Source organism: Nannocystis pusilla (assembly GCF_026626665.1).
Lineage (GTDB): Bacteria > Myxococcota_A > Polyangia > Nannocystales > Nannocystaceae > Nannocystis > Nannocystis pusilla.
Genome location: NZ_JAPNKE010000002.1, coordinates 5,316,283 through 5,427,524, shown reverse-complemented (window position 1 = coordinate 5,427,524; position 111,242 = coordinate 5,316,283). Strand labels below are relative to the sequence as shown.

Here is a 111,242-nt window from a genome sequence, read left to right as displayed (position 1 = left end):
CTCTGCCCTCGACCGTGAGCTCCGGCCCCGCTACCCTCGGCGGGTGGAGCTGCACGTCCCCGCCCGACCCGCGCCCTTCCGCTTCCGACCCCGCGCAGCCGCCCTGCTCGTGATCGACATGCAGGGCGATTTCCTGCTGCCCGGGGGCTTCGGCGAGGCGCTCGGCAACGACGTGGGCGAGCTGCAGCGGACGATCGCCCCGACCCGCGCGGTCCTCGACGCCGCGCGCGCGGCGGGCCTCCTCGTCGTGCACACGCGCGAGGGCCACCGGCCCGACCTCAGCGACTGTCCGCCGGCCAAGCGCGCGCACGGCCGCTCGGGCCTGCGGATCGGCGAACCCGGGCCGCGCGGGCGGATCCTCGTGCGCGGCGAGGCCGGCTGGGACATCGTGCCCGAGCTCGCGCCGGGGCCCGGCGAGCCGGTGATCGACAAGCCCGGCAAGGGGGCCTTTCACGCCACCGACCTCGAGGCCGTCCTGCGCAACCACGGGATCGAGGCGCTCTTCGTCGCCGGCGTGACCACCGAGGTGTGCGTGCAGAGCACCGTGCGCGAGGCCAACGACCGCGGCTTTCGCTGCCTCGTGCTCGCCGACTGCGTCGCCTCCTACTTCCCCGAGTATCACCGCGTCACCCTCGACATGATCGCGGCCCAGGGCGGCATCGCCGGCTCGGTCGGGACCTCGGCCGACGTCATCGCCGCGCTCGCGAGCGCCCCGGAGACCGTCGAGCGGCCGGTGCTGCGCTTCTACGAGGAGGCGCTCAACGCCGGCCGCGAGGAGGCTTTTACGGAGTTGCTCGCGCCCGACGTCGCGTACTTCAATCCGGCGACCGGCACCGCGCGCGGGCCCGAGGGCGTGCTCGCGGCGATCCGGGGCCTGCGCGCCGCGTTCCCCGACCTGCGCTACACGGTCGAGGAGCTGATCGCCGAGGGCGACCGCGTCGCCGCGCGCTTCACCCTCCGCGGCACGCACCGCGGCCCCTTCCGCGGGCGGGCCGCCACCGGTCGGACCGTCGAGATCGGCGGCAGCACGCACTACCGCGTCGCCGGCGGCAAGCTCACCGAGGTCCGCGTGTTCGCCGACTTCCTCGGCCTGCTGCGACAGATCGGCGTCGACTAGTGAACATGTCTCTCAGGACATGTGATTCGGGCCGTCATGGTGGGTCGGGCAGGCCGAGCTCGAGCTGCGCGCGCAGGCTGTCGGCGTCGAAGGCGGTCTGCCACGCTCTCGACCGCGGCGTCGAAGGCCCATCGCTGAGGCTAATGCTGATAAAGGTGATTAGAGATCCCTTTGCGGTTACGGATGATAAAAAAGGCGCGTCGTTGATCGTTCTTGAAGTCGTGTAACCCGCCGCGCGGCTCCTGGCTCGTTGGCCACCGGCGAAGAGCGTGTCCAGCCCCGACGGGGGTAGGAGATTACATCAGCGCTCCATGGCGTCTGGAGAACGAGGGTGCCTGTTTATCGAAAAATCCACCTATTCGATAATTACAATTTTAGCCGGCTCCTTCGCTATCATCGTAGCTGGCGCCAATCCTTGACGACTCCAAAACAGAGCATCGGTACTGCTTACGCCGGCTGCGCGCATTCTGCGCGTTACCGACTTTCGGGCGGCAACGACGACCTTCGACTCTGTAGGCGACGGGAAATTTTTCCACAATGTTTTCCCCCACGCGATCGCCTCGCGGACACGAAGCAATCCCGTGCCTCGATGATTGTACTTTCGTGCATACAGGTAAGGAAGAATAAGGCCGACGTCTTCGCCGCGAAGCGATATTTCATTGCCGTGATTTCGAACCGCAATTGTAGGGCTATCAGCATAGCGCGCCCAAACGATTTCAGTAGCATCGTCTGCTAAATCGAATAGTGCGCGAGGGCTGGAAGGTGCGTCCATGAATGGCGGAATCTTCTCGAGTAGCGTTGGGAAATCGGAAATTCGATCAACCGCATCCTCCTTTGTCGCACCGACCACGAATTCACGCCAATCATCGTCTGGGATTAAACGGCGATTTGGTATCGGCTCTTTCCCTGTTCGTGCCCATGCCACGACTCGTCCGAGAGAATAGATGTCTGCGCGCGTGTCTACAAGATGAGGATCCTCCCACATCTCCGGTGCGGCGAATCCCGGTGTACCTAGAAATTCTCCTGGACGAGACCGCGCTACTGTGGTCATGCCTAATGGTCGGCGCACACAGCCCCAGTCACCCAGTACCCAAGAATGACGATCTCCCGTCATCAATCTGAATATGTTTCTTGGAGTGATGTCGCGGTGAATGTATCCTTGTCCATGTGCATGTCGAAGTGCCTCACAACATGCCCGCGTGATCTCAACCAGTAAAGACCTAGAAATGTCGCTGAATTTGAATTGGCTGAGCACCGAAACTGCCACGGGCATGGTATACCAATGATAGTTTTCCTGATCAAAGTCTTTGATGGGCATGATGTGATGATGTCGCAAGCTGGTTTGAACTTCGATCTCGCGGCGCATTCGCGCCACAGAGTCTTCGTCAATCTCTCGAAGGCGTTTGAGAGCGACCCTCTCCTTCGTTGAGCGATGAGTTGCGGCGAATACCTCGGCTTGGCCACCCTTTCCAAGGTGTCTGGCTTCCAGCACATATAGGTCCTTGTACGTTCCTTTCATCACCATCTCCACCCGTGTCCTTTGTCGTTCCACTAACCCATCACGCATGAATGATCACATGTGGGAGTCTGTCCTGGAACTTCGAAGCTCCTGTGACCGGTTCGACCACCATGGCCATCCGCAGAGGCCGGTAGGGTCCACCGAACACGAACCCCCGAGACGAGGTTCTCCGGCACCCTTCGAGGCAACGCGTGAGGACCTGTCAAATGCCTGCGTCATTCTTCGGGCAGTGTACACCATCTCATGAAACCAAGGCCTAACACCGCTGCCTCACTTGGCCAAGTCCGCGCACGTCGCTGACTGCGACGGCGGCCAGGCGGAAGATCGAAAAGGCTCATCGGGACGGTCTGTGATTTCGGTGACCTCAGCGCTAACCCCGCTCGATGGCGCCCCTGTGAGTGTTGATGCTCCCCCCGTACCGAGCGACGATTCGCTTTTAGTGACGGCAGACTGTGGTGCCACCCTTCGGTAGGGAGCCACGGGCGCGTTATCTAAAACAGCCCGTGCGTCACGGCGGGTCGGGCAGGCCGAGCTCGAGCTGCGCGCGCAGGCTGTCGGCGTCGAAGGCGGTCTGCCACACCTCGTTGACCGCGCTCGCCAGGACCGCGGCGCTCGGCTGCAACTGATTGAGCTCGGCGACGAGCGCCTGCAGCCGCGGGTCGGCGAGCTCGCGCAGGCGCGGGAGGATCCACGCGACGTCCTTGCCCGCCTTCTGCTCGGCGAGGACGAGCTGGAGGTGGAGGACCAGCGACGGCCCGCTCGTCACCGAGTACACGTTCGCGGCCTCGGGCGGCGCGAGCTGGAGGGCCAGGGCGGCGTAGGTGTAGATGAGCACGCTCGGGACCAGACCCTCGCCGGCGAACGGGCCGTGGGTCATCGTCGCGGTCTCGAGGTCGAGCGCGGCGGCGCGCGGCCAGTAGATCGGCTCGACGTTGGCGCACGCGGCCGCGAGGCCCTGGGTCTGCGCGATCGGGATGATGGCATCCCACGCGTCGTGCGGCAGGATGACGGTGCCCGGCAGGCCCGGACACAGGCCGGCGTGGGTGTACGGTTCGGCGGACGCGCCCGCGGGCGGGCTGCCGAGCGTCGGCGTCGCGCGCCGCCAGTACGGCGAATAGAAGCCGGTCACCATGGCGGGATTGTTCGATTGCGACAGGAAGGTGTCGGTCGACCAGGTCCACAGCTGGGTGAAGTCGGAGGGCGCGGAGATCGGCACGACCACCCGCGGGGCGGCGTCCGGCGGGGCCTGGCTGGCGCCGAACAGCGCCATCATCCCGCCCCAGCTCGAGCCGAATGCGCCGATCCGCTCGAGGTCGATCTCGTCGGGTCGCGTGCGCACGAACGCGTAGGGGGCGACGGCGTCGAGGGCGTCGTCGGCGAGAGTGCCGCCGGCGTAGAAGCGGCCGTAGGCGTGGATCGCCGCGAAGCCGTTGAACGCCCACACGTTGTTCGCGCCGACCGCCTCGGCGGGGTCCTGCAGCTCGTAGGCGATCTGGTCGGCGTCATTGTAATCGGGGGCGTCGACGTCGGGGTGGCTGCCGGCGCCCTGCTGCGCCCAGCGCTCGTCGACCTCCTCGCCGGTCCAGTCGATGCCGGCGTAGGGCTGGGTCTGGATGACGAGCGGCGCCTTGGCGGCGGGGGCGTGCTGGTAGAGCAGGAAGGAGCGCCCGCCGTCCGGCCGATCGGCGCGGATGAACTCGACCAGGACTTCGGTGTTGTTGAGCGGGAAGGTCTGCTCGGCGAGGATGACGAACTGCCACTCGCCGGCGGCGCCGGTGTCGCTGGTGTCGCTGGTGGAGGCGTCGGTGGTGGCGTCGCTCGTCGTGGGGGCGGTGGTCGTGGGGGCCGTGCTCGTGGCTTCGCCCGTCGACGCGCTCGTGGTCCCGTCGCTCTCGGTCGTCGCCGGGTCGCTCCCGCAGGCCGCGAGGGCCACGGCGAGGAGGAAACGCGCGCGACGCGGGGCGAGCGAAATGCGGGCAGGACGCTGCATGACGCCGACTCTAGCGGCTTCGTGGTCGAGTGTCACCGCGGCGACGTCCACATGAGGGTCGGCATGGATGTCGATACGACGTGCGCCCGCGTTCGCCGGGGACGAAGGCGCGCTCGCATCGACATTCGCGGGATCGTCGGTCCGCTCGCCCGCCTCGACGGGTGATGATTGTTCTCGCCGTCCGTGCCGCTGGCGATCGGGCCGTGGTCGGCTGCTCCTCGCTCGAGCCGTCGGGAGGGACGCGAGCGCGGCCGCGATCCCCGTTGCAGCGAGGTCGCTCGACTTCGAGGCGCACCGACCTCGGCCAGGGGCCGAGGCTCGGCCGGGACCGGTGGTCGGGGGACACCGGACCGAGGCCGACGGGGTGCAGCGCCGAGACCGCTGTTTTCACAGGGAAATTTCAAAAGGGGCCGCGCCACGAAAAAAGTTCGGCGCGTGTCGATCGGGCCGGGCGCCGTTCGTCGCGTGTATGAACCAACCACCCGGCGCCCGCGGGGCGCTCAGCGAAAGGGACAAGGCGATGAAGGTCATGGTGATCGTGAAGGCCTCGAAGAACAGCGAAGCGGGCGTCATGCCGAGCGAGACGCTGATGGCCGAGATGGGCAAGTTCAACGAGGAGCTGGTCAAGGCGGGGGTCATGCTCGCGGGCGACGGGCTCCACCCGAGCGTGAAGGGCAAGCGGATCCAGTTCTCGGGCAGCAAGCGCACGGTCGTCGACGGTCCGTTCGCCGAGACGAAGGAGCTGATCGCGGGCTACTGGATCTGGCAGGTCCGCTCGATGGACGAGGCGGTCGAGTGGGCGCGCCGCTGCCCCGCGCCGATGCCGGGCGAGGAGTCCGAGCTCGAGATCCGCCCGATCTTCGAGGCGGAAGACTTCGGCGCCGAGTTCACGCCGGAGCTCCGCGCGCAGGAGGACCGCCTCCGCGCCGAGCTCGAGCAGCGGCAGAAGTCGTAGGCGAGCCCGCATTTGTGGGTGTGCCAAGGGACATGTCGCCATGGACATGTCCCTTGGTCTGTGTCAATGCGGTCGCTGTCGCCGGTCAGCGCCGCACCGCAATCGCAGAGGTTCGGGCCGCGCAATGAGGGCAGTGTCGCGGAGGTCGTGCTGCAGGTCGAGTCGGCGGAGCTCGGCGCGACGCGATCGAGTGAGACGGTGCTACGGAGGGCACGCCAGGGGGCCGGCGGCGCAGGCCGGCTCGGGTTCGACCGGGTCGACGAGGCAGCGCCACAGCGCGATGGCGTCGCCGTCGACGCAGTCGGCGAAGTACTCGGGCGGGCGGAGCACCCGCAGGCGCTCGTGCACGTGGCACGACTTCGGCTCGGGCTCGATCGCCTCGCAGAGCCCGCGGTCGCTGCGCGCGACCACGAGCTCGCCGACGACCTCGAGGCCGAATACGTACGGGATCTCGGTGTCGATGACCGGCACGAAGAGGAATTGCCCGGGGGTGCGGTCGCGCAGCGCGGTGGCGAGGCAGCGGGCGCGCTCGAGGTCGGTCTCGACGGAGGTTGGCGACGACAGGTCCTCCGCGAGCCCGGGGCCGTCGAGCTGGAAGACGATCGGGTCATCGCCAGGGCACAGCTCGAGGCCGCCGCAGGTCAGCGCCGGCTCGCTGCCAAACCCCAAATCGCCGGGATGAATCTCCTCGAGGCAGGCGGCCTCGGTCATCATGTCGAGGCCGCCGGTCGTCGGAGCGCTCGTGGTGGGGTTCGCCGGTTCGCTCGCGCTCGAGCTCGTCGACTGCGAATCGGTGTCGCCGGGCGCCGGCGCGGGGCCGCAGGCGAGGGGGAGCAGGAGCCAGAGCCAGGCACGCATGGCGGCAGCTTGGCACGGGCGAAAGCTGGCCGACAAGGGCACGGCGGTTCACGATCTTCGCGGGGCGAATCGTCGGCTGCCGGCCCTGGAGCGTTTTGTCGGGCGATTCGTGGCACCGGATCGCGTGCTGCCCGACCGCCGATCGAGTGCGATTGCCGGCGCCGGGGCGGGTGGGTATCGTCGCCCGGCCGATGCGCAAGCTGACCGAGCTGACGAACGAGGGCGACGCGCGACAGATGGTCGATGCGTTGCTGGTGGCGGGGATCGACAGCGAGGTGCGCACGCGCGAGCCGTGGGAGGTGTGGGTGCTCGACGACGACGACCTGGCGCGCGCGCGGCAGGTCGCCGGACAGTTCACGCCGGGCGCCGCGGGGTCGGAGGTCGTGCGGGCGGCCGCGGCGATCCGCGAGCAGCGAGCGCGCCGCCAGTCGCGGGCCGGCCGGCGCATGGTCCAGGTGGCGGATCAGTGGCGCGGCGGTCCGGCGCAGGGGATCGGGCCGGTCACTCTGTTCCTGGTGATCGGCTCGGTGCTGGTCGCGCTGTACAGCGACTTCGGCGATCCGCTGACGATGACGATCCAGAACCTGAGCATCGAGCCGTGGGACTCGCCCGAGTACTGGGGAGGGTGCGAGACGGCGAGGTGTGGCGGCTGGTCACGCCGATGCTGATCCACTTCGGCCCGCTCCACCTCGTCTTCAACATGATGTGGACGTGGCAGCTGGGGCGGCAGGTCGAGCACCACCACGGCTCGCTGGCGCTGATCGGGCTGGTGCTGCTGAGCGAGGTTCCCGGCGGGCTCGGTCAGTACCTCGTCACCGGGCCGAACTTCGGCGGGATGTCGGGGGTCGTCTACGGCCTGTTCGGCTTCGTGTGGATGCAGGCGCGCTACGCCCCCCGGCGCGGCTACCACCTGGACGACCGCTCGGCGGTGCTGATGATGCTGTGGTTCGTCGCCTGCGGGACGGGGCTGCTCGGACATGTCGCCAACGTCGGCCACGCGGGCGGGCTCGTCGCGGGGCTGCTGGCGGGGCTGCCGGTGTACGTCGGCCACCTGCGCGACCGCATCGACGCCCCGGATTCACGGCCGGCAGCTGGGCCAGTGAGCACATTCGCGGGGCTCGCCGGGTGGTCCGGCGATTCGTGACGCCGTACGTGCCGCTGTGGTTCTTGCTGATCGCGGCCGGGGTGCTGCTGTTCGAGCGTTGAGCGCGGCGGCGGGTGATCGATGGGACATGTCCGAAGAGACATGCCGAGCGCGGTGCCCGCATGGCCAGGGCCGTGCGCGCGAACGCCCGCGTGAAAAAGAGGGGGCGAGGAAGAATTTCGATGGATCGAGGCGGGCGGCAGGACTCAAGGACCGTGGCGACCGGCAACGACCTGCCGCGCGCCGCGCTCCCCGAACTTTCGATCCCACGAGGTGTACCTTGCGTCTGCTTATCGCTTATCCCCTGAGCCTGATGTTCCTCGCGCTGTCGCCCGCTTGCGGCGACAAGCACTCCCTCGGTGAATGGACCGGCGGCGACGACCCCTCCGGCAGCACCGGCGATCCGTCCGGCAGCACCGGCAAGCCGTCCGACAGCACGGGCGAGCCGCCCGACAGCACGGGCGAGCCGTCCGACTCCGAGACCGCGACCGCCGGGCCGACCACCGAGGGCGACGACCCCTGCTCGCAGCACGCGGACAAGGCCTCGTGCGTGGCGGCCGGCTGCGAGTTCGTCGGCGGCGACCCGATCGAGGTCGACGCGAACGGCTGCCACTGGGGCGAGGGCGAGTTCGGCTTCTGCGTCAGCGAGTCCGGCGGCGGCGATGCGCTGTCGCTCTACTGCGACCCGGACGGGGTACCGGTGGTGTTCCCCTTCGTGCCGTTCAACCTCCCCGCGGACTGGGGCGCGTGCGACTGCGAGCTCCAGGGCCTGGCGCTCGGGTGCTACGACTTCGCGGTCAACGTCGGACAGGCCGCCTGCGGGTCGCTGGCTGCCCATTGCGGCGCGCTCACCGACGAGGCGAGCTGCGATCAGTTCCAGGGCTCTCCGGGGCTCAACGGCTGCCTGTGGGTGGAGTCGACGCACGAGGTCGCGGCCGAGCCCGTGTGCAACGCCGAGCCGCCGGTCGGTCGCTGCATCCCGGTGTATCTGCGCGGCGACCACGGGTGCTTCGACCTGAACCCGCCGCCGTCGTGCGACCCGGTCGACGCGGCGAAGTCGCCGTACTGGGGCCGGGTGAGCGACGACGTGCCGCCGAGCGAGGAGCTCGAGCTGCTCGACGACGTGCCGTGCGAGTTCGAGCCGATCGGCTACCAGCAGTGCTGGATCGACGAGGACAGCCCGGCCCTGTGCGGCTGCGCGTGCGGCCTGTGACGCGGGCGGCGAGCGCCTCCGCCTGCGCATGGGCAGGGGCGCCTCGCGGGCCGTCTGCGCCGGCGCCCGCGCGTGCCGGGCGGCGCGGCGCGTGATACACCGGGCGCAGTGCCTCCGCGGGTCCCTGCAGTCGCCGTCGCCGCGCTGCGCGGCCATGTCGAGCGGTTCCTCCGCGCCCACGGGGTCGCTGCGGAGGCGACGCGCGAGGACGCCGAGGTCGATGTCGTCGACCTCTGCGGGATGTTGCTCGCCGGGCTGCGCCACGTTCGCGCCGCGTATCCGTGGCTCGGCCGCGGCGGCGCGATCGCCCGGCCACCCGAGCCCGAGCCGCCGGGCCTGCTGCCGGCGGTGGCGAGGGCCCTGCCGGGCCAGGACGCGCCGCTCACTCCGGAGGCGTGCGTCGCGGCGCTGCGCCTCGCCTCTCCGTTCGTGGTCGACGACGCGCCGTGCGGCCGTCGCAGCGCGCCGCCCGGTGTCTATCCGTACATGTCCTTCGAGACAGACGATGCATTGCCCCGGGACGACCTCGCCGATCGCGTGTTCGGGGTGGTCGTCGAGGACGGCTGGCTGGTCGAGCCCGGGCGCCGCGACGCGGTCCTGTCCGCGGTGGTGCCCGCGAACGCCGAGCCGATCGGCTTCGAGGCGCTCGCCGACGACCGGGCGCGCGCCCTGGCCTGCCACCTGCTGGCCGGCAGGCACGAGGCGGCCGCCGCGTTCGTGCGCCTGTTCGGCGCCGGCACGCGGTGCTTCGGGCTGCGCGGGCAGGAGGGCGAGGGCGACGACCGCTTCGCGCACGGACACGCGTGGAGCTGCTACGACGCCGACGGCTACGGCAGCTGGGGCCGCACGCTCGTGCTCGTGGCGACCGACGGGCTGCGCGTCGCGTACCTCGAGGCGCTGTGGGACGTCCGCAGCGAGTGAGGCTGGCGGTTCACTCGCGCGCGAAAGTTCGCCTGCGCGCGGCTCGTGATGGACAGCGCCGCGTGCCGACGATAAGAAGCGCGTCCGTGCCCGGCGCTCGCCTGCATCGTCTCGGCCCAGGCGCCTGCGGGGTGCTGGTGGCGGCGTTGTCGGCCGGGCCGGCGCGCGCGAGCCCGGCGGAGGTGCAGGTGACGTCGCAGCCGGCGCTGACGTGGAGCGCCCCGCCCGGGTGCCCGCAGCGCGACGAGGTGCGCGCCTGGCTCGCGGGACACCTGGGGGCCGCGGCCGATCCGGCCGGCTACCCCGGGCTGACGAGCCAGGGGGTGCTGGGGCGCGAGGGGCCGGCTGGCGCCTGCGCCTGGTGATCGCGCGCGAGGGGAGCCGCGGGGAGAAGACGCTGCGCGGCCGCGATTGCGAGCGAGCGCGCTCCGGGGCGCTGGCGCTGGCGATCGCCATCGAGCCGGCGCTGGCCGGCGCGGAGGCGGGGGCCGGTTCGGCGCCGGCGGAGCCAGGGCCGACGGCGCCCGCGACCAGGGTGCCCGCGCCGCCCGAGCCGGGGCCGACGACCGGAGTGCCGGCGCCGCCGGGGCCGGGGCCGACGCCGGCGCCGGCGGGCCAGGTGCTCGCGCCGCCGGAGCCGGGGCCGACGACGGCGCGGGGACGCGCGGGGAGCCGGGACTTCCGCCGTCCGAGCCGGCGCCCGCGCGCGAAGACGCGCCCCGGGAGGGCGACATCGCGCCGCCGCCGGTGGATCCCGCCGAGCCGCTCGCGCCGCCGCGGCCGCCGGTGCCGGTCGGGCACGCGCTGCGCCTGGCGGTCGGGCTCGAAGCCGGGGCGCTGCCGGGCGTCGGGGCGGGCCTGCTGGGCGGCTACGCGCTGCGCCTGCCGGGGCTGCGCGTCGAGCTGACGGGGAGCTGGTGGCCGGCGCGGCGGCGCGCGTACGCGGAGCCGGCGGGGGTGGGCGCGGCCGCGCAGATCGGGGCGGCGGCGCTGCGGGTGTGCCCGACGCCGCGCCTGCGCCGGGCGGGCAAGACGGGCGCGGGGCTCGTCGAGCTGCCGCTGTGCGCGGGCGTGGAGCTCGGGGCGCTGGTGGTGCGCGGCTCGGGGTTCGCGGGCGCGCGGGCGGTGCGGACGCTGTGGGCGGCGGTGGAGGTGCAACCGGGGGCGGTGTGGCGGTTCTCGCGGCGGACGGCGCTGTGGGGCAGCGTGGCGCTGGTGGTGCCGATCACCCGCGACTCGTTCGCGGTCGACCCGCTGCCGGAGCTGTTCCGGATCGGCGCCGTCGGCTTCCGGGCGGCGGTGGGGCTCGAGGTCCACCTCGGCCGCGAGAAAAACTGACGGATCGGTCGCCGCCGCCGGACGAAGGAGTCGATGCCCGCCGCTCGCCCGCAGCCCGCCGCGCCGCCCGCCCCGGGCGCGCCGACCCGCGAGGCGGTGGCTGCCCTGTACCGCGCGCACGCGCGCGAGCTGTGGCGCGCGCTGGGACGGCTGGGGGTCCAGCCGGCGGCGGTCGAGGACGCGCTGCACGAGCTGTTCATCGTGGTGCAGCGGCGCCTGCCGGAGTTCGAGCACCGCGCGGCGATCCGGACCTGGCTGTACGCGATCGCGGTGCGGATCGCCCGCAAGTCCCGCGACCGGACGCGCCGCGACAGCTTCGAGCCGGAGCCCGCCGAGTGGCCGAGCCACGAGCGCGGGCCCGACCAGGCGCTGCTCGACGCGGAGGCGCTGCGCATGCTCGACTCGCTGCTGGCCGAGCTCGACGAGGACAAGCGCGAGGTGTTCGTGCTCCACGAGGTGGAGGAGCTGTCGGCGCCGCAGATCGCTGCGATCCTCGAGGTCAATGTCAACACCGTGTATTCGCGGCTGCGCGAGGCGAAGCGGGCGTTCGCCAGGGCGCACGCGCGTCGGCGGCTGCTCGGGAGGGATGTTCGATGAGCCAGGAACAAGAGGACATCCAGCGATTGATCCGCCAGGCCCGCCGCGTCGCGCCCGACGAGCAGGCGCTCGCGCGCGTGTGGCAGCGCCTGCAAGCGCCGCCCCCCGCGGGACCCGACGACGGCGGGGCCGAGGTGCCCGACCCGGAGGCGCTGGCGAACGCGACGCAGGCGCTGGCCGGCAAGGCGGCGACGGCGGCGAGCGTCAAGGCGCTCGCGGCGGTGGTGGTGGTCGGGGCGGCGCTGGTCGGCGGGCGCTGGTTGACGCGCCCCGAGCCGAGCGCCCCGGCGGCCGTGGTGGCGCGACCGGAGGCGCCGCGCGAGCCGGCGGTGATCGAGGCCCCGCGGCCGGAGACGCCGCCGGCGGTCGAGGTGACGCCGCCGAGCGAGCCGCCCTCGAAGCAGGCGGAGCGGCGGAGCGGGGCTTCGGGGAGCAGCGGGGGCACGGAGAGACGCGGCGTCCCGGAGAGCGGCGGGTTCGCGGGGAGCAGCGGGGTCGCGGAGAGCGGCGCAGATCCAGCGAGCGCGGAGGAGGGTCCGGGGGCCGAGCGTCGCTTGCTCGAGGCGGCTCAGGCGGCGTTGCAGCGCGGCGCGCCGGCGGCGGCGCTGGCGAGCCTGGACGAGCACGCGCGGCGCTTCGCTCACGGCCTGCTGGCCGACGAGCGCGAGGTGCTGCGCGTGCTGGTGCTGTGCGCCGAGCAGCGGCCGGACGAGGCCGAGGCGGTCGCTCAGGCGCTGCTGCGCGGCGGACCGGGGCTGTTCCTGCCGCGGCTGCGCGGGTCGTGCGTCGGCGAGCGGTTGGTGCCGGTGCAGCGGCCGAAGGGCAAGGGCGAGTGATTCGCGTGAGCCCGCCGCACCGCCGAGCGCCGAGTTCGCTTCATGGAAGTCACACCGGAACAGCGACGGCTACCCGGGGCCGTTTGAGCGGACCGCTCGACTCAAGCGGCCCAGGGTCGCAGCAAGGCCGCGGCGGAGCGTTCACGGCGTGAATTCGCGGCTCACCGGGACGAGCTGAACGGCCTCAGGAGCGACGTCAAAGCGGACTGGGCCACATGACCCCAAAACAGGGCATTCGCGCGCGCAGGGCCGCTCGAAGAGGCCGATGACTGCGGCGCGGGGTTCTGGCGCGGCGCGACGCGGTAGGCCTGCGTAACCCTGGCGAGCTCCGAGTCGCTGGCGCTCCCGTCTTTCACCTCGGCGAGGCGGCACGGACGAACCCCGAGGAAGGCTGCGCACTCGGTGTAGATCTCCGGAGGGGCTTCCGGGTGCTGACCCTCGGTTCGCGCGGTGTCCATGTCCCGACGGGGATCGGCGTACACCCGGTCGCCAGGGCCAGGAAGAGGGCAAGCCGTCGCATTGCCCCCATCCTAACAGGCCGACCCGGCAGCGTCGATGGGCCATAGCGCTCCCGCATGCCTCTACCGAGCGACGGGTCCGCCGAGAATGGCGCGTTCGCGGCTCACGGCCGCTTCGGGGAGTGCATCGCGGGGCTCACTTCGCGTGGTGGCGGATCCACGCGACGTACTTGTCCACCCACCCCTGCAAGAACTTTCGGCTGTTCGGGCCGATGTCGCCTGCTTCGTCGAACAGGCCCTCTTTGGCCTGCACGAACGCCTCCGGCTGGCCGAGCGTCGGCATGTCGAGGTAGGCGAGGACGCCGCGGAGGTGCTGCTGGGCGATGGCGGTGCCGATGGCCCCGACCGACACGCCGATCACGCCCGCGGGCTTGCCGGCGAACGCGCTCTGGCCATACGGCCGGGAGGCGTGGTCGATGGCGTTCTTCAGCACGCCCGGGATCGAGCGGTTGTACTCGGGGGTCACGAACAGCACGCCGCTCGCGGCCTGGAGCTCCGCCTTCAGCCGCTTCGTCGGCGCCGGCTGATCGGCGTCGTCGTCCTGGTTGTACAGCGGCAGGTCGCCGATCTCGAGCTGCTTGAGCGTGAACTCCTGCGGCGCGAGCCGGGCGAGGGCGGTCGCCAGCTTGCGATTGAACGACTCCCGGCGCAGGCTGCCGACGAGGACCGCGATGTTGTATCGGCTCATGGAAGAACTCCGTGCTCGCAAAAGAGCGAGGAGCTCTTACCACCCTTCGCGGGGCGCGCAACCGCGGCAGGCCGCCCCCTCGCGGCGACCTCGTTTCGGCCGCCGGGGCCGCGTGAACGGCGAGTCGCCGCGATCGACCGCCGCGTCGATCGAGGGCGTCGCGTCGAAGGCGCGACGCGAGCAGGGACGGGTAGGACCCTGATGTCGACGAGGCGCTGCGCCGGCGTTGAATGAGGGGTGCGGGGGCGGCGAGTACCACCAATGGGTGCTGCCATTCGCGCCCCGGCGAGAGGCGCTCATGGTCGCCGCGACGTCGGCGCGCTCAGGGGATCTCGATGCCGAGGTTCGTCTCGAGGAAGGCGGACAGCGCGGCGCGGTCGGCCTCCGAGAGCGACGAGAACATGGCGAGGTGATTGCCGTCGCTGACGTCGAAGCGGAGGTTGCCGCTCATCGGCGCCGGCGTGACCGCGCCGGCCGCCCACGGGTCATGGTCGGAGTAGACGAAGGCGATGCCGTCCCCGAGGCGGGCGAACTCCTCGAGCGAGCTGTTCTCGGCGGCGTCGAACTCCGGCACGGTCACGCCCTCGGGCACGAGCCCGCGCTCCATGTCGACGAGGTCGGCGGGGATGAGGCCCTCCGCGACGAGCTCGGCGCGCGGCAAGGCCGGCCAGCCGCTGCTCCGCTGCACCTCGTAGAAGTAGGCGCCGAAGAACGAGAGGTACGCGTCGGACATCGGGTAGGTGCCGAAGATGCTGGTGACGCCGTAGAACGCGGAGGTCAGCTCCTCCGCGGTCGCCGTCGCCGGATCGGGCAGACCGGCGCAGTCGTCGGCGGTGCCGAAGTACTGCCAGAACAGCCACGGGTAGGACAGCGCGGCGGCCTCGAAGGCGCGCGCAGGCTCGACGCGGTCGAAGGTGTCGCCGAACTCGTCGGCGACCGAGGTCATCACCGCGGGCTCGACCGCGGCGCGCTGGGTGCCGAGAGCGGCGCGCTGGATGGCCTCGAGGCGGTCCTGGCAAGCGGCGTCGACGGTGTCGAAGAAGGCCAGGAAGCGCTGGTCCTCGGGCACCATGAAGGGCGCGCCGAAGGCGACGGTGGCGTCGACGTCGTCGGGGTAATGCTGGCGGAAGCTGACCATGTCGACGCCGCCGTTGCTGAGGCCCGAGCCGAGCCACGCGCCGGTGTACAGATCGCGCATGCGCACCACGACGTCGTGGGCGTCGTCGGCGACCTGCTTGCGCGTGAAGTGGGCGTAGTCGTCGCCGTTGCCGTTGTGAAAGCGCTTGTCCAAGATGAGCTGGTTGCCGCCGAGGAGGGTCGTCAGCTCGTCCTCGGTGAACCCGAGGTATTGCTGTAGCCCGTGGAGATCAGGTTCATGGGCAGGTCGAAGCCGCGGTGGATGAGCGTGAGGTGCTGCTCGTGGGTGCCCGCCTGCACATCCTGGTGATCGTTCAGCTGCAACAGGGTGAGGTCGTAGAGCTCGGCGCCGTCGTCGCTGGTGCCGGCCGGGCTGACGATGAAGCCGGCCGCCTCGAGCGCCGCAGTGACGCTGACGCACCGCTGCGCCTGGCCGTCGCCGTCGACGCAGGCGTCGCAGGCGGGGTTGTCGACGCCGGTGCCGGGTTCGGCCGAGCCGCCGCCGTCGCAGTCCGGATCGGGCACGCCGCAGCCGCAGTCGCAGCCGTCGGCGGCGTCGTAGCGCGCGCCGTCGCAGGTCCATTCGGGCGGCGGCTCGGTCACGGGCGTCCCCCGGGGCTGTCGCAGCCGGAGACGAAGGAGAGGAGAAGCAGCGGTGCCGACAATGCGATCGATTTCATGAGAATGGGTCTTTCGTTAAGCGATTCAGGGCACGAGAGCTCCAGCCCGCTGGTGGCGGGCGGAGACGTGAGCGGACGAGAGCGACGCGCGGCTGCGGGCAGCCGCGCGCCTCAGGAGCCCCCAGAAGACGGCGGCGGGACGGCCTGTCCTGCTCCTGCGGCGTGTCGCTCGGTCGTCATGGGATGGCGGCTACCGTACCCGAGCCCACATCGTGTGCCAGTCGCGTTTGTGCCACCGGGGCTCGCAAATCTGCGAGGCCCCGTCGCCGCGCGGAGCTGCTCCCACGCGGGGGACGAGGACGACCGCGGGATGCTGGTCGACGCGCGATGCACCCGGACTTGCGAGAGCGCCGATCAGGTCGAGCGGCGGCCCGGCTCGCACGTACGCACCTGCGATTCGACGCCGGCGAGGAAGCAGGCGAGGCCGCACTCGAACAGCGCGTCGAGGCTCATGTCGAGGTCGGCGATCTCGCTGACTTTAGCGAGCATGGGGAAGCGCGGCATCACGGCGGCGAACTGCTGCTCCTGCGCGGCCATCCACTCGTCGCTGTTCATCCCGGTGTCGCGCTCCGCCTCGCGCTCGGGCTCGACGCTCATCGCCAGGCCGCGGACGTAGGCCATGAACGCCACGCAGGTGCGCATCGCCGGCGCCGGCGGGAAGCCGGCCTCGAGCAGCGCCGCGAGGGCCCACTCGGTGTGCTGCATGCCGCTCACCGACAGCTGCGGCCGCGTCATCGACAGCGCCGGCGCCAGCCACGGGTGGCGGGTGTACAGCTCCCATTGCATCCGGGCCAGCCGCTCCAGCCGCGCGCGCCAGCCGGCCTGCTGCGCCAGGACCGGCCGCGCCGGCGCCAGCGAGTCGTTCATCACCGCGTCGACCATCGCCAGCACCAGCTCGTCCTTGCCCGGCACGTGGCGGTACAGCGACATCGTCGCCACCCCGAGCTCCGTCGCCACCGCGCGCATCGACAGCGCCGCCAGCCCGTCGTCGTCGGCGATGGCGATCGCCGCCCGCACGACGCGCTCGCGCGACAGCTCGGGCCCGTCCTCGCGCGCCCGCACGACGGTGCCGACCCCGGGCACCACCCGCACCAGGCGCTCGCGCTGCAGCTGCGTCAGCACCTTCATCGCCGTCGCCAGCGCGACCCCGTCGTCGCGCGCGATCTGCCGCGCCGAGGGCACGCGATCGCCCGGACCCAGCGCGCCGCGCCGGATCTGCTCGCGCAGCCGATCGGCGATCCGACGGGTCGTGGTGTTCTGTTTCATTCTCGGTGTTCTAGTACACCAGCGGGCTCCTGTCGACGGATCGGCCCGGCGAGCGTACACCGTACGCATGCACGTCCTCATCTCCGGCGCCAGCGTCGCCGGCCCTGCTCTGGCCTTCTGGCTGCACCGTCACGGCATCGACGTCACCGTCGTCGAGCGGGCCCCCGCGCTGCGCGAGGGCGGCTACTGCGTCGACATCCGCGGGGTCGCCCTCGACGTCGTCGCGCGCATGGGCCTGCGCGAGGCCCTGCGCCCGCTCGAGGCCGACACGCTCGAGAACGTGATGGTCGACGAGCGCGGGCGTCGCTTCGGTCGGATGCCGCGCGGCTTCGGCGTGATCGACCCCGACGACGTGGAGATCCTCCGCGGCGACCTGGCGCGGGTGCTCTTCACGGCGACGCGCGCACAGGTCCGCTACCGCTTCGGCGACTCGGTGGCGGCGCTCCGGCAGCACGAGCGCGGCGTCGACGTGACCTTCGCCGGCGGCGACACGGCGACCTTCGACCTCGTGGTCGGGGCCGACGGGGTCCACTCGCAGGTCCGCGCGCTGGCGTTCGGGCCCGAGCGCGAGTGTCTGCGGGCGATGGGCAGCGCCATGGCGATCTTCACCGCGCCCAACCACCTCGGCCTGCACCGCCAGCAGCTGCTGTACAGCGGCCTGCGCCGGATAGCGAGCGTCAAGAGCACCCACGGCGACCGCGACCTCATGTGCGCCGTGTTCTTCGCGCACCGCGACGACTTCGATCACCGCGACGTCCCGGCCCAGCGGCGCCTCGTCGCCGCGGCGTTCGCCGACGCCGGCTGGGAGTTCCCGCGGCTCATCGCCGCGATGCAGCGCGCCGACGACTTCTACTGCGATCTCACGTGCCAGATCCGCCTGCCCACGCTCTCACGCGGGCGCGTGGCCCTGGTCGGCGACGCCGCCTATTGCCCGTCACCGCTCAGCGGCCAGGGCACGAGCCTCGCGCTCGTCGGCGCCTACGTCCTCGCCGTCGAGCTCGCCCGCAGCGCCGACCTCTCGACCGCGCTGCTCCGCTACGACGAGCGCGTGCTGCCGTTCGTGCGCAGGAACCAGGATATCGCTTTGAAGCTCGGCGGCGGCTTCGCCCCCGGGTCGCCGTTCCAGGTGCGCGTGCGAAGACTGGCCATGAAGCTCATGCCGTACATGCCCGGCAGCAGCCTGATGATGAAGCTGGCGATGCGCGGCATCCGCGAGGCGTCCCGCGACCTCGAGCTGCCGCCGCCGATTCACGCCCCGGCTGCCGTCGCTCCGGAGTCGATCGCCATGGGAACTTCGGGACAGGCGTGACTCGCTCGAGCGGCTCGCGCTCGCGGCCATCGACGGCGCCCTTGTCCCGCCGACCGCGCGCGAAGCACCCGACCGGGTCGCGGGCTCGCGGCACGAAGCGGGCGCGTTCTGACGGGCCTGCCTCGGATTTACCGCACGGGGACGCCACGGCGGACCGTCTTGACCGTCCAGTCTGGTGAACTAGATCTCGGCACAGTGAACCGCGAAGCCGCGGTCGCTGTCCCCGAGGTCTCATGAGCATCGACTCTCTGTTCCGGCCGCTGCAGGTCCGCTCGCTGCGTCTGCCCAATCGCATCGTCATGGCCCCCATGACTCGCTCGTTCTCGCCGGGGGGCATCCCGACGGCCGAGGTCGCCGCGTATTACCGCCGGCGCGCGCAGGGAGAGGTCGGGCTCATCGTCACGGAGGGCACGGTGGTCGAGCGTCCGGCGGCGCGCAACGACGCCAACGTGCCGGTGTTCCACGGCGACGCCCTGCCGCAGTGGAAGCGCGTGGCCGACGAGGTGCACGCCGCGGGCGGGAGGATCGCGCCGCAGCTGTGGCACGTAGGCTCGTCGCGCGGCATCGGGGCGGACTGGCGGCCGTTCGGTCGGGTCGACAGCCCGTCGGGGCTGGTCATGCCGGGCAAGCAGGTGCTCGAGCCGATGACCGAGGAGGACATCGCCGACACGATCGCGGCGTTCGGCCGCTCGGCCCGGGCGGCGCGCGAGCTCGGCTTCGACGCGGTCGAGATCCACGGGGCGCACGGGTACCTGATCGACCAGTTCTTCTGGGGCGCGCTCAACCTGCGGACCGACCGCTGGGGCGGCGCGACGATCGGCGAGCGCGCGGCGTTCGGCGCGGAGGTGGTTCGGGCGGTGCGCGCCGGCGTCGGCGAGGACATCCCGGTGATCCTCCGGCTGTCGCAGTGGAAGGCCCAGGACTTCGCGGTGAAGAACGCCGCCAACCCGCGCGAGCTCGAAGCGTGGTTGACGCCGCTGTCCGAGGCCGGGGTCGACGTGTTCCATTGCTCGCAGCGGCGGTTCTGGGAGCCCGAGTTCCCCGACTCGGAGCTCAACTTCGCCGGCTGGGCCAAGAAGGTCACGGGCAAGCCGACGATCACGGTCGGCTCGGTCGGGCTCGACGGCGAGTTCATCGCGGCGTTCGGCGGCGCGTCGTCGCGGCCGGCGTCCCTCGACGGACTGGTCCGCCGGCTCGAGGCCGAGGAGTTCGACCTCGTCGCCGTGGGCCGCGCGCTGCTGGCCGATCCGCAATGGGTCCGGAAGATCCGCGACGGCCGCCACGACGAGCTCGGCGTGTTCGAGCGCTCGGCCCTGGCGACCCTGTCCTGAAGGACAGCCTCGGCCTCCCGCAGCCCTCCGTTCGGCGTGTTCGAGCGCTCGGCCCGTCTGTTTCAGCGCACGCGCCGGCTCATGCTCGTGACCGCCCAGAACAGGAGCGCGCCCGGGAGACCTCCCACGAAGATCGGCAACAACAACTCGACGATCAACGCCTCGGGCCGGCGGTCGAGGTACCACGCGACCGCCGGGAGCGAGCCGAGCGAGACAGCCACGAGCGCGATGCAAGAGCCGAGGCGCACGAGCGCGGTCCGACCGTGCACGAGCCCCGCGACGAGCCCGAACAGCGCGGCCACGACGATGGCCGGGGCGACCGCGCCGGGATCGCCGAACCAAGCCTCGAACCAGCCGGCGAGGATGGCAGCCCCGGCCACGCCGCCGCCGGCCGCGATGCCGAAATTCCTGGCCGCGCGCAGGCTCTCGGGGTCCCCTTTGTCCTGCAGGGCCGCGCGGAGCTCGGCGCGCACGACACCGGCCATTGCGCCCGGAACACCCCTTCCCGGCGCAGCGTGACCGCGGCGAGCAGGAACATCAGGACGAGCGCCGGAACCTCGGTCACGATGAACGTGAGGCCGGCGGCCGCGAGCGGATGCGTGGCCGGATCTTCGCCGAGCTCGGCCGCGAGGAACACCGCGTAGGGACCGGTTCCGGTCGCGACCCAGTACACGGTGAGCGACAGCGCCCCGGCGCAGAGGAGGCCGCCGATGATCCGCACCCGGAGCGGGAGAGGGGACATGGCGTCAGTATAACCCGCACCTTGAGCCGGGCGCCGTCGATCCTCGCGCTGTCAGGTGGCGCGCGCGCATGCTACGCGCAGCGCATGAAGATCGCCATCCTCGGTCGCGGAGGGATCGGCAGCACCTTCGCCTTCCAGCTCGCGCGCGCTGGCCACGATGTCACCGTCATCGCCCGCGGTGCTCGCCTCGCCTATCTCGAGCGCGAGTAGGCGATCGTCAAGAACACCGGAGAGCGCGCCGCGGTCCGCGTCCAGGGCGCCCTCGATCCCACGACCGAGTGGGACCTCGTGCTGGTCACCGTGCTCGCGTCTCAGGTCGACGCCGTGCTGCCCGCGCTGGCCGCCAGCGCCGCGCGGACGATCCTGTTCATGTTCAACACCGAACAGGCCCTAATCCAGCACTCTGGTGCCGAATTCCGGGATGTTGCCTGAGTTTGCCAAGTCGTTGCCAAGCGCTTCATCGCGCGCCTTGCCATTGCCTCGTTTGGTTTGCCACGCGCCTTATCCCGCGCGTTGGCGAGCCTGTCGCGTGGGCTGTCGGCCTCGAGCCCATCGACCGCCTCGGCGGAGAGCTGGGCTTGGTCCAAGCGCACGTAGAATTCCATCGTCGTGCGAAGATTTTCGGGTCGCGCGAGCGCTTGGAGTGCGGAGGGTTTTACCCTCTTGTTCGCCAGGTGAGTGAGCACGCTGGCGCGGACCTGACCCTGCTCCGCCTTCGTCGCAGGTCACGGGCCGCGGCGCTTACTCGGCGTCAGCAATCCTCGCAGGTGGAATTGATGACGTACCACGGCTGCCACTCGTTGTTCTCGCAGCCGCGGGCGTATTCCAGCACCTTCTGACCCGGATACCCGCCCGGGATCAAGCACCCACCGCACAGTCCGCTGGGCTCTTTGCGGAACTGGATCTGAATATCATAACATTCCCAGACGGCGGCGGGATCCGGCGAGTCGCTGAGCTCGAGGCTCTCGTCCGCCGAGAACTCCCCGTCGTCCTCGGCGTCGCCTGCGAGAGCGACATGGGCGTCTTCGGGGGCCGGCTCGGCGTCCTCCGCGAACTCGCGGACGACGCCGTCGACTTCGACGTCGCACCCGCTCAGGGTGATGAACGTGGCCATGCAGAGGGAATCGAGGAACTTGGATGACTTCATGGTGTGCTTTCTGTCCCGGTCACAAACTCGGCCTTCGCGCTCGTCGGAGCGCTCGGACCTGTGTGTCGGCAACGCCCGTTGCAGCGCCTGTGCCAAACGACCGGACCGCCTCGGACCCCGCAGTTCGCGGCCGGCAGAGGAGCCTCCGCTCGGTTGTTGCTCCGCAGTCCACTCCACCACCCAATGTGTGGACTGGGCGGCCACTCATCGACGCAGCACCGGCCGCGCATCCTCCTGCACTCGGCGCGACGACCGCACTTCGGGCGTGTCAGGGAACGGGGTAATGGATCGCATCCGGGACGCCCAAGCGGATCGCTGACGGGGACGGGCAAGCGGATCGCGTTCGGGACGGGCAAGCGGATCGGCGGTGGCAACGCCAGCGGTCGGCCCGCCGAAGGCGCGGCCGCCGGGTGCGAGGCCGGGACGTCCGACTGATCCGGTGGCGAAACCGCCGGGACGGGCAAGCGGATAGCGATCCGGGACGGGCAAGCGGATCTACGGATAGACATAGTTTTTTGGATAGCGACACCTGGCGCGCATGCAGCCTGATGCATGAGCGCCCACAGGAGCGACATGCATCGATTACAGGAACTCGTCCGATTGCATCGGATGGGCCTCCCGGCGCGGCAGATTGCGAAGGAGCTGGGGATGGGCCCGAACACCGAGCGGCGGTACCGGCAGATTCTCGCGAATGCGGGGCTGCTTGGCGGTGAGGTCGCCGCGCTGCCGGAGCTCGACGCGCTGCGCGCCGCGGTGGAATGTGCATTGCCGGTGCCGGCACCGCCGAAGCAGGAGGTCTCGTCGGTCGCCGGGTGGCGCCCTCGGCGCCGACCTCGAGATCCGCGATCCGCTTGCCCGTCCCGACCGCGATCCGCTTGCCTATCCCTTGACATCGCGCTCGGGCCCTTGAGCGTTCGTATGTGGCACGAGGTGCTGCTGCTGCGCGTCGAGGGCCGCTTCGTGCTGCCGCGCGTGGGGCCGCTGGCGGACGCGGGCACCGACGCCGACTGGGTGCGCGAGGTGTCGGAGGAGCCACTGCGCCTCATCGAGCACGTGGTGCGGCACGACCGGCCGTTCTCGGAGATCGTCACCGCCGACTACGCGATCGCCAGCGACCTCGGGCTCCATTACCCCGTTCCCTGACAGTGAGGAGGATCCTGGGGGCTGTCCGTGCCATGGCTGGTGTTCCCATCGCACAACTACCCCGGTGTTGTCGCCGGGCACGATTTCGCTCCAAACTTCTGGCGTCTTCAGCCAGACAGCACTAGCGTGTTACGCCGCAAGCCGTCCTGAACGTCGTCGTCCCGTGACTCATATCCATCGTCGTTCAAAAGAGCGCACCCATGTCGTATGGCAGCCATAGAGGATGCCTATTTGTCGACGTACTCGCGCGGCGTCATGCTGGGCCAGCAACCATGACCTCCCGTTCCACTAGCCGTCACCTCTCCCCTCGAGACCCGCCCTGCGCATGAAGTCCAGGGCGACGGGGCTCTTGTTGAGCCTCGCCGGGGCCGCTGCCGTCGCGCTGGCCGCTCCGTCCGCTCAGGCCGCGCCGTGTTCAAGCGGGGTCGAGTCCGGGCTGGAGCTCGCCACCATCTTCTCGTCCATCATCCCGAACGGAGGTACGTTCGCTGCGGCAGGCTTCTCCTTGATCGGGATGCTCGCGTGCGACGGCGCTGAGCCCCTCACGGGTAAAGAGGTGCTCGAGATCGTTCGGCTCGAGAACCAAACCGTCGCCCTCGATCAAGCCGAGAACAGCGTCGACACGGCCAACAAAGCGCTCATCCGTCTCGGTGAAGATCTCCAGGGCGCCGCATACGCCGACCAACCGCTCAACTCTCTCGATGTCAAGGAGGCGGACGTTTTGCGTGTTCGCATCGAAGGGATCTACTTCTTCATCCGCGAGGCCGAGAACGATGTCCTTGCGGCCCTGACCAAACCCATCAATTCGCGGATGAGCTACACCCTCACCCCGGTTCTGATGCTTGCGCACCAGAAGATCGCGCTCGCGCAGTTGTTCGCGTCGCTCGGGCCCAATGCCAATCTCGCCCTCGATATCGCAGAAGAGGTGCTCGAAGACATCGCCGCGTACCGCGCCGAATCGGACCGGCTCCGTGGGATCTCCATCGCATCCTACCACTTCAATCGGTACAACGGAGAGCTGAGCGAATTCCGACTCGAACGCTCCGGGGCCGCGTTCGGGCCGAAGCGGAAGTTTGTTTGCGACGATCCGCGTTGCCTCGACCTTGACTTGCCTGAGGCAGCCCAGGCCTTTCACGCGAGTATGCAGGCCATCGGTGAGATTGCGGGGCCGCTGTTTCGCCAGCTCGACGCCCAGGACGCTCAGTTGGCGCTGCTCGAAGCGCGCGCTCGTTCGATCCTCGCAGATCCGTTCGCCAGCGTGGACACGGTCGCCGCCGCTCCCGAGACGCCGGTGATGCTCGAGAATGCTCACCCGAACGCCGAGGACCGCTGCCTGTTCAACCGCGTCGGATACCTGGATCTCGACGGCGAATTGCAGAGCGGCGCGACCCGGATGCGAGGGTGCGCGCCGGCATCGAGTCATGAGCAGTGGATCTTGAGGGCGAACGGGCACGTTCGAGCAGCACAGCCGAGCTGTGCCTGACCGCGAAGTCCGACAAGACAGTCCTCGTCGAGCCGTGCCTCGACGAAGACGACGAGGGCGCCGAGCGGCAGGTGTGGACGCGTGAGGGCAACCTCTTCAAGGTCCAGATCGCCGGCCAGGTCACCTGCTTGACGCCGGGGAAGGACGGCCTGAACAGCCCGGACATCGTCGCCCGCCACATCCCGTGTGACGCTGCCGTGCTCCAGCAACAGTGGCTCGTGTTGGCCCCGCTCCGAAACGGCAGGCCGCTCCAGCTCAGCGAGCAGGACTTCGATCCGCTGGACCCTGGCGACGTCGATGCGGCCATCGCCCGGCTCCAGGAGGACGCCGAAGGGGGCGTCTGCCTCGATGAGTCTGTGGTCTTGCAGGCGTGTGACCGGCTCGACTCCCGCATGCTCTGGGCGTACGACGCCGACGGGCGTTTGCAGCCGTCGGACCTCGCCCGGCGGCCGCTCTCCCTCCACCCGGGCTTTCCCGACGAGGTTTCGACCGACTTCGGGCTGAATACGAAGCAGATCGCGCTGCAGAATGTGACCGAACTGCTGTTCGATCGAACCCTGGCCGGCGTCGGCTTCGTCAAGTTCAACCGGAAGGACAACGGAGACCTCCTGTTCCCGGGGGCGAAGGCCGAGGGAGAGTCGCTCTTCACCGGTGCGATCGACCCGGATCCGAGCTCCGAGCTCGACGACTTCTACTTCTGGCGCCGGCTCGCCGAGGGGAAGTTCGCGCCGTAGTCCAGAAGTCGTCGCGGCTGTACGTGACGGCCTCCCCACGTCGCCCTGGTCGTTGACGACGGTGATGCTCGACTTCTTGCCTGACGCCGGGCAAGGACACGGAGTGCAAGCTCTGGCAATTGTCGTCGCCGATGCGAATGAGCGCTGGCCGAGCTGCGACGCCCGGCCAGCGCCGCCCGTGCCTCACGGCACGTCGACATCGAGGACCAGACGGACCGCGATCTTCACGTTCTTTCGCCGACATGTTTCGCCGACAGACTTCGCCGACGCGTTCCGCCGACAGAGTTTGCCGACCTACTTCACCGCACGGCCCGACGCGCGCGGCGCGACGGCGCATCGGCCGCGTGACCGCGACGCGACGGCCTTGCGATCCCGCCCTCCGTGCCCTCCCGGTTGTCTCGGCCGCGCGGCGGCGGGACACTGGCGCCGGACGACGGAGGTGGAGATGTCGGGGGTTCATCGCAGCGAGCACGCCCAGCGGGAGGCGCCCACGCGCACGACGACGCAACAGCACGAACCGAACGCGCGGCCGCCGGCGGCGCTGCGCCTGCCGGAGCTCCTCGGCAATCAGGCCTTCATGCGCCGCCGCGGCGTCTGCGTCCAGCGCGACGGCCACGGCGTGCCGGCGCCGGCGACTGTCCATCGCCTCGCCCGCGCCGGGACGGCCGGCCCGGGCCACGCGCTGCCCCACCTCGACGTCCTCCAGCGCTCGTTCGGCGCCCATGACCTGTCCGGCGTCGCCACGCACACCGGCGCCGCGACGCGCAGCGCCGCCCGCGGCATGCAGGCCCGGGCCTTCACCATGGGCGAGCACGTCGGCCTCGACGCCGGCGCCGACCTCCGCACGGTCGCCCACGAGGCCGCGCACGTGGTCCAGCAGCGCGGCGGCACCGGGCCGGCGGACGGCGTCGGCCGCCCGGGCGATCGGTTCGAGCGTCACGCCGATCACGTCGCCGACCTGGTCGTCCGCGGGCGGTCCGCCGAGGCCGCGCTCGGCGCCCCGACGCGACCCGGCGCCGGGGCCGTCGCCTTGCAGCGTGAGGTCGACGAGCAAGCGCTCATCGACGCCGACCAACCCCTCCGGGCCCCCGACACCCTCACCCAGGACAGGGAGTGCGCCGTCACCGGCAAGCTCGCCGCCAACGCGGGACACAACCAGTACGTGTCCGTGCAAGAGCGGCTGACGCTGCGCAGGGGCGCCCGACTCCGGATCCAGTCCGAGAACGCCGACCAGGCCACGATCCGGACCGCCCGCTGGAACAACCGCGCGGGCGGCTACGATCAGTACGAGGGCACCATCCCGACCGACAACATCCGCCGCGGCTCGACCGAGCAGACCCCGATCGACGACCCCGCGTCGATCATCCCCGCCAGCGTCGACGACGTCCACCAGGAGGACGTGTACCAGGCCGGACTGTCCGACTGCTACTTCCAGGCCGCCCTGCTCAGCCTCGCCCACGAGAGCCCCGGGGCGATCCTCGACATGCTGCGCGTCCGCGACAACGGCGACATCGAGGTGCGCCTCTACGAGCGCCACTGGCGGACCTACGAGCCCACCGCGACGTGGATCGCGGTCAAGCGCTCGCTGTTCACCGCCGACAACGGCGACCTCGTCTACCACGGTCGGCGAGACCACCTGCTGTGGCCGGCGTTCGTCAGCAAGGCCTGGGCCGTCCACAAGGGGGTTGGTCGAAGGTGGAGATGGGCCTCGCCAGCACGGCGATGTTCGCCCTGACCGGAAGAAACAGCACCGCGAGCTCGGTCGACAGGCTCGAGACGCGGCTCGGCTGGGTGCGGACGCCGGAGGAGGCGTTCAGGACCTACGAGCGGATCCGCGGGGGCCTCGACGCGCACAAGCCGGTCGCCCTCGGCACCGGCAGCTTCGCCAAGCGCGGGTTCAAGGCGCTCCTCAACGCGCGCAAGCCCACGGCCACCTGGGCCACCCGCTCGCTCCCCGCCGGCAACGTCCGCAACCTCCACGCCTACGCGGTCCTCGACATCACCCCGCGCACCCTCACGGCCGACGACTTCGCGCGCTCCATGCCGACCGTCCGCGTGACCCTCCGTGACCCCCGCAACCCGAACGGACTCACCTTCACGCGGACGCTGAAGGACATCCTGACCTCGGGCAAGTGGAACTCGCTCAGCTACGAGCTCTGACCGCTGCGCCGCCCGCTCGCGGCGGGCGAGCCCAGGTACGGCGGATGCCGCGGCGACCCGCCGCATCCGCACCAGTCGTCGGGCCGTCCGACTGTATGCGTCCGATTGACGGCGTCTCGCTTTACGTGGGGCGGGTCGGCTACACCGAAGGCGGATGCTCGCCGAGCACGATACGGCGGAAGACGTTGGCGGCGAGCCGCTGCTGAGCCTCTGGCTTCTGGAGCGTCTCGCGCCAGGAGACGGGGGCGAGCTCGAGGACACGGGAGCGCGGCCACGAGGGCAGGAGGCAGAGGAGGTCGCGGAGGTAGCCAAGCGGCTCGATGCCATGCATCTGGCAGCTTGCGAGCAGGGAGACGAAGACGGTGTTGGCGCGCGCGCCGTCGTCGCTGCCGACGAAGAGCCAGTTTTTGCGGCCCACGGCCTCGCGGCGGAGCGCGCGCTCGGAGATGTTGTTGTCGAGCGGCAGCCGTCCGTCGTCGAGGAAGCGGCGCAGGGCCGCCTGCTGGTTGCGAGCGTAGGTCAGCGCCGCGGCGAGCGGTGAGCCGTCGAGGGCGACCTCGGCCTGCGTATCGCACCACGCGAAGAAGGCGTCGACGATCGGCGCCGAGACCTTCCTGGGCACCGACTCGCGCTTCTAGCGAGCCTCGTCGGCGAGCTTCTCCTCGACCTTGAAGAGCTTGCGGATCAGCCCGAGCGGCAGGACCTCGATCTCGACCCGCGGCAGCGCCTCTGGCAGCTTGCGCCGCCCGCGACGGGGCCGCCGGGGCGCGCACGAGTCACCGCGTCCGGCGTCATCGGCGTCGTCGTCGGCGCCGTCGACCTCGTCCAGTGCGTCGGCCAGCGCGTCGTCCAGGCCGTCGTCCTCGGCGGCTGCGTTGGTCGATCTCGATCGCCCGCTGCGACGCGTCGGTGGCCCTCGGAGCGGCTCGAGGCGAACGTGGGCGAGCTCGAGCGGTTGCTCGCGTTCATGCGGGAAGAGGGTGTCGACCCGGCGCGAGTGCTGTTCGTGTTTCAGCTAAACAAGCGCGACCTACGTGGCGCTGCCACCGTCGACGACCTGCGACAGGCGCTCTCGACCCCGCGCTGCGCCCACGTGGAGTCGGTGGCGACCTGGCGGCATGGGGTCGCGCGCGCCCTCGCCACCTTGCTCGCGCTACGCGACCGCCAGCGGTTGAGCGACGTGGCGATGGTAGCGCCCGGACACGGTCGACAGCGTCGCCTCCCCGTCGCCGATGATCGCGTCCCAGTCGCGACCCGGCGGCGGCAGGATACGTGCCGCGGGCAGCGCGTCGATCCGCGCCGTCCACACCGCGGGCTCGGTCACGAGCGGCAGGAATCGCCGCGCGAGCTCAGCCATGTCGCCGCACGACGCCTCGCCGCGGGCGATCCTATCGAGCTCGGCGATCGCGGCGCGCTGCTCCACGGTCGTCTTGCCAGCGGCGAGCAAGCCAGTGAAGAACGCGATCACCTGGCGCTGCGCCGCGACGATCGGCGGCGGTACCAGTCGGCGTGGGCGACCCAGCCGAGGACGGGCGACGCGAGGTGCCCGAGCGGCGCGGTCCGATCACGCCCGGTGCTCGCCGTCGGCGACGAGCACCCGGTATGGCGCCTGTATCAGTTCACGCAGCCGCCGATGCCGTGCGCGCTGGGGACGCGCCACGAGCACGAATTCAGGCACGCGTCGTTCTCGAGCTTGTTGCCGTCGTCGCACTCCTCCTCGGGGTCGTCGACGACCCCGTTGCCGCACTTCGGGTTCTGCGAGCAGCACAGCGCGTGCGAGGACAGGTTGTTGCAGCCGTAGGGGCCCGCGCACGTGTCGGGGCGCGAGCTGCCGGTGTAGCAGTTGAGGGTCATGTCCGTGCCGAGGTTGGTTCCGTTGTAGACGGTGAAGTGGCCGGCGCTGCCGTTCATGCGGCAGTAGATCTCGGCGACGACGTGCGGGATGGGGCTGCCATTGCCGACCACGTGGTTCCAGCCGGCGTTGCGGGCGTTGAACTCCTTGAACGAGCACAGGTGCCAGTTGGCCGGGCACACCATTTCCAGGTTCTCCTCGCACACGGAGTCGTTGGGGTGGTCGCAGACCTTCATCGTGCCGCCGGGCGCGACGGTCAGCTCGACCGCCCCGTTCAGGCAGTTCGCCTGGTTCACCTCGCAGGTGTTCGAGCAGGCGTCGTCGTCGATCATGTTGCCGTCGTCGCAGGCCTCGACGCCGGCCTGGACGACGCCGTCCCCGCACTTCGCGGCCTTGCAGTCGGTGAGGCACGCGTCGGTGTCGACCGCGTTGCCGTCGTCGCAAGCCTCGCCCGCGGTCTTGTTGAGCTTGCCGTCGCCGCACATCGCGGGCGTGCAGTCGGCGTCGCAGGTCATCGACTCGCCCATGCCGTCGCAGGCCTCCTGGGCGGTCATGTTGACGACGCCGTCGCCGCACATCGCCGGCGTGCAGTCGCCGTCGCAGCTGGCCGACTCGCCCGCGTCGTCGCACGTCTCGACGCCGGCCCGGACGAAGCCGTCGCCGCAGCTGGCGGCGACGCAGGTCTTCAGGCAGGCGTCGGTGTCGACCTTGTTGCCGTCGTCGCAACAGACCTCAGAACGCGATACCGAGCGCGGCATCGCGCAAAAATCGGAGCGATTTCGCACAGAGCAAGAGCAACCGACCTGGGTCAGCGCGATTGCGAGCGCGTGGCGCGCATCGAGCGCCCGGACGCGCCGAACTCTGCAGTTTCTGGCCCCGAAGTTGTGAAGGCCAGAAGACTACTATTAATAGCGGTGGGATGTTCAGCTCGATCATCCGCCGGGCGACCGGCACTCCCACGATTACTTTCAGCCAGTTCATCGACCAGTACTATCAACGCTGCTGGAAGAACAAGCACACGGCGCGCCAGTTTCGATCTGTGATCGAGAACTACCTGAAGCCGCGCCACGATGAGAAGAAGCGCCCCAAGAGCGAGGGCTGGCAGCGTGAGCCTGGACCCGGACTCGGCGACATTCGCTGCAACAAGCTGACGCGCGAGCACGTCAAGGCCTGGCACGCGATTCACCAGGATGTCCCGAGGATGGTCAATCGGGCACTGCAGATGGCCAACCAGGCGTGGCGCGATGTTCTGCCTGACGCGTTCAATCCGTTCGACAACGTGCGCCGGCACCCCGAGCGCGATCGACAACGTCGACTCACCGAGGACGAGCGCGCTCGGTTCCTCGCCTCTCTTGAGGAGCTTCGGCGAGAGGGACGGATGACCGACGCTACTGCGGACGCCATTCTCGTCATGCGAGGAACGTTCGCCCGCAAGAGCGAGATTCTCGCTCTTCGCCGCGAGCAGGTGGACATCGAGGCCAAGATCGCTCTACTCGACATTCACAAGACCGACGACCTGGACGGAGCACGAACTATCCAGCTGGCCCTGGTCATGCCGGTGATCCGCCGTCGTCTCGCAGTGTGCGAGGCCCAGGGGACGCCGTACCTGTTTCCAAGCGACCGGAGCCACTCGGGCCACCTGACGTGCGTACTGCGGGCATTCCACCTGATCTGCGAGCACGCAGGGATTGTGCGAACCCGCGACCTCGTTGCACACACGTTGCGGGGCGATGGCGCGACGGTTCTCTTGGAGGAAGGGACCGACCTCCGCGTCATTCAGAAGATTCTCGGCCACCGAGACATCAAGACGACGGCGAAATACGCCCAGGCTACGCAGAAGTCGGCGCAGGCTGCCATGCAGCGGGCTCAAGCCCCGCTGGAAGTCTCCAAGGCGGTGAAGCGGGTTGCTCCGCAGCTCAGCGGAAAGGGTGGGAACCGTGGAACGCGACGACGGTGAAGGGGCCAAGGTCATCTCGCTGCTCGGCTGCAAGATTGAGCGCGCCCTGCAGGAGAGCGAGTGCAGGAGGCCAGAGATCAGCGACCCGGTGTTCAGAGCGTCTCTCGCCTCGGTCCTGACAATCGACGCCTGCTGCTCGCGGCAGGAGCTGCTCGACGCGGTCGTCTTCTACGTACAGCGCTCGGGCGAGCTGCGCCAGGCGCTCGAGGTCGCGGCCGGGATGCTCCGGGCCGGCGACGTCGACGGCGCCGAACGTCACCTGGTCGACGTGCGTGACAGCCTGGAGGTGGACCGTGGCTGACGCGCTCGTGTGGGAGTCCATCGGCGACGACTGGCTCGAGACGACGCACGCTGGCCGGAGGGCCCGCGTCATGCTCACGCCCCGTGGCGCCTTCTGGTGGATCGACCTTGGCGACCTGCATCCGGACCCGGGAGCCGGGTCGTCGCCGCTCACCGCTGAGCAGGCAAAGGTCGAGGTCGAGCGAGCGCTTGGCGTCGCCCCGGCGGTGGCCGCCCCGGCCGCCCCGGCCGCCCCGGCCGCCCCGGCCGCCCCGGCCGCCCCGGCCGCCCCGGCGGTCCTGGTGCCCTGGCGGGCGTTGGCGCGGGCGGCACTCGCCGCGCCGACGCCCGCGCCCGCCCCGGCCGCGCCGACGCCGACGCCCGCGCCGACGCCGACGCCCGCGCCGACGCCGACGCCCGCGCCGACGCCGACGCCCGCGCGGACAACTCGACCGGTCGCCGTCCAGGCGCCCACCCGGCGCGACTGGACCGCGGAGCAATACTTCTCAGACCCGAGCATCTCTCGCAGCAAGCTCGAGGTGTTCCGCGAGTCGCCGCGGCTCTACGAGGGCATCTACATCACCGGAGAGTTGCCCGAGCCGCCGTCCACCGCGGCGAAGCGGCTGGGCACCGGCCTGCACTTGGCCGTGCTCGAGCCTGCGGAGTTCGAGAGACTCGTCGTAGACAAGCCGAGGTTCACCGGCGACGGGGCGAGGAAGCGCCAGGCGGAGTTCGAGGCGTCGCTTCCTCAACGCGCCCTCGTGCTTGAGACGAAGGAGCGCGCCGCGATCAAGGGCATGCTCCGTGCACTCGAGCACAGCTCGACGAAGGCCGCAAAGGCGGCGCGTGCTCTGCTGTGGGGAGGGAATGGCAGCTCAGAGGTCGCTATCACGTGGCGAGACGCCGACACCGGCCTCGACCTGCGTGCGCGCCTCGACCGGCTGCTCGTGCGCCGCGGCAGCCTCGTCGTCGACCTCAAGAGCACTGACGACCCGAATCCGGAAGGCTTCGCCCGGTCGATGTACAGGTTCGGCTACCACCGCCAGGCGGCGTTTTACTGCGCCGCTGCGCAGGCGCTGCACGGCACTCTACCGCGGTTCGTGTTCGTCGCAGTCCGCAATGAACCGCCGCACGAGATCGCCGTGTACGAGCTGGAACCGGAGGCTCTTGCCATCGGCCAGCACGAGATCCGCGAGTCGCTGGACGAGCTGAGTCGGGCGATTCGGACGAACGATTGGCAAGCCCCCTGGGAGGGGCCGGCCTGGGAGAGCGGACAGCCGCCGAAGATCAACCTGCCCCAGTGGGCACTCAAGCAAGGCGAGCGAGCGCTCGCCATCAAGGAGGTCGCGTGACCGCATTAGCACGAGGTGGGATCCAGTTCACCAACTACGAGACCGGCTGGCGCCTGGCGAAAGCCATCGTCGCCGCCAACATGCAGCCCAAGTCCTTCGGCGGCGGGCAGCAAGCGACGTGCGCCTGCTTCGTGGCGATGCAGCTCGGGGCTGAGGTCGGCCTGTCGCCGATGCAGTCGATCCAGAACATCGCCGTGATCAACGGCAAGCCCGGCATCTACGGGCCGGCCGCGCTCGCCCTGGTCGAGGCGAGCGGGAAGCTGGTCGACTTCGACGAGCGCCTCGAGGGCGAGGGAGACAAGCGTCAGGCGGTCGTCACGCTGACCCGCGTCGGCCGCAAGGAGCGGCGGTTCACCTTCAGCGTCGACGACGCCAAGAAGGCCGGGTTGTGGGGCAAGCAGGGGCCCTGGGCGCAGTACCCCAATCGCATGCTCACCGCGCGGGCGCGGGGCTTCGCGTTACGTGACGTGTTCCCTGATGTGCTGCTCGGCGTCACCCACTCGATCGAGGAGCTGAGCGGTGGCTCGATCGAGTCCGTCGAGCAGCTGCCCGCCGCGTTCGTGCAGCAGCAGGCTGCGGCGGCCGCGGCGGTCAGCGGCGGGCTCGACGAGTTCATCGACACGGCGGCGACCGAGGTGCGCAAGGAGGAGCCGCCCACCAAGTCGGCGAGCGCCTCGGACGACTTCTTCAGCGACAGCGAGGAGAGCGGGTCGTGAAGATCGAGCTCGACAGCTACAACCTCCTCGTCGCGGAGCGCACGCTCGTCGAGCTCGCGCTGCATAGCGCCGGCAACATCGTCGGCGCCGCCAAGCTGCTTGGCACGACACGGCACGGCGTCAAGCGCCGCATCATCAAGCACAACATCCGCTGGGTGCGGTCATCCCTCCAGGACCGTTCCAGCGGGGCCGGAGACGCCGTGCGCTGAACGGCGCCACCCCGAACGGAGCCCGGTCGGCTCCGGCACGCGCCAGCAAGCGCGCCCGCGGCTGTCTGATGCCGCATGGCCTGGGGGACAGGTCGAAGGAGGAAGGTGCATGGCACGATCGAAAAAAGACTCAGGTCGCAAGCGGGAGCGTTACGGCTTCCAGATCGTCACGAGCGAGCTCGGGCCCAGCAACTGGCTCGTCCACGTCTTCAGCAAGCGGCCCGGCGACGGCGTCGAGCGGGACCTCTTCGCCTTCGAGGGCGAGGCGATCGACTGGGCCGAGGACTGGTGCCACGAGCACCGCTCGATCACCCACAAGGTCAAGTCGACCGAGGACGGCGCGGTCGCCATCATCCTCGACCACGGCGGGCACGAGATCCAGCGGCTATCGCCGCAGCCCGCCCCGCACGCGGCCGACCTGGTCGCGGGCCAGTACATAGAGGCGCTGCGTCGTCATGACCTCGTGCTGATCGCCGAGCGGCGGAAGAACCGCGCGAACTTCCGCATGGAGATGATGGAGCTCGACGAGCGCGAGGAGTTCCTGCAGGGCCAGATCCAGACCGCCAAGGACGCGATCAAGAAGATCGACGACAAGCGGACCGATCTGAAGCGCGGCCTGTCGAGCCCGCAGGTCGAGTTCAACTTCGTCGCGTCGACCGCTCACGACGACCTCGAGCAGCTCGACGTCGAGGACTACGCGAAGAAGCGCAGGAGCCCGCGCGGGGCGCTCGCCGCCGTCAAGGGTGGCGTCGAGCAGACGGAGGCTTCGACCACGTGAAGACCCTGCCGCCCAGCTTCCGGGCCGAAGTGCCCGGGTCGCCGCCCCGCAAGAACCGACGCCACGACATCAGCGCCGGCGGGGGCGTTCGCAACTCGGACGAGTTCAACGAGTTCGTGAAGCGCCTCCACGCAGCGTGGGCGGCTGCTGGGCATCCTGTCATCCGCTCGGGCCGGTGGCGCCTGTTGCTCGAGTGCGGATGGCCCCGGAAGACCAAGCTCGACGACGGAACCGTCGTCGCGCTCGGCGACGTCGACGCGCCTGTGTCCGTGGTGCTCGACGCCTTACAGCGGTGCGGTGTGCTCGACGACGACGCGCGGGTCCTCGAGCAGGCCAGCACCAAGTTCCACGACCCCGAGAACCCGCGCGTGATCATCACGATGGAGGTGTGTGATGCGTAGCTTCTCCGCCGGCGTGCTCGCCGGCCTCGTCTTCTTGTTCTCGGCCTTCGCGTGGACGGCGTGCATGTCGCCCACACAGATCGCCCGCCCGACAACCTGCCTGCTCGGACAGGAGGTGTGCTGATGGCCGTCGTCGCGTTTCACGCGCTGCTCGTCGAGGTCCATGACGACGGCCGCATGCTGGTCATCACCGAGGACGCCCGCCTCGTCCGACACGCCGCGGGCACCCTCAAGGTCGTCGATAACCGCGCGCTCGCCGATCGGTACGCCGCGCGAGGCCGCGACGCACCTGCGTCGCGCCGCGGACCTGGTCGCCACCCAGCTGGCGGAGACGCCGGTGCTCGAGTGGGGCCCGCACCGCGAGCCGACCCCCAGCTCGGCCACCCCTGCCCCGGAGGCGAACTGATGCCCCGCATGTGGATCACGGGTCCCGGTCGCCGGTGGCTCGCTCCGTACATCGAGAGCAGCGTGCCCGGCCTGGTGCTGGTGTGTGTCCGCCCGGGCCTCTGGCGCGTGACGCACAAGCTGAGCGGGTTCGGCGTCGGCCCCCTGTTCGGCATTCGCAAGGCCCGCGAGTTCGCCGTGGCCGTCGATGGTGACGTCGACTGGACGCAGCCGGCCAGCGAGATCTCGAGCGCGCACGCCGAGTCCGGCCTGAGCGACGGGGCGCTGCTCCGCGAGGCGATGACCGTGGCGGTCGTGGGCTGGTGGTCTCGCCTCAGCCCGAGGCGGCGCGGTTGGAGCCGCCGCTTGAGGAGGACGCATGGCGAGTGATCAGCGCTATCCGCTCACCACGCCGCCGAAGATGCGAGCGCTGTCGATCCGGCAGCCGTGGCTCTGGGCGATCCTCGAAGGCGACAAGCGGGTCGAGAACCGCGACTGGGCCGGCTGTGAGTATCGCGGCCCCGTTCTCCTGCACGCGTCGAAGTCCTGCGGCAAGAGAGAGTTCGAAGACGCGGTCGAGGCGGTCGAGGAGATGCGCATCGACCTCGGCCTCGCGCCGATCGAAGTGCCGCAGCTCGGGCAGTTGGAGCGTGGGTGCATCTGCGGGATCGCGCGGGTCACCGGCGCCACGCGACACCCCGAGTCCTGGCCCAACGCCCGCTGGGTGGTGCAGTCCGGGTATCGCATCGCCGGCGCCCTCGGCCTCGAGCTCGAGGACGTTCGCAAGCTGCCGCCGATCCCGTTCAAAGGCGCTCTCGGCTTCTTCCCTGTTGGTCACGACCAACTGGCCACGGTGGCCGGGTTCGAGACGGCCGACCTCTACCGCGACGCGTGGCGCGAGCTCGAGGCGGCGAGCCGGAGGGCTGCATGACGATCCAGCGCCTCGGCTCGAGCGGCCGCCCGCTGGCGACGTGGTCGCCAGACAAGGCCTACCGCTACACGCTTCGCCGCGTCTGGCACACGCCCCTCGTCGCCGAGGGCGACCCGCGCGAGCTCGCCTGGCTGATGCTCAATCCGAGCACGGCGGACGAGTTCGCGAGCGACGCGACGATCCGCCGGTGCATCGGCTTCTCGCAACGCGAGGGCTTCGACGAGCTCGTCGTCGTCAACGTGTACGCCCTGAGGTCGACAGATCCTCGCGGCCTTTGGCGCGCCGCCGACCCGGTCGGTCCGCACAACGACTCAGCGATCGCTGAGGTCCTGGCGCGCGTCCAGCTGGTGGTGTGCGCGTGGGGAGCCAACGCCCGCCCCGATCGCCTGTGCCGCATCGGCGAGCTGCTCCGGCCCGTCGCGGCGCGCGTCCGCTGCCTGGGCACGACGCAGGGCGGCGCGCCGCTTCACCCGCTGCGGCTGCCGAAGGACACGCCGCTGCAGGCCTTCGACCCGGAGGTGCTCTGTGGTCGCTGAAACGCAGGCGCTCTTTCCCCGCGAGCTCTGGACGCCCTTCAGGTCGAGCTCGCGGCACGACAACTGGTGCACCCCGCAGTGGGTGATCGACCTGATCCTCGAGCTCTGGCCCGAGGGGATCGACACCGACCCGTGCACGAACGACTGCAGCATCGTGCCCTCGGCGGTGCGCTACGACTGCTCCGCGCCCGAGCTCGACGGCCTCACGCAGCCCTGGCACGGCCGTGTGTACTGCAACCCGCCCTACAGCGACCCGGCGCCATGGTACGAGCGTGCTGCGCTGCACGCCCTGAAGGGCTGCGAGGTGTTGCTGCTCGTCAACGTGACGACGACGACACGCGCGTGGAACCGCTTCCGACCACGTCAGCCGGCGGAGTCCTTCGAGCATGAGCTCGACCTCTGCCGCCGCGGAGTGATCGAGCTGCCGCGCTCGAGCGCGGTCGGCTTCTTCAACAAGCGGATCGGCTTCCTCGACGCGGGGGCGCCGATCAAGAGCAACGAGTACGAGCAGATGGTCCTTTACTGGGGATCGGCTGCGGCCCGCTTCCGAGAACTGTTCAGCAGGGGGGCAGCATGGTGTCCGTAGCCCGCGCCCGCGCCCCACGCGTCGCCCCGGCGATGGCGCTCGTCGAGCGCCAGGAGTTCGCCGCTCCGCCGGCGCGAAACTTTGCCGCGAAGCGAGAGGTCATCGAGACCAACTGCGCTCGCATCGTCACGCGTGAGTTCTTCGCCGAGCAGGGCAAGCACCGCTATCAGCTCTGGGAGCCGGTCATCGGCGACACCACCTACGCGCAGACGCGCGAGTACAAGGGCAAGACCTGGGGCCTGGCCCGTACGCGTCGCTTCTGGGGCCCGCGGCCCGACGATGTCCTTCGCCTGCGCGACGTGCTGGTCGAGCACGAGCTGAAGGAGGCCCGCCGCGCCATCGACGTCATGCGGCGGGTGGTCCCAGAGCTGTCGCTCAAGGTCGAGAGGAAGAAGGACAGTTGGAGCCCGGCCGGTTTCGAGTCCGGCATCTACGAGGACCGCGGCGACATCTACGTCAGCTGCCCGGAATGGTGCGCGCAGGCTGCTGCGGCGCAGAGGGGAAGCTGATGTTCGAGTTCTTCATGGAGCTTTGCATCACCGTCGGCGGGGCGTTCTTCGCCGAGGAGCTGTTGTTCGAGGTGTGGAAGTGGGCCACGCGCCCGAGGAGGAGGGGATATGTCCAAAGAGACAGAGGCTGAGGAGAGAGTCTATGCAGTACTGCAAGCGCTAGACGAGCTCGATTCGTTGAGCATCGTCAGCCTGCGCTATCGACATCGCGGCCATGAGATCGATCTGTCCTTGCCCGACGCCGGCGTCTGGGAGGCGCAGTGCGAGGTCGAGCTCGGCGGGAGCTGCGAGACGGCGCACGGAGAGGGCGACGGGCCTGGCGAGGCGATCGAGGATTGCGTGCGTGCGGCCGAGCGGTTGCTCGCGGCGGAGTCGCGGAGCGACTCGTTTCGGGTCCTCGAGCCGGTCGAGTTCGACGACGACGACGAGCCCGATTACATGGCCGACGACGGGTACGGCGACGACGGGTACGGCGACGACGAGGTCGAGGACGACGAGGACGAGGACGACGAGCAGGACGAGGTCAAGCAGGTCCGATCGCTCGAGGCCAGGCTGACGGCCTACGCCGACAAGCTCGAGCAGCAGAAGCGGGAAGTGCCCAGCCTGATCGAGAGCCTGCGCGGGACCGCGGAGCGCCTCCGGGTCGTGGCGCTGCCGCTGCAGGAGGCCTCTGGTGGCTGACGCTCTCCGGTGCATCCTCACGACGTTGTCGGTCGGCTGCGCCGTCGCTGGCGTCGGCTGCTTCCTCGCCGCGGCCTGGCTCGGTCAGGCCGCGGGAAAGGCGAGGCGCCGTTGACCGCCCACGAGCTCACCGTCGTCCACCTATTCGCTGGTGCCGGCGGATGCACCCTCGGCTTCAAGCGCGCCGGGTTCCGCAGCCTCGGCTCTTTCGACCTCGACGAGAAGGCCATCCGCGATCTCGAGCGGCTTACCGGCGGGCCTGGGTTCGTCCGCGACCTTGCCGTCATGCAGCCCTGGGCGATGCGGTCGCTCACCGGCCGGTGCCCCGACGTCGTCGTGATGTCGCCGCCGTGCAAGTCGTTCTCAGGCTGCATGCCCGCTGAGAGGGCTGGGGAGGAAAAGTACCAGGAGATGTCGCGCCTCGCTCTCTGGGGCGTCGATCTCGCTCTCCGTGCCTGGGCCCCGCAGCTGCCGTCGCTCGTCCTCCTCGAGAACGTGCCGCGCATGGCGACCCGCGGCGCGAAGCTGCTCGGCGAGATCGTCGAGCTGTTGCAGAAGGCCGGCTACACGACCGACCAACGGACGCATGACTGCGGCGAGCTCGGTGGTCTCGCGCAACGGCGCACCCGCTTCCTCCTCGTCGCGCGCCACATGCAGCATTGCACGGACGCCGTGCGCAAGCCGCCGAAGCGGCGCGTGCGCGCCGTGGGCGAGGTCTTGGGCGAACTGCCGTCGCCGGCGGCAGCTCACAGCGACGAGCTGCACCGCTTGCCGTTGCTCTCGGCGCTGAACTGGCTGCGTCTCGCGGCCATCCGCGCCGGCCGCGACTGGCGGGACCTGCCCGCCGCGATCCGCCTTGGCGGCGACGCGCTGGCGCGGCACGACGGCAAGATGGGCGTCGAGGACTGGGACGGCCCAGCCCACACGGTCATCGCTCGCGGCAACCGCCCCGGCTCGACCTGGTCGAGCACCGCCGATCCCCGCGTCGGCTGGGACCCTGCGGCGCACAAGGGCCGGCCCGACTCGTACGGCGTCGGGGACTGGACCGCGCCGTCGCTCACCGTGCGCGGCCGCCAGGACGTGCAGACCTCGCGCGCGTCGATCGCCGATCCTCGGCTGGCCGAACGGGCAGGTCGGCAGAACGGCGGTTTCGGCGTCGAGGACTTCGACGCGCCCGCGCACGCGGTGCTCGGCGAGGGCACCGTCCGCAACACCCGCGTGTCGGTCGCCGACCCGCGCCTCGGCTGCGAGCCGCGCTCCGGCCACTACGGCGTGATCGACGGCGCCGAGCCGAGCCCCACGATCATCGGTCACCATCAGCACGACCGCGCCCCCGCCAGCGTCGCCGATCCGCGGCTGCACCACGAGCCCCGACGCGGCACCTTCGGCGTCCTCGACCAGGGCGCGCCGGCGCCGACGATCCGCGCGCGGCACGACGCCCGACAGGCGCCCGCCGCCGTCGTCGACGATCGCGGCTGGCCGCTGCCGACGCACGAGCTCGTGCGCGAGGGCGAGGCTCTCGTCCTCTACGGCCCGCCGATCGACCTCAAGAGCAAGCGGCCCTGCCTGCTGGTGATCCGCGCGCCGGACGGCACGTGGCACCGACCGCTCACCGACCGCGAGCTCGCCACCTTGCAGGGCTTCCCGCTCGACGCGCACTTCGAGGGTCCGAGCGCCTCGTCGCGGAAGGGCGCGGGCCGGCGCGAGCACATCGGCAATGCGATCCCACCGCCCACCGCCGAAGCGATCGCGCGCGAGGTCGCGGCCGCGATCATCGCCTCGCGCACCAGCGGGTTCCGGCTCGCCAGCGGTGACATCTGGGTGCAGCCCGAGGAGGCGGCTCGCGCATGATGTTCTTCTACCCAGCCAAGGTGAACGACATGCTCTCCGGGCAGCCGTTCGAGCCCGAGCTCGTGACCGGGCGCGTCATGGTCAACCCGCATCGCCCGGTGGCCGTCCCTGCTGGCGTGCTGGTCGTCAGCGACTCGGGGGCGTTCCAGCTGGAGGACATGGTCAATCGGCTCGAGCCCGAAGAGGCGCTCGAGCGCCAGCTCGCCTACGAGGTATCGCGGACCCGCGACGGCCGGCGCCGCTTCCCCGGCGGGTTCGAGGCGCTCATCACGTACGACATGCTCCTCGGCGTCGACGAGGCGCTCGAGCAACGGGGGGGCAGGTCGTACGGGTGAAGAGGCGAGGATCGGAGCTCGCTGCAGGCGCAGCCGTCGACGCCACCGTGGCGAGCGCAGTGCGATACTGGATGGCGCAGGATCGCATCGCGGGCGCGATCGCATACGCCGCTCAGGGCGCCACGCTGCGGCAATACCTTGCGTGCGTCGACCTGCTCCTCGACCTCGCCCGGCCCGGGCGTGACTGGCTGGCTCTCGGTGGCTTCTGCATCGTCGGCCTCGTACCTTCGCTGAAGCCCTTGTTCGTGGCGGTCTGCCGCGCCGTCGCGCCGCGATGCCGCCGCGCCGGCATCCGGCGCGTTCACATCCTTGGCGTGTGCGCCTGGGACGCGCTCGCAGCCGTTGCCGCGATCTTCGCGGGCGAGTGCATCGAGGTCTCGACCGACAGCAGCTCGATCGAGATGAACAGCATCATGGGCCGGACCTGGCGCGAGGAACACATGACGCGCCGGCGCGGCGCGAGTCCCTGGCGGCAGATGTACACGAAGTCCGAGAAGTGCGCCCCGGGCGGATATCACCCCGCCGCCCTGTCGCTCGAGAACATCCGCCGGTTCGCTGCATGGCTCGAGCGTGCGGAGCATGTGCCGCACGCGATTCCCGGGTTTCAGGACGCGCTCAATGTGAGCGCGCCTCCGCCGATGCGGGTCGATTGCTGGCAGAGCGACGGCGTCGCCGTGGCGTTCGAGGTGTCCTTCTTCGCTGAGCTCGACGAGGTCCTCGCCGCGGCTGCGGAGCTGACCGACGCCCCCATCGTCGAGCTGCAGACGGATCGATGGGTGTGGCTCAACGAGTGGGGCACCCGCACGCGCACCTGGGGCGAGGCGGAGCGGGAGTCCCATGGCTGAGACGCCGCTCTGCGCCTACGCTCGAGTCCGTGAGGCCGGCCTCCTCGCCGGCGCCGGCTACCTGATGACGGTGCTGTACAAGCACACCAGGCAGTCCGTCGTGCGCGCGTGGCACGAGCAGCGCGGGCCGGTTCCGTTCACCTGGGTGTCGACCAAGCTGCTTCTCGACATCACGGGCCGGTCGCGCTCGCAGGTCTACGACGACCTCAAGGCGCTCGAGCGGGCCGGCATCATCAAGCCGAGCACCCGCGTGATCGAGAGGATCAAGCGAGGCGGCTGGGAGCTGCCGCTTCGGGATTGCGATGACATGTCCCCGGCGCCAGGTGGCGACGAGTCGGAGGGATTCGAGGTTGGCCAGCAGAGCCACCCCGATGCCGCTCCGCTCGACGACGCAGAGTCGCCGGTTGAGCCGCCGGACTTGAGCGCGCTCGAAAATGCCCCACAGGCGCGCGAATCCGTTCCGCCGGACATTTTGGGCATGCGCGAATCCGTTCCGCCGGACAAATCGGTCCGCCCCGCCGGACAGGAAAGTCCGCCCCGCCGGACATCGGCGTCCGCTCGGCCGGACCGTAACTCTTCTTTTAACTCAGAAGAGAACATTAATTTAACTCTGCTGCTGCAGCGAGAGCTCTCTGAATCAGGAGAGGCGCGCGACCTCGGCGGCGGCGAGGCCGAGCTCAAGGCCAACTGCACGCCGCCCAGTGGCGACGGTCGACGGAGAGCCCGCCGGCTCCGGTCAGACGATGTCGCACGAGCTGCTCGTCGAGCTCTCGCTGATGTACGCGCCGACGACCGCGACGGGCAAGACGATCGAGGAGCAGCGCATCGATCCTCGTGATCCTGCGGCGCGCGTTGGCGGAGCGACTGCTCGCCACACCGGTCGAGGGCCTCGACGAGGAGAGCGCCCGCCGGGAGCGACGCGAGCGGTTCCAACGCGTCCTCGGCACGCTCCGCGCCTTCGCCGAGCTCTGCCGCAAGGATGACAGCAAGTCGAGGTGGTGGGGGCCGAACATGCTCAGCCAGCAGGTCGCGCAGGGCAAGACGCTCTCGCCGTGGGCGATGGTCGAGCGCAACGTCGCCGACGCGGAGCGGGCCGCCGGCGCCGCCGAGGTCAAGGCCCGCGAGGCTGCCGCCCGCGCCGCCGCCGTGATGGTCCCCACGACGCCCACGAGCCCGCAGGATGCGGCCGAGCGCGAAGCCAAGGCCCGGGCCGCCCAAGAGATGGCGGCCATCCTGGGCGGCAGCGTGCGCTTCGGCGGGCCCACATCCGCCCGGGCCCGGGGACCGGTAGCCGAGACCGAACTGGACCAGGAGCGCGAGCGCCGGCGCGGCCAAAGGCGCGAGGCGAGGGACGAGCGAGACGAGGACCGCGAGATCCAGCGGCGGTGGCAGCTGAACGCCGCGCTGGCGCGGGCGCGCGAGGCGAAGGGCGAGCCGCTCACTGACGACGAAGCGAACAAGATCCGCGCCGGGTTCGGCGAGAGCGAGGAGCACGATCATGATGGGGGAGAAGATCACCGAGTTGGAGCCTGGAGACGTAGCCTTTGACCCGAAGACGGGCAAGGACAGGCTCTTCGTTCGCCGCGCGGCGGCAGGGTCTTTCGCAGGCTCCGAGATCTGGGCAGTCGAGGACCACGTCGCACATGCCGGCTCGCCCGTGCCGTGGAGCACGGAGCACCGTTGGCCATGGGTCGTTCACGTCGACATCGTGACGCCCTGCCGCGACACAGGCGATTCGCTCAAGGTCACGTTCTCGATGCCGTCGCTGGGCCCACCCGGATCATCCGCGTGGGCCGCCGCTGAGGTCGCGGCGATCAAGCGGGCCGGCGCCCACGAGGCGATGGAGTCGTTCGGCGTCGACCCGCACAAGCTCGGCAACGACACGGCCGAGGTGCCGGCGTTGGAGGGAGGGTCCGACCACTGTCTTGCGTGCGGCGACGACCCAGAGCGCTCCGCGCGTTGCCCATTCTGCGGCCCCGAGCCAGAAGCGCCGCCCGCCTCCGAGTGGGTCTGCCACGACTGCGACCAGCCGACGACCGCCGCCGATCCCGTCTATGACCTGTGCGCCTCCTGCGAGAAGGCGTGGCTGGAGAGCAAATAGACGAAGCCCGCGACCGGCTGCAACCGACCGCGGGCTCGAGCTCTTGCGAGCGGACTCGACAAGACCGCCTACCACGCAGGAGCTTCACGTGCAACGACCGACCGCAGACATCATCCGCGCCGACTGCAAGCGCATCGCCACCGTCGCTGAGCTGAGCGACTCGCTGGTGCGGATCGCAGCGCGCCTCGCCGACACCGACACGCCGCTCTCGACGCAGCAGGTCACCCGCCGCGTGGCCGCCATGGAGCGCGACCTCGGCCTCGAGCCGGCGGCCCCGAGCTGCCGCGGTGCCGGCCGCCCGCGCAGGGATGGATCCGAGCGCACGTACAACCGGGCCGACCAGCGTCGCGCCGGCGCCGTCGCCCGCCGCTGGCTGCGCTTCTGCGGCGAGGGGGACTGCCTGTGACCGCGAATGCCCTCTATAGCGCGTTCGGGGCATTCGAGCGGCCCTCGCATGACGACCCCGAGCTCTCCCACATCCCCGCCGAGCTGCGGCACCTGGCGGTCCCGATCGACGCGATCCGCCTCGACCCCGGCAACGTCAACAAGCACCCGACCTCGCAGCTCGAGGTGCTGAAGTCCATGCTCCGCGAGTTCGGGCAGCGACAGCTGCTCGTTGTGCGGGCGTCGACGGGCGTGCTCGAGGCAGGCGAGGGCCGAGTCCTCGCCGGCCGCGCGCTCGGCTGGCGTTGGATCGCCGCGCTCGCCTGCGACGACGACCCGGTCACAGCGCTCCGCTTCGCGCTCGGCGACAACCGCAGCGCGCGCCTGTCCGAGGTCGACGAGGAACTGCTCGCGCAACAGCTCCTCGTGCTCCGCGACGAGGGGAGCGACTTGGCGTCGATCGGATGGCAGCCCGACGAGGTCGCCGCGATCTTCGAGTCCGACGAGCAGGTGCCCGAGGACCTTGTCGAGCCCGAGGCCGTCGTCGTCGCGGCGACGTTCGTCCAGCTGGGTGACCTGATCGAGATCGGGCCGCACCGCCTCGTCTGCGGCGACAGCACTGACCCGGCTGTGGTCGAGCGCCTCATGCAGGGCGAGCTCGCCGACGTCACATTCACCGACCCGCCATACGGCATCGCGTACGTCGGCAAGTCCGACGAGCTCGCCGACGAGCGCAAGACGATCGCCAACGACAACCTCGGCCTCGAGGGGACCCGCGATCTAGTCGCCCGAGCCGCCCGGGCCTGGCCGCTGCGCGCCGGGGGCGTGTGGTACGTGTGCTCGGCGAGCGGCGACATGGAGACGATGTTCCGGTGCGGCCTGCTCGACGCGAGCCACCGCGTGCGACAGCAGATCGTCTGGAAGAAGAACTGCCTGGTCCTCGGCCACTTCGACTATCACTACATCCACGAGACGATCCTCTACGGCTGGAAGGAGGGCGCTGGCCACTTCTGGTGCGGTTCGCGGACTGAGGTGAGCGTCTGGGAGTTCGACAAGCCCACGCGCTCTGCGGACCACCCGACGATGAAGCCGATCCCGCTCGTGGCGAAGGCCCTGGTCAACAGCTCGCGCCGCGGCGACCTCGTGTTCGACGGCTTCGGCGGGTCCGGATCGACCCTCATCGCGGCGCACCAGACCGGACGGCGCGCGCGGCTCGTCGAGCTCGAGCCGGCGTTCTGCGATCTGATCATTCGCCGCGCCGCCGCGTTGGGCCTGTCGGCCATGGTCCATCGGCCAGGTGAGGCGGAGCCGATCGCCTGGAAGGATCCGCGGTGACGCAGCCGCCACCGACGCGCCGACACGGCGCCGACAACGGACGCTGGCGGTTCACGGAGGATCTCCAGAGCGAGCTCGTCCGCCTGATCCGCGCCGGCAACGACCGGGCTGAGGCCGCGAAGCGGTGCCGGCTCGGCGAGCGCACGCTCAAGTACTGGATCGCCAAGGGCCGATCGAACATCGCCACGGTGTCGGAGGCGAACGAGCGCGAGGCCGGCGCCGGCGACGAGCTGCTCGACGAGTACGGCCTCTTCGTCCTCGAGGTTGACGCCGCCGAGGCCGCATGCGAGGCGAGCCTGAAGGAGGTCGTCTTCAAGGCAGCGATCGGCGACGCACAGAAGGGCATCGCCGGCAACTGGAAGGCCGCGCTCGAGATCCTCGAGCGGCGGTGGCCGACCCGGTGGTCGAAGCGGCTGCGGGCGATCAGGGCCCACGTCGAGGACGAGGAAGAACGCGAGGCCGATCGCGGCGGCACCGGGCCGACCGACACCGTCGCGTCCGGCCTCACGAACGAGTCGGCCCTGCAGATCGAGGAGAAGCTCCTCGGCATCACACGGAGAACACCATGAGCCTCTTGCTGCCCTACCAACAGCGCTGGTACGCCGACCGCTCGCAGCTCCGCGTCATCGAGAAGAGCCGCCGGTGCGGCATCACCTGGGCCGAGGGTGCGCGCCAGGTCATGCGCGCCGCCCGGGCCAAGCACGCCGGCGGCACCGACTGCTACTACGTGTCGACCTCGCACCGGCTCGGGCGCGAGTACATCGAGGAATGCGCCGAGTGGGCCAAGGCGCTCAACACCGCGGCGACGCACTTCGGCACGCGCATCATCGGCAACTTCGGGCGCGACGTGCTCACGCACGAGATCCGCTTCGCCTCGGGCTTCAGCGTCCGCGCGATCACCAGCAACCCCTCAGCGTTCCGCGGGCTGGGCGGCTCGGTCTGCATCGACGAGGCCGCGCACCACCCCGACCTCGAGGAGCTGCTCAAGGCGGCCGCGGCCGTGGGCGACTGGGGCGGCGACCTGTCGATCATCTCGACGCACAACGGGAAAGACAACCCCTTCAACGTCCTCGTCGAGGAGATCCGCGCGAAGAAGCGGGCCGGCTCGCTCCACCGCGTGTCGATCCACGACGCGGTCGCCGAGGGCCTGTACCGGCGTCAGTGCGAGGTGCGGGGGACCCCTTGGACGGAGGAGGGCGAGCGGCTGTGGGTCCTCGACAAGCTCGCCTCCTGGGGCGCCGGCGAGGAGTACGAGGTCACGCCGGCCGCCTCGGGATCGACGTACATCCGCCGAGACCTGATCGAAGAGTGCTCGCACCGCGCGCCGATCGTTCGGCTCGAGCTGCCGGCCGAGCACCTGCGAGGCCCGAGCGAGACGAAGGAGGAGTCCGAAGCCCGCCGCGACGCCTTCATTTCTGCCTGGTGCGAGTCGGAGCTGCGGCCGCTGCTGAACGCTCTGCCGGCGGACCGCATCATCACCCTGGGCGTCGACTTCGCCCGGTCTGGCAACGGCGACCTGTCGGTCATGGCGCCGCTCGTCGAGCGCCGCGACCTCGTGAAGGTCTGCCCCTGGCTCGTCGAGCTGCGTGGCGTGCCCTACGAGGAGCAGTGGACCATCCTGCGGTTCATTGGGCAGAACATCCCCAAGTTCGCCGGCGTAGCTATCGACGGCACAGGCAACGGCGGCTGGCTCGGCGAGACGGCGCTGGCGTTCTGGGGCGATGCCCTCGTGACCGCGTTGCACCTGTCGCCAACGTGGTACAGCGAGAACCTCCCGCGCTTCCGCAGCGCGTTCGAGGAGCACCAGATCCTCGTGCCCGCCGACGACGACATCCGCCGCGACATCCTCTCGATCGTTGTCGTCAGCGGCGTGCCGCGGCTGCGAGAGCAGCGGAGCACGGACAGCAAGGACCGCAAGCCCCGTCACGGCGACGCCGCGATCGCGCTGGCGCTCGCGCACAGCCGCCACCGCGACGCGCCGCCGGACATCGACTTCCGCCGCGTCGAGCGCTTCGCCGAGACCCGGCGCGACCGCACCGCGAGGCTCAGGCGCCACCGCAACGAGTTCTGAGCCTGTAATCACTCCGGATAGGCGTGGGCGACTTCCGGCATGCCCACGCCCGGCCTCACAGATCACCGAGGAAAGCCGGTCTCGACGAAGGACCTCGGCATCGAGAAGGCCCGGCCCGGGCGGCGCGGCGCTCGGCCCTGGGCGCACCTCGGCGTCGCCACCGGCATGACGCCGACGAAGCTCGCCGGCATCTTCAAGAAGGCCGACGAGGGCGACGCGCTGGACCTCCTGACCCTCGCGCACGAGATCGAACGGCGCGACGCCCACGTCCGGGCCCAGCTGGCGACGAGGAAGCAGGCGGTAATCGGGGTCCCCTGGATCGTCGAGGCCGCGAGCGACGACAAGCGCGACAAGGACATCGCCTCCGAGCTCCAGGCCATCGTCGACGACGACATCTGGACGGACCTCGTGATGTCGAGCCTGGACGCGCTCCTGAAAGGCTACGCGGTCACGGAGATCACGTGGAACATGGGGGCACGCTGGACGCCCGCGTCCTTCACCTGGCGGGACCCGCGGAGCTTCGCCCTCGACCTCGAGGACGGTGCGACGATCAGGCTCCGCACCGACGCGCAGCCGAAGCTCGGCGAGGACCTCGACCCGTTCAAGTACGTCGTCCACGCACCGGCGCTCGTCAGCGGCCCGATCGCGGCGGCCGGGCTGGTCCGCCCGCTCAGCGTCCTCTACGTCCTGAAGACGCAGGGCGTGCGCGCGTGGCTGACGTACATGGAGCTGTACGGCATCCCGCTCCGCCTCGGGAAGTACCCCGCGCGGGACACGAGCGAGGACGAGATCGCCAAGTTGTGGGAGGCGCTCGTAGCGATCGGCGAGGACGGGGCCGGGATCATGCCGGCTGGCATGTCGATCGAGGTCCTCGACGCGATCGGCAAGGGCGGCGGCAGCCGGGCGCACCAGGACCTGGCCGACTGGTGCGATCGACAGGCGAGCAAGGTCATCGTCGGCCAGACGATGACCGCCGACGACGGCGCGAGCCTGTCCCAGGCGAAGGTGCATGACGACGTGCGGCGGGACTACGTCGTGGCCGACGCGCGGGCGCTCGCGGCGACGCTCCGCCGCGACTTCATCATCCCGTTCTGCAAGATCAACTACGGCGAGCTCGCCGTGTACCCTAAGCTCCGAGCGCAGACCGACGAGCCCGAGGATCGCAAGGTGTTCGTCGAGAGCCTGGTCCCCATGATCGACCGCGGCCTCGAGGTCGAGGCGAGCGTCGTGGCCGACCGCCTCGGCCTGCCCGTCCCCGACAAGGGCGCGAAGGTCCTCAGGCCGATGAACCGCGCGGCGCCTGCTGCGGCAGCCGACGCCGACGAGGCCGACGCCGACGAGGCCAAGGAATCGCCGGCGGAGAGCTCGAAGCAGGCTATCCAGGGCCGCGGGCGGGCCCGGTGCCAGAAGCATCAGCTCGCCGACAGCGACGACGGCGACTTCATCGACCGCGAAGCGACGCCCGACGACTGGCGCTCGACCATGAAGCCGCTGCACGACGCGGCGAAGGCGGCCGCCGCTGAAGCGAGCGGGTTCGCCGACTTCCTCTCCCGACTCTCCAGCGCCCAGGTCGACGGCGACAAGCTGGTCCGCTCGCTCGCCCTGAAAACACTTCAGGCCCGCGGCGTCGGCGACGCCACCGACGAGGTGACTTGATGAAACCCACAAAAATCTACTTCCACGGCGTGCTTCGGCCCGGCGAGGCCGGGCACTACCTGTACTCGACGACCGGCTACGCGCACCCCGACGCTGTGCGACTGCCGTGGTCAATCTACGACCTCGACGGAGGTCTCGTGTGGAATGCAGGGGCGTTGAACGTCCGCGGCTTGAGTTGTTGGCGCTCGCGTCCGACGCTGGGCCCTTCGGTTCAGGGTCATGCGGCGCTGCGCTACAAAGGCGGGTGGACGGCACTCGCGTGGCACGACTACACCGGCGACGAACGGGGCGGCTCGAACTCGGCGGTGCTCGCGGAAGGGACGCTCGGCTTCCAGGAGATGCTGGATGCCTTCGCCCGCCACTTCACTACGCAGTTCGAGCGGCAGCCTCAGATGGTGCTGCGCCACGAGGATCCCCGGCCGTGCGGCTGACGGCGAAGCAAGCAGGGCGAGCGCCGAAGGCGGCGCGGGAGTACTTCCGCCGCAAGAAGCTCGACCCCGACATCGACCTCGACGAGACCTGGTCGCAGGAACACGCCGAGGGCCTGCGCGTCGCAGGTGTCGTCGCGGATGACCTCCTCGCCGGCCTCCGCGATGCGGCGGACCAGGCGATCGCCGCGGGTCTCACCTTCGAGCAGTTCACCGAGCAGCTCGACGATGTCCTCGTCGCCCTCGGCTGGTCGAGCTCGACCGAAAAGCCGCCCTGGCGCTTGCGCGTCGTCTACGACACGAACATGCGGGTCGCGCGAGCCGCCGGGCAGTGGTCGCGGATCGAGCGGACCGCCGAGAGCGGCCGGGCATACCTCGAATATTCGCTGGGCCCCGCTGTGCAGCACCGGCCGGAGCACGAAGCCTGGGCGGGGACGATCTTGCGGTGGGACGACGCGTGGTGGTCGACGCACTACCCGCCGAACGGATGGAACTGCCGATGCCGCGTCCGGCAGCTCAGCGACCGCGAGGCGGAGCGCAAAGGCATCAGCGACTCGGCGCCGGAGGGCGACCCGGACCCCGGCTGGGACTACAACCCGGGCGCATCACGGGGCGCTTGAATCACTCCGGATAGGAGCGGTCGGCTCGGTAGCGTCGATGCCGGCTGCTGCCCAGAATGACGTCAATCGCCTGGAGCTCTGCGCGTCCGTCCCGATCACGGCGACGAGCGGCGCGCCGGAGTGGGTCAACATCATCCCGCTCGCCGACAACGAGGGCCGCATCCACGCCCGCGACGGCCGCGAGTTCATCCTCGACGACGCCGCGGCATTCGTGCGCGCCTCGAACGCCGCAATCAGCAAGACCGGCCCCCAGCCCGTGGACAAGGACCACGAGATGCAGAGCTGGTGGAAGCCCGGCGGGCCGGCTCTCGGCTGGGCCGAGAAATACGAACTCCGGCCGGACGGCGTGTATGCCAAGACCGAGTGGCTGCCCGACGGCGAGCAGCTCGTCACGTCGCGGAAGTACCGATACACGTCGTCGGTCGTCCGCTGCGAGCTCGTCAACATCGAGCGGGACAAGTACGGGTTCATGGAGTCGTACGAACTCCAGATGAAGGAGCTCGCGGGCTTCACGATCACCAACATTCCGGCGCTCGAGGTGAGCGCCATGTTCAGCAGCCAGACCAAAAGGACCCCGATGGACATCACCGCACTTCTCGCCCTCGTCGGCCTGCCCCCCAACGCGACCAAGGAGGAGTTCTTCGCCGCAGCGCAGGCGAAGCTCACTGCCGAGGGCTCGAGCTCGGTCGAGTTGGCCGAGGCGAAGACGAAGCTCGCCGAGGCCGAGGCGAAGCTCGCCAAGGCCGAGGCGACGATCACCAAGCTCACCAGCGACGCGGCGGCGGCCGAGCAGGAGGCGCTCCTCAGCAAGGCCCTCGAGGACGGGAAAATCTTCCCCTCGCAGGTCGAGTACTACCGCTCGCAGATCCAGAAGCCCGGCGGTCTCGCCGACTTCAAGAAGTTCGCCGAGACGGCGCCGGTCCTCGTCAGCGGCAAGACGAAGGGCAAGAAGGTCGAGACGACCAGCAACGCCGCGCACGGCCTCACCGAGCGCCAGCTTCAGATCTGCCGCGACATGGGCATCAAGCCCGAGGACTACGCCGCGAACATCAAGCCCCAGGAGAGCTGAGCCATGACCGCCCTCACCAACGACCGCGACACCAAGATGATCATCGAGCCCGCGCTCTTGCGCGAGTTCGACGTCGACGACGACACCCTGATCTACTCCGGCTCGATCGTCGCCATCGACACGGCTGACTCCAACAAGGCCAAGCCGGGCGCGACCTCGACGACCCTGATCGTCGTCGGCCGCGCCGAGCACCGGGCCAACAACAAGACCGGAGTCGACGACCCGGTGAAGAAGATCAAGGTCAAGGCCGGGACTTTCCTCTACGCCAACAGCGGGGCGAGCGACGAGATCACGGACGCCGACATCGGCAAGAACGTCTACCTGGTCGACGACCAAACCGTCGCCAAGACCAGCGCCACCAACACCCGCAGCGTCGCCGGGAAGGTCTGGAAGGTCGAGAGCGCCGGCGTGTGGGTCACGCTCGGCCTGAACTGAATCCATCCACCTGACCCAAGGAGCAGCGAGGAAAAGACATGTCGAACCTTCTGGACGCGGCCTTCAAGGCCGACATCTACACGGGCAACAGGACCCTCTTCAACGACGTGCTCAACAACCGGGAGTACGCGCCGCAGTCGAGCATCCTCGTCGAGGAGGTCACGAGCAAAAACCTCCAGGAGACGTACGACTGGCTCATCGACAACTTCGGGCTCCGAAGTGGGTCGACGAGAAGAAGGTCAAGACGATGAAGGGCAAGGGCCTCGTCATCAAGAACGAGCCCTACGAAGACACCTTCGCAATGCAGACGCGCATCCTCAAGACCGAGGGCGGCGCGACTCGCTACGCGCCGCGCGTCAAGATGCTCGCCCGCGGGGCGAACCGGTTCGTCGACGAGCTCGTGTTCGCCACGCTGCTCGCCGGCTTCACGGTCAACGGCGTCGACGGCGTCCCATTCTTCAGCGCCTCGCATCCCATCAGCGACGGCGTCACCCACAGCAACTTCGGCGGCGGCGCTGGGGCACCGTGGTTCCTCTTCGACCCGTCGATCGTCAAGCCGGTGATCGTCCAGTGGCTGCAGCGGCCCGAGACGAAGGAGTCGGACAAGGACGAGTTCGACAAGGGCGTGATCTACTTCGGCGCCGAGGCTGACGCCGGCGCAGGCCTGACCCTCTGGCAGGCCGCCTACGCGTCGAAGCAGACTCTGGACCAGGCGGCGTTCGACGCCGCGGTGGCGCAGATGATGAAGACGCCACGCGAGAGCGGCGAGGGCGTCGGCGACAAGAAGCCGCTCGGCGTCATGCCCAAGCTGCTGGTCGTCGGCCCCAGCAACCGCGCCGCGGCGAAGGCGGTCCTCGAGAAGGAGCAGCTCGCCAACGGCGAGTCGAACACGAACTACAAGGCCGTCGAGCTGATGGTCACCCCGTACCTCGACTGAGCCTTCGATGACCTACGCGACGCTCCAGACGCTCACCGACCAGTTCGGCGCCGACGAGGTCCTCGTCTCGTCGGACCGCGACCACGACGGTGTCAGCGACCCGGACGTGGTCGCGCGGGCGCTGGCGCATGCGGACGGCCTGATCAACTCGAGGATCGGGGTCAAGTACAAGCTGCCGTTGCAGGTCGTGCCCGAGGTCCTGGTCGCGTACGCCGGGGACATCGCGCTGTACCGGATGTCCCAGGACACGGGCCCGCTCACCGAGGAGAAGCGGCAGCGCTACGAGGACGCGTTGCTCTGGCTCGACAAGGTCGCCGCCGGCAAGGCCGTCCTCGACGGCGCCCCAGAGCCGGAGGCGAAGACCTCGGCGAACGGCATCAAGGTCGTCGCCGCCGCCCGCGAGTTCACCCGCGAGAAGCTCGGAGGGATCCTGTGACGACTGGCGCGGGCGAGCTGTCGTTCAACGTGTCCGACATCGTCGGTCACGACCGCCTCGGTCGCCGCCACGCTGGCCGGCGCCGACGCATGCAGGACCTGTTCGGACGCCTGCCCGACGCGCAGACCAAGCTGCTGTTCGAGGCCGTGGGCTCCGAGCTCGAGAGCCAGACCAGGAGGCGCCTCAGCGACGAGAAGGAGGCGCCGGACGGCTCGGAATGGCACGAGTGGTCAACGGCGTACGCCGCGAGCCGGCCACCGAAGGGCGGGTTGCTCGAGCTCGACGGAGACCTGATCGACTCGATCGAATACAGTGCCGCGACCGAGGAGGTCGTCGTCGGCTCGGGCATCGTCTACGCCCGCCGTCACCAGTTGGGCGACGAGGACGCTGGCATCCCCGCGCGGCCCTACATCGGCCTCTCGAAGGCCAACGTCGCCGACGTGCTCGCGCTCGTCTTCGACTTCCTCGAGGAGGAGATGTTCCGGTGAGCCTGGACACCATCCTCGAGTCGATCAAGGCCAAGCTCGAGCAGGCGCTGCCCGAGCTGAAGACCGTGGAGATCGCCGGCGGTCGCATCGACCTCGCCGACAAGCGCCGCCGCGCTCGCCCGCTCCCCGCCGCGTTCATCTTCTGCGGCGGCACCGACAACGGCATCGAACAGGGCGGCAAGGCCAAGTCCGTGGGCCTCTTCGGCGTCGTGCTCGCGGTCCAGGAGCGGGCCGCCGGCCAGCCGACGCCTGGTGATCGCCCGCGACAGATCGCGCGCATCGCCGGCCGCGCGCTCAAGGTCATCATCAAGGCGAAGGTCTGGGACAACCCCGAGCTCGAGAAGCCCCCAACCGACGTCAGGTCGCGGAACAAGTACGCGACCGACGCGGACAATCACGACCTCGCGCTCTGGGCGATCACCTGGGCGCAGGAGCTCGCACTCACCAGCGATGACCCGCCGGTGGAGCTCGACGACTTCACGACGCTCCACGCCACGTGGGAGCTGCAGGACGGTTCGACGCCCGCGGTCGATGCCGTCGATCACATCGAGGTAAAGCCATGACCGTCAAGACCCTCATCGTCCCGCGCGCCGGCCTCAAGCTGCGCGACCCACTGACCGGCCAGCCGGTGCCTGCCGAGGGCATCGTCGTGACGGGTCGACTCAGCGTCTTCTGGCACCGACTGAAGAAGTCGGGCGACGTCGAGGCCCTGCAGGTCGACGACGCCCCGGCCTCGTCGACCATCGAGTCGACAGCCGAACCACTGACCACCGACCCGGCCGACGCGACCGAGGTCTGAGAGGAGCCGCAGCATGCCGATCCAGTTCAACTTGATCCCGGTCAACTGGCAGGTCCCAGGGACCTACGTCGAGGTCGACAACTCCGGAGCCGTGCAGGGCACGCCGGCGCTCCGCAAACCGATTCTCCTCGTCGGCACCCGCCGCTCGACCGGTACCGTCGCCCAGCAGATCGTGACGCCAATCACCGGTCCGAGCGACGGCGCGGGCTACTTCGGTCATGGCTCGCAGCTCGCGCACATGTGCGAGGGGTTCAAGAACGCGAACCCGAGCGGCGAGCTGTACGCCGTCGCCCTCGACGAGGACGCCGCCGGCGTCGCCGCCACGAACACGATCACGGTGACCGGCACCGCCACCGAGGCGGGCTCGATCCCTCTCATCGCCGGCGGGCGCCGCATCAACGCCCCCGTCGCGAAGGGCGATGTGCAGAACACCATCGCCGCGTCCATCAAAGCGGCCTTCGACACGGACGTCGATCTGCCGTTCTCGTCGTCCGTGGCGCTCAACGTCGTCACGAACGCCGCGCGCCACAAGGGCGCGTCGGGGAACAGCCTCAGCATCGTCCACAGCTACTACGCCGGCCAGAAGCTCCCCGCCGGCGTCACCCTGGCGATCACCGCATTCTCCGGCGGCACCACCGATCCCGACGTCACCGATGCCCTCGCCGCGCTCGGCGGCGAGTACTACTACTCGATCGTCACGCCCTACACGGACGATGGGAATATGGACATCCTCGAGGCCGAGCTGGAGACCCGGTACGGACCGATGGTCGCCAAGCCGGGCCAGGGGCTCGCCGCCCTGCGGGACACGTACGCTGCGAGCCAGACGTACGGCAACGGCCGTAACAGCCCCTTCTCCAACGTCCTCGCCACCTCCCTGTCGCCGACTCCGCCGTGGGTATGCGCCGCCATCCTCGCCGGCGTCGAGGCCGCCGAGAACGATCCGGCACGCCCTCGGCAGAACGTCAAGCTGCCTGGGATGCTCCCTCCCCTCGTCGGCGACAGGTTCGATTCGCTGCAGCGCAATCTGCTGTTGCTCGACGGGATGTCGACCTACTACGTCGAGACTGGCGAGTGTTTCCTCGAGCGCCTGGTCTGCACGTACCAGACCAAGAACGGCATCGCGGACCCGAGCTATCACGACATCGAGACGATGCGGACGCTCGCGTACCTGCGGCACTCGCTCAAAGCTCGTTTCCAGCTCAAATACCCGCAGGCCAAGCTCGCCAATGACGGCACCACATTCGGCGCGGGGCAGGTCGTCGTCACGCCGAAGCTCGCCCGCGGCGAGATTCTTGCGCTGTTCGACGAGTGGGAGCGAGACGGGCTCGTCGAGAACAAGGCGCAGTTCAAGGCTCAGCTCATCGTCGAACGCAACGCCAACAACCCGAACCAGCTCGACATCTTCCTTCCGCCCGACCTCATCAACCAGCTGCGCGTCACCGCGGCGAGGATGGGCTTCAAGCTCTGAGAGAGGATCTCGAAGGACATGGCCCAAAAGACATTCAACATTGTCTACAAGATCAACGGGAAGGCCGCCGACGCCTTGCCCGGCGGCACCATCAAGTTCGGCGGCAAGACCCGCGTCCCCCTCAAGGTCAACGGCAGGGCCGGCGTGCATTACACCGAGGATTCGGAGGCGGGCGGCGCGACTATCAAGGTCGCCCACGGCGGCGAGGGCGGGATCACGGTGGCGGAGATCCGGTCATGGAAGAACGTCACGCTGGTCGCCGAGTTCGACAGCGGGGAGACGTTCCAGATGGCGGGCGCGTACACCACGAACGCCTTCGAGCTGTCGGACGGCGACGGATCGATCAGCGTCGAGCTGGCCGGGCCGGAGTGGGAGGAGATCTGAGCGATGACCCCCTACCGCGAAGCAGCAGAAAGGACCGACGTGAACATCACCAAGATCATCAAGGGGCTCGGCCTCTCGGAGGACGCGAGCGAGGAGCAGATCCTCGAGAAGATCGCCGACTTGAAGCGAGCGAGCGACGACGAGGAAGAAGAGCTCGACGCTCTGCAGAGAATCGAGCGCGGCGAGCACGAGCAGGTCGCGGTGAACGACGACCAGACGCTCGAGGTCACCCTGCTCTTTCCGTTGCAGAGTGGCACCGAGAAGATCCATGCGCTCGTCCTGCGAAGGCCCAAGTTCAAGCACTTGCGCGAGATGGACCGGCACGAGGGGGACATCGCCAAGGCCCAGGCGCTCATCGCGGCCGTCACGAACCGCTCGATGAAGGAGCTGAACGAGCTCGACGAGGAGGATCTGCTCACCCTGAACGCGGGCATGCGTTTTTTCAAGCGGCGCCGGAGGACTGGCGCCGCTGCCTAGGCCACCTCGCGGTCCACTGCGGCTGGCGTCCGCAAGACCTCGAAGAGCTCGACGGTGACCAGCTGCGGTGGTGGTGGAGCACCATCTCGCCGCACCTTCCCAAGCAGCAGACCTGATGTCCTCGACGACGCTCACCACCTCCCTCATCGTCCGCCTGGTGGACCGGGTCACCGGTCCGATCAAGCGCGTGATCAAGGGCGTCGGCGACGTCGAGAAGACCGGCAAGCGGGCGGCGAAGTCCTTCGAGCTCGCCTCGAACATGAAGCACAGCGCCGACGCGGTGAAGGGCTTCGGGACCTCCGTACTCAGCGCGATCAAGGGGCCGGTCGACAAGTTCAAGGACTTCCAGGAGCAGATGTCGAGCGTGAAGGCCTCGACGTTCGACCTGACGAAGACGCTCGACGCGAGCCAGGTGCGTCTGATGGATGCGGCGATGGTCGACCTCGCCGCTACCGCGCGCCGCCTCGGGTCCGACACGAAGTACAGCGCCAGCGAGGCCGCCGCCGGGATGGACATCCTGGCGAAGAACTTCAGCGGTGAGGACCTGCAGAAGGCCCAGGACATCATGAAGGCGATGCCTGGCATCCTGAACACCGCCGCGGCCACGCGCGAGAGCATCGAGAACGCCGCCGACATCCAGACGGCTGCGATGAATCAGTTCGGCCTCGGCGCCGCCGACATGGGCCGCATCGGCGACGTGCTGGTCAAGACGGCCAACGGGACCGCCACGGGCCTACTCGACCTCGGAGAAGCCCTCAAGTACTCGGGCGTCACCGCCGCGAAGGCAAACATTGACCTCGAGACGACGCTCGGGATGATTGGTGCTCTCGGTAATGCCGGCAAGCGCGGCTCTGTCGCTGGCACCGGGCTCGCGTCGGTGCTCGGCAACTTCCAGAGCGGCATGAAGAAGCAGAAGGGCGCCCTGGCAGCGCTCGGGATCAACATCAAGGACAAGCAGGGTAACCTCCGTCCGATCATCGAGCTGCTCGCCGAAGCGGAGCGCGCCGCCGACAAGAAGTTCGGCAAGGGCAAGGGGGCGTGCGGCGCGACAGGTGGATGCAGGGCCTGGTCGGAATGGGCGGAGACAAAGAGGCCCTGGCGATCCTGATGAAGCAGGCAGGCACCGGCGAGCTGCAGGCGCTGGTCGAGATGAACAAGAAGTCCGCCGGCACCGCAGCCCAGGTCGCCGCGGAGATGAACCGAAACGCTGCAGGCGCCAGCAAGGAGCTCGACAGCGCGTTCGAGGAGCTGCAGCTCACCGTCGGCGAGAAGGTCATCCCCGAGTTCACCGAGCTGCTGAAGTGGTCCAAGGAGCTAATCATCACGGTGACGACCTGGGCGAAGGAGAACCCGACGCTGGTCCGATCGCTGGGCCTCTTGCTCGGCGTCCTTGGCAGCCTCGGCCTCGTCGTCGCGCCGATCATCTCTGGCGTCTCCGCGCTCATCACGATCTGGGGAGGTCTGACCTGGGCCTGGGCGCTCGCCGTGAAGGGGGCGAAGCTGCTCACCGCCGAGATGCACATCATGAAGCTGGGCGTCGTGGGGTCGATGAAGGCGATCAAGACCGCCATCGCGTCGAACCCGGTCGGCGCGCTGCTCACCGCGGCGCTTCTGATCTATGAATATTGGGAGCCGATCAGCGAGTTTTTCTCTGGCCTTTGGGACAGCGTGACCGCCGGGTTCAAGGTGGCGATCGCCTGGATCGTCGACAAGCTCGAGTGGGCCGGTGACCAGGTTCGGCAGATCAAGGACACGCTGCTGATGCAGGAGACCTACGACAGCGCCCGCGCGGCGGCGCAGCAGGGACAGCTCGCCGGCATGTCACCCGAGCAGCTGCGCCAACTTCAGGCGCTCGGCGGTGGCATCGGGGCGCTTGCCGGCGACACGCTGAAGCAGCAGCGCGAGCTGAGCGCGAGCGCGGGCAAGATCAGCGCCCACATCGGCCCCGTCGGCGGCTGGATCGGCGCGGCTACCGGCGCGCCGGCGGCGAACGGCGCCCCCTTGATCCGTGAAGGCGAGGAGCCATCGAGCTCGAAGTTCGACGGCGAGCTGAAGATCACGGTGAATGGCCAGGGCGAGGTCGTGCAACAGAAGCTGGAGACGAAGGGCGACCCCGGCTTCCGCGTGCGCACTGGCACCGGGAGGCAGCGCTGATGCCGTGGCGCGACGACATGCTCGACGCTTCGCTCGGCGGGGCGCCTTTCTTCGTCGCATCCATCAGCGGATCCGGCGGGCGCCGCACGGTCATCACCGAGTTTCCCGACGCAGACGAGCCAGGGAGCGAGGACATGGGCCGCTCGGCGCGTCGTTGGCAGGTCGAGGCGGTCGTCGTCGGCGACGAGTACATGCGCGCGCGCGACGCCCTGCTCGAGGTGCTCGAGTCGGCCGGCCCGCACAAGTTCATCCACCCCTGGCAGGGCGACCGGGGCGCGGTCCGCCTCGACGGCGGCTACCAGCTGAGCGAAACGGTTGGTGAAGGCGGCGCGGCACGCTTCAGCTTCACGGTCGTCGAGGCCGGCGTCGCTGGCGGCACAGACATGCGCATCACCCAGAGCCCGGCTGCCGGGCTCACCGTCGCCGTCGCGGCGGTCGTCGCCGCTGCGGACGCGGAGCTTGTGCAGAAGCTTGCCAAGCCCGGCATCGTCGGCGCGGTGTCGGACGCGATCGGCAAGATCTCCGACGCCATGCAGAGTGTCCGGCGGCGGACGCTTGGCGCGCTCGCTGGTGCCGACGACCTCGTCCACGCTCTTGCCGATCTGAAGGAAGCCCGCAACGAGCTCGCGGGGCTGCCGAGCTCAATCATGTCCCAGGTGCGCGGGCTGCTTGCCGCGCTCGCGGCGGTGGTCCGGGTCAGCGCGGACGCTGATGACGCCCCGTTCCCCGGCGGAGAGAAGCGCGTACGGATCGACGTGGCGCTGCAGGCATCTGCGGCGCTGCAGGCGACGTTCTTGGAGACCCCGCCGCCCTACGATGGCGTCGAGGTCGACCAGGTTGTCCTCGACGCTGAGCGCGTCATGCAGCGGGCTTTCCGGGCCGCAGCGGTCGCCACCTACGCGGAGCTGTTCCTCTCGCTTCCACTCGAGTCGACGGCTGACGTCGCCAAGATCCTCGACGACCTCGGCGACGACATCGACGCGCTGATGCTAGACCCGGGTGCCAGCGACGCGCTTCACAGCGCGCTCACGGACCTGAGAGCCGCCCTCGACGTGCAGCTGCAAGCCGCTGCACAGGACCTCCCGACGATCACGACCTACACGCCGCCGGCGTCGCTGCCCGCGCTGTTGATCGCGTTCTGGATCTACGGCGACCCGACGCGCGACCTCGAGATCGTCGGGCGCAACCGCGTCGACGATCCCAACGCAGTCGCCGGCGGCCAACCACTCGAGGTGCTCCTTGGCTGAGGACGACCTGGTGCTGCGGGTCGACGGTCGCGACCTGTCGGGCTGGACCTCGGTGCAGATCATCCGCGCCCTGGACCAGCTGGCGGACACGTTCGACTTGGCGATCTCGACGAGCAGGGCGAGCTCGGCGGAGATTGTTGAGGGCGCTGCGTGCGAGGTCATCTACCGCGGCGAGAAGCTGATCTCCGGCTACATCGACGACGTGGACCTGAGCGACACCAGCACATCGTCGTCGCTCTCGGTGTCCGGCCGGTCCCGCGCTGGAGACCTCGTCGACTGCTCCGCGATCCACAAGCCGTGGCGCAAGCGTTCGGGCCTCGAGATCGCCCGCGACATCTGCAAGCCGTTCGGCATCAGCGTCGACCTGGAGATCGCAACCGGTACCCTCGGCGAGGAGGGCTACTTCAAGATCGAAGACGGCGAGACGGTCTTCGACGTACTCGATCGACTCGCGCGATTGAATGGCGCGCGGCTCTGCAGCTACCCGGACGGGAGCATCAGATTCACGCGAACTGGCTTGCTGCATTACCCCGACGTGCTCATCGCCCGCGGCATCAATATCGCGTCGGCGCACGTGCGCCGCTCGATGGCGCAGCGCTTCAGCGACTACGTATTCAAGGCCCAGCTCGCCGCGGACGACGAGACGTTCGGAGAGGCAGTGGCGATCAAATACGAGGTGCGCGACGATGCAGTGCCGCGGCATCGCCCGCTCGTCGTGCAGACGGAAACGCAGCCGCGCAATACGAAGGGGCAGTTCGTCGAGGGCGAACCGATCAAGCACCCCCTGCAGCTCGCCGCGACGTGGGAGCGCAACACCAGAGCGGGCAAGTCGCTGCAGATGGAGTACGTGCTCGTGGACCGCAAGAATCCGAAACGAAGCTGGGAGCACGCGCGCGGGGTGTGGGAACCCAACATCGTCGTCGCTGTCGAGGACGACGTATACGGCATCGACGGCGAGTTCCTCGTCACGCAGGTCACCATGACGCGCGACTCGGCGGGCGGGACGCGTACGCAGGTCACCCTGACGCCGCCGGAGGCGTACGACGTGAAGGTGCCGCCCAAGCGGAAGAAGCCCAAGGGGGAGGGTTCTCGTTTTGACGATCACGCGTGAGACGGTTGAGCAGATGATCGAGGAGCGCCTGCGGCCGTGGGGTCTCCGCCTCCGGAGCCTCGTCGTGCGGGGCGTCGTCCGGGTCCTCCAGGAGTCCGGCCTGCAGCGCGCGCAGATTACCGCCACCGCGGACGACATCCTCGAGGAGGTCGAGTGCATCACGCCGCCGGGCTTCACCTCGCGGCCGAAGCAGGCCGAGGCGGTCGTGTTGGCGGTGCAAGGCGCGACGGGTCACCGGGTCGCGCTGCTGTTCGATCGCACGACGCGCCTGCAGGAGCTCGAGGACGGCGAGGCCGCGCTGTATGTCGGCCGCGAGGGGCAGCTGGTCAAGCTGCTCGCGGACGGCGGCGTCGAGGTGCGGGCCGCCGGCGCCGCCGAGTCGAGCATCGTCATGAAGCCGAGCGGCGACATCGTCATCACGCCAGGCGCGGCGGCAAAGGTGCTGCTCGGCGGCGAGACCGCGGTGAAGCATGTCGCGCTCGCCGAGGAGGTCGACGCGCGCCTGGCGGCGCTGCAACTCGCCTACGACACGCACACCCACCCGACCGCGCCGGTGGGCCCGGTGAGCCAGCCCACCGCGGTTCCGGGCGTCTCGCCGGTCGGCCCGCTCGCGCCGACGGGTGCCGACAACGTCTATGGGAAGGGCTGACTGTGCTGCGCCTCAAGTGGGACAACTCGGTTGGCCGCGCGCGCTTGCAGCTCGCCGACGACGGCACGCTCGCCAGCGACGGCGGCATAGAGACGCTCGCCATCCTGTCGCTCTTCACCGATGCCGAGGCGTCGCCCGCGGAAATAACTACTGCGGGGCTGGATCGACAGCGTGGATGGTGGGCGCACGCCGATTCAGTTCGCCCGGCCGACACGCCGAAGATGGGCTCCAAGCTCTGGCTGCTAACCCGGGAGAAGACCACGCTCGCCACGCTCCGCCGAGCCGAGGACATCGCGCTCGAATCGCTGGTGTGGCTCAAGGCGCGAGGTATAGCGAAGTCTATCCAGGTCGTCGCTTCGCGCCCGCGCGCAGGCTGGCTTGGTCTCGAGATTGATATTGTCCGTCCGTCCTCGCTTTTGCCGTCGTTCCGGCGGTTGTGGGAGGTGAAGCACAATGCCTTTTAATCGACCGACTCTGGCCAAGATCCGGGCCCGGTGCCGCAGTGACTTCAACTATGAGTTGAAGAGCGACGGCGCCAACCTGCCTGGCACCACGGAGAGCGCGTTCTGTGAAGCCGAGGCGGGAGTATCGCACGGGCTTCACGGTCGCCTCTCACAGGTGGCCGCGAACGCGTTCCCTCAAACCGCAGAGGCGGAGCAGCTGCGCCGACACGCAGCGCGGTATGGGGTATTCAAGCGTGAGTCGGTCCGCGCAACCGGTCCGGTTCGCTTCATCAGGACCCAAGTCGAGGGCCAGGTCGTGGAGAAGGGCCAGCGCGCGAAGGTCGGCGACGTCGAGGTCGAGGTGCTCACGGACACGCCATTTCCTGGCGTCGCCCTCGAGGTATCTGTGCCATGCAGGGCCGTCTCCGGCGGCCAGGCGGGCAACCTGCCGGGCGGGACGACGCTGACGCTGGTGACGCCCGTGGTCGGCGTCTCAAGCACGGCGCAGGTCGTGGACCCGGACGGACTAACCGGAGGCACCGACGAGGAGACGGATCTCGAGCTGCTCACCCGCCTGCTCGAGCGCCTGGCCGACCCGCCGAACGGCGGCGGCCCCAACTCGTACGAGTCCTGGGCAAAGGAGGTGCCTGGCGTGACGCGGGTGTGGGAGTTCGGCAACGTCCCCAAGCCCGGACGCGTCACAGTGCTGTTCATGCGCGACAACGACATGTCCGGCGACGTGCCGGACCCGTTCCCCGGAGCGCCGGAGGTCGCAGCCGTCACCGCGAAGATCCTCGAGAAGGCCCCGCTCCACCTGAAGGCGCTGTACGTCCAAGCGCCGATCGACAAGCCGCTGAGCCTGACGTTCAGCTCGCTCACGCCGAACACGCCCGAGGTCCGGGCGGCGATCGTCGACGCGTTGAGGAACATGCTGGCCACGAAGGCCGCGCCGCCCAGGGTGGACGGCGCGGTGTTCTACAAGAGCTGGCTCAACGAGGCGATCAGCAGCGTCGCCGGCGAGGTCGACCACAAGCTGAGCGTCCCCGCGGGCGACGTGGCGCTCAACAAGTTCGAGCTGCTCACGCTCGCCGACCCGGACACGCAAATCACGTGGCCGGTGTGATCATTGCGAGAAACAATAGACCCGCGCCCAAGCTCTACACGTATAGAGATGGTTGAAGGTCCATTTCTCGATCACGCCAACAAGTCCGATTCCTCCCATGGCCCGTCGAGAGGAGTCGCTCCAATCATTGCAGGTTCCGTTGGGTATCGTGTTTCCGCTTGGATCCGTACCTGTCCAGACAGGCCTGCCCCACCAGTCCATGTGCCCGGGTGGGGCGCCTCGATGCGGCGCCTCGACCAGGTTTCCGCTGAGAAGGTCGGCCCAGCTCTCCGCAACGACTTCGCCGTTGGTCATGATGACCTTGCCGTCAATCGGCTCGAATCTCTGAGACGCGCTGAGGTCCGAGACAGATCTCCATGCCAGGTAAACCTCGTCTAGGCCGGCCTCCTGAGCCTCCTTGGCACACGCGGCGTCCGCGGACTCGATGCCGTCATCCGTGTGAACAGACGTTGCGCTGACAAAGACCTTCCTGTCCCTGGGCGCCGGTTCGCCGGTCGTCAGGTCGGTTGTCGTGGGGGTCTCAGTCGTGGGCGTGGTCGTGGTCTCAGTTGTCGAACTGGGTTCGGTTTCCGTGGAGGGGTCGGTGTCGGTGTCGGTGCTGGGTTCAGGACAAGCACACAGGATGGCAAGGGCCGCGAAAATTTTCTGACGCATGAGAGTCTCCGCGACGGCAGGGCCGTCGGAGGCGATGTGCCGTGTGACGGGGAGGCCGATCACGTGGCGCGGAGAATGGCGCGAAAACGACCCCGCGTCAATCGCGCCTTGAATCACTCCGGATGCCCCTCCGAGGGTCGCTGCGTGGCTCTCAGCGCCGCAGGGCTGGCTCTCATCCTTCCGACCGCGACAACCCGCTACGTCGCGCTCGCAACGGCCGCAGATCTCCTCTCAGGGAGCTTCGCCGAGCTCACCGCGCCAGGTTACTCGCGCAAGGCGCACTCGGCGTGGCTCACCGTCGTCGGTGGAGGAGAGATTCGTCGACAGAGCAACGTCGCCATCGTCTTCGACGCGCTGCCGGCCGGTGCTACCGGCGTCACCTGGTGGGGCATCTTCGACGCCGCGGTCGCTGGGAACCTCCTCGCCGCGGGGCCGCTGTTGAACCTCGGGGGCACGCCGCAGCCCATGACCTTCGCCCCGGGCGATCAGCCGCGGTTCAACATCGGGGACCTGAGCCTCATTGCAACGCCCGAGGTCGTGTAACCGGTGGCGCTCGTCAACATCTACGGCACCAGCGAGGCCGCTGCTACCGAGGGCTGGGGCGACTGCACGCACCGGCGCCTCGAACCGGCCTTAGCCGCTCTTCTTCCCAACGGTTGGGCCTGGGACCGCGAGGACCCGGTCCAGAAGGCGTTGATCGCTGCGCACGGAGCGGAGCTGTCGCGCGTCGAAGTTCGCGCTGCCGCCCTCGAGCGGGAGCTCGACCCCAGCACGACGTTCGAGCTCTTGCCTGACTGGGAGGAAATGCTCGGACTTCCGGATTGCGCGCAGCCGGTCACGCTCGAAGCGCGCCAAGCTGCCGTCATAGCGAAACTCCTTGCGCAGGCGGGCCACGACCAGGGGCTCGGGTACTGGCTCTCCGTCCTCGAGGCCCTGATGTACCCGCTGCAGTGGCTAGAGAAGAGCCCGCTGGCGACATCGTGCATCGACACCTGCAACTCGCCCTTGTTCTCGGACGAGTGGGAGGCCGTCTGGTCATTGGTGATCGAGAGCGGCCTCGACGATGCCCTGCTGGCGTGCGTCGTCAATCACCAAGCCCTGATCCACACGCTCCCCAAGGTCCACGTTCTATGGCAACAGGCTGGAGTGACGAACGGTGACGAGTTCATACGCGCTATTGCTAGCACCATGAACGGGTACACGGTCGCAATCGGGGAGGATGCGGCCTTGCTCCGGGCGAAGCCGGGCGCCTCGGAATGGGAGGTGTGGCTAATGCCCTCCGGCGACGACTTCTACGCGGCCTGCCACGCGGGCGTCGAGGGCACGAGACTGGTAGCCATGGGGACCGCCGGCGTCGTCTTCTACTCCGACAACGGCGGAGCGAACTGGACGGCCGGCAACGGCGCGGCGATAGCGAAGGATGTTCGCGGCGTCTCGCGTGGTCATGCTGCGGACGCGGTCGTCGTCGCTGTCGGTGATAGCGGCGGCTGCTACCGCAGCACGGACGCCGGGGCGACGTGGGGCGTGGTCGTCTCCGCCACGGCCGCCGATCTATACGCCGTCACGCGGTGCCAGGGCGCCATGGTCGCGGTCGGCTTCGACGGTCAGGTTGTGCGTTCCACGAACAGCGGCTCAACGTGGGCGAGCATCATCGGCCCCGTCAATGCGGGCGAGCACCTGTACGGCGTGAGCGCCTGGCTGCTGACCGTGGTAGCGGTCGGCGCCGGAGGCATCATCAGAATCAGCGAAGACGGCGGCCTCTCGTGGAAGCCGGTCCCGAGTCCCACTACGATGACTCTGCGAGCCGTACATCGCTCTCCTTCCGGACGCTGGACGGCTGCCGGCTTCGGCGGCACCATCATTCAGTCGCTCGATGAGGGCAAGACGTGGGTCCTGCGCCAGGTCCTTTCATTCACCGATCTTTGGGCGGTGGGTTCCGACTGGCCTGTCGGGCGAGCTGTCGCCGCGGGCGAGGACGGCAACATCTTCGTGGAGTAGCTATGGCGGTCATCATCCTCACGGACGGCAAGGCCGTCGACAAGTTGGTCCTGGTGTTCATGGGTGGACGAACGGCGACCCGGTGACCGGGACAGCGCCCACCGATCTCGATTCGGCGTGGTTCGACGCCGCCCAGCAGGAGACGAACAACGTCATCGTCCTCGCCGGGATCACGCTCAACTCGGCTGCGGTCAATCAGCTCGCGCAGGCGGTCGAGAAGATGGTCACGCAGCAGCAGCCGCGGGGGGCGTTCTCTGGGAACTACACCTTCCGCACGCAGTCGCAGCCGGAGATCTCGGCGACGGGCGAGACCCAGTACGAGTGGCGCAAGACGACGGTGCTCGAGGGAATCGCCAGCGGCGCGAACGGCCTCGTGGGCCGGTTTGTCATGCCGGCAGCGAACGTGGTCTGGCAGGCCGAGAGCAAGATCCACGTCATCGAGACGACGAGCAACACGAACCGAGGCAACTGTTGGCGCTGGGCGGGCGGGACGTACAGCGCCGGAGCGATCGGCATTGACGCCCAGAGCGACGTCAAGTCGAGCCTCCCGCTGGCGGCCCTGACATTCACCTTTAGCGCCATCAACTTCAACGAGCTCGGCCTCACTGTGGCGATCCCCGCAGCGCCGGCCGCGAAGCTCTACAACATCTTTGCTGTTACAACGTTCACATTCGTACGGAGGTAAGTCATGGGTTGGGTGTTCGTGCAAGAGTTCGTCGTCGTCTTCAAGCTGCTCGCCGCCTGCCTGCCGGGCCAGGTCGGAACCGCCGCGGTCAACATAACCGCCACCGAGCCGAACAAGGAGGGCGAGCGGTTCGTCGAGATCGTCGTCGTCATCAACGCGGGCCCGGTGCTTGGGGACGTCGTCGAGTGCCTGGCCGAGGGGTTGCAGGACATCGGCTGGTGATGCACGGACCGCCAGAGCTTCCGGGCCAGGAGGCGCCGGCGCCGGCGCCGAGGACGTGGCTCGTCCCCGTGCTCGGCGCCGTGGTCCAGCGTGACCGGCTTGCTGCTGCTCCGGGTCGGCATTCACTACGACGACCAGCACCGAGCTCCCGGCGCCCTGACGTGGGTCGCGGTGTCGCTGCTGGCGGCCCCGTGGCTGATCTACGCGCGCGGGCAATGGCGACGAGAGCAGGTCTGGCTCGTCCAGGAGCGTCAGCGCCGAGAGGCGCTGCCCGAGACCAGGATCGCGGCCGAGCTCGGCCCGCTGATCCAGAAGCACGGCATCACCGGCGTTTTCAACGCGATCGACCGCGTCGCCGACGCGGCCATCCGGCAGCACGGCGGCGCCTCTGGCACCTGGCGGGCGATCGATCAGGCTGCCGACGACCCGTCACGACGAGGAGGTAGCGATGTCGACCGCCGCTGATTCTCTACACGGCCCCAGCGCCATGAGCAGGACCACCGCGTCGCAGGAGTTTCGCGAGCTACTCGTCGAGCTCGGCGGCGAAGCTCCGCCGCCAGCGGGTATGCCGGGCATGCCACCGCGCGTGGCGGTCCTGATGTGGCTGACGACCACCAGCGCCTTCGCGCTGCTGCTGTTCGCGCTGGGCTACTTCGGCGGGTGACCGGCGAGGGCCTGCGCAAGCGCGTCGATCAGGGCGTCCTCGCGTCCCGTCAGCAGCTCGCACAACGCGTCGAGCGTGCCCCACGGTGGCGCGAGCTCGGCGCGCTCGTACCTGGACACGGTCGTCGGGGCGACGGTGGTGACGCCGAGCGCCTCGGCGAGGCGGCGCTGCAGCTCCGCCTGGGTCAGGCCCGAGCGCGCCCGGGCTTCGCGCAGGGCGGCGGCCAGGGCCTGGCGGATCCGCTGCTCTCGTTCGGAGTTTGGGCTCGTTCGCGGCACAGGCGCCCTACTTCCTAGCCCACCTGAGCAGTAGAAGGCTAGCCGATAAATGTGTGAGTTTGCGCAGGGCCTCGGCTTGTCGATTATTCGACTAACGACTAGTCGTCTAGCGTATACATGACGGGCGGCGAGACGCTGCCGCCGAGGACCGCCGATGACCCCCGCCACCGCATACCTGAGCTTCAGCCTCCACCGCGCCGCCCAGGTCGACCTTCAGGGCGACCGCCGCGAGCTCGCCCGCTGCGCCAGCGGCGTCCACGGCGACGAGGCGAGCGCCCTGGCCTACGCCCGGCGAGAGGGGCCGGCGCTGGTCCTGACGCCCGCCGGCGAGGTTGTGCGGGTCGAGCGGCAGCGCGACGCCGCCGAGGACCTGCGGATCGCCCGCGAGGAGCGGGCCGCGGCGGAGCAGCGCCGCCTGCAGCCAGCCGAGCGCTGGCAGACCGCGCCCCGCTTCCGCACCACCTAGCTCCCCCAGGCCCAGCCCCGTGCAAGCCGGGGCCGGCGATCGCCGCGGCGCTCTCAGGAGCACGAACACCACATGCGCACCGACACCACCGACACCACCATGCCCACCGCCACCACCACCAAGCCCGCCCGCAACCGCAGGACCCCGCCGCGCCTCGAGCAGCTCTCGCACGCCGACTCCGCGAACGCCACCAGCACGCCGGCCGCGGCGACCGCTGCGACCGCTGCGACCGAGCAGCCCACGCCGTCGCCGGCCGCGCCGGAGCTCACCCCCGCGGTCGCCGAGCGCCTGGCGAAGGAGAAGGCCAAGCTCGAGCGCGAGGAGAAGGCGGCAGCGCGCCGCCGCCAGCGCATCGAGGCGCTCGAGCGGGGCGAGACGCCGCCCACGGCGACGAAGGGCCTGCCGCCGGTCGTCAAGATGAACGAACTCGGCGCGCTCACTCGGCAGCTGCACCGCGCCCTCCGGCTCGCCGAGAGCAGCGAGGTCAAGGCCCTCGCCGCGACGGCCGAGCTCGGCGGGTGCGACGTCCGGGCGATCGCCTACTTCCGTGCGGCTCGCAACGAGGCGATCGCCCTCTGGAAGCGCCAGCACGAGGCCCGCGCCGCGGCGGGCGCCGTCGACAACGACACCTTGCATCCGCTCGGCCTCGAGGAGGACGCGACCGGAGACTACCGCCTGACCGAGAAGCCGCGGGTTTCCGAGTAGTCCGACGACGATGAACTCGTCGGGCCCGACAGCGATGAACTCGGGCCCGACGACCGTGAACTCGCAGAGGAAAAGCTCGCCAAGCGCCTAGACGGCCCTGGCGCTCTGCAGGAGAACTTGCACATGGAAACCTTGACTCGCGATGAAGCGCTCCGCCTCCGACGAGCCCTGCTGGGCACGTCGCGCCGGAACATCCTGGAGAGGCACCTCGTGTTCTGCCTGCTGATCGCCGGGGGGCGCATCTACACGGCGCAGCCGACGGCTCCCGCCAACGATCGAAGCTACGCGATCCGCTAGTCCGAACGGGGCCCGGTAGGCCCCGGCACCGCGCCGCGTTGTGCGGCCGGCCCGCGCCTGTCTGATGGCGCATGCCCTGGGGGACAGGGCCGATTGACCATTGGAGGTAGTATGTACCCGTATACGCTCACGGGGCTGACGGCTGAGCATTTCGCCGCGGCCCGCTTGAAGATCCACGCGCGCTCGAACGGACCCGCGCCGGACCGCTTCTGGGTTCTGCTGCGGCACGCCGGCTGGTGCGACGTGCCGCGCGAGGCGATGCCGCTGCTGTTCGGCGTCGACGACCTCGACGCGGCGGTGTCGGCGGTTCTGCAGGTCGAGGGAGTCGTCCGCGAGCTCTCGCTCGAGGAGCGACTCGACGCCGAGATGATGCTTCTGCACGCCGCGAAGGGAGGCGAGTGATGTCCTGCCCGCGCCCCAAGATCGTCCTCGACAGTCTGAACCTCGACGCGATGTATCACCAGTTGCTCTCCGCCGCCCTCGAGCGAGCCGGCTCTCTCTCCGAAGCCGCCGATCTGCTGGGCGTCTCGCTCAAGCGCCTCAGGGTCTTGTGCATCAAGCACAAGATCGAGACGCGGATGCTCGCCAAGTTCGACGTCGAGTGGCCCCCGAGGCCGGCTCGCAAGGCGCGGCGCGGGGCTTCGGCGTGCCCGGTCGGAGGTGCGTCGTGATGCGCATCCTGGTCGGGAGTCGCGATGAGGCGCGAGCGGATGAGCTCCGCGGCGTCGCGGTCGGCTACGTCGACGACGAGCTGCTCGAAGTGTTCACCGTCGGCGAGCTCGCCCCCGAGGAGCTCGAGGCTCTCGCTGAGCGCCTGGCCAAGGTGGCCCAGGACCTTCGCGCTGGACGGAGGTCAGTGCTCCAATGAAACGCCGGGTCGAGGCGCCCGCGCCGAACCAGGCGGACGGCGGGCGAGGAAACTGGAGCTGCGACGCGCCGCTGCGGAACTCGCTCCTCGAGCGGGCCCGTCGAATCGAGGCCGCGATCGACCTCGATTCGCTCGATGACCTGCACCGCGCCGTCGAGAGCGCGTGGCTTCACGTGCAGCTCCGCGACGGCGACAGGCTCGCTCTCCTCGAACTCATCGCCCGCCGGCGCGATCGGCTCGACCGAACACGAACGCCCGCTCGGTGAGAGCGGGCGTCGGCCTCCACGAATCCCCACGACTCGTTTCGGGTTGGCGGCTCGGCCGCCGGCGGACCCCGGACTGGATGAACGGGAACCCGAACCGGGTATACGATTTTGCCTCGATGGTCAAGGCAAAATATCGAACTTGACTCCGGCAACAGACCTGCCGTAGGTTGCCGCTTCCGGCCGTCCCCACCGGCCAGACTGGATACAGACATGGCGCAAACGCCTTCATGTCTGTTGCCGTCGTCGCAGGCCTCGCCCATCTGGACGAGCCCGTCGCCGCAGCTCGCCAGCGCGCAGGTGTTGCTGCACGCGTCGTCGTCGACCTGGTTGCCGTCGTCGCAGCCCTCGTTGTCGGTCCAGGTGAAGCCGTCCCCGCAGGTCGCGCTCTTGCAGCCCGCCACGCACGCGTCGGCGTCGTCCATGTTGCCGTCGTCGCACTCCTCGTCGGCGAGCGCGTTGACCTGATTGTCGCCGCACGCCGCCGCCGTACAGTCGACGTTGCAGGTCACCGACTCGCCCCCGTCGTCGCAGGCCTCCTCGCCCTCGACCACCCCGTCGCCGCAGACCGGCACCGAGCCCGTGCTGCCGCCCGTCATGCCGGTCGTCGTGTCCGTCGTGCCGGACGCGCCGGCCGTCGTCGTCGTCGGCTCGCCGGTCACGTCCGCGGTCGTGACGCTCGCCTCGGAGGTGGAGTCGCCCGGGCTCGTCGTCGTCGTCCCGGATGGGCCCCCCGAGGTGGGCTCGCTCGCGCCGCTGCTCGGGGTCGTCGTCGGCGAAGCGCTCGTCGTGCCGGTGGAGCTGGTCGTCGCCGAGGTCGTGTCGCCGGGGTCGGTCGCGGTCGACTCGCCTGGATTCCCAGGACAGGCGGCGAGCAGTGCAGGGAACAGGGCGCACGCGAGCGGTCGCATGCGCCCCACGGACCTCACCGAATTCGACCCGGGAGGATTTGCGCGAAAGAGCAGGGTAATATGGTTCATGACGCGACCTACAACCCGAGCCGAGTCGCGATGTCGCTAGTACAAATAATGAGCGAATTCGCTCACGAGAGCAGCGGCACTGATTCCCGCCCAGGATTTGCGGCCAGACGCGCTCGACTGCCTCACGAGACGGTCGTCAGCAGGCGGCTCAGCGACAGCTCGAGGTGGGTGTTGAACCACGCCGCGAGCTGCTCGTGCTGGCCGCGGGACAGCTCGGGCGCGAGCGCGCGCAGCTCGCGGGAGAAGGCCTGCAGCAGGTGCAGGCGCGCCGATTCGAGCCAGCGGACGGCCGTCGCTCGATGGACGCCGTGCATCAGCGCGATCTGGGCGCCGCTGACCCCGCGCACGTAATGCAGCCGCAACAGACACCGCTCGCGCCCGGTGAGCGCGGCTGCAGCGCGGGCGAAGAGCCGCCTGGCGAGCTCCTGGCGCTCGCCGTCGGTGAACGCGAGCTCCGGGTCGCGGGCGTCGAGCGCCTCGAGCGTGAGCTCGGCCGTCGCGGGCGACGACCGCAGCCGGACGGCCTCGCGGATCATGACGACGCGGACGAGCCCTCCCAGCCGTCCCTGACCCGCGTAGTGCATCACGACGGGCAGGTCGTCGCGCTGCTGCACGAACAGCCGGATCCGGACGCGCTGGCGGACCTCGGCGAGCTCGTCGGGGCCGAGCCGCTGGGCCGCGAGCGCCGGCTCGACCGAATCGAGGTAGCGCTCCTCGAACAGGCGCATGGCGGCGGGGCTGCCCTCGACGCAGGCCAGCGCGAGGTAGACCTCGCGGAGGTCGACGCCCGGCCGCTCCGGCAGCCGCGACCACCGCTCGACGGCCGCGAGCAGCCGGGGCGACGGCTTGATGTCCGGCCAGCAGCGCCGACCTTCGGCCGCGAGCGCCTGCGCCCGCGTCTCGGCCGCTTCAGTCTCGCTCGACGCCGGCACGTTCGCCTCCGATCACGCGGCAGGTGTCCTTGCCGTCGAGCGTGTGGGGATGGTCGGGGCCGAGCACGGCCGCGAGCTCCGCGAGCGCGGCCGCGCACATGCTCGCGGATTCGTCGTGGCGCCCGAGCCGGGCCAGCGCCCAGGCCTCGCCGATCCGGGCCCTCGCCGCGAGCAGCCCCGTGGGCACGGTCTCACGCGCTCGCCGGTACGACGCCACGGCCCCGGCGAAGTCTCCCTCGGCGCTCTGCACTTCGCCGAGGTTGGCCCAGCCGTGGGGCACGTCGACGACGAGCTCGCCGGCCATCGCCAGGGCCTCCTCGAGGCGGGCGCGGGCGCCCGCCAGGTCGCCGTCCAGCCGCTCCACCTCCGCGAGCGAGATCATCAGATCCGGCAGGGTGGCGTGCGCGTCTCCGTACAGCTCGCGCTGCACCTGCAGCGCCCGCTCGTAGTGCCGCCGGGCGCCGCGGTAGTCGTCGCGGGCGACGAGCACGTCGGCGTATCCGATGTGCGTCGTCACCTCCAGCGACCTCCTCCCCCTGACCGCGCCGCTGGCCCGGGCGGCCTCCCACTGCGCGGACGCTTCGTCGAAGTGGCCTGTGGCCTCGTCGAGCTCGCCGTCGAGCGTCGCCAGCGTCCCGCGCACGAGGCTCAGCTCGATGCGCTCGCGCGGGAGGCGGTGCAGCGGGGCGGCCGCCTCGGCCCAGGCGCGCCTCGGCGAAGCGGCCGAGCTGGCCCTGCGCGAGGATCAGCCCGCGCGCCGCCGAGGCGGCCACCGGCTCGTGACCGGTCCTGCCGGCGACCGCATAGGCCTCCGCGAACTGGCGCGCGGCCAGCTCGTAGTCGTACGCGTGAAGGCCGATCCAGGCCAGCCGGGCGAGCAGCTCCGCCTGCAGCGGCGCGTAGTCGAGCGCCCGGCTCCGCTGCAGCAGCGCCTCGATCGCCGCGCGCGCGGACGGATCGTCGGCGATCTGCTTGACCCAGACGACGGCCAGATCGAGCCGGACCTCCTGCACACGCGCCCCGAGGAGCGGGTCCTCCGGCTGGGGGAGGTCGCGCAGGGCGAGCCCCGCGGAGGCGCACTCGGACGCCGCATCGAGATCGGCGACGACACCGAGCAGGGGCAGGATCGCCGCGGGATCCGCCTCGCTCAGCCGCGCGGTCAGGGCGTCGAAGGCGACGCGTCGGCTCTCGAGGCAGATCCACTGGCCGCGCTGCTCGGGCGTGCCGCGCAGGGCGGCTCGCGGCAGACCCGGGCAGACCTCGCCGTAGGCCTGCGCGAGCTCGGTCGCGTACTCCTCGAGCCGCGCGAGCGCGTGTCGCTTCATGGTGCGGAGGTGCTTCCCGCCGCCGGTCTGCGCCGGCTCCGTGCCGTCGGACAGGCGCGCCGCGATCGCGGCGCGACGCTCGGCTCCCCAGCTCTCCGCGAGCGGAGCAGCACAGACGGGTGGTGGTCGTGACGCGAACCAGCCGCCGGCCACGAGCGCGCCGACGGCGGTGGCGACGACGCCGGTGACGAGCCGGATCCGCCGCTGGTTCTGGCAGCGCCGCAGCTCGGTGAGCAGCGCCCGCATCGTGGGATGGCGGCCGCTGCTCTCGAACGCGAGACCACGAGCGAGCGCGCGGGCGAGCCTCGCGGGCCCGGGGAGCCTCGTCAGGTCGGGCCCGTGCGCCTGCGAGCGCGTCCACGCCTCGACGGACGCCCCGGAGAACGGCCGCTTGCCGCCGAGCGCCTCGACGAGCGCGACGCAGAACGCGAATTGATCGGTGGCCGGCGTGGCTCGCAGTCCTCTGAATTGCTCGGGCGCCATGTAGGCCGGCGTGCCGAGGCGGGTCGCCGTGGCGCTGAGCGCGTGCGCCAGCAGCGAGCCCGACACGTCGCCCGGCGGCGATTCGTCGGGCAATTCCATCGACGCCGCCAGACCGAAGTCGGTGACGACCACGCGACCGCGCGCGTCGACGAGGACGTTGGCGGGCTTGAAGTCGCGGTGGACGATGCCGACCTCGTGCGCCGCCGCCAGCCCGAGACCTGCCTGCTCGAACAGGTCGACGACCTCCCGCCAGGGTCGCGGACGGCGGCGCAGGTGCTCGTCCAGCGGCTCACCATCGATCTCTTCCATGGCGATGTAAACGTCCGCGCCCGCCTCGCCGGCGTCGTACACGGACACGACGTTGGGGTGCCGGATCCTCGCCAGGCTCTGCGCCTCGCGCAGCAGTCGCAGCCGCCGCTGCTCGGTGGGCCGCAGATCGGCGCGCAGGACCTTGAGCGCGACCACGCGATGGAGCACCGGGTCGTGGGCCTCGTACACCGTCCCCATCGCTCCGGCCCCGAGGACGCGGCCGATGGTGTAACGGCCCGCCGCACGACCGGGCCCGCGAGCCTCGGCGGCGAGCAGCGCCGCCACGCCCTCGAAGCACGGGTGACACGCGTCCACGTGGCGCTCGACTGCTTCTCGCGCGACGAGGTCCAGCGCCCCCGCGGCGAAGTCGAGCAGCACGGATTCGTCGGGACAGGGCGAGGAGGGCGAGACCATGGACGGTCGCCGGCAATCTGCCACGTCGCCGAGCCGCCTGCTGGCGACCGTCCCGTGAGCGAATTCGCTCATTTTTGACCTGGCGACATCGCGGCTCGGCTCGGGTCGTAGGCCGCGTCATGAACCACATTAACCCATTCTTTTGCGCGAATTCTCCCGGGTCGAATTCGGTGAGGTCCGTGGGGTGAACGGGACCACGCAGCCGAGCAGCAGCATGGTCGAGACGACGAGGGGCTCCGACGAGGGTGTCGAGGCCTCCACGGGTCGTCGGATCGGCGCGACCGCGTGCTCCGCGCCCGACGCCAGGCTTCCATCAGGACCCACGCCGACAGCATGGGGCACAGCACCTCATCCATCTCAAGAACATGAGTTCCGGGCAGAAAATGCTCGTTATACGAATTCTTTCGATACTCACGGAAATCGAACAGGATTCACTGGTAATTCTCGAAGAGCCCGAACTTCATCTGGATCCTGCTTGGACTGCGCAACTTGTCGGATTACTTATTGATTTGTTCAGGGGCTATTCTTGCCATTTTTGGATCGCCTCGCACAGCCATAGTGTTATCAATTCAGTGCCGTCCAGCCACGTAGTCCACGCCCGAGACGGCTTTGTGACCACTCCAGAAAAGCCCACTTTGCTTTCAAATGAGCCGGACATCGCGCTGTCGCTATATCGCGCCAAGCCTGGCGCCGTAGCTGATTTTATCGAGTCCGCAATTTCTGCAGCGGATACGTTCGATGAACTTGAGCGGATCGTTTCTCAACTCGGCGAATCTTCAACACGCTTTCGCGCCTGGAGGCGGCTACTTGAACTCCGCGGTCGATAACACCTATGCGAAAGATTGAAACCGTCACAAATCGTCGACTGCTTGGTCGACTGGACAGAACTCTTGTGCGGACGCTTTTGCGCTGTATTGTTAATGCGTCGAAACTCGGCTCGGGACTCCGAAGTTGCCCTGCCTATACAACCTTGAGAGGACGCCGAGGGATTGATCTACAACCGCTACTTCACGGACACGTCCCACGCGGTCGGCGTGCCGATCCTGCCGGTGCTCGGGGGGCGCTGCGAGTATTGACGTGTCCTGCGTACGGGGCCGGCGCTCGCTCGAGCTCACGTCGCCGCAGATCGCCTCGGCGCAGGTTCACTGGAAGCCACACGGAGGCCGACTGCGCCCTAACCGCATGTGGAACGGTTCCACATGTTGGCCTCGCAAGACCGGCTACAAGAGGCTGTAGCGCTGTTTCGAGACAGAACTTGGTGAAATCATGTACGCGTGGCGCTGGACCCCTCTACGGGCCAATTTGCGGGCGAACGTCTCGAAAAGAGCCAATTCCGCCGGTCGCTGGGCCGCCGAGACAAGCGGAGCGAGGCGCCGCTGTCGGGTGTCGACGTCAATCCACACCGAGTCGCGCCCGCCTGCCTCACGACTTCGGAAGCGTAGCCCCGAGCTCGTCGAGCGCGCGGGTGGCGGCGCCGTCGGGTACCTGGCGAAGCGCGCGGTTTCTGATCCGACGAAGGCGCTGCTCGTCGCGCAGGAGGCCCTCGGTCCACAGAAACGCGACGTCGCTCGCGAGGGCGAGCATGTCTTCGTCCGTCAGCTCACGCTTGCCGACAAGCTCGCCGTAGCGCTTCAGTCGCCGTCGGACGGTCCGCAGGCTCGCGCGGCATTCAACGCACTCGTGGCAGTCGGCCTCCACGCGGAAGCGAAGCGTCTCGTACCAGTACTGCTGCTCCCGGGCGAAGAAGATGAAGGGCCGTTTGCACGTCCAGCAGTCACGCAGCGTGTCCACGTACCAATGCAGATGCGACATCGTCGAGAAGTTCTGCTTACGGACGTCGGCGGGAATCGCGGACTCCGGGAAGGTCACGTCCTTAGACCACTCCGGCGGCCCGGGGATCACGTCATCGTCACCGACCTGCCCGGAGGGCACGATCTCGGTGCCGTAGCGCGGATGGGGAACGAGATTCGCGAGTCTCTCGAGCGTTCGCGTGGATCGTTGGGGCGAAGGGGACTTGGTCTTCTTGGTCGTACGCGCCATGAGGAGCTCTCGACTTCGACTGATCTGCTCACGGGCAACGGCGAGTGGCTATCGCCGCTGCACGACCATTCCGCGGCGCGTCCCGACCTCGCGAGTGGCCGCCCCGTTCGCCGACTACAAGGGGGCGGCGACAAGGACAACGCGGACGAGCTCCGACCCGCTCAGTGGCTGGACGGTGGCCGCTCACCCGCGGAGCACACCCCGGGCGACGGTCGGGGCCGCGCGTGCGTCACGGGGGCAGCAGCGCGCGGACGGCGGCGGCCTCGGTCCGGCCTTCGCGCGCGAGCGCCCGCGCCAGGGCGTCGACCTGCTCGCGCGCCTGATCCAGATTCGGCGCGACGTCGAGCCACGCGGCGAGCACCGCGTCGACCGGGCGCGGGGCATGCTCGGGGGCGCCCAGCACCAAGCTTCGGCGGGCGCGGGTCTTGGCGTCGTCGGGCAGCCGGCAGGCGTGCACCAGCGGGGGCAGCGTCGCCACGTCGTCGCTCAGCCACAGGTAGCGGGCGATGCGCTCGATCGCGCCGATCACCTTGTACCGAGGGCCCTCGAGCGCGTCGAGGCAGGCGGCGAGGATCGCCTCGCGGCCGGGCAGGCGGCCGCCGCGCTCAGCCCGGGCGAGGGCGCAGGCCAGCGTTTCGGCGCCGCCGTTGCCGGCCCGACCGATGGCGTCACGCAGCGCGCTCGCGGCGCCCGCAAGGTCGCCGCCATGACCGAGCACCACGGCGACGGTGGTCGGCCCGCTAACGGGGTCGCGTAGCGCGCGGGCGGCGGCCAGGGTGTTGGCGCGGGCGGCCGCGGGCAGGGACTCGACGAGGTCGGGTAGGACCCAGGGGCGCGCTCCTGGGTGCACTGGCCGTGCGCTTCGGCGAAGCGCGCGATCACGGCGAGCACCCGCGCCTCGGTGATGGCCTCGGGGTGGCGCAGGAGCCACTCGGCGATGGTCAGCGTCACGCCGGCGAGCCCGGTCGAGCTGTGGCCCTGCGGGTCGACGCCGCGCGCGTCCTCAAGCGCCGCGTCGACGTCGCCCAGGCGAAGAGCGAGTGTGATCAGGCGCACATGCCGGGTCGAGCCGATCGCCCCTTGCTCTTTGCCCTTGGCCAGGGCGGCGCGCACCTGCCGGAGTTCGTCGGGGTCGACCAGGCGCTGGCCGAGCACGGCCCACGCGTCGCGCTGCTCGGCCGCCTTGAGCGCCTTGAGCGCGTCCTTGCCCTCGGCGAACGCGCCGGGCGGCGGGGGCGGCGGCTCGGCGGGCTCGGCGGGCACCTGGTAGAGCGGGCCGACCTGCTCCAGCGCCGCGAACGGGGTCCAGCTGGGCTCGGCGTCTGTGGCCGGGCCCGCGGTCACGAGGCCCACGACGCCGAGCGCCTGGTCGATCTCGCCGTCGGCCCACCACGCCTCGGCGAGGTCGGTCAGCGCCCAGGCGCGGTCGTCGAGGTCCGCCTGCGCCGCGGCCAGCGCGGCCACCCGCTCGCGCAGCGCGCGATCGCGCAGCCAGCGTACGTCGCTGGCGATCCACCGACCGCTCCAGCCAGCATCCAGCGCGGCGACGTACCAGGCGCGCGCGGCGTCCTCGTCGACGACCAACAGGCGCAACGCCGCGGCGCCGAACGCCGCGGCGCGATCGGTCTTCGGGCGCTGGAGCAGCGCGTGCGCGCGCGTCTCGACCGGGCCGCGCGGCGCGTCGGACCACGGCGGGCGCGGAGCTTCGGCCCACGCGATGGCGATGAGCTCGCCGAACGCGCGCTCCTCGCCACCGGCGTAGACGCAAGCGCTCTTCACCGCGGCGTCGAGCCACTTCGTGGCGTCGCCGCCCGCCTCGCGGATGAGCGCGACCTCGGCGAACGCGCTCGCGCCGCTGGCCCAGTGGCGATGGAGGCGCTCGGCACGCTCGGGGAAGAGCGCACGCACCTCACGCACATCGCGGAACAGCGGGTCGCCGATGGCCTTGAGCTGGCGGTGCTCGCCTGCAGCGGAGCCGCGCGCGCGTGCGGCCGCGGCGAGCAGGATCCGCGCCGCCCAGACCGGCCTGCCGTCGTCGATCTGCGAGCCCAGGAGCGCCTCGGCGTGCGCCATCCAGGCTTCGGCGTGCGTCGAGTCGCGGATCGCGCGGCGAGCGCAGGCGGCGGCGGCGAGGCAGATACCGTTGCTGCGCACGTCCTTCGGGGCGCGCTTCTTGCCGAGCTGGAGCAGCGCGGCGATGGCGGCGGCGACCGCGGCGTGGTCGGGCGGGCGCTGGTCGACGAGCGCGGTGACGACCGAGGCGAGCGCCTCGGCCTCCTCGCCGCCGTCCTGAATCATGGGCGGCTGCTTGGCCGCCTTGATGGCGCGCTCCCAGGCCAGGTCGGCGGCTCCGACCCCGGGCGTGGCCGCGGCGATTGCGCACCAGGCGTGGGCGCGGGCGACCTTGTGGTGGGCGTCGATGGCCTCGGCGAGGCGCTCGGCTCCGGCCAGGTCTCCCGCTGCCACGGCGCGCTCGGCGGCGGCCTGCAGTTGGCGGGCGGCGAGGTAGCCGGAGGGCGCGGCGCCTTTCAGCGCAGCGACGTCGAGGTGGGGCAGGACCTCGGCGTCCCAGGCGCGCCCCCACGACCAGCCGACCGCGTCGCGGCCAACGCCGGCGACGTTCTTGGCCTGCAGCGGTCCGCCGATCGCGCGGATTGCGCTGACGGGCAGGCCACGCGCGACCGCGAGGCGCTGCAGCGCGAGCGCGGCGACCGCGCGCGCACGTTCGTCCAGGGCCGCCAGGGCGAGGACTGCGCCGGCCGCGTCGCCGGCGTTCACGCGACGGACGGCGTCGTCCCAGGCCGAGCTCGGTCCGCGGGGGCGAGCCGCAGCCTCGAGGCAGGCGGCGGCACGGGCGACGACATCGACGGTGCTCGTGGCGGGGGGCTGGATCATGGTTCGGGTTCGACCGCAAAGCGTGCGAGCCGTCAAGCGTCCGGGGTCGTCGCGCGCCGCTTGCTGTTGCCGCGAGCCGCCTCTCGGTCGCACGCAGATCCCCGACCTCGTCGGATTCCTGGTCGCCGACGGCCGCGGGTGGGCGCTTCCGTCGTCGAACCTGCTCGTCGCGGAGCTCCCGGACACTGCCGAACGCCTGCGCGCTGTCTAGCGACGATCCGGTCGCCGCCTATTCACGGGTCGCCGCGTGCATCGGCGCGCATTCCGTGGCCCGCAAGACCTTCGGCGGCTACCACCGAAACGCAAGACGGTGTCACAACGCCGCGCTGCCGGGACTGTGACGCGGCATACCTGCTTCGTCGCCATCATCGGTGGCGGTTTGTCCCAAAGACCATTCGCTGTGGGCCTGCCGCGAGCATCCTTGGTCGGGCGTGTACATGCTGCACGGGTGACGCGTGGCCCGGCTGCGCCGGGTCTGAGCTGAAACCGGCGAATTTCACTTCCGGGTGAGTCCCGCATGGGCTGACGCGCACCCACGAGGAGGCACTTACGCGACCTTCTCGGCCACGTCAATGGGTGGATCGAGTTGAGCGTCGCGGGTACGAAGGGCGGTCACGAGGTCTTTCATGCCGCGATAGCCCTTGATGCGATGGAAGCCGCGCTGCAGCTCGTGGATGGTGGCACCAATCCAGCGCAGGATCATCGAGCCGCCGCGCCAGCGCTTCACGCGGTTCTCCGTCGCGCCCTCCTGGACGCCCAGGACGTGCTTGGCGCCGGTCTCGTCGAAGCCGAGCGCGATCAGGACAACGTGCTGGTCGACGTAGATCCCATCGATCATGATGGCGGCGAGCGCGAGCTCGCTGAGGTCGCGCCGGAGCCACCGATCCAGCTCGGCTCCGGTCGCCGCGACGAATCGGCACCGGGTTGGCGAAGAAGGGCGAGATGTCGGTCGGCGTGGCGCGGCAGTACTCCGGGACGCTCGGCGGGCCGCGGCGCCGCTCGACTCGCTGGCCGTGATACACCCCGCCGGTGACGCCCGCGCGACTCCGGCCGCCGCTGACGGTGGCGACGATCGGCCCTCCACAACAGGGGAAGACGACGCTCGCCGCGGCCCTCTCACGGCTCCTCGGGCCGCGGAGCGACGCCCGGGTCGTCGACTACATCGAGCTCACCCGCGGCGGGAAGTACTACCGCGAGGGCAAGGTCGAGACCCAGGCCGCGCGCTGGCTCGAATACACGACCGAGACCTGGCGGATCGCCCACCTCGACCTCGCCGGCAGGACGACCCGCGCGATCACCCAGATCGCGCCGCTCACCTGGGCCGAGGCGATCATCCTCGTGATCTCGCCGGCGAGCGGGGCCTCGGCCGCCGATGGGCGCGTCGGCGAGCTCCTCCGGATCGCCGCCCACCACGACACGACGCGGGCGATCGTCTTCATCAATCAATGCGACCGCGACGACGACCCCGAGCTCGTCGACCTCGCCGAGCTCGAGGCGCGGGTCCTCCTCGACGCCTGCGGCCTCGACGGCGACGAGGCGCCGGTGATCCGCGGCGCGGCCCTGCCGGCGCTCACCGGCGATGACCGATGGAAGCGGTCGATCTTCGAGCTGGCCGAGGCGATCGATCGCTGCCTCGTCGCGCCGCCCCGGGACCCGACGGCGCCGCTGCGGATGTCGGTCCTCCGCGGCTTCTCGATCGCCGGCCAGGGCGCGGTCGCGGCCGCCCGGATCGAGCGCGGGACCCTCCGCATCGGCGACAAGTTCGACCTCCTCGGCACCACCCACCACCGCTGGCTCGCCCCCGAGGACCGGCTCCTCCGCACCCGCCGCGTCGCCGCGAGCCTCCACGCCTTCGACCGCGTGGTCGACGTCGGCCGCCCCGGCGAGCTCCTCGGGGTCACCGTGCCGGCGCGCGCAGACGAAGGGTGGCGTATGTGGCGACGGGTGTGCCGCGGGCTCACGATCGCCGCCCCCGACTCGCTCGCGCTTCGCCGCCGCTTCACCGCCTGCGTCCGCCTCCTCGCCGCCGACGAGGGCGGCTGGCCCCGCGAGCTCGCGGAGGTGTTCACCAGCCAGGTGGTGATCGGCACGGCGAGCGAGGGGGCTACCCTCCGCACGTCGACGCCGACGCCCCGCGCCGGTGACACGGTCCTCTTTGAGGTCTCGTTGGTCTATCCGATGGCGATCCTGGGCGGCGAGCGCCTTCTCGTCCGGCGGCATGATCGGCTTATCGGCCTCGGGGTCGTCGTCGAGCCCCTCGGGCCGATCGAGGTGATCGAGATCGACGGGGCAGAGCCCTGATCTCCCCGCCGTGAGGAGCGTCAGCGTGTCGGCCTCGGAGCCATCGACCACGCCTCCGGGTGCTGCGCCAGGGTGCGGTCGAACAGCGCCGCGAGCGGGCTCGACACCCGGCTGCGCGCGAAGAACTACAAGATCCCGGCCGGCGGTGCTCCGGCCCTACGTGCATGCGGGAGTGATGCTCGCCGCGACGTCGTGGTCGACGAGGTCGAGGAAGAAGTCGAACTCGACGACGACGAGGATCAAGACGCCGATGACGCGCCTCGCCTCCGAACCTGACGAGCTTGGGGGTCACCAGCGAATGGCCCCGTGACCCCCCGATGATGCCCTGGATGCCATCTGGCAGAGCGCCATCTACGGCGCTGTCCCCCCGGCCGGCGACTGAACGCGCAGCTCGGAACGGTCGCCACGCCACCCACGTGTGATGTGGACCGCCCGGTGACCGTCGAACTGATACGCGCCCCCGGAGGTACCGATCCAAAGTCGGCCGCTACGGTCCTCCAGGAGGCTCTGAACGTGTCCGTTGCCGAGGCCATCCTTCTCCGAGACGGTCATGAAGGATGTCCCGTCGAAGCGGGTCGCACCGCCGCCGCCGGTGCCGAGCCAGAGATTGCCGCTGCGATCCTCGATCATCGCCCAGACGTCGTGGCTGCCCAGCCCATCGCTCGTCGTGTAGGTCGTGAATGCCGCTCCGTCGTGGCGGGAGAGGCCGCCGTTAGTCCCGAACCACAGGTTCCCGCGCCGGTCCTCGAGGATGCTGAAGACAAAATCATTGGCGAGCCCCTCGCGTGTTGTGAACCTCGTGAACACCTCCCCGTCGTGGCGGATCACGCCACTTCCATTCGTGCCGAACCACAGGTTCCCAGAGCGGTCCTCGCGGATGCTCCAGACCAGCCAGGGCGAACGATTGCCCGTCGGGAAGTCCGTGACGGATGTGGCCAAGGGGAGCGCGAAGCTCGAGAACGTCGTGCCGTCGTGGCGACAGACGCCGCCGTCGGTTCCGAACCAGAGCGTTCCATGGCGGTCCTTCGCCGCGCTCAGGACCTTGTTGTCGCTCAGTCCATCGGCCACCGTGTACGTCGTGAACGACGTGCCGTCGTGGCGATAGACGCCACCGTCGGTGGCGAACCAGATGCTCCCGGCGTCATCCTCCACGATCCCCGTACCGATCCCCCGCTGAATCCCTCCCGTTCGGTGAAGCACACGAAGGAATCACCATCGTGGCGGCAGACGCCGTCGGAGATCGTCCCGAACCAGAGGTTCCCCGCCCTGTCCTGGTACATCTCGACGATGTACTCGCTGATCTGTCGCGCCGAGTCGGATGCCGGAACTGTCGGCTCATCGACGCGGTGCCCGCCAGGGCGCGAGGCCCCGCTGCCTGCTGCCGGCGTCTGTGCGCGCAGCGAACGCGGATCGTCGGCACAGGCACCGCCGAGCGCGAGCAGTGAGAGTAGGGCGTCGATCGAGGCTGGGTACGATCTCATCGGTGGGCGGCTCTCCGGCGGGGCAAAGGTCGGCAAGGCTGAGGGTCCGAGGATAGTACGTTCGAACCAGGAGATGCTCCATGCTTTTGCACAGGAGCGGACCATCTGAACCTCGGCGCTGACGCGGGCCGCGTTGAAGGGCGGAGCACACGCCGGGTGCGCCCGAAGTCGCTGGTCAGCCAGTCGGCTACGGACCGTGTGTCGCGGCGCCACCACCGGCGAGCGCATCGTCGTCTCCTCATCCTCCTGTCCTCCGAGACAGGCGGACTCCATGACGGTGCGGCGGGCCGAGGATGCGGGCCTGTCGCCAGTGCTCGCGCTGTTGTTCCTCGTGCCGGGCGTCAAACTTCGCGCTGCTGCTCACGCTCCACTGCTGCCGAGCGCGCCGAGGCCGGAGCCGGGCGGCCCTGCTCGGCGTCGCATTCGGGGTGGTGCTCGCCGTGCGCGGCTGGTGCCCCCGCGCCGCCTCGGCGATCCTCGACGAGGTGGCGCGCCGGGGGCACCGTCCCGGCCGACTGGGGTCGACGATCGCTCGTACGCCTCCGTATCGCCGAGCACCGTGCCCCCCTGTGCTACCGTATGCGGATGCGCCTTATCCATGGAGTGATCGGATCCCTGTTGCTGGGCGGGTGTGTTCCAGCGACGGCAGACGACAACGACACGACCGACACGACGGTCGACATCAGCGGATCCGGCTCGACGAGCGACCCGAGCACCCCGGCGACCACCGCGGGCGAACCCACCACCGCTGACTCGACCACCGCTGACTCGACCACCGGCGCCGCCGGTTCCTGTCCCGATGGCGACGTCGTGGTGCACAACCAGGCCGCCCTCGAGGCCCTCGCCGGCTGCACGCACATCACCGGCTCGCTCTTGATCTACGACGACGTGACGTCTCTGGCCCCGCTCGCCGCGCTCACGCGCATCGACGTTAGCCTGGCCATCACGACGGAGGACGGCGGCAAGGCGCCGCCGCTGACGACGCTCACCGGCCTCGAGGGCCTCACGTCGATCGGTGGCTCCCTCCGCCTCGGGCACATGCCGGGACTCACCTCCCTGTTGCCGTTGTCCGGCCTGCAGGAACTGTCCGGTGGGTTCTACTTCAACTTTATGCCGAACCTGAGCTCGCTCGAGGGCCTGCACAATCTCACCGCCGTCGGGAGCATCGGCCTGGTCAGCCTGCCCGCGCTTACCGACCTCGCGGGCCTGCGCAGCGTCGAGGCCACCTTCAGCATCCACCTCCAGCAGGTCGGCATCACCGACCTTCAGGGCCTCGAGGCGCTCACCGAGCTCACTGTCGAGCTCAGCGCCAACGACAACCCGAACCTGCAGAGTCTCGCTGGCCTCGAGGCAGTGGACTGGAACGGCCTTTCGCTGAGCCTGACCGGCAACCCGCTGCTCACCGACCTCGGGGCGCTCACGGGCGTCCAGCAGATGGTCTCGATCAATCTCGTCGAAAACGGCCTCACCGACCTTGTCGGCCTCGAGTCCTTGACGAACGTCGAGATCGACCTCGTCCTCTCGCAGAACCTCGCGCTCGCCGACCTCGGCGCGCTCGCCGAGCTCGAGTCGGTCGACCGGCTGCTGCTCAACTCGCTGCCGATCTCCGACCTCGCGGGCCTCGCCTCGCTGGTCGAGGTCCGCGAACTCTTCGTATGGTCGACCGAGATCGCGACCCTCGGGCCGCTGCCGGCGCTGCAGCAAGTCGGCGACATCGAGCTCCGCTCCAACCCTGTCCTCGTCTCGCTCGCCGGCCTGAGCAGCATCAGCTCGCTAGGCCGGGTCGAGATCTCCGACAACGAAGCACTGCCGACGCTCGGCGAGCTCACCGAGGTGGTCTCGGCCGAGTCGCTGGTGCTCCTGAACAACGCCGCCCTCGTCGACCTCGTCGGCCTCGGTGCGCTCGCCGAGGTCGACGGCCAACTCTACATCCGCGACAACCCGGCCCTCACGTCGGTCGACGGACTCACCGCGCTGACGAAGGTCGGCGACCGCCTGAGCATTCTCTTCAACTCGTCCCTGCCGCAGGCCGACGCCGCCGCCTGGGGCGCGGAGTCGACGTCTCCGGCATCGTCAAGATCGCCGGCAACAAGGACGCGCCAGGCCCCGTCGACCCATGCCCGTGGCCGAACGACGGGGAGTGCGACGAGAAGATCGGCCTCTGCGTCGCCGGCAGCGACATGGAAGACTGCGTGTGATCGATGTCGACGATAGCCTGCGAACCCGACGAGGCCGGTAACGCCGAGCCCCACGCCATGCAGGATAACCGCCGTCCGTCGCCCGGCACACTGCTGCGCGCGGGGTTGAAGATGCTCAGATTGCACCTGTCCTGAAACCGCCCTGCGCGGGCTTGCGCTCTCCTCGAGCCTGGGGTCTGCTTCCGGGTGCTCCGGCGCTAACCCGGACGGGACCCTCACCCGCTGAAACGGCGCAGCATGACACGGCCGAGCCGCCACCGCATGTCGTGCATCACCGCTCGCCCGGCGTCAGGCTGTGCGTCCTCTTGTTCGCCAGCCTCGTTTGACATGTCCTTCAGGACATCCATGCGATCACGAGCCATCGAAGGCCGCGACGAAGACCCGGGTGAATCCATCGATATTCGCGGCCCCGAGTAGATACAGCGAGCCGTCGGCGCCGATCGTCACCCGGGCGCTCGCCAGCGCGTCCGTTGCGCAGGTATGGGACACGCCCGGGTCGCCCGAGGCCTCGACCTTGGCGACCCGCATCTCGCCGAACCAGTCGATGCCGATGGCCAGCTCGCCCGCGCCGTTGGAGGCGAGGTCGACGACCGAATCGTTGATGTCGATTGCGGACCCGGATGCTCCCAGACGACCGTGCCATCTGCGGTGTAGCGCCCGACCGTCGAATTGTTGGTGCCGGAGAACATGGACGCGAACAGCATGTCGCCGCCTGCGAGCCAGCGCGCGTGCGCCCGATTCATCACCCCCTCCGGCTCGTGCGACCACAGCACCGCGGCGTCGGGCGAGAGCTTGACGGCCGAGCCCTTGGCGACACCCGACTGACTGCTCCAGTCGAAACCCGCCATCGTGCCGGCGGTGTCGACATCGAGCACGCTGATCGTCGCGCCGGGCAGCTCCTTGTCGAAGACCAGCGCGCCATCAACATCGTGCTTGATGAGCCGCGTGCGCGGGTCGTCCTCGGAGATCATGCTCAGGACCGTGTCGCCGGTGGAATTCACGGCGAATACGACCGGGGTGGGCTCGGGCGCTCCGAGCTCGCGCTCCCACACGAGCACCCCGTCTCGATCGTACTTGCGGATCCCGGTGGCGGGTTGGCCGCTGTAGCGCACATACGCGATATACCGGCTGTCCTCGGCGTCCACGCCGGCGAAGTGGTGCACCGTCTCCGGATGGGGGCCGACGATCACCGCATCGAGCAGGGCGCCCTCGGCGTCGAGCTCACGCACGACGAAGCCGGGACATTCGGGCCCGGCGATCAGCACGTGGCCGCGCGAGTCGACCGCCAGATCACTATAGGAGGCGGTCGTGCTGGTCGACACGTAGATCCAGCGTGCGCCTGGGCAGGCAAACTCGACCGGGTCCGGTATCGGCTCTCCGGTGCTTTCACCACTCGGAGCCCAGAGCGGCGAGAAACCCTGCTCCGGCCATCCCTCGCACTCGCCAGGACCGCCGCTCTCCGTCGGCTGGTCGGGTTCTCCATCCGTCCAAGTCGCCTCACTGTCCGAGGTCGAGGTCGAGGTCGAGGTCGAGGTCGAGTCGGACGGCCCGCCCGTCGTCGCGTCGGTCGTCGAGCCTCCTGACGGACCCTCGGTGACGAAGAGCGGGGATTCCACGTTGCACTGGCAGAGGAGCAGCATGGCGAGTGTAGAAGTCGAACGCATGAACTACGCGCCGAGCAAGAAGCGCGCCGGACGAGAATCGAGAGCAGTGTCACCCGCGCAGCGGACCGCATGTCAACGCTCACGACAGGCGTGTCGGGCGCCGGTGCGAAGTAGCGGACCATGTGGAAACACATTCGAACCGCTCGACCGCTTGCGCGACGCGGTCGGCCGTGAGCGCGCCGCCTTCGGCTTCCCGGCGATCCGGCGGAGAGTTCGCGCGGCAGGTCCTTCCGCGAAGGTGACGGCATTCACCTCCGTCACGCGCGGCCGATCACAGGCGCACGTCAGGAGAACCTAGCGAAATAGTTAGGAAAAACGTGACCTGTTTTAAAGATAATTCGATCGAGTCAGCGACGGCCCTCGGCGAGTTGCGAGCCCGGCGCTCACCCACATCCTGATCGGTGGAGGTCGCGCATGAAATCGCTCCATTACGCGTTGCTCGGGACGCTCCTCGTTTCGCTCGGCATCGGTTGCAGCAAGCCCTCGGCGGCGGACGAGCGCGTCGCTTCCACGCGCCGCGAGGCTCGTCGGGGCGACGGCGCGAGCCAGGACGACCGAAGCGGCGCCGAGAAGGGCACCCGGCACCGGACCTTGCACTGGTTGTGGGTCCAGGACGATCACGACGACCGTGACGCGAACGATGACGGCGAGAACGACGAGGGCGACAAGGAGTGACGGCGGGCGATCGCCGGCGTCGCCAGTCGGGCTGGACTCGCGGCCGCGAGGCCTCTACTGACCAGACCCAGTCGTCGAGGACGACCCGCGAGTCGTAGATGCCGTCGCCGGTGTCCCAGAGGGCGAACCATGAGCTGGCCGCGCGTGAAGTTTGCCGGCCATCTTCAGCCAGCCGGCGCCGCCGCCGGTGGTGTCGTCATGACTGCAGCTCCCTGCCCGACGCGGCTTCGGGGCCGAACAGCCGGTCGTGCGCCTGCGCGAACGCCTTCGGGGTCTCGGGCTTGATGAACAGGGCCGTGACCTCGGGGTGGGCGGCTCGTACCTTGGCCTCGATCGTGGCGACGGCGTCCTCGACCACGGGCACACGCAGATCGTCCTCGAACTCGAGGCTCAGGGCGACGAAGATTTGATCGGGCGCGAGCTGACTCGTCAAGGCGCCGTTGGCGGCCGCACTGCCGGATGGGCGGCGGCGATCGCCAGCACCGCTTCGACGACCCGGGGCTCGGCGCGCTCGCCGATGAGCAGCTCCTTGCTCTCGCGGGCGAGCACGACGGCGACGACCGCGAGCACGACGCCGATGAGGATCGAGGCGAGACCGTCCACGCGTGGATCGCCGAGGGCGACGCTACCGGCGACGCCGCAGAAGGCGATCAGCAGGCCGACGAGGGCCGCGCTGTCCTCGAACAGGACCATGAAGGTCGGCGGGTCCTTGCTCCGGCGCACCGCCTCGAGATAACCGAGCTCGCCTTTCACCACGCGGAACTGGCGGAAGGCGACCGTCCAGGAGCCGACCTCGAACAATGCCGACAGCGCGAGGACGATGTAGTTGATGCGCGGGTCGGTGATCGGCTCCGGGTTCAGGATGTGGACGATCCCCTCGTACATCGACACCCCCGCGCCCAGCGCGAAGATCAGCAACGCGACAATGAAGCTCCAGAAATAGAGCTCGCGCCCGTAGCCGAACGGATGCATCGGATCGGGCCGTCGCGCCGCGCGGGCGAGGCCGTAGAACAGCAGGACCTCGTTGCCGGTGTCGACGAGCGAATGGATCCCCTCCGTCAGCATCGACGAGCTGCCCGTCCACCACGCCGCGGCCAACTTCGTCAGCGCGACGAGGAGGTTGCCGGCGAGCGCGGCGAAGATGGCCCGCCGTCGCCCCTCGGCGGCGATCTTCATGCTGGTGCGGGGCGGACTCACTCGCTTGACGTGATCCGCGTGGCCCGCGTCGTCAACCGCGTTCCGACCCATTCGCAGGACGCGGGCGTACGTGGCGGCCCAGCGAGCTCAGCTCGCGCTCTGGCTTCGATGCGAACGGCGGTGGCGCTGTCGCCTACGGTACGGCTCGGTCCGGCGGCTCGTCGCAGTCGCGCCTGGGAGGCGGCCGGAGGACGCGGCCGACGGCGGACGCGCCGGACCGCGCGACTCGCCGGGAGCGTCACAGGCGGGCGAGTCGGCCGCCGTCCACGACCATCGCGGTGCCCTGCACGAACGCGGCCTCCGGCGCGGCCAGGAAGGCGATCGCCGCCGCGACGTCCTCGGGGTGGCCGACCTCGGAGCGATCGATCCGCTCGACGCCCGACTTCACGTTGGGGTTCTCCCACAGCATCGGCGTGTCAATCGCCCCGGGCAGCACCGCGTTGACGCGGATGCCCCGCGGCTTGCCCTCGATCGCGGCGCTGCGGGTCAGCGAGACCAGAGCCGCCTTGGCCGCGGCGTACGGGGCGACGTGGGGCTCGGTCTCGCGGGCGTGGATGCTCGAGACGTTGACGATGGCCCCGCCGGCGTGCATGTGCAACAGGCCCTGGCGAATGAACAGGAACGCGCCCATCAAGTCGACGCCGAGGACCCGGGCCCAGTCGGCGCCGGTGAGGTCGATGAACGGCTCGAAGGTCATCAGGCCGGCGTTGTTGACGATCACGTCGACGGCGCCGAAGCGGTCCAGCGCTCGCCGCATGCAGGCCTCGACCTGATCGTCCCGGCTGACGTCGCAGGCGACGCCGAGCGCTTCCGCGGCGCCGGCGGCGACGAGCGCCCGTGCGGCCGAATCGGCGGCCTCGCCGTGCAAGTCGGCGAGCACCAGCCTCGCCCCCTCGGCGGCGAGGCGGCGGGCGGCGGCGAGGCCGATGCCGCTCGCGCCGCCGGTCACGATCGCTGTCTTGCCGGCGAAGCGGCGGCACGAGGTGGGTGTTTCGGCGGTGTTCGGCATGGTCGGCTCCCGGCTCAAGATTGGTCGTTCGACGGCGCCTTCTGGTAGCGCCGCTCGCGGCTGCGCGCGCCGGCGACGAGCTGCCGCGTCGCAGTGTCGTCGTGCTCGCTCGGAGGGCGTATGGGCAGGCCGAGCACGACGCTCTGGGTCGGCAGGACCTCGCGCCACTCGGTGATCAGCTGCCGGTAGACCTCGGCGACCGCGCGGGGCTTTCGGTCGAGGTCGTAGAGGCCGAGCGGGTTGGCGCGCCCGTTGTCCTCGCGCAGCGCGGTGTCCCAGTCGACCTGGTCGACGAGCGAGTACCAGGTGAAGCCGACGATCGGCAGGCCGTCGTTGCGGACGCGCAGGACGTTGGCCCACTCCTTCCGCAGCCAGCGGACCGCCTCGTTCTTGCCCGGGCCCTCCATCAGGTTGGTCTCCGTGTGCATGATGGGCAGGCGATAGCGCGCGTAGTACTGATTGGTGATCACCGCGTAGCCGAAGATCTCGCCGGACGCCTCGGTGGTGCCGTCGGGATGGACGAGGTGCTCGTTGGTCGAATAATAGTCGTTCCCCATGACGCAGTGGTGCTTGAGCCGACCGGCGAGGAAGAAGTGGTATTCGTCGCGCGTGAGGCCGTTGTCGAGCAGATACTCGTACATCGTCGAATTGACGCGGTGCCCGTAATTCAGGTCGAGCGACAGGAACCGCACCGCGTTGAGCGTCTCCGCCGGGCGGATCGCGGCCGGGTTCTGCGCGTGGTTGTACTCGCTGGATTCGCTCTGGATGAAGATGGCGTCGGGCCGCACCTCGAGGATCCGCCCCATCGCCAGCACGTTGGCCTTGACGATGTGTTTGAGCGCGGTCACGAACGCGCGGTCCGTCTTGAGCTGTTCGTTCCACCAGCCGTACTTGGCCGAGAACAGCGCGCAGATATACATCTCGTTGATGGGCGTGTAGAGCTGGATCCACGGGAAACGCTCGGCGAAGGCGCGGGCGTAGTCGGCGAACAGCGCCGGAAAGTCGGGGTTCTGATAGTCCCCGATCCAGTCGGGCACGCCGAAGTGGCAGAGGTCGGTGATCGGGACGATGTCTCGCCGCCGGAGCTCGGCGAACGTCTCGTCGGCGAAGTCCCAGTCGTACCGGTCGGGCCCGAGCCAGGTCCGATAGATCGGCGGGCCGTACCGCAAGTAGCGGATCTCGCACTCCTCCACGAGGTCGAAGTCGCGGCGCCACTGGTCGTAATGGCGGCACTTCTCCATCTCGTCGACGCGTCGGCCGGAGACGGTCGGACAGCTGTTCTCGATGCCCGTGGCGAACATGAAGTAGATCATGGCGAGGAGCCGCTCGCGGTTTTGGCCGGGATCCAGGCCCGAGCAACACCGGAGCGCGCTCGACTGCATGCGCGCGGGAAGAAGAGCGAGCGCACGAGAGGCGCGCGGCGGGCCCGGCATTCCCGGCGAAAACATCCGCTGCCGGCGCCGCCGGCGGGGCAGCATGCAGCGACGAGCTCCGAGCCGCTCGCCAGACGGCCGGGCGACGGGGCGGCAGCGCAGCCGCCCTCGTCGGTCCGAATCGGACGCCCGACCGTCGACGGGACCGCGGGTGCGTGGGCTCGGGCCACGACTCGTGGCCGGTGCGAATGAATGGCGGGATACCAGCCGGTCGTGATAGGTAGGTCCGATGCAGCACGCCGCCACGTCGGTCCTGTACGAGCCCGCCGGCGACACTCTGCGCGTCCGCGGGGCCGAGGTGCGCTCGCCGGCGCCGGCGATGCGCGACGTGTCCCTCGCGCTCGACGCCGCCGGCTATCTGGTAGCGATCCGCTTCGAAGACGCGCCGGCGCGACCGGCCATCGCCGTGGGCCCGCCGTCGGCGGTGGCGTCGTGGGTCGGGGCGCGCGTGCTGGCGATGGAGAGCGGGGAGCTGTTGATCACGATGGCCGCGAAGCGAGTCCGCGGCCACGAGCGCAACCCTTACGTGCCGTGGGGTGTGTACCCCGGGCCGCCCACCTGACCGGGGACGATCGCGTGGGTCGTGAAGCCCACGACGGCGACGGCGCTACGCGATGCCGGCGCGGGCCAGCTCGCGCAGCCGGAAGCTGTCCCACGGCAGCGCGTGCCTGCGGAAGATCTCGCCGTGATTGACGAAGCCGGGGTGCTCGTCGACGAGGTCGGCGGCGATCCGCAGCGCCTTGCGGTGCAGCGGCGAGAGCTCCTGGCCGGCGCCCGCGGGGAACAGGGTGGCGAACAGGATGTCGAGGTCGGTGGCCTGATCGAGGAGGCCGCGCGTCGGCAGGCGATCGAGCATGGCGTCGATGTGCTCGAGCCGCACTTCGTGGGGGATCGCGCGCATCAGCATCGACGGGATGTCGTCGCCGAGGAAGCCGATCACCGGGCGCCACGCGGGGAACAGCCGGTCCTGCTCCGCGGGGTGCAGGATGTAATGGACGAGCAGGGCGTCGACGGCAGGGTCGCGGGGGGCGTCGTCGTTGCCGCTCAGGCGGACGAGCAGGCCGAGGACGACCTTGAGGCCGGGGTCCGGCTCGCCGTCGAAGACGCGGCGCAGGTGCTGGACCGTGTCGGCCCGCTGCTCCGCCGTCAGGCCGCGGCACGCCACGAGGGCGCACGCCGCGTAGGCGCGGGTCTCGAGCGAGGCGCCGGCGTCGCCCAGGCGCGCGCGCAAGGCCGCGGGCTCACCGAGCTGCGCCAAGAGATGCATCACCGCGCGACCGTCGGCGTCGTCCGCGGTGCGCACGAAGTCGGCGAGCTCGGGCAGCACCGCCCGCGCGGCCGCCACGACGTCGGCGAAGCGCCGCTCGTCCTCGTGCGCCAGCGCCGGCAAGCAGACGATGTCGGCGAGGTCCTTGACCGCGCGGCGACGGGGCGCCTGTCCGGTCACGACGGGCAGGACTCGCGCGAGGGTCTCGGCGACCGCGTAGGTGGCCGCGAAGACGCAGTCTTGCTGCTCGATCCGTCCCCACAGGAGCGCGTGCGCTCGCTCGGCGGCCGCGGCGTCGTCGCCCAGCAAGGTGACGAGCAACTTATCGATCGCGGGATCGTCGCCCGCGGCGCGGATGCTGGTCCAGTCGACGCGTCCGAGGATCGGGGCGAGCGCGTCGGGGACGGGCTGCGCGGCCAGGAACTCGGCGAAGCGGTGCTCTTCGAGGGCGGCGAGGAACCGCTCGGTCACCACCTGCCAGTCGCGCTTGGTGCGGTCGGCCTCGTAGTGGGCGAAGCCGGGCAGGAAGCGGCCCCAGTGGCCGTATTCGTTGCGGTCGGCCTCGTCGTCGATCGGCAAGATCCGGGGCGTGTCGCCGAGGTGGAGGCGCAGCTCGCCCTTGCCTTCGCCGAGCGAGCGGTAGTCCACCAGGAGCGCGCCGTCTTCGCCGTAGTACGCGACCTTCTGCGGCGGCACCTCGGGCGCGTCGCCGTCCCAGATGGCCTCGAACACCAGCTGGCCGTCGTCGTAGCGGCGGACGTGGCCGGCGCTCACTCTCTCCATGCGCACGGAGTAGCGGCGGACGCCGTCTTCGTCGTAGAGCGTCTCTTCGCGATCCTGGTCGCCGTCGCGGTAGATCGTGCTCGAGCGCAGGACCGGCTCGCCGCCCTCGCGCCGGCGGAAGAAGCTCTGGACCCGCTCGGCGCCGCGCTGCTCGACGAGGCTCCACAGCGCGCCGTTCTTGTACTGCTCGCGGCGCAGCGGCTTCTCGTCGCCGGCCTCGTCGTATTGATGGCGCTCCTGCAGGACGCCGTTGCGATCCCACACCGCGTAAGCGCCACGACGGCGGGCGTTGTCGAGCGAGCGCGACTGCGACACCCACGAGCGATCGCCGTTGGCGAGGAAGGCGTTGTCGGGCAGGTCCTCGGGGATCGGCGGGAACGGGGCGCCGCCCTGGGTGATGCGGGCGCCGGCGGCATCGAACAGCCGCTCGTCGACGACCCATCCGTCGTCGTCGATCGTCATCTCGTAGGCGCGCGCGGCCGGGGTGCCGCGGACGGGCCAGTGGCTGTGCTCAGGACTGTCGCCCTCGATCCGGGTCCAGCGCGGGCGGCCGACCCAGAGGTCGCGCACCAGATCTTTCGCGCCGCTCTGCGCGACGCTCCCGTCAGGGTGGAAGCGCCGGTAGGTCAGACGCGTGCGACCGTCGCCCCACGTCTCCTCGCACTCCTTGCTGCCGTCCGGACGCCAGTAGGTCCACACCCCGATCTTCCGGGCCTCGGCGTCGCGCTCGCCCATCTGCCACAGCTGGTCGTCGTCGGCGAAGGTCGCGGTTTCGGGGACGGACGTGGGGCGGGGGGCCGACATGGCGGGGGTTCTAAACCGGCAGCGGGCACCGCGACAAGCGCCGCGATCGTGACGCGCGCGACCACGGTCCCTCGCGGGGCTTCCCCGAGCCGTATTCCTGCGCTCGCCATGAGCGGACCCCGGGACGGAAAGGAGGGAGGATCCGCCCGGCCCGCGGACCCCCGGGCATGCGGAGATGGTTCTTCAGGACATGAGCCTAACGACATGTCGAAAAGAACATGTCGTGAGGGACAATGTCGGCACCCGCGCGCCCGGCCGTGAGATCTGCGGAGGTTCTCAGCGGCGCGCGGGCGGCGGGAACGTCGGCGTCACGAAGGTCGGTGCCGGCAGCGAGATCTCGGCCGGCAGCTTGGCGGTCGCGCCCGAGCGATAGAACTCGAGGATCGCGTCGAACACCTCGGGTTGGTGGCGGGTCATCCGGGTCAGCTGCTCGTGCACGCCGCGGTGCACGATCATCACGCGGCCGCGCGGGAAGTAGGGCGCGATCTGCAGCATGTTCTCGACCGGCGTCGAGGTGTCCCAGTCGCCGTTGACGAACAGCACCGGGACCTCGCTCGGCGCCGGGGCGCGCAGCGCGTCGCCGAAGTCGGGGGTCGGCCAGGCCGGGCGCGAGCTCTCGTACGGTTCGAAGCTCCACGTGCCGAGGTAGTGCGTCGCCGGATCGGTGTGCAGGCGGTGTGATCGCGTCGCGCTGACGCCGAGCCCCGAATCGATCAGCGGCAGGATCACCGAGGAGAACTTCGACCTGCGGCGACGCGCCAGCTCCTCTCGCGCCCACGCCTCGTAGTGGCCGTGATACAGCGACAGGATGAACGCCGGCCACGCGTCGGCGTCGTCGGGCAGCAGCGCGTTCTGCAGGTCAGCGAGGCCGAGCACCACCGATTCGGTCTTGCCGGTCTCGGGGACGCGGACCTTCACGGTGACGGGAGCGCGGGCGAACCGGTCGCGCAGCTCGCGGACCGCGGCCATCAATCCGCCGGGCGGCAGGTACGGCTGCAGGTTCGGCGCGCGGTCGCCGTCGAAGGCGATCCGCTGCAGCGCGGCGAACAGGTGCGACGGCATGTCGATGCCGTCGTCGAGCGGCTCGACGCCGTACAGCACGGCGCGCTCGACGATCTCCGGGTGCAGCCGCAGGACCGCGAAGCTCCACTGCGAGCCGAAGCTGCCGCCGAGCAGGTTGAGCTTGGCGTAGCCGAGGGCGCGGCGCAGCTCGGCGACGTCCTCGACGCACTCGCGCACGTGGTAGCCGGACAGATCGTGGTCGGGGTTGGCGGCGATCGCCGCGGCCGCGAAGGCGCGATAGGCCGCGCTCTCGGCCTCGACCGAGCTCGGGCGATCGAGCGGCGCGGGCACGGCATCGGGCGCGCGCAGGGTGGTGCCGCGGCGCGAGAACCCGCGCTGATCGAGCACGATGACGTCGGCGACGGCGCTGTAGCGGCGGAAGTTCTCGAGCCGGCGGCGGGAGTTCTCGTCGGTCTCGGTGAACGCGTCGAGGTAGCTGTTGCCCGGCCCGCCGGGCAAGAAGACGATGGGCGCCGCGCGGGTCGGACGCGCGGCCTGCAGCCGCGCGAAGCCGACGTCGATCACGCGGCTGTTCGATGCGGCGCGATTCTCGAGCACGTGCAGGGTGCCGAGTTCGAACTGGACCTTCTCGCCGGCGGCGGTGGTCACCGCCGCCGGTTCGAGCGAGACCGTCCCGGCCCGGGGCGCCGGGGGCGAGGCGAGGGCGAGCAGACCGGCAAAAAGTCGGACAAGCAGCATCGAGACCGAAGAATATTCTCGAACTACCCGATATTCTATCGAATAGAATTCGAAACGGAGCCGCGAATGCCCACCCTCGACCGAATTGATCGCGCCCTGCTCGGCCTCCTGCAGAAGGATGCTCGGATGTCCAACAAGGAGCTGGCCGCGAGCGTCGGCCTGGCGCCGTCGTCGTGCCTGGCGCGCGTGCGCCGGCTCGAGGCCGAGGGCGTGATCACGGGCTACCGCACCGAGCTCGCGCCGCGCTCGCTGGGCCTCGACCTGCAGGCCCTGATCGCGGTCCAGCTCCGCCTCCACGTCGGCGAGGCGTTCAACAGCATCGGCGATCACCTGCGCTCGCTGCCCGAAACGGTCGCGGTGTATTGCCTCGGCGGCGCGACCGATTTCCTCGTCCACGTCGCGTGCCGCGACACCGAGCACCTGCGCGTCCTCACCATCCGCTCGTTCACGAGCCGCCCCGAGGTGAGCCGGATCGAGACGTCGCTGGTGTTCTCGTTCTCGCGCTCGAACCTGGCGGTCGAATGAGCGGGGAGGGGGTGACGCGACATCTTTGGGGGGCGGTCGAGGCCGTCGGATCATGCACAAACTCACCGGCTCGCTCGGCCGTCCTGGAGGCCGCTGCGCTACCCTGGAGGCGCATGCACGACTTTGTGGCTCTGCTCGGGCTCGTCCTCGCCGCGTCGCTCTCCTGCGCTGCCAAACAGAGCGTCGCGCCGGCGCTAGCGATGAGCGTCGCGCCGGCGCCCGCGATGAGCGGCGGGGAGCAGCGCCCGCTCGAAGTGGCCATCGAGTTCACACCGACGGCGATCCACGGGGCCTTCCACAACAACACCGAATCGGACCTCGAGATCCGCACCTCGGTGCGGATCGTCGGCGACGACTGGCAAGACGCCGTGCCGCCGATCTCCGGTCCGACCGTCACCGCCAGGGCAGGCGCCTCCAGCCCCCGGTGGTCGATCGCGCTGCCGCCCTTGCGCGACGGGTATCATGAGATCATGCTCCGGACGGAGCCGACCAATGGCGAGCCCGTCGAGGCCGACGTCAATGGCTACTTCCAGGTCGAGCGCGGCGTCACCACGGTGATTGACTTCGCAGAATGGTATCACGCGACCGGCGGCGGCCCGATCGGTTCAGGTCCATGATCGATCGACCTGCGCTCCGGGTTGCGACCTCTGGCTCCGTCGCTGGGCCGGTGCCGGTGGCCGCCGCTTCGCTGCGATGCGGTTGACGGTGGGCCGCCCTCTGGAGAAGCTCGCGCCGTGAGCAGCGCGCTGATCGTCGGCGACCTCCAGGCCGGGATTCTCGACAACTACCCGTTCACGCGGGCCGTGGTGCCGCCGGTGGCCGAATTGCTGCCGCGAGCCCGGGCGGCCGGCGTGCTGGTCGTGTTCGTGCGCACCGCGTTTCGGGCCAACGGCGCGGATCTGGCGGGTGAGGTCTTCGCGGCCTTCCACCGCGCCGGTGACTTCTTCCACGAGGGGTCGCCGGGGACGGAGGTCGCGCTGGAGGTCACCGCGGACGACGTGGTCGTGCTCAAGCGGCGCACGAGCGCGTTCGCGGGGACGGATCTCGATCTGGTGCTGCGCGCCCGCGGCGTCGACTCGCTCGCGCTCTGCGGGGTAGCGACGAGTGCCATGGTCGCGGCCACGCTGTACGACGCGTCGGACCGGGGCTACGGGCTGACCGTGCTCCGCGACGGATGCGCGGACCAGGACCCGGCGGTCCATGAGCTCCTGGTCGACACGGTCTTTCGCGGCAGGGGCGCGGAGATCCTGACATGCGCGGAGTGGCCTGCTCGAATCCGCGGGGCGCGTGCCGCTCCCCGCTGAACGCCTCGACCTCGCGGCGAGCCGGCGCCACGCCGCCGCGCGCCTGCGCTTCCGCGCTCCCTGTCGACGCTTCTGCTTCCGCCGCTCCGGGGCTTTCTTCAGCGAATCCGACGCTCGAGACGCGAGACGCTCGACGGGCGGCGGCCGCGAGGCAGGCGCGCCTCGAGCGCGCTGGAGCGTCCACGGGCGCAGTTCCGACGCGGTGCAGCCGGCGGCTCCGCCGAGCTCGGCCGGCGCCCGGCGCAGACGTACGGCGCCGCTGGCGGCCCCGAACCGTGAACGGCCGTTCGTGGGTACGCGGAGCACCTGGGCTTACGAATCGGTGCTCATGACATTTTAAAAAATGGGGGGCGCGCCTTCACGCCCTCGACGCTCTCGGGTCCCGACGGGCGTGCCATTCGCTGGACCCGTGCGCCGCCTCTTCGTCGAACATGGTTGCGAAGACATGCCGTCTCTTCGGACATGTCCCTAGAGACATCCATCGCATACGGGCGAATGGCGCGCCGTGTCACCCCTCACCGGCGCATGGCGCGTCCGTTGCCCGGCAATGCGCGGGTGATACATCTGCCGCGCAACATCCTGGCGACTCGACGTCGAGATCGGCCTCGAGCCCGAGGGACGCATGAAAACGCTCCACACGATCCTGACCCTGGTTCTGTTCGCCTGCGGCGGCGGCGGCAGCCCGAGCGACTCGGACGAGTTCCTGTCGGACGCGCTGTCGATGCCCCGGGAGCCCACCGTCGCCCTCGACGGCTTCGCCTCGGCGGAGCAGTGCGGGCTGTGCCACGAGGCCCACTACCGCGAATGGAGCACGTCGGGTCACGCCTATGCCATGAGCGATCCGGTGTTCCGGGCGTTCGTCGCCGTCCGCCAGGAGCACTACGGCGGCAAGCAGGACATGTTCTGCCTGCAGTGTCACAGCCCGATCGGCACCCGCGGCGGCGAGATCGTCCCGGGCTTCGACTTCGCCGAGCTGCAGCCGATCACGCTCGAGGGCGTGACCTGCGAGAGCTGCCACAAGGTCGCGTCCCTGGCTCGACCCTACAACAGCGGCCACGTGCTCGAGCCGGGCGGGCCGATGCGCGGCACCATCGCCGAGCCGGCCGTCAGCGCGGCTCACGAGTCGTCGGTGCGGGCGGACGTGAAGCGGCTGCTCGCCGGGGCGGCGCGGGTCGACATCGCGACGGTTGCCACGTCCGTCCGCGCCGGCGACGTCGTCGACCTGCTCGTCACGGTCGAGAACAATATCTCCGGTCACAACTTCCCCACCGGGTCGACCTTCAATCGGCAGGCCTGGATCGAGGTCGTCGTCCGCGACGGCGACGACCGAATCGTGTTCGCGACCGGGACGCTCGACGCGAGCGGCGAGCCGCGCGGCTCGTCTCGCGCGGGGCCGGGAGAGGGCGAGATCCTGCGGCTCGGCTCGATCCTCGTCGACGCGCGCGGCGAGCCGGTGCTGTTCCCCTGGCGCGCGACCGAGCACGTCTCGAACGCGCTGGGGCCGCTGGGCGAGCGGGTGTTCCGGCTCCGCGTACCGACGACGCGCGCCGCCCGGGGGCCGCTCTCGGCCGAGGCGCGCGTCCTGTTCCGCGCCTTCTCCCCGACCGCGCTGCGGGCCCTCGGCCTCGACGAGTACGTCACCAGGCTCGAGATCCACGAGGTCTCGCGCGACCGCACCAGCGTCGAGCTCCGTCCGCCATGACGAGGCGCGCCATGATTGGCCGTGCGCCGCCGTCGCGACTCTCATGATTGCGCAAGCACGGTCGCGCGCGCCGCCGCCGTCCAGTTGCTTCGTGAGAGGTCGACGGCGAGCGCGCAAATCCGCTTGGGTAGCTTGCTATCATTCGTCGCTGACGGCCGCGCGGTCACGCGTTCGTATCGCGGGGCGCGGCGTCCCACGCGAGCGGAAGGCGCTCGTATCCTCGCAGCAGGATGAACACGCGGCGCTCGGCCGGCCGGGTCGGGTGGAGGCGGACGCCGGGGAGGCGCGCGAGCAGGCGTTCGAATGCGATGCGGCCCTCGAGGCGCGCGAGGGCGTGGCCGACGCAGTAATGAATGCCCTTCGAGAACGCGAGGTGCGGGGTCGCGGGGCGGCGGCGGATGTCGAACACGCCGGGGTCGGGGTACGCCTCCTCGTCGCGGTTCGCCGAGCCGTACAGCAGGAACAGCCGCGCGCCGGCCGGCAGCGCGACGCCTGCGAGCGTGCTGTCGACGGTCACGCGGCGAAACATCCCGCGCACGGGCGCCTCCATGCGCAAGACCTCGTCGACCGCGTCGGGGATGAGCGACGAATCGGCGCGGAGGGCCGCGAGCTGCTCGGGGTGGGCGATGAGCAGCGTCATGCCGTGGCCGATCATGTCGGTGGTCGTCTCGTGGCCCGCGGCGAGCAGGTCGATCGCGTTGGAGACCGCCTCCTGCATCGTCAGCGGGGCCGTGCCGCCGATGTCGATCGGCGCGAGCAGGGTCAGCAGGTCGCCGCGCGGCTCACGGACCCGGGCCTCGATGTGCGCGCCGAAGTAGCGCTGCAGGTCGACGAACTCGCGGGCGCACTCGGCCAGCAGCGCCGGCGGGGCGGCGCCCGCGAGCAGGATCTGCTTCGCGTTCGAGCCGCTCCTGAGCCGCGGCAGATCGGAGCGCGGGACCCCGAGGAGCTCGCCGATCACGGTGCCGGGCAGCGGGAACGCGAAGCGCTCGATCAGGTCGACCTCGCCGTCGTGCACGAACCCGTCGATCAGCTCGTCGGCGATCGCACGCACCTTCGGCTCGAGCGCCGCGACCCGCTGCGGCGACAGGGCTTTATTGAAGACGTTGCGCACGCGCGTGTGGTCGGGCGGGTCGCTCTGGACCAGCGACTGGAACTCCAGATAACCGGTGCGCAGGATGTCCATCACCTCGTCCGGGAACACCGCCGAGGACTCGAGGGCGTTGGCCGAGGAGAACCGCTCGGTGTCGCGGGTGACCGCGGCGATGTCGGCGTGGCGGGTCACGACATAAGCCCCCAGGCTCTCGGCGAAGAACACCGGCCGCTCGCGGCGCGCCCGCGCGTACAGGGGATACGGATCGTCGACCTGATCCGGCGCCATGGGATTGAAGGCTGTGCTGAGATCCGTGGCCATGCGGGCAGACTACCCTCCGGCGATGCGTCGAGGGAATGCGCGGACCTGCGCGGTCCGCCGGCGAAGTAGGGCACAGGGATGCGCGGGACGATCGCGCGAAGTGGCCTCCACCGCGTCGCTCGCCCGTGCGAATGACGCGGGGCCAGCCTCGCTCGATCGGAGGGGCGTGGAGACCCGGCGCGAGTCGATGCGCGATTGCGCGCCCTGCGCCGCTGCGGCTCGCCGATTCGGGGCGCGGCGCGCTGCTGCCGGTGAAGGGCACCACGGGCCGGGCGTGCCGGCGCCCTGCGTCGGCTTGGCTAGATCTCGGGCGAGGCTCGCCGACGCGAGCACGGGGCGCGATGCCTACGAGTGCGAGCAATCGCTGGAAGGGAGTGCGGGTCTTCACGATCGGTCACTCGACGCGGACCCTCGAGGAGTTGGTCGCGCTGCTGCGCTCGTTCGACGTCGCCGTGGTCGCCGACATCCGCACGATCCCTCGCTCGCGGCACAACCCGCAATTCGAAGGCGACGCGCTGAAGGCGGCCCTTCGGCGCCGGCGCCTGCAATACGTGCACCTCCCGCGCCTCGGAGGCCTGCGGCGGCCCGGCAAGGACGCGACGAACAGCGCGTGGCGCAATCCGAGCTTCAGGGGCTACGCCGACTATATGCAGACCGACGAATTCGCGGCCGGGCTGGCCGAGCTCCGCGCCTGGGCGGCGAAGGGGAGCGTCGCGCTGATGTGCGCGGAGGCGGTGCCGTGGCGTTGTCACCGCTCGCTCGTCGCCGACGCGCTGACGGCCCGCGGGGCCCGGGTCGAGCACATCACCGGCCTCTCGCGCGCCTCGCCGCATCGTATGACCCCCTTCGCGGCGGTCGAGGGCGCGGGGGTGACCTATCCGGGCGAGCGCGACGGCGGCGAGTCGCTCGCCACGCCCGCGCCGTTCCACCTCGAGGCGACCGTGCGGGTGCTGCAGCGTCGGCCGAGCAATCGCGTCGACGTGTGGGACGAGGGCCGTTATCGGCGGGTGCTGACAGTCGCCGGAGCGCTCGTTTTGGTCGAGGTCGAGGATCGCGGGACGCTCGACGCGCCCGACCTGCGATACGTGGTGTCACACGGCGAGGTTTCGCCGGTGGGCCATCCGCGGCTCGCGGCCACCTTGCGCAAGGTGCTCGGCCTCGACGTCGATCCCGCGCCGCTCCTGCGGCTCACGACCGCCGATCGCAGGCTCCGTCCCACCGGTCTGGCGCTGCGCGGCATGCGGCCGCCGCGGTTCGCCGAATGGTTCGAGGTGTTCGCCAACGTGGTGCCGTTCCAGCAGGTGAGCCTCGACGCCGGCGCCGCGGTGGTCGCTCGCCTCGTCGAGCGCTTCGGCAGGAGCATCGAACACGCGGGTCGCCGCTATCACGCCTTCCCGACCGCGCAGGCGGTCGCCGCGGCTCGCGTCGATACGCTGCGAGCGTGCGGTCTGAGCGCGCGCAAGGCCGAGGTGCTGCGCCACCTGGCCCGGGCGATCGCGTTCGGCGAGCTGACGGAGGCGGCGATCGCCGGCATGGCCACGCCCGAGGCGCTCGCGACCCTCGCCGAGCTGCCCGGCATCGGCCCGTGGAGCGCCGCCCTGGTGCTGCTGCGCGGGCTCGGGCGCCTCGACGTGTTTCCGCCGGGCGACGTCGGGGTGGCTCGCGGCCTCCGCACGCTGACGCGCGTCGCCGCGGACGCTCCGCTGGACGTCGAGCGCTTCGGCGATCGTCGCGGCTACCTCTACTTCTGCGCGCTCGGGGGCGACATGCTGGCGCGGGGCCTCATTCACCCGGCGCCGCCGCCGAAGCGTGCGCCGGGCTCGCGGCGCGCGGGCGCTGCGAGGTCATCCAGGGGCCGCGTGTGAGCGCGGCGCGCCGACGAGCGGGCGACGCCGCCGCGGCGAGGCGCCGGCGCGTTGAACCTGTCCTGAAGGACATGCTCGGCCGACAGCGCGCGCACCACCTCGCAGTCGGGACATTGACCCGCCTCTTCCAAGCCGCCCGTTCGCCGACCCGATCGGCCTCATCCGTGGATTGGCGCGTCACGCCGCTTTCGCCGTGCGGCGCTTCGGTCCATTCGTAGGAGCATCCGCGAGCGAAGGCGAGTTCCAGGATGCGCGAGGTCACGGGACGAAGCGTCTGCAGGATCTCGACACCGCTCGACTGTGCGGAATCTGCGAGAAAAAGTTGCGCGCCCGCTCTCTCGCCGCGAGCGGGCAGGCAAGGAGGGACGCTTCGCCCGGCGTGACGCGGAGGTGGCTTGCCGCTGGAGGCGATCCATTGCACCCTGCGCGCGCATTTCGCCGGACGGCGAAGCGCGAGCCGACACATGACACAGACTCCTCCGTCCCCGCTTGAAGCGATACGCCGGCTGCTCGCCGGCAACGAACGCTACAAGAACGACACCCGCAGCGTCACCGCGCTGGCGAGCCAGCTGCAGCGCGGCGAGCTGGCGGCGGGTCAGAGCCCGTTTGCGATCGTGCTGTGCTGCTCGGACTCACGGGCGCCGGCCGAGATCCTGTTCGACCAGGGGCTCGGTGACCTGTTCGTGATCCGCGTGGCCGGCAACATCGTCGCGCCGTCCGGCATCGGCAGCGCCGAGTTCGCCGCGGCGACCTACGGCACCCGGCTCGTCGTGGTCATGGGGCACTCGTCGTGCGGCGCCGTGACGGCGACGCTCGGGGTGCTGCGCGGGGAGAGCACGGTGGCCAGCGACAACATCCGCGACATCGTCGACCGCATCCGCTCGTCGGCGCAGACGGTGCTCGAGGTCGGCAAGGACCATTCGCCGGAGCGTCAGCTCCACGATGCGATCCGCGCCAACGTCCGTAACGCGGTCGATCACCTGCGTCACGGCAGCCGGATCCTCGAGGACATGGTCAACAGCGGGCAGCTCGTGATCGTCGGCGCGGTGTACGACATCGCCACGGGTCACGTCGACTTCCTCGACGTGCCCGCGGAGCTGCGCGAGGCGCTGCCGGCCGCGTGAGGCGTTTCGCTCCCGCGACGAGGCACGGTGATTGCTTCGGGCTTGCCGTCGCCTGAACTTTCGTCGCCGCGCGACCGGTGATATGCCGACGCCATGACTCCCGTCTCGATCATTAGCGCGAGCCGGCTGCGCATCGGCGCCTGGGACGAGCGGGGGCTCTGGCTCGTGGACCTCGATTCGCCGCGCCGGTTTCGGCTCGACCTCGCGGGGACGATCGTCGAGACCGACGAGCCCCTTCCCACGGCGATGAACATCCCCGCCTCCGCGCCGTACCCTCCCGGGTCGCCTTTCGCCGCGAAGGTCGCCCACGACGACGACGCCTCGACGCCGGCGTTGTCGGGCCGCGGCCCGGAGCATATGGCCTAAAGGCCATGTTTCGGCGGGGTGATCGAGGTGCCCACGGCGGGGCGGGCGAAGGTTCGCGCGCCTGCTCGGGCTCCGCCACGGGGCCGTCTGCTACCCGCAGGATGGGGCGTCGTGGTCGTGCGAGAGAAGACTGAGCTGGGCGAGGTTTCCCCCGGTGAGCACGGTGGCGACGTGTTGCCGCGCGAGCGGGTTGTCGGCACTCGCACCGCCGAGCGCGGCGATCGCCGCGATGCCAAGGGCACCCGAGGGCTCGGTGACCACGCCGACGTGACGGTGGATCTGGCGCATGGCGACGAGGACCTCGGTGTCATCGACAAGCCAGATGTCGTCGACCAGGCCGCGCAGATCGTCGAGCGCCTCGGGCACCGGGACCCGCACGGCCACGCCGTCGGCGATGGTGTCGATGCGGTCGTGACAGATCACGCGACCGGCGCGCCACGACTGCTCCATCGCCGACGCGCCGCGGCTGCACACGCCGAACACCCGTATCGCCGGCGCCGCGGCCTTGAGCCAGCGCGCCATGCCGGCGAGTAGCGCGCCGTTGCCGACCGGCACCACGACTGCATCGATGCCCGGCTCGCGTGCGAGCAGCTCGACGGCGATGGTGCCGGCGCCCTCGGAGATCTCGGGCTCGCGGCCGTCCTCGACCATGTGGTGGCCGGCGCTGGCCGCCCACTGACGGGCGGCTTCCTTGGCGGCATCGAGGTCGTCGCCGGCGAGCACGACCCGAGCCCCGAGCGCCCGCATGCGCTCGAGCTTCAGCGCATTGGCGGTGGCGGCGGCGTACACCACCAGCGGCAGACCCCGCGCGCGGCAGGCGTAAGCCAGAGCCTGCCCGAAGTTGCCCGCACTGGCGCAGACCAGCGTCGCCGGGATGCCGGCGGCGACCTGGCGAGACACGAACCAGTCGGCGCCGCGGCCCTTGAAGCAGCCCACCGGGTTGAGAGTCTCGATCGCCAGAGTGAGCCGGCACCCGAGTTGCGGGCCGAGCGTCTCGCTGGTCACCACGGGGGCGCCGCGAAACTCGGGAGCGATCGAGCCCGCCGCCTCGGCGATGGCGGCCAGCGAGAGGCGATGGCGCGGCCGGACGTCGACCAGCGCGCCGCGCTCAGCGACCGGCCGGATCGCTGTTTCGTCGAGCGCCCGATCGATCATCAGCACGCCGTCGAGGTGATCGAGCTCATGCTGCATCAACTCGGCGAGGTCGGGCGGCAGCCGCTCCCACCGGCGCAGGCGCCCGCCGATGTCGCGGTACGTTACGCTCACCGAACGATGCCGCCGCACCCGCACCAGGTCGTCCGGCACGCTGAAGCAGTCGTCCCACACTTCAAACATCTCCGACGACCGCCAGGTTGTCTCCGGATCGAACATCACGAACGGCCCGGCCCCGAGGTCGACTGCGATCATTCGCCGCATCACACCGATCTGCGGCGCCGCCAGGCCCGGCCAAAGCCGTGGCGGGCCCGCAATGATTGCAGAGTGGCGGTGAGCGCTGCAGCGTCGGCGAGCACGGCGGCGTCCAGCTCGCCGACCGCGGCGCACGGGATACGCAGGCGAGCATCTCCTTTTACGAGCACTGGGCGGGCGAGGACCTTTTCGGGCATGATTGAAATATACTCAACCCACCGCGCGGTCAGGCCGCAACCTCCATGCCCCGCGCGCGGCCTCGCCGCATCGCACCGGCTCCACATGAGAAAACCTAACCCACGCCCCTCCCACCGCGCTGCAACCCCGGCGCCCGCTACCTTGGCTGTGCCCGCTGCGGCGTCCGCTCCAGCGACGGCGCCTGCTGTGCCCTTGGGTCTCGACGAGCTCGACGTGCAGATCCTGGCGCACTATCAGTACGACACGCGCACGCCGGCTCACGTCATCGGGCGTACCGTCGGGCTCTCGACCGCGGCGGTCCAGCGCCGCCTCAAGCGGCTGCGCGAGGCCGGCGTGATCGAGGCCGAGATCGCACAGCTCGCACCGGCGGCCCTGGGCTTGCCGGTGACCTGCCTGGTCGACGTCCAGCTCGAGCGCGAGGGCGCCGCCGACCTCCATCGCTTCCGCCAGCGAATGGCAGCCTTTCCCGAGGTGCAGCAGTGCTACTATGTCACCGGTCAGGCCGACTTCATCCTGGTCGTGCTGACCGCCGACCTCGCAGCCTATGAGGCGTTCACCCGCCGCGCTCTGCTCGATGACGGCAACGTGCGCAGCTTCACGAGCCATATCGTGCTCGAGCGGGTAAAGGTCGGCCTGAGCGTGCCGCTCTCCGTGTCGGTGCGTCGATAGCCCGGATTTCTCTCCTCGGGACGCAGTGTTCGGGCTCGCGCCCGACCCCGGCCGACGGCAGCGAGCGGCGCGCGCGTCCAGGGCGTCCAGCGTGTCACCCTGACCGAGATCGGCTGGGACGTCCGCGACGGCACCGCCGTGATCAGGCCGACGTGCCCCGGTTGGTCGTCAGCGAGAGGACCGTTCGCGGGTATGCACATTCAGCGATACATGCTCCACGTGCCGCAACCGCGGCACTTGAGGCCTCCCCAATAGGCTATCCCCCCGAAGAAACGAAAGAACGTGAGCGCGAGGGCGACTGCCGAGGGCCACCACGAATGCGGCGAAGGCGCCACGAAGAGGGCTACGAAGGCGAGCGGCCAGAGTCCGATTGTCACCGGCTGGAGGATTCTGGCGAAACGCGGGAACTCGGAATACTCGCCGTGGCCGCACACGGGACAATGGATGATCGAGGTAGTTGGGCCGGAGTCCACGTCCCGATGGTATCAGACGCCGCGCATCCGGTCGAGCAGCTCGTCGAGGACGACGTGTGGCTGCGTCGTCCGCAGGCGACCCCGAACGCGAGGAGAATGGGCCGAGACCATGGCCACATGTGGCGCAGCGTAGCGCTAATCCCGCCCGCGATCCTGCCTGCCCGGGCGGCCGCAACATGAGGTGAAGCCTGCAGCCTCGTCAGAGAAACAATGGAGGAGCCGAGCCGCTCATGTCACGGCGAAGGCCACGCCCACCGCGGCCCGAGCGGCCGGCCCACGCTCGGTCTCGATCGCCAGATCGCCGGGCCCTTGCCCGAGCTGTTCGTCGGTCAGCGGCGGCCTGCTGCGTCACATCGGCGGCTCGGGCTTGCACAGCGCGCCGCCTTCGATCTGGGCGTTGGTGCGGAAGGTGTTGAGCAGCTCCCACGAATGCGGCTCGTACTGCGGGATGGTCGAATCTTCGCGGACGTTGGTGACGTGATAGGTGTGCTGATTCCAGATCCGTCGCGCCTGGATCCACCGGTCCTGCTTGTCGCGGATGACCTGGACGGTGGGGGCGGTCTGGAGGTCGTCGTAGCCGACGTCGGAGACGACGACGATCTCGGCCGAACCGTCGTTGTCGACGTCGGCGACGACGGGGTACTCGATCAAGGTCTTGGAGCTGCGCGGGACCGACAGCAGCGGCTTGCCGGCGCCGTCGAACACGAACAGCTTGACCTCGTCGGCGTACATGGCCTCGGCGATGCCGTCGCCGAGGAAGTCGAAGGCGGTGCCGGCGGCCCAGCCGCTGCCGTCCTGGACGTTGGCGGTCCAGGCGACCTTGCCGCCGGCCTCGAACATCGAGTAATGCGCGGCCGAGCTGGTGGCGAACTCGCTGAGCTTGTCGCCGTCGAAGTCGTGGATCGTCGACGGCCGGAACCACGCGCCGATGCCGTTGTCGCCGGTCGGCTTGATGTCCTTGAACTTCACCTTGCCGTCGTGCTCGAGCACGGTGATGCCATTGTTGTTGGTGAGGAGGATCTCCGGCATCGGGTCGGGGTCGAGGTTGGCGACCGACGGGAAGCCGGGCTTGAGCGAGACGTCGTTGTAATAGACGGTGCCGTCGTGATGATAGGCGGCCTGGCCGAGGATGACCTCGAGGTCGAGGTCGCCGTCGAGGTCGGCGAGGGTGGTGGCGGTGCAGTGGAACACGATGTCCCACAGCGCCTGCTCCGGGGCGATGAACAGGGTCTTGCCCTCGTGGTCAACGACGAGGTCGTCGCACACGACCTCGACGTCGCCGTCGTTGTCGAGGTCGCCGAGCGCGACGGCGCCGCCCTGGTCGTGGTTGAACTTGTCGGCGGAGGTCCACTTGAGCGCGCCGTCGTGCTCGAACGCCACGAGCGCGCTGGGGCCGAGGAAGGTGCCGCCGGGGGTGGCAGCGACGATCTCGGGCAGGCCGTCGTTGTCGATGTCGCCGATCGCGGGGGTCACGAAGCCGTCGACGGGGGTGGCGACCGCGAAGTGCTCGACGCCGGTGGCGCCGTCGAGGACGTGGATCTTGCCGCCCAGCGGGCCGCCGGTGACGACGACGATGTCGGGGACGTCGCACAGGTCGATCGAGCCGTCGCCGTTGTCGTCGGTGAGGTTGGCGACCAGCGGGGTCGAGGAGCTGCCGCCGGTGTTCTGGTTGCCCCACGACCACTGGACCTCGGGCTCGAAGCTGTCGGGCGGAGCCTCCTTGTTGCAGTCGCCGATCGCGTCCATGTCGTCGACGACGAAGCAGGTCGGGGCGGGCCCGTCGGTCTCGACGTTGCCGATGTCGCCGCCCTGCGGGGTGTCGAACTTGAAGCCGGTGCCGCTGCTGCCGGCCGAGACCTCGTCGGTGGTGCTCGCCGAGGTGGAGGTGGAGCCGGTGGCGCTCTCGCTGCCGGCGCTGGTGGTCGGCACGCCGGTGGTGGTGGTCGTCGGCGAATCGGTGGCGGTGCCGGTCGAGGCGGTCGCGCTCGTCACCCCGGTGGTGGTCAGCGAGGCGGTGCTGCTGGCCGTGGAGTCGCCGCAGGCGACAGGCACGATTCCGAGGGCGAGGAGCGGGAGGGCGAACGCTTGCGGACGGGGCATCTTCGAGCAGGCTCGCGTACGCCCGCGCGCGCGTCAACGCAGGTGTCCGTGGGAGTCATCACGGGCGCGGGGCGGGGCGCCCGGGCCGTGGAGATGACGGCCGCGACCTGTCCCGACGACCGAAAGGCGGGTCGAGGTCGGCGCGAGGCGGCGAAGACTTCGATGCACGGGCCATGCAGCGGCGGATGGCGTCTTCCCCGGGTGTGCCGCTCTCGTCGAGGACTTTCGAGAGTGGGTCGCCGGGGAGCCCATGTGCTTCGAGCGCAACGCCGGCGCGGGGCTTGTGTGCGGAGCGCGGGACATGTATCGAGGGCCATGCGGATCTTCGCGCTCGACGGCTCGCTCGCCGGTGACGGCGGCAACTCCTCGGCGATGATCGACGTGGCGGTCGAGCAGCTGCATCCGCACGCGGCGGTCGAGCGCGCCGCGCTGGCGAGCGCGCCGGGGTTCGCGGCGCACCGCGCGGCGCTCGCGGCCGCCGACGCGCTGGTGATCGCGACGGGTACGTACTGGGACTCGTGGTCGAGTCTCCTCCAGCAATTCCTCGAGCAGGCGACGCCGAGCGAGGGCACGTCATTGTGGCTCGGCAAGCCGGTCGCGGTGCTGGTGACGGCGCACGCGGTCGGCGGCAAGGGCGTGCTGTCGCGGCTGCAGGGGGTGCTGGCGACGTTCGGGGCCCTGATCCCGCCGATGGGCGGGCTCGTGATCACGCGCGTCGGCGAGCTCGCGCGGACGCACGGTGGACCTGGCTGCGAGGACATCTGGAGCGTCGACGATGTCGCGGTCGTGTGCCACAACCTGCGCGCGTGCGTCCGCGGCGAGCGCGAGTTTCAGGCGTGGCCGGTCGACCGCGGTGACCCGGGCGAACGCTGGCTGCGGCGCGAGTGAGTCACCGAGGCGCGCCTGCAACGCCGTGGCGAGGCGCATGCCCATTCCTCGTGGGTGGCGGTGCTCGCGTGGCCGTCGCAGCCGGTGCCGATCCACGGGACGTCGGTGACGTCCGACGCTCATACTTGGTCGCGTCGGCGGTCATGATCATTCTCGTGCTCTTTCGCGGGGGTCTCGCGGCGCGACGCGTCGCGATCGGGAGCACCGCGTCCGGCCTTGTGAGCCTTCCCTGCGAGCATTCGCTCGATCGTCGGGAGCCTGGCGAGGAGCACGCGTTCGTTCGCCGTGAGGTCTTCAGAATCACTCGTAGCGGCAGCTGGGTCATTGCTCCCTGGACATTGGCCGGAGCTGCCGCGGCAGGTGACGCACGATGTCAGCGTCGAATGGGTGCCGGAATCGACGGCTCTCCTCGGTGAAGAAGACGGAGCGCTCGAGCTGCCGGCGGGGACCTCCGAGGTATGGGGTACGGCGCCGCGACGAGGCCTACGAGGCGGGGGCGTCGACGGCGTTGCGCGTGCGCCGACGGAGCGTTCGGAGGGCCTCACTGCTTGATGCTCGTATCGTGGTCACGAGGCCGCCTCGGGATCGGCGGCGTCCCCATCTTGGGGCGTCGAGCGTACACCCCGGTCGCCGGCGCGGTGCGACAGGCACGGACGCCGAGCGAGGCGACGCGGTGCGACGGAGGCAGATCGCGGTGACGGACGCGGTGACGACGACGCGGCGTGCGAGCGGGCGCGGTAACGATCGGTCCGCGTGACGCGCTCTTGCGGGCTCCTGGCGGGCCCGATACCGTGAAATCCATGACCTCCATGCGTCGCTTCGGTTGGTTGCTCGCGGCGGGACTCTGTCACGCTGCCGGTTGTTCGAAGACCTGCGTCGACGACGGGGCGGTGTTCAACCAGTCGATCGAGGCGTGCATGACCGCGGGCCTGACGGCCACGGCGACCGAGGGCACGGCGACCGAGGGCAGCGAGTCGGACACCGACGGGCAGACGATGACGGCGCCGACCGAGGGGAGCGCGACCGAGGGAGCGCGACCGAGGGCAGCAACAGCAACAGCGAGTCGAACTCGAACTCCAACTCCAACTCGAACTCGAACTCGAACAGCGAGAGCGACACGATCACCGGCGGCGGCGGCGGCGTGTGGTGCGAGGACAAGGACGGCGACGGGTTCGGCGACCCGGCCAACTGCGTGCCGCAGGAGCCCGGCGAGGACCCGCCGGCGGGCTTCGTGCCCAACGACGACGACTGCGACGACGGCTCCGAGCACACCTTCCCGGGGGCGGCGCCGAACGACGACCCGGAGGCGTGCA

Annotated in this window: 127 protein-coding genes and 3 pseudogenes (1 of these 130 running past the window's edge); 97 read left to right on the top strand and 33 right to left on the bottom strand. The window is 70.0% G+C overall.

Annotated features, from left to right (window positions below; genetic code table 11):
* Positions 1-43: 43 nt before the first annotated feature.
* Both OV079_RS58470 and OV079_RS58465 read left to right on the top strand, forming a co-directional pair.
* A pseudogene (locus tag OV079_RS58470) lies at positions 44-712 on the top strand (cysteine hydrolase family protein); the annotation flags it as partial.
* A gap of 21 nt (positions 713-733) precedes the next feature.
* Positions 734-1,117, top strand: coding sequence for an ester cyclase (locus tag OV079_RS58465; RefSeq protein ID WP_420829536.1), 384 nt, complete (start codon positions 734-736; stop codon positions 1,115-1,117).
* Between the two features lie 355 nt (positions 1,118-1,472).
* On the opposite strand, the gene OV079_RS24100 is transcribed toward OV079_RS58465, so the two are convergent.
* Both OV079_RS24100 and OV079_RS24095 read right to left on the bottom strand, forming a co-directional pair.
* On the bottom strand, positions 1,473-2,642 hold the full coding sequence (locus OV079_RS24100) for a protein kinase domain-containing protein (protein WP_267778627.1): 1,170 nt from the start codon (positions 2,640-2,642) through the stop codon (positions 1,473-1,475).
* 502 nt (positions 2,643-3,144) lie between these two features.
* Positions 3,145-4,569, bottom strand: a complete 1,425-nt coding sequence (locus tag OV079_RS24095; RefSeq protein ID WP_267771188.1) for an alpha/beta hydrolase family protein — start codon at positions 4,567-4,569, stop codon at positions 3,145-3,147.
* A 577-nt stretch (positions 4,570-5,146) separates the two neighbouring features.
* Here OV079_RS24095 and OV079_RS24090 point away from each other — a divergent pair.
* Positions 5,147-5,581, top strand: a complete 435-nt coding sequence (locus OV079_RS24090) for a YciI family protein (RefSeq protein WP_267778626.1) — start codon at positions 5,147-5,149, stop codon at positions 5,579-5,581.
* Positions 5,582-5,782: 201 nt separating this feature from the next.
* On the opposite strand, the gene OV079_RS24085 is transcribed toward OV079_RS24090, so the two are convergent.
* Entirely contained in the window at positions 5,783-6,439 is a 657-nt protein-coding gene (locus tag OV079_RS24085; protein WP_267771187.1) for a hypothetical protein, read from the bottom strand.
* 191 nt (positions 6,440-6,630) lie between these two features.
* Here OV079_RS24085 and OV079_RS24080 point away from each other — a divergent pair, with 191 nt between their 5' ends.
* From OV079_RS24080 to OV079_RS24045, 8 genes are all read left to right on the top strand, one after another.
* Positions 6,631-7,107 (top strand): hypothetical protein, encoded by a 477-nt coding sequence (locus OV079_RS24080; RefSeq protein ID WP_267771186.1) that lies wholly within the window; start codon positions 6,631-6,633, stop codon positions 7,105-7,107.
* Complete coding sequence (locus OV079_RS24075) at positions 7,101-7,583, top strand: rhomboid family intramembrane serine protease (RefSeq protein ID WP_267771185.1); 483 nt, start codon at positions 7,101-7,103, stop codon at positions 7,581-7,583. Before OV079_RS24080 ends, OV079_RS24075 begins: the two co-directional genes overlap by 7 nt.
* 313 nt (positions 7,584-7,896) lie before the next feature.
* Positions 7,897-8,796, top strand: a complete 900-nt coding sequence (locus tag OV079_RS24070) for a hypothetical protein (protein WP_267771184.1) — start codon at positions 7,897-7,899, stop codon at positions 8,794-8,796.
* A 108-nt stretch (positions 8,797-8,904) separates the two neighbouring features.
* Positions 8,905-9,717, top strand: a complete 813-nt coding sequence (locus OV079_RS24065; RefSeq protein WP_267771183.1) for a hypothetical protein — start codon at positions 8,905-8,907, stop codon at positions 9,715-9,717.
* Positions 9,718-9,803: 86 nt separating this feature from the next.
* Positions 9,804-10,082 carry a hypothetical protein gene (locus tag OV079_RS24060; RefSeq protein ID WP_267771182.1) on the top strand — a complete coding sequence of 93 codons (279 nt, stop codon included), beginning with the start codon at positions 9,804-9,806 and terminating at the stop codon, positions 10,080-10,082.
* A 382-nt stretch (positions 10,083-10,464) separates the two neighbouring features.
* A complete protein-coding gene (locus OV079_RS24055; RefSeq protein WP_267771181.1) occupies positions 10,465-11,055 on the top strand; it encodes a hypothetical protein in 591 nt (196 codons plus the stop codon).
* Positions 11,056-11,088: 33 nt separating this feature from the next.
* Complete coding sequence (locus OV079_RS24050) at positions 11,089-11,652, top strand: RNA polymerase sigma factor (protein WP_267771180.1); 564 nt, start codon at positions 11,089-11,091, stop codon at positions 11,650-11,652.
* On the top strand, positions 11,649-12,488 hold the full coding sequence (locus tag OV079_RS24045; protein WP_267771179.1) for a hypothetical protein: 840 nt from the start codon (positions 11,649-11,651) through the stop codon (positions 12,486-12,488). Before OV079_RS24050 ends, OV079_RS24045 begins: the two co-directional genes overlap by 4 nt.
* Before the next feature lie 654 nt (positions 12,489-13,142).
* Here OV079_RS24045 and OV079_RS24040 read toward each other — a convergent pair.
* From OV079_RS24040 to OV079_RS24025, 4 genes are all read right to left on the bottom strand, one after another.
* Positions 13,143-13,694 carry an NADPH-dependent FMN reductase gene (locus OV079_RS24040; protein WP_267771178.1) on the bottom strand — a complete coding sequence of 184 codons (552 nt, stop codon included), beginning with the start codon at positions 13,692-13,694 and terminating at the stop codon, positions 13,143-13,145.
* A gap of 322 nt (positions 13,695-14,016) precedes the next feature.
* Positions 14,017-14,985 carry an alpha/beta hydrolase family protein gene (locus tag OV079_RS24035; protein WP_267771177.1) on the bottom strand — a complete coding sequence of 323 codons (969 nt, stop codon included), beginning with the start codon at positions 14,983-14,985 and terminating at the stop codon, positions 14,017-14,019.
* A 29-nt stretch (positions 14,986-15,014) separates the two neighbouring features.
* Complete coding sequence (locus OV079_RS24030) at positions 15,015-15,434, bottom strand: hypothetical protein (RefSeq protein WP_267771176.1); 420 nt, start codon at positions 15,432-15,434, stop codon at positions 15,015-15,017.
* Positions 15,435-15,865: 431 nt separating this feature from the next.
* Positions 15,866-16,777 (bottom strand): TetR/AcrR family transcriptional regulator C-terminal domain-containing protein, encoded by a 912-nt coding sequence (locus tag OV079_RS24025; protein WP_267771175.1) that lies wholly within the window; start codon positions 16,775-16,777, stop codon positions 15,866-15,868.
* A 67-nt stretch (positions 16,778-16,844) separates the two neighbouring features.
* Between OV079_RS24025 and OV079_RS24020 the strand changes: the two genes are divergently transcribed.
* Both OV079_RS24020 and OV079_RS24015 read left to right on the top strand, forming a co-directional pair.
* Positions 16,845-18,086 carry an FAD-dependent monooxygenase gene (locus OV079_RS24020; protein WP_267771174.1) on the top strand — a complete coding sequence of 414 codons (1,242 nt, stop codon included), beginning with the start codon at positions 16,845-16,847 and terminating at the stop codon, positions 18,084-18,086.
* A 233-nt stretch (positions 18,087-18,319) separates the two neighbouring features.
* Positions 18,320-19,417: an NADH:flavin oxidoreductase gene (locus OV079_RS24015; RefSeq protein ID WP_267771173.1), complete on the top strand. Its 1,098-nt coding sequence runs from the start codon at positions 18,320-18,322 to the stop codon at positions 19,415-19,417.
* Between the two features lie 62 nt (positions 19,418-19,479).
* Here the strand turns inward: OV079_RS24015 and OV079_RS24010 are convergent, their stop codons facing one another.
* Positions 19,480-19,890, bottom strand: coding sequence for a hypothetical protein (locus OV079_RS24010; RefSeq protein WP_267771172.1), 411 nt, complete (start codon positions 19,888-19,890; stop codon positions 19,480-19,482).
* An 11-nt stretch (positions 19,891-19,901) separates the two neighbouring features.
* On the opposite strand from OV079_RS24010, the gene OV079_RS24005 reads away from it, so the two are divergent.
* Positions 19,902-20,369, top strand: coding sequence for a ketopantoate reductase family protein (locus OV079_RS24005; protein WP_267771171.1), 468 nt, complete (start codon positions 19,902-19,904; stop codon positions 20,367-20,369).
* Positions 20,370-20,447: 78 nt separating this feature from the next.
* A complete protein-coding gene (locus OV079_RS24000; protein WP_267771170.1) occupies positions 20,448-20,591 on the top strand; it encodes a hypothetical protein in 144 nt (47 codons plus the stop codon).
* Positions 20,592-20,910: 319 nt separating this feature from the next.
* Here the strand turns inward: OV079_RS24000 and OV079_RS23995 are convergent, their stop codons facing one another.
* Entirely contained in the window at positions 20,911-21,306 is a 396-nt protein-coding gene (locus tag OV079_RS23995; protein ID WP_267771169.1) for a hypothetical protein, read from the bottom strand.
* A gap of 906 nt (positions 21,307-22,212) precedes the next feature.
* Here OV079_RS23995 and OV079_RS23990 point away from each other — a divergent pair.
* The 5 genes from OV079_RS23990 (at position 22,213) to OV079_RS23970 (ending at position 26,826) form a co-directional block, all read left to right on the top strand.
* Entirely contained in the window at positions 22,213-22,449 is a 237-nt protein-coding gene (locus OV079_RS23990; protein ID WP_267771168.1) for a hypothetical protein, read from the top strand.
* Between the two features lie 325 nt (positions 22,450-22,774).
* Positions 22,775-23,932 (top strand): hypothetical protein, encoded by a 1,158-nt coding sequence (locus OV079_RS23985; protein WP_267771167.1) that lies wholly within the window; start codon positions 22,775-22,777, stop codon positions 23,930-23,932.
* Positions 23,878-24,666 carry a hypothetical protein gene (locus tag OV079_RS23980; RefSeq protein WP_267771166.1) on the top strand — a complete coding sequence of 263 codons (789 nt, stop codon included), beginning with the start codon at positions 23,878-23,880 and terminating at the stop codon, positions 24,664-24,666. The genes OV079_RS23985 and OV079_RS23980 overlap by 55 nt, the downstream gene beginning before the upstream one ends.
* Before the next feature lie 445 nt (positions 24,667-25,111).
* A complete protein-coding gene (locus OV079_RS23975) occupies positions 25,112-26,401 on the top strand; it encodes an eCIS core domain-containing protein (protein WP_267771165.1) in 1,290 nt (429 codons plus the stop codon).
* Positions 26,362-26,826, top strand: a complete 465-nt coding sequence (locus tag OV079_RS23970; protein ID WP_267771164.1) for a hypothetical protein — start codon at positions 26,362-26,364, stop codon at positions 26,824-26,826. Before OV079_RS23975 ends, OV079_RS23970 begins: the two co-directional genes overlap by 40 nt.
* Positions 26,827-26,965: 139 nt before the next feature.
* On the opposite strand, the gene OV079_RS56180 is transcribed toward OV079_RS23970, so the two are convergent.
* The 3 genes from OV079_RS56180 to OV079_RS23955 all read right to left on the bottom strand — a co-directional run bounded on the left by OV079_RS56180 (position 26,966) and on the right by OV079_RS23955 (position 29,436).
* Positions 26,966-27,448, bottom strand: coding sequence for an IS66 family transposase (locus OV079_RS56180; protein WP_267771163.1), 483 nt, complete (start codon positions 27,446-27,448; stop codon positions 26,966-26,968).
* Positions 27,449-27,979: 531 nt separating this feature from the next.
* A complete protein-coding gene (locus OV079_RS23960; RefSeq protein ID WP_267771162.1) occupies positions 27,980-28,273 on the bottom strand; it encodes a hypothetical protein in 294 nt (97 codons plus the stop codon).
* A gap of 167 nt (positions 28,274-28,440) precedes the next feature.
* A complete protein-coding gene (locus OV079_RS23955) occupies positions 28,441-29,436 on the bottom strand; it encodes a DUF4215 domain-containing protein (RefSeq protein ID WP_267771161.1) in 996 nt (331 codons plus the stop codon).
* A 161-nt stretch (positions 29,437-29,597) separates the two neighbouring features.
* Between OV079_RS23955 and OV079_RS23950 the strand changes: the two genes are divergently transcribed.
* From OV079_RS23950 to OV079_RS23720, 47 genes are all read left to right on the top strand, one after another.
* Positions 29,598-30,635, top strand: coding sequence for a tyrosine-type recombinase/integrase (locus OV079_RS23950; protein WP_267765554.1), 1,038 nt, complete (start codon positions 29,598-29,600; stop codon positions 30,633-30,635).
* Positions 30,616-30,936 carry a hypothetical protein gene (locus OV079_RS23945; RefSeq protein WP_267765553.1) on the top strand — a complete coding sequence of 107 codons (321 nt, stop codon included), beginning with the start codon at positions 30,616-30,618 and terminating at the stop codon, positions 30,934-30,936. Before OV079_RS23950 ends, OV079_RS23945 begins: the two co-directional genes overlap by 20 nt.
* Entirely contained in the window at positions 30,929-32,266 is a 1,338-nt protein-coding gene (locus OV079_RS23940) for a PD-(D/E)XK nuclease-like domain-containing protein (protein WP_267771159.1), read from the top strand. Before OV079_RS23945 ends, OV079_RS23940 begins: the two co-directional genes overlap by 8 nt.
* Positions 32,263-32,982 carry a recombinase family protein gene (locus OV079_RS23935; protein ID WP_267771158.1) on the top strand — a complete coding sequence of 240 codons (720 nt, stop codon included), beginning with the start codon at positions 32,263-32,265 and terminating at the stop codon, positions 32,980-32,982. Before OV079_RS23940 ends, OV079_RS23935 begins: the two co-directional genes overlap by 4 nt.
* Complete coding sequence (locus tag OV079_RS23930; RefSeq protein ID WP_267765549.1) at positions 32,979-33,191, top strand: hypothetical protein; 213 nt, start codon at positions 32,979-32,981, stop codon at positions 33,189-33,191. The genes OV079_RS23935 and OV079_RS23930 overlap by 4 nt, the downstream gene beginning before the upstream one ends.
* Before the next feature lie 109 nt (positions 33,192-33,300).
* Positions 33,301-33,969 carry a hypothetical protein gene (locus OV079_RS23925; RefSeq protein WP_267771157.1) on the top strand — a complete coding sequence of 223 codons (669 nt, stop codon included), beginning with the start codon at positions 33,301-33,303 and terminating at the stop codon, positions 33,967-33,969.
* Positions 33,966-34,370 (top strand): RusA family crossover junction endodeoxyribonuclease, encoded by a 405-nt coding sequence (locus tag OV079_RS23920; protein ID WP_267765547.1) that lies wholly within the window; start codon positions 33,966-33,968, stop codon positions 34,368-34,370. The genes OV079_RS23925 and OV079_RS23920 overlap by 4 nt, the downstream gene beginning before the upstream one ends.
* Positions 34,363-34,494 (top strand): hypothetical protein, encoded by a 132-nt coding sequence (locus OV079_RS23915; RefSeq protein ID WP_267765546.1) that lies wholly within the window; start codon positions 34,363-34,365, stop codon positions 34,492-34,494. The genes OV079_RS23920 and OV079_RS23915 overlap by 8 nt, the downstream gene beginning before the upstream one ends.
* 39 nt (positions 34,495-34,533) lie before the next feature.
* Entirely contained in the window at positions 34,534-34,776 is a 243-nt protein-coding gene (locus OV079_RS23910) for a hypothetical protein (protein ID WP_267771156.1), read from the top strand.
* Entirely contained in the window at positions 34,776-35,144 is a 369-nt protein-coding gene (locus OV079_RS23905; RefSeq protein ID WP_267765544.1) for a hypothetical protein, read from the top strand. The genes OV079_RS23910 and OV079_RS23905 overlap by 1 nt, the downstream gene beginning before the upstream one ends.
* Positions 35,134-35,685 (top strand): ASCH domain-containing protein, encoded by a 552-nt coding sequence (locus OV079_RS23900; RefSeq protein WP_267771155.1) that lies wholly within the window; start codon positions 35,134-35,136, stop codon positions 35,683-35,685. The genes OV079_RS23905 and OV079_RS23900 overlap by 11 nt, the downstream gene beginning before the upstream one ends.
* Positions 35,682-36,221: a DUF1643 domain-containing protein gene (locus tag OV079_RS23895; RefSeq protein WP_267771154.1), complete on the top strand. Its 540-nt coding sequence runs from the start codon at positions 35,682-35,684 to the stop codon at positions 36,219-36,221. The genes OV079_RS23900 and OV079_RS23895 overlap by 4 nt, the downstream gene beginning before the upstream one ends.
* Entirely contained in the window at positions 36,211-36,807 is a 597-nt protein-coding gene (locus OV079_RS23890; protein WP_267771153.1) for a DNA N-6-adenine-methyltransferase, read from the top strand. Before OV079_RS23895 ends, OV079_RS23890 begins: the two co-directional genes overlap by 11 nt.
* Positions 36,795-37,316: a hypothetical protein gene (locus tag OV079_RS23885; RefSeq protein ID WP_267771152.1), complete on the top strand. Its 522-nt coding sequence runs from the start codon at positions 36,795-36,797 to the stop codon at positions 37,314-37,316. The genes OV079_RS23890 and OV079_RS23885 overlap by 13 nt, the downstream gene beginning before the upstream one ends.
* On the top strand, positions 37,316-37,447 hold the full coding sequence (locus OV079_RS23880) for a hypothetical protein (protein ID WP_267765541.1): 132 nt from the start codon (positions 37,316-37,318) through the stop codon (positions 37,445-37,447). The genes OV079_RS23885 and OV079_RS23880 overlap by 1 nt, the downstream gene beginning before the upstream one ends.
* Positions 37,448-37,493: 46 nt before the next feature.
* A complete protein-coding gene (locus OV079_RS23875; RefSeq protein ID WP_267765540.1) occupies positions 37,494-37,997 on the top strand; it encodes a hypothetical protein in 504 nt (167 codons plus the stop codon).
* Between the two features lie 111 nt (positions 37,998-38,108).
* A complete protein-coding gene (locus OV079_RS23870; protein WP_267771151.1) occupies positions 38,109-39,848 on the top strand; it encodes a DNA cytosine methyltransferase in 1,740 nt (579 codons plus the stop codon).
* The gene (locus OV079_RS23865) at positions 39,845-40,183 is read left to right on the top strand and encodes a hypothetical protein (RefSeq protein WP_267771149.1); all 339 of its coding nucleotides are present in this window, start codon (positions 39,845-39,847) and stop codon (positions 40,181-40,183) included. The genes OV079_RS23870 and OV079_RS23865 overlap by 4 nt, the downstream gene beginning before the upstream one ends.
* Before the next feature lie 71 nt (positions 40,184-40,254).
* Positions 40,255-41,028 carry a hypothetical protein gene (locus OV079_RS23860; RefSeq protein WP_267771148.1) on the top strand — a complete coding sequence of 258 codons (774 nt, stop codon included), beginning with the start codon at positions 40,255-40,257 and terminating at the stop codon, positions 41,026-41,028.
* 70 nt (positions 41,029-41,098) lie between these two features.
* Positions 41,099-41,866, top strand: coding sequence for a hypothetical protein (locus OV079_RS23855; RefSeq protein ID WP_267771147.1), 768 nt, complete (start codon positions 41,099-41,101; stop codon positions 41,864-41,866).
* Positions 41,863-42,576, top strand: a complete 714-nt coding sequence (locus tag OV079_RS23850) for a hypothetical protein (RefSeq protein WP_267765535.1) — start codon at positions 41,863-41,865, stop codon at positions 42,574-42,576. The genes OV079_RS23855 and OV079_RS23850 overlap by 4 nt, the downstream gene beginning before the upstream one ends.
* On the top strand, positions 42,527-43,129 hold the full coding sequence (locus OV079_RS23845) for a hypothetical protein (protein ID WP_267765534.1): 603 nt from the start codon (positions 42,527-42,529) through the stop codon (positions 43,127-43,129). Before OV079_RS23850 ends, OV079_RS23845 begins: the two co-directional genes overlap by 50 nt.
* Positions 43,130-43,217: 88 nt before the next feature.
* Positions 43,218-43,535, top strand: coding sequence for a hypothetical protein (locus tag OV079_RS23840; protein WP_267765533.1), 318 nt, complete (start codon positions 43,218-43,220; stop codon positions 43,533-43,535).
* Positions 43,532-44,848 carry a DNA methyltransferase gene (locus OV079_RS56175; RefSeq protein ID WP_267765532.1) on the top strand — a complete coding sequence of 439 codons (1,317 nt, stop codon included), beginning with the start codon at positions 43,532-43,534 and terminating at the stop codon, positions 44,846-44,848. The genes OV079_RS23840 and OV079_RS56175 overlap by 4 nt, the downstream gene beginning before the upstream one ends.
* Complete coding sequence (locus OV079_RS23830; RefSeq protein WP_267765531.1) at positions 44,845-45,417, top strand: hypothetical protein; 573 nt, start codon at positions 44,845-44,847, stop codon at positions 45,415-45,417. Before OV079_RS56175 ends, OV079_RS23830 begins: the two co-directional genes overlap by 4 nt.
* Entirely contained in the window at positions 45,414-46,919 is a 1,506-nt protein-coding gene (locus OV079_RS23825; protein ID WP_267765530.1) for a hypothetical protein, read from the top strand. The genes OV079_RS23830 and OV079_RS23825 overlap by 4 nt, the downstream gene beginning before the upstream one ends.
* Positions 46,920-46,958: 39 nt before the next feature.
* On the top strand, positions 46,959-48,575 hold the full coding sequence (locus OV079_RS23820; protein WP_267771146.1) for a DUF935 domain-containing protein: 1,617 nt from the start codon (positions 46,959-46,961) through the stop codon (positions 48,573-48,575).
* Positions 48,575-49,006 carry a hypothetical protein gene (locus OV079_RS23815; protein ID WP_267765529.1) on the top strand — a complete coding sequence of 144 codons (432 nt, stop codon included), beginning with the start codon at positions 48,575-48,577 and terminating at the stop codon, positions 49,004-49,006. The genes OV079_RS23820 and OV079_RS23815 overlap by 1 nt, the downstream gene beginning before the upstream one ends.
* Complete coding sequence (locus OV079_RS23810) at positions 48,997-49,623, top strand: phage head morphogenesis protein (protein WP_267765528.1); 627 nt, start codon at positions 48,997-48,999, stop codon at positions 49,621-49,623. The genes OV079_RS23815 and OV079_RS23810 overlap by 10 nt, the downstream gene beginning before the upstream one ends.
* 37 nt (positions 49,624-49,660) lie before the next feature.
* Positions 49,661-50,692 carry a phage protease gene (locus OV079_RS23805; protein ID WP_267771145.1) on the top strand — a complete coding sequence of 344 codons (1,032 nt, stop codon included), beginning with the start codon at positions 49,661-49,663 and terminating at the stop codon, positions 50,690-50,692.
* A 3-nt stretch (positions 50,693-50,695) separates the two neighbouring features.
* Positions 50,696-51,127: a hypothetical protein gene (locus OV079_RS23800; protein WP_267765527.1), complete on the top strand. Its 432-nt coding sequence runs from the start codon at positions 50,696-50,698 to the stop codon at positions 51,125-51,127.
* Positions 51,128-51,165: 38 nt separating this feature from the next.
* Positions 51,166-51,378: a hypothetical protein gene (locus tag OV079_RS23795; protein ID WP_267771144.1), complete on the top strand. Its 213-nt coding sequence runs from the start codon at positions 51,166-51,168 to the stop codon at positions 51,376-51,378.
* The gene (locus tag OV079_RS23790) at positions 51,375-52,064 is read left to right on the top strand and encodes a Mu-like prophage major head subunit gpT family protein (RefSeq protein WP_267765525.1); all 690 of its coding nucleotides are present in this window, start codon (positions 51,375-51,377) and stop codon (positions 52,062-52,064) included. Before OV079_RS23795 ends, OV079_RS23790 begins: the two co-directional genes overlap by 4 nt.
* Before the next feature lie 7 nt (positions 52,065-52,071).
* The gene (locus OV079_RS23785) at positions 52,072-52,500 is read left to right on the top strand and encodes a gp436 family protein (RefSeq protein ID WP_267765524.1); all 429 of its coding nucleotides are present in this window, start codon (positions 52,072-52,074) and stop codon (positions 52,498-52,500) included.
* Positions 52,497-52,988, top strand: a complete 492-nt coding sequence (locus tag OV079_RS23780) for a phage virion morphogenesis protein (protein ID WP_267765523.1) — start codon at positions 52,497-52,499, stop codon at positions 52,986-52,988. The genes OV079_RS23785 and OV079_RS23780 overlap by 4 nt, the downstream gene beginning before the upstream one ends.
* Positions 52,985-53,551, top strand: a complete 567-nt coding sequence (locus tag OV079_RS23775; RefSeq protein WP_267765522.1) for a hypothetical protein — start codon at positions 52,985-52,987, stop codon at positions 53,549-53,551. Before OV079_RS23780 ends, OV079_RS23775 begins: the two co-directional genes overlap by 4 nt.
* On the top strand, positions 53,548-53,787 hold the full coding sequence (locus tag OV079_RS23770) for a DUF2635 domain-containing protein (protein ID WP_267765521.1): 240 nt from the start codon (positions 53,548-53,550) through the stop codon (positions 53,785-53,787). Before OV079_RS23775 ends, OV079_RS23770 begins: the two co-directional genes overlap by 4 nt.
* A gap of 91 nt (positions 53,788-53,878) precedes the next feature.
* Entirely contained in the window at positions 53,879-55,255 is a 1,377-nt protein-coding gene (locus OV079_RS23765; RefSeq protein ID WP_267771143.1) for a phage tail sheath C-terminal domain-containing protein, read from the top strand.
* An 18-nt stretch (positions 55,256-55,273) separates the two neighbouring features.
* Positions 55,274-55,639: a phage tail tube protein gene (locus tag OV079_RS23760; protein ID WP_267765518.1), complete on the top strand. Its 366-nt coding sequence runs from the start codon at positions 55,274-55,276 to the stop codon at positions 55,637-55,639.
* A 3-nt stretch (positions 55,640-55,642) separates the two neighbouring features.
* The gene (locus OV079_RS23755; RefSeq protein WP_267765517.1) at positions 55,643-56,116 is read left to right on the top strand and encodes a phage tail assembly protein; all 474 of its coding nucleotides are present in this window, start codon (positions 55,643-55,645) and stop codon (positions 56,114-56,116) included.
* Positions 56,117-56,183: 67 nt separating this feature from the next.
* Positions 56,184-57,224, top strand: a complete 1,041-nt coding sequence (locus OV079_RS23750) for a phage tail tape measure protein (protein ID WP_267771142.1) — start codon at positions 56,184-56,186, stop codon at positions 57,222-57,224.
* The gene (locus OV079_RS23745; protein WP_267771141.1) at positions 57,173-58,270 is read left to right on the top strand and encodes a phage tail tape measure protein; all 1,098 of its coding nucleotides are present in this window, start codon (positions 57,173-57,175) and stop codon (positions 58,268-58,270) included. Before OV079_RS23750 ends, OV079_RS23745 begins: the two co-directional genes overlap by 52 nt.
* Positions 58,270-59,517 (top strand): DNA circularization protein, encoded by a 1,248-nt coding sequence (locus tag OV079_RS23740; protein ID WP_267771140.1) that lies wholly within the window; start codon positions 58,270-58,272, stop codon positions 59,515-59,517. Before OV079_RS23745 ends, OV079_RS23740 begins: the two co-directional genes overlap by 1 nt.
* Positions 59,518-59,527: 10 nt before the next feature.
* Complete coding sequence (locus OV079_RS23735) at positions 59,528-60,628, top strand: phage baseplate assembly protein (RefSeq protein ID WP_267771139.1); 1,101 nt, start codon at positions 59,528-59,530, stop codon at positions 60,626-60,628.
* Positions 60,612-61,277: a phage baseplate assembly protein domain-containing protein gene (locus OV079_RS23730; protein WP_267765512.1), complete on the top strand. Its 666-nt coding sequence runs from the start codon at positions 60,612-60,614 to the stop codon at positions 61,275-61,277. Before OV079_RS23735 ends, OV079_RS23730 begins: the two co-directional genes overlap by 17 nt.
* A 2-nt stretch (positions 61,278-61,279) precedes the next feature.
* Entirely contained in the window at positions 61,280-61,741 is a 462-nt protein-coding gene (locus tag OV079_RS23725) for a phage GP46 family protein (RefSeq protein ID WP_267765511.1), read from the top strand.
* Between the two features lie 55 nt (positions 61,742-61,796).
* Positions 61,797-62,843, top strand: coding sequence for a baseplate J/gp47 family protein (locus OV079_RS23720; RefSeq protein WP_267765510.1), 1,047 nt, complete (start codon positions 61,797-61,799; stop codon positions 62,841-62,843).
* On the opposite strand, the gene OV079_RS23715 is transcribed toward OV079_RS23720, so the two are convergent.
* Entirely contained in the window at positions 62,844-63,560 is a 717-nt protein-coding gene (locus tag OV079_RS23715; RefSeq protein ID WP_267765509.1) for a hypothetical protein, read from the bottom strand.
* A gap of 81 nt (positions 63,561-63,641) precedes the next feature.
* Here OV079_RS23715 and OV079_RS23710 point away from each other — a divergent pair, with 81 nt between their 5' ends.
* From OV079_RS23710 to OV079_RS23685, 6 genes are all read left to right on the top strand, one after another.
* Positions 63,642-64,040 (top strand): phage tail fiber protein, encoded by a 399-nt coding sequence (locus OV079_RS23710; RefSeq protein ID WP_267765508.1) that lies wholly within the window; start codon positions 63,642-63,644, stop codon positions 64,038-64,040.
* Positions 64,041-64,043: 3 nt separating this feature from the next.
* Positions 64,044-65,495, top strand: coding sequence for a putative phage tail protein (locus OV079_RS56170; RefSeq protein WP_267771138.1), 1,452 nt, complete (start codon positions 64,044-64,046; stop codon positions 65,493-65,495).
* A gap of 82 nt (positions 65,496-65,577) precedes the next feature.
* Positions 65,578-66,180 carry a hypothetical protein gene (locus tag OV079_RS23700; protein WP_267771137.1) on the top strand — a complete coding sequence of 201 codons (603 nt, stop codon included), beginning with the start codon at positions 65,578-65,580 and terminating at the stop codon, positions 66,178-66,180.
* A gap of 3 nt (positions 66,181-66,183) precedes the next feature.
* Positions 66,184-66,402: a hypothetical protein gene (locus tag OV079_RS23695; RefSeq protein WP_267765504.1), complete on the top strand. Its 219-nt coding sequence runs from the start codon at positions 66,184-66,186 to the stop codon at positions 66,400-66,402.
* Between the two features lie 90 nt (positions 66,403-66,492).
* Positions 66,493-66,867: a hypothetical protein gene (locus tag OV079_RS23690; RefSeq protein ID WP_267771135.1), complete on the top strand. Its 375-nt coding sequence runs from the start codon at positions 66,493-66,495 to the stop codon at positions 66,865-66,867.
* Between the two features lie 22 nt (positions 66,868-66,889).
* On the top strand, positions 66,890-67,066 hold the full coding sequence (locus tag OV079_RS23685) for a hypothetical protein (protein ID WP_267765502.1): 177 nt from the start codon (positions 66,890-66,892) through the stop codon (positions 67,064-67,066).
* Here OV079_RS23685 and OV079_RS23680 read toward each other — a convergent pair.
* The gene (locus OV079_RS23680) at positions 67,051-67,344 is read right to left on the bottom strand and encodes a helix-turn-helix domain-containing protein (protein WP_267765501.1); all 294 of its coding nucleotides are present in this window, start codon (positions 67,342-67,344) and stop codon (positions 67,051-67,053) included. The two genes, OV079_RS23685 and OV079_RS23680, sit on opposite strands and share 16 nt — an antisense overlap.
* A 154-nt stretch (positions 67,345-67,498) precedes the next feature.
* Here OV079_RS23680 and OV079_RS23675 point away from each other — a divergent pair, with 154 nt between their 5' ends.
* The 6 genes from OV079_RS23675 to OV079_RS23650 all read left to right on the top strand — a co-directional run bounded on the left by OV079_RS23675 (position 67,499) and on the right by OV079_RS23650 (position 69,680).
* The gene (locus OV079_RS23675) at positions 67,499-67,810 is read left to right on the top strand and encodes a hypothetical protein (RefSeq protein WP_267765500.1); all 312 of its coding nucleotides are present in this window, start codon (positions 67,499-67,501) and stop codon (positions 67,808-67,810) included.
* 72 nt (positions 67,811-67,882) lie between these two features.
* Complete coding sequence (locus tag OV079_RS23670; RefSeq protein WP_267771134.1) at positions 67,883-68,515, top strand: hypothetical protein; 633 nt, start codon at positions 67,883-67,885, stop codon at positions 68,513-68,515.
* A 123-nt stretch (positions 68,516-68,638) separates the two neighbouring features.
* The gene (locus tag OV079_RS23665) at positions 68,639-68,812 is read left to right on the top strand and encodes a hypothetical protein (RefSeq protein WP_267771133.1); all 174 of its coding nucleotides are present in this window, start codon (positions 68,639-68,641) and stop codon (positions 68,810-68,812) included.
* Between the two features lie 111 nt (positions 68,813-68,923).
* Positions 68,924-69,214 (top strand): hypothetical protein, encoded by a 291-nt coding sequence (locus tag OV079_RS23660; protein ID WP_267771132.1) that lies wholly within the window; start codon positions 68,924-68,926, stop codon positions 69,212-69,214.
* Complete coding sequence (locus OV079_RS23655; RefSeq protein WP_267771131.1) at positions 69,214-69,483, top strand: helix-turn-helix domain-containing protein; 270 nt, start codon at positions 69,214-69,216, stop codon at positions 69,481-69,483. Before OV079_RS23660 ends, OV079_RS23655 begins: the two co-directional genes overlap by 1 nt.
* Positions 69,483-69,680, top strand: a complete 198-nt coding sequence (locus OV079_RS23650) for a hypothetical protein (protein WP_267771130.1) — start codon at positions 69,483-69,485, stop codon at positions 69,678-69,680. The genes OV079_RS23655 and OV079_RS23650 overlap by 1 nt, the downstream gene beginning before the upstream one ends.
* Before the next feature lie 169 nt (positions 69,681-69,849).
* On the opposite strand, the gene OV079_RS23645 is transcribed toward OV079_RS23650, so the two are convergent.
* The 3 genes from OV079_RS23645 to OV079_RS58460 all read right to left on the bottom strand — a co-directional run bounded on the left by OV079_RS23645 (position 69,850) and on the right by OV079_RS58460 (position 72,498).
* Positions 69,850-70,854: a hypothetical protein gene (locus OV079_RS23645; protein WP_267771129.1), complete on the bottom strand. Its 1,005-nt coding sequence runs from the start codon at positions 70,852-70,854 to the stop codon at positions 69,850-69,852.
* Positions 70,855-71,045: 191 nt separating this feature from the next.
* Positions 71,046-71,855, bottom strand: a complete 810-nt coding sequence (locus tag OV079_RS23640) for a hypothetical protein (RefSeq protein ID WP_267771128.1) — start codon at positions 71,853-71,855, stop codon at positions 71,046-71,048.
* Positions 71,833-72,498, bottom strand: coding sequence for a tetratricopeptide repeat protein (locus OV079_RS58460; protein WP_420829421.1), 666 nt, complete (start codon positions 72,496-72,498; stop codon positions 71,833-71,835). The genes OV079_RS23640 and OV079_RS58460 overlap by 23 nt, the downstream gene beginning before the upstream one ends.
* Positions 72,499-72,634: 136 nt before the next feature.
* On the opposite strand from OV079_RS58460, the gene OV079_RS23625 reads away from it, so the two are divergent.
* Positions 72,635-73,312: a hypothetical protein gene (locus tag OV079_RS23625; RefSeq protein ID WP_267771127.1), complete on the top strand. Its 678-nt coding sequence runs from the start codon at positions 72,635-72,637 to the stop codon at positions 73,310-73,312.
* A gap of 153 nt (positions 73,313-73,465) precedes the next feature.
* Here the strand turns inward: OV079_RS23625 and OV079_RS58455 are convergent.
* A pseudogene (locus tag OV079_RS58455) lies at positions 73,466-74,170 on the bottom strand (serine/threonine-protein kinase); the annotation flags it as partial.
* 461 nt (positions 74,171-74,631) lie between these two features.
* On the opposite strand from OV079_RS58455, the gene OV079_RS23615 reads away from it, so the two are divergent.
* On the top strand, positions 74,632-75,213 hold the full coding sequence (locus tag OV079_RS23615; RefSeq protein ID WP_267771124.1) for an AAA family ATPase: 582 nt from the start codon (positions 74,632-74,634) through the stop codon (positions 75,211-75,213).
* Between the two features lie 595 nt (positions 75,214-75,808).
* Here the strand turns inward: OV079_RS23615 and OV079_RS23610 are convergent.
* The 4 genes from OV079_RS23610 to OV079_RS23595 form a co-directional block, all read right to left on the bottom strand.
* Complete coding sequence (locus OV079_RS23610) at positions 75,809-76,426, bottom strand: zinc-ribbon domain containing protein (protein WP_267771123.1); 618 nt, start codon at positions 76,424-76,426, stop codon at positions 75,809-75,811.
* Between the two features lie 229 nt (positions 76,427-76,655).
* The gene (locus tag OV079_RS23605; protein ID WP_267771122.1) at positions 76,656-76,955 is read right to left on the bottom strand and encodes a hypothetical protein; all 300 of its coding nucleotides are present in this window, start codon (positions 76,953-76,955) and stop codon (positions 76,656-76,658) included.
* On the bottom strand, positions 76,952-79,321 hold the full coding sequence (locus OV079_RS23600; RefSeq protein WP_267771121.1) for a hypothetical protein: 2,370 nt from the start codon (positions 79,319-79,321) through the stop codon (positions 76,952-76,954). The genes OV079_RS23605 and OV079_RS23600 overlap by 4 nt, the downstream gene beginning before the upstream one ends.
* A gap of 547 nt (positions 79,322-79,868) precedes the next feature.
* Complete coding sequence (locus tag OV079_RS23595) at positions 79,869-80,159, bottom strand: hypothetical protein (protein WP_267771120.1); 291 nt, start codon at positions 80,157-80,159, stop codon at positions 79,869-79,871.
* Between the two features lie 191 nt (positions 80,160-80,350).
* Here OV079_RS23595 and OV079_RS23590 point away from each other — a divergent pair, with 191 nt between their 5' ends.
* Together OV079_RS23590 and OV079_RS23585 are read left to right on the top strand one after the other, a co-directional pair.
* Positions 80,351-81,622 (top strand): GTP-binding protein, encoded by a 1,272-nt coding sequence (locus tag OV079_RS23590; protein ID WP_267771119.1) that lies wholly within the window; start codon positions 80,351-80,353, stop codon positions 81,620-81,622.
* A gap of 72 nt (positions 81,623-81,694) precedes the next feature.
* The gene (locus tag OV079_RS23585; RefSeq protein WP_267771118.1) at positions 81,695-81,898 is read left to right on the top strand and encodes a hypothetical protein; all 204 of its coding nucleotides are present in this window, start codon (positions 81,695-81,697) and stop codon (positions 81,896-81,898) included.
* 75 nt (positions 81,899-81,973) lie between these two features.
* Here OV079_RS23585 and OV079_RS23580 read toward each other — a convergent pair whose 3' ends face one another.
* A complete protein-coding gene (locus OV079_RS23580; RefSeq protein ID WP_267771117.1) occupies positions 81,974-82,774 on the bottom strand; it encodes a ligand-binding sensor domain-containing protein in 801 nt (266 codons plus the stop codon).
* A 39-nt stretch (positions 82,775-82,813) separates the two neighbouring features.
* On the opposite strand from OV079_RS23580, the gene OV079_RS23575 reads away from it, so the two are divergent.
* Both OV079_RS23575 and OV079_RS23570 read left to right on the top strand, forming a co-directional pair.
* Positions 82,814-83,212: a hypothetical protein gene (locus OV079_RS23575; protein ID WP_267771116.1), complete on the top strand. Its 399-nt coding sequence runs from the start codon at positions 82,814-82,816 to the stop codon at positions 83,210-83,212.
* Positions 83,213-83,688: 476 nt separating this feature from the next.
* Positions 83,689-85,317 (top strand): leucine-rich repeat domain-containing protein, encoded by a 1,629-nt coding sequence (locus OV079_RS23570; RefSeq protein WP_267771115.1) that lies wholly within the window; start codon positions 83,689-83,691, stop codon positions 85,315-85,317.
* Positions 85,318-85,744: 427 nt separating this feature from the next.
* On the opposite strand, the gene OV079_RS23565 is transcribed toward OV079_RS23570, so the two are convergent.
* Positions 85,745-86,623 (bottom strand): hypothetical protein, encoded by an 879-nt coding sequence (locus OV079_RS23565; protein WP_267771114.1) that lies wholly within the window; start codon positions 86,621-86,623, stop codon positions 85,745-85,747.
* Positions 86,624-87,379: 756 nt separating this feature from the next.
* On the opposite strand from OV079_RS23565, the gene OV079_RS23560 reads away from it, so the two are divergent.
* A complete protein-coding gene (locus OV079_RS23560) occupies positions 87,380-87,640 on the top strand; it encodes a hypothetical protein (protein WP_267771113.1) in 261 nt (86 codons plus the stop codon).
* A 196-nt stretch (positions 87,641-87,836) separates the two neighbouring features.
* Here the strand turns inward: OV079_RS23560 and OV079_RS23550 are convergent.
* The 3 genes and pseudogenes from OV079_RS23550 to OV079_RS23540 all read right to left on the bottom strand — a co-directional run bounded on the left by OV079_RS23550 (position 87,837) and on the right by OV079_RS23540 (position 91,159).
* Positions 87,837-88,816 (bottom strand): annotated as a pseudogene (locus OV079_RS23550) (cation diffusion facilitator family transporter).
* A 259-nt stretch (positions 88,817-89,075) separates the two neighbouring features.
* The gene (locus OV079_RS23545; protein ID WP_267771110.1) at positions 89,076-89,846 is read right to left on the bottom strand and encodes an SDR family NAD(P)-dependent oxidoreductase; all 771 of its coding nucleotides are present in this window, start codon (positions 89,844-89,846) and stop codon (positions 89,076-89,078) included.
* Between the two features lie 14 nt (positions 89,847-89,860).
* Positions 89,861-91,159, bottom strand: a complete 1,299-nt coding sequence (locus OV079_RS23540) for a family 1 glycosylhydrolase (protein ID WP_267771109.1) — start codon at positions 91,157-91,159, stop codon at positions 89,861-89,863.
* A 349-nt stretch (positions 91,160-91,508) separates the two neighbouring features.
* Between OV079_RS23540 and OV079_RS23535 the strand changes: the two genes are divergently transcribed.
* Positions 91,509-91,841, top strand: a complete 333-nt coding sequence (locus tag OV079_RS23535; protein ID WP_267771108.1) for a hypothetical protein — start codon at positions 91,509-91,511, stop codon at positions 91,839-91,841.
* Between the two features lie 45 nt (positions 91,842-91,886).
* On the opposite strand, the gene OV079_RS23530 is transcribed toward OV079_RS23535, so the two are convergent.
* Both OV079_RS23530 and OV079_RS23525 read right to left on the bottom strand, forming a co-directional pair.
* Positions 91,887-94,133: a toxin-antitoxin system YwqK family antitoxin gene (locus tag OV079_RS23530; protein WP_267771107.1), complete on the bottom strand. Its 2,247-nt coding sequence runs from the start codon at positions 94,131-94,133 to the stop codon at positions 91,887-91,889.
* Between the two features lie 276 nt (positions 94,134-94,409).
* Entirely contained in the window at positions 94,410-95,894 is a 1,485-nt protein-coding gene (locus OV079_RS23525; RefSeq protein WP_267771106.1) for an alpha/beta fold hydrolase, read from the bottom strand.
* Positions 95,895-95,960: 66 nt separating this feature from the next.
* Between OV079_RS23525 and OV079_RS23520 the strand changes: the two genes are divergently transcribed.
* The 4 genes from OV079_RS23520 to OV079_RS23505 all read left to right on the top strand — a co-directional run bounded on the left by OV079_RS23520 (position 95,961) and on the right by OV079_RS23505 (position 99,425).
* Complete coding sequence (locus OV079_RS23520) at positions 95,961-96,419, top strand: Lrp/AsnC family transcriptional regulator (RefSeq protein ID WP_267771105.1); 459 nt, start codon at positions 95,961-95,963, stop codon at positions 96,417-96,419.
* Complete coding sequence (locus OV079_RS23515; protein ID WP_267771104.1) at positions 96,416-97,036, top strand: hypothetical protein; 621 nt, start codon at positions 96,416-96,418, stop codon at positions 97,034-97,036. Before OV079_RS23520 ends, OV079_RS23515 begins: the two co-directional genes overlap by 4 nt.
* A 117-nt stretch (positions 97,037-97,153) precedes the next feature.
* Complete coding sequence (locus OV079_RS23510; RefSeq protein ID WP_267771103.1) at positions 97,154-97,723, top strand: cysteine hydrolase family protein; 570 nt, start codon at positions 97,154-97,156, stop codon at positions 97,721-97,723.
* 622 nt (positions 97,724-98,345) lie between these two features.
* Positions 98,346-99,425, top strand: coding sequence for a multiheme c-type cytochrome (locus tag OV079_RS23505; RefSeq protein WP_267771102.1), 1,080 nt, complete (start codon positions 98,346-98,348; stop codon positions 99,423-99,425).
* A 163-nt stretch (positions 99,426-99,588) separates the two neighbouring features.
* Here OV079_RS23505 and OV079_RS23500 read toward each other — a convergent pair whose 3' ends face one another.
* Positions 99,589-100,839 carry a cytochrome P450 gene (locus OV079_RS23500; protein WP_267771101.1) on the bottom strand — a complete coding sequence of 417 codons (1,251 nt, stop codon included), beginning with the start codon at positions 100,837-100,839 and terminating at the stop codon, positions 99,589-99,591.
* 341 nt (positions 100,840-101,180) lie between these two features.
* Here OV079_RS23500 and OV079_RS23495 point away from each other — a divergent pair, with 341 nt between their 5' ends.
* From OV079_RS23495 to OV079_RS23485, 3 genes are all read left to right on the top strand, one after another.
* Positions 101,181-102,704, top strand: a complete 1,524-nt coding sequence (locus OV079_RS23495; RefSeq protein WP_267771100.1) for a DUF488 family protein — start codon at positions 101,181-101,183, stop codon at positions 102,702-102,704.
* A 464-nt stretch (positions 102,705-103,168) separates the two neighbouring features.
* Positions 103,169-103,828, top strand: a complete 660-nt coding sequence (locus tag OV079_RS23490) for a carbonic anhydrase (protein WP_267771099.1) — start codon at positions 103,169-103,171, stop codon at positions 103,826-103,828.
* A gap of 93 nt (positions 103,829-103,921) precedes the next feature.
* Positions 103,922-104,194: a hypothetical protein gene (locus OV079_RS23485; protein WP_267771098.1), complete on the top strand. Its 273-nt coding sequence runs from the start codon at positions 103,922-103,924 to the stop codon at positions 104,192-104,194.
* A gap of 90 nt (positions 104,195-104,284) precedes the next feature.
* Here OV079_RS23485 and OV079_RS23480 read toward each other — a convergent pair whose 3' ends face one another.
* Positions 104,285-105,601: a pyridoxal-phosphate dependent enzyme gene (locus tag OV079_RS23480; RefSeq protein WP_267771096.1), complete on the bottom strand. Its 1,317-nt coding sequence runs from the start codon at positions 105,599-105,601 to the stop codon at positions 104,285-104,287.
* Positions 105,602-105,609: 8 nt separating this feature from the next.
* The gene (locus OV079_RS23475; protein ID WP_267771094.1) at positions 105,610-105,798 is read right to left on the bottom strand and encodes a hypothetical protein; all 189 of its coding nucleotides are present in this window, start codon (positions 105,796-105,798) and stop codon (positions 105,610-105,612) included.
* Between the two features lie 193 nt (positions 105,799-105,991).
* Between OV079_RS23475 and OV079_RS23470 the strand changes: the two genes are divergently transcribed.
* Positions 105,992-106,468: an Lrp/AsnC family transcriptional regulator gene (locus tag OV079_RS23470; protein ID WP_267771093.1), complete on the top strand. Its 477-nt coding sequence runs from the start codon at positions 105,992-105,994 to the stop codon at positions 106,466-106,468.
* 821 nt (positions 106,469-107,289) lie between these two features.
* Here OV079_RS23470 and OV079_RS23465 read toward each other — a convergent pair.
* Positions 107,290-109,041: an FG-GAP repeat domain-containing protein gene (locus tag OV079_RS23465; RefSeq protein ID WP_267771092.1), complete on the bottom strand. Its 1,752-nt coding sequence runs from the start codon at positions 109,039-109,041 to the stop codon at positions 107,290-107,292.
* 315 nt (positions 109,042-109,356) lie between these two features.
* Between OV079_RS23465 and OV079_RS23460 the strand changes: the two genes are divergently transcribed.
* Both OV079_RS23460 and OV079_RS23455 read left to right on the top strand, forming a co-directional pair.
* A complete protein-coding gene (locus OV079_RS23460) occupies positions 109,357-109,929 on the top strand; it encodes an NAD(P)H-dependent oxidoreductase (protein WP_267771091.1) in 573 nt (190 codons plus the stop codon).
* Between the two features lie 913 nt (positions 109,930-110,842).
* Positions 110,843-111,242: the 5' portion of a hypothetical protein gene (locus OV079_RS23455; protein WP_267771090.1), read on the top strand. 44 nt of this gene lie beyond the right edge of the window; the window shows 400 of its 444 coding nt (coding positions 1-400); the start codon lies at positions 110,843-110,845; its stop codon lies beyond the right edge, outside the window.

Coding starts and splice junctions, on each gene's coding strand:
- OV079_RS24100 (WP_267778627.1), bottom strand. CDS start 2,642: ATGGTGATGAAAGGAACGTACAAGGACCTATATGTGCTGGAAGCCAGA.
- OV079_RS24090 (WP_267778626.1), top strand. CDS start 5,147: ATGAAGGTCATGGTGATCGTGAAGGCCTCGAAGAACAGCGAAGCGGGC.
- OV079_RS24085 (WP_267771187.1), bottom strand. CDS start 6,439: ATGCGTGCCTGGCTCTGGCTCCTGCTCCCCCTCGCCTGCGGCCCCGCG.
- OV079_RS24080 (WP_267771186.1), top strand. CDS start 6,631: ATGCGCAAGCTGACCGAGCTGACGAACGAGGGCGACGCGCGACAGATG.
- OV079_RS24075 (WP_267771185.1), top strand. CDS start 7,101: ATGCTGATCCACTTCGGCCCGCTCCACCTCGTCTTCAACATGATGTGG.
- OV079_RS24070 (WP_267771184.1), top strand. CDS start 7,897: ATGTTCCTCGCGCTGTCGCCCGCTTGCGGCGACAAGCACTCCCTCGGT.
- OV079_RS24050 (WP_267771180.1), top strand. CDS start 11,089: ATGCCCGCCGCTCGCCCGCAGCCCGCCGCGCCGCCCGCCCCGGGCGCG.
- OV079_RS24045 (WP_267771179.1), top strand. CDS start 11,649: ATGAGCCAGGAACAAGAGGACATCCAGCGATTGATCCGCCAGGCCCGC.
- OV079_RS24040 (WP_267771178.1), bottom strand. CDS start 13,694: ATGAGCCGATACAACATCGCGGTCCTCGTCGGCAGCCTGCGCCGGGAG.
- OV079_RS24025 (WP_267771175.1), bottom strand. CDS start 16,777: ATGAAACAGAACACCACGACCCGTCGGATCGCCGATCGGCTGCGCGAG.
- OV079_RS24020 (WP_267771174.1), top strand. CDS start 16,845: ATGCACGTCCTCATCTCCGGCGCCAGCGTCGCCGGCCCTGCTCTGGCC.
- OV079_RS24015 (WP_267771173.1), top strand. CDS start 18,320: ATGAGCATCGACTCTCTGTTCCGGCCGCTGCAGGTCCGCTCGCTGCGT.
- OV079_RS23995 (WP_267771169.1), bottom strand. CDS start 21,306: ATGAAGTCATCCAAGTTCCTCGATTCCCTCTGCATGGCCACGTTCATC.
- OV079_RS23985 (WP_267771167.1), top strand. CDS start 22,775: ATGAAGTCCAGGGCGACGGGGCTCTTGTTGAGCCTCGCCGGGGCCGCT.
- OV079_RS23975 (WP_267771165.1), top strand. CDS start 25,112: ATGTCGGGGGTTCATCGCAGCGAGCACGCCCAGCGGGAGGCGCCCACG.
- OV079_RS23955 (WP_267771161.1), bottom strand. CDS start 29,436: ATGCCGCGCTCGGTATCGCGTTCTGAGGTCTGTTGCGACGACGGCAAC.
- OV079_RS23950 (WP_267765554.1), top strand. CDS start 29,598: ATGTTCAGCTCGATCATCCGCCGGGCGACCGGCACTCCCACGATTACT.
- OV079_RS23925 (WP_267771157.1), top strand. CDS start 33,301: ATGGCACGATCGAAAAAAGACTCAGGTCGCAAGCGGGAGCGTTACGGC.
- OV079_RS23915 (WP_267765546.1), top strand. CDS start 34,363: ATGCGTAGCTTCTCCGCCGGCGTGCTCGCCGGCCTCGTCTTCTTGTTC.
- OV079_RS23910 (WP_267771156.1), top strand. CDS start 34,534: ATGACGACGGCCGCATGCTGGTCATCACCGAGGACGCCCGCCTCGTCC.
- OV079_RS23905 (WP_267765544.1), top strand. CDS start 34,776: ATGCCCCGCATGTGGATCACGGGTCCCGGTCGCCGGTGGCTCGCTCCG.
- OV079_RS23900 (WP_267771155.1), top strand. CDS start 35,134: ATGGCGAGTGATCAGCGCTATCCGCTCACCACGCCGCCGAAGATGCGA.
- OV079_RS23895 (WP_267771154.1), top strand. CDS start 35,682: ATGACGATCCAGCGCCTCGGCTCGAGCGGCCGCCCGCTGGCGACGTGG.
- OV079_RS23885 (WP_267771152.1), top strand. CDS start 36,795: ATGGTGTCCGTAGCCCGCGCCCGCGCCCCACGCGTCGCCCCGGCGATG.
- OV079_RS23880 (WP_267765541.1), top strand. CDS start 37,316: ATGTTCGAGTTCTTCATGGAGCTTTGCATCACCGTCGGCGGGGCGTTC.
- OV079_RS23865 (WP_267771149.1), top strand. CDS start 39,845: ATGATGTTCTTCTACCCAGCCAAGGTGAACGACATGCTCTCCGGGCAG.
- OV079_RS23860 (WP_267771148.1), top strand. CDS start 40,255: ATGGCGCAGGATCGCATCGCGGGCGCGATCGCATACGCCGCTCAGGGC.
- OV079_RS23845 (WP_267765534.1), top strand. CDS start 42,527: ATGATGGGGGAGAAGATCACCGAGTTGGAGCCTGGAGACGTAGCCTTT.
- OV079_RS23825 (WP_267765530.1), top strand. CDS start 45,414: ATGAGCCTCTTGCTGCCCTACCAACAGCGCTGGTACGCCGACCGCTCG.
- OV079_RS23820 (WP_267771146.1), top strand. CDS start 46,959: ATGCCCACGCCCGGCCTCACAGATCACCGAGGAAAGCCGGTCTCGACG.
- OV079_RS23815 (WP_267765529.1), top strand. CDS start 48,575: ATGAAACCCACAAAAATCTACTTCCACGGCGTGCTTCGGCCCGGCGAG.
- OV079_RS23805 (WP_267771145.1), top strand. CDS start 49,661: ATGCCGGCTGCTGCCCAGAATGACGTCAATCGCCTGGAGCTCTGCGCG.
- OV079_RS23800 (WP_267765527.1), top strand. CDS start 50,696: ATGACCGCCCTCACCAACGACCGCGACACCAAGATGATCATCGAGCCC.
- OV079_RS23795 (WP_267771144.1), top strand. CDS start 51,166: ATGTCGAACCTTCTGGACGCGGCCTTCAAGGCCGACATCTACACGGGC.
- OV079_RS23790 (WP_267765525.1), top strand. CDS start 51,375: ATGAAGGGCAAGGGCCTCGTCATCAAGAACGAGCCCTACGAAGACACC.
- OV079_RS23785 (WP_267765524.1), top strand. CDS start 52,072: ATGACCTACGCGACGCTCCAGACGCTCACCGACCAGTTCGGCGCCGAC.
- OV079_RS23770 (WP_267765521.1), top strand. CDS start 53,548: ATGACCGTCAAGACCCTCATCGTCCCGCGCGCCGGCCTCAAGCTGCGC.
- OV079_RS23760 (WP_267765518.1), top strand. CDS start 55,274: ATGGCCCAAAAGACATTCAACATTGTCTACAAGATCAACGGGAAGGCC.
- OV079_RS23755 (WP_267765517.1), top strand. CDS start 55,643: ATGACCCCCTACCGCGAAGCAGCAGAAAGGACCGACGTGAACATCACC.
- OV079_RS23745 (WP_267771141.1), top strand. CDS start 57,173: ATGCAGGGCCTGGTCGGAATGGGCGGAGACAAAGAGGCCCTGGCGATC.
- OV079_RS23740 (WP_267771140.1), top strand. CDS start 58,270: ATGCCGTGGCGCGACGACATGCTCGACGCTTCGCTCGGCGGGGCGCCT.
- OV079_RS23695 (WP_267765504.1), top strand. CDS start 66,184: ATGGGTTGGGTGTTCGTGCAAGAGTTCGTCGTCGTCTTCAAGCTGCTC.
- OV079_RS23685 (WP_267765502.1), top strand. CDS start 66,890: ATGAGCAGGACCACCGCGTCGCAGGAGTTTCGCGAGCTACTCGTCGAG.
- OV079_RS23675 (WP_267765500.1), top strand. CDS start 67,499: ATGACCCCCGCCACCGCATACCTGAGCTTCAGCCTCCACCGCGCCGCC.
- OV079_RS23670 (WP_267771134.1), top strand. CDS start 67,883: ATGCGCACCGACACCACCGACACCACCATGCCCACCGCCACCACCACC.
- OV079_RS23665 (WP_267771133.1), top strand. CDS start 68,639: ATGGAAACCTTGACTCGCGATGAAGCGCTCCGCCTCCGACGAGCCCTG.
- OV079_RS23660 (WP_267771132.1), top strand. CDS start 68,924: ATGTACCCGTATACGCTCACGGGGCTGACGGCTGAGCATTTCGCCGCG.
- OV079_RS23655 (WP_267771131.1), top strand. CDS start 69,214: ATGTCCTGCCCGCGCCCCAAGATCGTCCTCGACAGTCTGAACCTCGAC.
- OV079_RS23650 (WP_267771130.1), top strand. CDS start 69,483: ATGCGCATCCTGGTCGGGAGTCGCGATGAGGCGCGAGCGGATGAGCTC.
- OV079_RS23645 (WP_267771129.1), bottom strand. CDS start 70,854: ATGCGACCGCTCGCGTGCGCCCTGTTCCCTGCACTGCTCGCCGCCTGT.
- OV079_RS23610 (WP_267771123.1), bottom strand. CDS start 76,426: ATGGCGCGTACGACCAAGAAGACCAAGTCCCCTTCGCCCCAACGATCC.
- OV079_RS23600 (WP_267771121.1), bottom strand. CDS start 79,321: ATGATCCAGCCCCCCGCCACGAGCACCGTCGATGTCGTCGCCCGTGCC.
- OV079_RS23595 (WP_267771120.1), bottom strand. CDS start 80,159: ATGATCGATGGGATCTACGTCGACCAGCACGTTGTCCTGATCGCGCTC.
- OV079_RS23570 (WP_267771115.1), top strand. CDS start 83,689: ATGCGCCTTATCCATGGAGTGATCGGATCCCTGTTGCTGGGCGGGTGT.
- OV079_RS23560 (WP_267771113.1), top strand. CDS start 87,380: ATGAAATCGCTCCATTACGCGTTGCTCGGGACGCTCCTCGTTTCGCTC.
- OV079_RS23545 (WP_267771110.1), bottom strand. CDS start 89,846: ATGCCGAACACCGCCGAAACACCCACCTCGTGCCGCCGCTTCGCCGGC.
- OV079_RS23540 (WP_267771109.1), bottom strand. CDS start 91,159: ATGATCTACTTCATGTTCGCCACGGGCATCGAGAACAGCTGTCCGACC.
- OV079_RS23535 (WP_267771108.1), top strand. CDS start 91,509: ATGCAGCACGCCGCCACGTCGGTCCTGTACGAGCCCGCCGGCGACACT.
- OV079_RS23530 (WP_267771107.1), bottom strand. CDS start 94,133: ATGTCGGCCCCCCGCCCCACGTCCGTCCCCGAAACCGCGACCTTCGCC.
- OV079_RS23525 (WP_267771106.1), bottom strand. CDS start 95,894: ATGCTGCTTGTCCGACTTTTTGCCGGTCTGCTCGCCCTCGCCTCGCCC.
- OV079_RS23520 (WP_267771105.1), top strand. CDS start 95,961: ATGCCCACCCTCGACCGAATTGATCGCGCCCTGCTCGGCCTCCTGCAG.
- OV079_RS23515 (WP_267771104.1), top strand. CDS start 96,416: ATGAGCGGGGAGGGGGTGACGCGACATCTTTGGGGGGCGGTCGAGGCC.
- OV079_RS23505 (WP_267771102.1), top strand. CDS start 98,346: ATGAAAACGCTCCACACGATCCTGACCCTGGTTCTGTTCGCCTGCGGC.
- OV079_RS23500 (WP_267771101.1), bottom strand. CDS start 100,839: ATGGCCACGGATCTCAGCACAGCCTTCAATCCCATGGCGCCGGATCAG.
- OV079_RS23495 (WP_267771100.1), top strand. CDS start 101,181: ATGCCTACGAGTGCGAGCAATCGCTGGAAGGGAGTGCGGGTCTTCACG.
- OV079_RS23490 (WP_267771099.1), top strand. CDS start 103,169: ATGACACAGACTCCTCCGTCCCCGCTTGAAGCGATACGCCGGCTGCTC.
- OV079_RS23485 (WP_267771098.1), top strand. CDS start 103,922: ATGACTCCCGTCTCGATCATTAGCGCGAGCCGGCTGCGCATCGGCGCC.
- OV079_RS23480 (WP_267771096.1), bottom strand. CDS start 105,601: ATGATCGCAGTCGACCTCGGGGCCGGGCCGTTCGTGATGTTCGATCCG.
- OV079_RS23475 (WP_267771094.1), bottom strand. CDS start 105,798: ATGCCCGAAAAGGTCCTCGCCCGCCCAGTGCTCGTAAAAGGAGATGCT.
- OV079_RS23465 (WP_267771092.1), bottom strand. CDS start 109,041: ATGCCCCGTCCGCAAGCGTTCGCCCTCCCGCTCCTCGCCCTCGGAATC.
- OV079_RS23460 (WP_267771091.1), top strand. CDS start 109,357: ATGCGGATCTTCGCGCTCGACGGCTCGCTCGCCGGTGACGGCGGCAAC.